Origin of the sequence: Pseudomonas sp. 008 (assembly GCF_016861935.1) — a bacterium.
Taxonomy (GTDB): Bacteria; Pseudomonadota; Gammaproteobacteria; order Pseudomonadales; family Pseudomonadaceae; genus Aquipseudomonas.
Genome location: NZ_BOMA01000010.1, coordinates 1 through 115,343, shown reverse-complemented (window position 1 = coordinate 115,343; position 115,343 = coordinate 1). Strand labels below are relative to the sequence as shown.

Genomic DNA, 115,343 nt, shown 5'->3' with positions numbered 1-115,343 from the left:
TCGAAGTCTCCGGCCGCACCTTCCCGGTGGAAACCTGGTATCGCCCGCTGACCCTGGAGCAGGACGAGGAGGGCAACCGTGTCGAGGATGACCTGACCGTGGATCAGGCGATCCTCGCCACCCTCGACGAAATCGCCGCGTTCGAACGCAGTGAGCGCAAGAGCCCCGGCGACGTGCTGGTGTTCCTGCCCGGCGAGCGCGAGATTCGTGACGCGGCGGACATGCTGCGCAAGGCCCAGCTCAAACACACCGAGATTCTGCCGTTGTATGCGCGGTTGTCGCCGGCCGAACAGCAGCGGATTTTCCAGTCGCATCCGGGGCGTCGAGTGGTTCTGGCGACCAACGTTGCGGAAACCTCTCTGACGGTGCCGGGCATTCGTTACGTGATCGACAGCGGCACCGCGCGCATCAGCCGCTACAGCTACCGCGCCAAGGTCCAGCGCCTGCCCATCGAAGCGATTTCCCAGGCCAGTGCCAATCAGCGTAAAGGTCGCTGCGGGCGGGTCGAGCCGGGTATTTGCGTGCGTTTGTACAGCGAAGAAGATTTCATCGATCGGCCGGAATTCACCGACCCGGAGATCCTGCGGACCAACCTCGCGGCGGTGATTTTGCAGATGCTCCATCTGCGTCTCGGCGAGATCACTGATTTCCCGTTTATCGAACCGCCGGATGGCAAGGCCATCAGCGACGGTTTCAACCTGCTGCAAGAACTCTCGGCAGTCGACCGCAACAGCCAACTGACGCCGCTCGGCCGGCAACTGGCGCGGTTGCCGGTGGACCCGCGCATGGGCCGGATGCTGCTGGAAGCGGCGAAACTCGGCAGCTTGCAGGAAGTGCTGATCGTCGCCAGCGCCATGTCGATCCAGGACCCGCGCGAGCGTCCGCCGGAGCGTCAGCAAGCCGCCGATCAGGCCCACGCCCAGTGGAAAGACGTGGACTCGGACTTCGCCGGGCTGGTCAATCTGTGGCGAGGTTTTGAAGAACAACGCCAAGCCCTGACGGCCAGTCCGCTGCGCAACTGGTGCCGCAAGAATTTCCTCAATTACCTACGCCTGCGTGAGTGGCGCGATTCCCATCGCCAGTTGAGCCTGATCTGCCGCGACATGCAGCTGAGCCTCAACAAAGAGCCGGCGGATTACCCGAAGCTGCACAAAGCCGTGCTCTCGGGTTTGCTCAGCCAGATCGGCCAGAAAACCGAAGACGGCGATTACCTCGGCGCCCGTCAGCGACGCTTCTGGATTCACCCGTCGTCGGGCCTGGGCAAGAAACGCCCGCAATGGCTGATGACCGCCGAACTGGTGGAAACCACCAAGCTTTACGCGCGGATGGTCGCCAAGATCGACGCCGACTGGATCGAGCCGCTGGCCGGGCACCTGATCAAGAAAAATCACTTCGAACCCCATTGGGAGAAGAGGCGTGGGCAGGTCGTGGCCTTCGAGCAAATCACCTTGTTCGGGCTGATCGTAGTCGGACGCCGGCCGGTGCATTACGGCCCGGTCGACCCGGTGGTGTCTCGCGAGTTGTTTATCCGCGAAGCCTTGGTGCGTGGTGAGATTCAATCCAAAGCCAAGTGCCTGACGGCCAACAAGCAACTGCTGGAACAGCTCGACGAACTGGAAGCCAAGGCGCGTCGCCGGGACATTCTGGCCGACGAAGAAACCCTGTTCGCCTTCTACGATGCGCGCCTGCCGGCGGAGATCCACCAGACCGCGACCTTCGACAGTTGGTACCGGATCAACAGCCAGAAAGACCCGCAGCTGCTGATCATGCGCGAAGAGGACGTGCTGGCCCGCGAAGCCAGTGAAGTCACCGCTGCGCATTACCCCGACACCCTGCACATCGGCGACTTGGAACTGGCGCTGAGTTATCACTTCGAACCCAACCATCCGCGTGACGGCGTGACCTTGCGCGTGCCCGCACCGCTGTTGCCGATGCTGCCGCCGGAACGTCTGGAATGGCTGGTGCCGGGCGTGATCGAGGCCAAGTGCATTGCGCTGGTGCGCAACCTGCCCAAGGCCCTGCGCAAGAATTTCGTGCCGGTGCCGGATTTCGTCAAAGCCGCGATGCAGCGCATGACTTTTGGCGAGGGCTCATTGCCTCTGGCGCTGGGCCGCGAGTTATTGCGCATGACCGGCGCACGGGTCAGCGATGAGGCCTGGGCCGAAGCGTCGCAGCAGGTCGAAAGCCATTTGCGGATGAACCTGGAAATCGTCGACGGCCAGGGCAAGTTCCTTGGCGAAGGGCGTGATCTGGCGGAGTTGACCGCGCGCTTTGCCGAGGCTAGCCAGGCCGCCTTGGCCGTGCCGCAAACCGCGAAAAGTCAGCAACCGGTGGAGGCGAAGGTCTTTGCCGCCGTCGCCGAGAAAACCCAACAGAAGATCGCCGGGCTGTCGATGACGGTGTATCCGGCGCTGGTGGAAGAGGCCGGCACGGTGAAGGAGGGGCGCTTCTCGACCCCGGCCGAAGCCGAGTTCCAGCATCGCCGGGCCTTGCAGCGCTTGCTGATGCAACAACTGGCGGAGCCGGCGAAGTTCTTGCGCGGCAAGTTGCCGGGGCTGACCGAGTTGGGCCTGATGTACCGCGAGCTGGGGCGCATCGATAGCCTGGTGGAAGACATTCTGCTGGCCAGTCTCGACAGTTGCATCCTCGACGGCGAAGACCCGTTGCCACGCGATGGCGCCGCACTGGCGTCCCTGGCCGAACGTAAACGCGGTGCCTGGACCGAGCACGCCGAGCGTCTGGCCAGGCTGACCCTGGAGATTCTCAAGCACTGGCACGGCCTGCAAAAACGCTTCAAGGGCAAGATCGACCTGGCGCAAGCCGTGGCCTTGAACGACATCAAGCAGCAGCTCAGCCATCTGGTGTACCCGGGGTTCGTGCGGGAAACGCCGATGCCGTGGCTCAAGGAACTGCCGCGTTACCTGAAAGCAGTCGAGCAGCGTTTCGAGAAACTCGGTGCCCAGGTGCAGAAGGACCGGGTCTGGAGCGGAGAATTGTCTGGCCTCTGGACCCAATACCAGACCCGAGCCAACAAACACGCCCAGGAAGGCAAGCGCGATCCGCAGCTGGAGCTTTATCGCTGGTGGCTGGAGGAATACCGGGTTTCGCTGTTCGCACAGCAATTGGGAACCAAGGTGCCGATCTCCGACAAGCGCTTGAGCAAGCAATGGAGCCAGGTCGAGGCGTAGCAAAAAGGGGCCAAAAGCCAGCGTTTATGGCAAACTTCGCGCCTATAAACGCCGGCCCCGCGGTTTTGAGCCTTCCGGGCCTGGGCGGATCGGAATAAAGCGATGCCAGGTTTGCATCTGGAACCTGGAATAGACCCTTTGTGTGTTGGTACGTCGGTGCCAGCGCTTTCTGCCTGAACAGATTAGAGAAACGACCATGCATAACGTCGTCATCAGCGGCACCGGGCTGTACACCCCGACCAACAGCATCTCCAACGAAGAGCTGGTGCAGTCTTTCAACGCTTACGTCGCGCAGTTCAACGCCGACAACGCCGAGGCCATTGAGCGCGGCGAAATCCAGGCATTGACCGAATCCAGCGCAGCGTTTATCGAAAAAGCCTCCGGTATCAAAAGCCGCTTTGTCATGGACAAAGAGGGCATCCTCGACCCGCAACGCATGACGCCACGCTTGCCCGAGCGCTCGAATGACGAGTGGTCGGTGCTGTGCCAGATGGCTATCGGTGCGGCCGAGCAAGCCTTGCAGCGCGCCGGCAAAACCGCCGCTGACATCGACGGTGTGATCGTCGCCTGCTCCAACCTGCAACGCGCCTACCCGGCCATCGCCATCGAAGTTCAGGAAGCGCTGGGTATCCAGGGTTTCGGTTTCGACATGAACGTGGCGTGTTCCTCGGCGACCTTCGGCATCCAGGCCGCGGCCAACAGCGTGCAGCTGGGCCAGGCCCGGGCGATCCTGATGGTCAACCCGGAAGTCTGCACCGGTCACCTGAATTTCCGTGACCGCGACAGCCACTTCATCTTCGGCGACGCCGCCACTGCGGTGATCATCGAGCGCGCCGATCTGGCGACCTCCAAGTACCAGTTCGACGTGGTCAGCACCAAACTGCTGACCAAATTCTCCAACAACATCCGCAACAACTTCGGCTTCCTCAACCGCGCCGCGGAAGAGGGCATCGGTGCCCCCGACAAGCTGTTCGTCCAGGAAGGTCGCAAGGTGTTCCGCGATGTCTGCCCTATGGTTGCCGAGCTGATCGCCACGCACCTGGAAGAAAACCAGCTCAACGTCAGTGACGTGAAGCGTTTCTGGCTGCACCAGGCCAACCTCAGCATGAACCACCTGATCGTCAAGAAGCTGCTGGGCCGCGAAGCCACTGAAGCAGAAGCCCCGGTGATTCTCGACACCTACGCCAACACCAGCTCCGCCGGTTCGGTGATTTCGTTCCACAAGAATCAGGACGATCTGGTCAGCGGTTCGCTGGCCGTACTCAGCTCGTTCGGCGCTGGTTACTCGATTGGCAGCGTGATTCTGCGCAAACGTTGATCGAAGGGGTTGTTGTTCTTTCCTCTGGCTTGTGATGACTTTTCCTACATTCGAAATAGTCGGAAGGCTGTAATTTTCGGAAATTCCAGCAGGACGATGCCTACAGGCGAAGTCCTGCTGTTTTCATTTTCGAGGTCAGAACAAGGGGGTTGTTAATGGCGGCTGACGACGCGCAACTGCTTGAGCGCTTGCTGGCAGGTGAACAAAAGGCCTTCAAAGAGTTGGTCAGCACCTATCAGAACGCCATGCGTGCGGTGGCCTACGCTATTGTGGGCAACCGGCATGCCGACGAAATCGTTCAGGATGCCTGGCTATCGGTTGTGCGTAACCTGAGCGGATTCGAGGGACGTTCGAGCCTCAAGACCTGGCTGCTGACCATCACCGCCAACTCGGCCAAGAGCCGCTACAAGCAAAACCGCCGGGAAGTGTTGCTCGATGACCTGCCGTCGCCTCACGGTACGATCGATGACGATCGTTTCTCATCGAGCGATGGTCATTGGCTGGTGGCGCCGTTTGCCTGGCATCAGGACACGCCAGAGGCGCTGTTGACTGAAAACGAACTGCGCGAATGCCTGGAGCACACGCTGCTCAGCCTGTCGGAACTGCAAAGCAGTGTTTTACTGTTGCGCGAGCGACAGGGGCTGGAGTTGGAGGAGATCTGTAATCTTCTGGAAATCTCGCTCTCCAATGTTCGTGTGCTGCTGCATCGGGCACGGTTGAAGGTCTTTGCGACCGTAGAACATTTTGAGGAAACCGGCGAATGCTGACCTGTAAGGAACAAGTGGCGCGCTCCAGTGATTATCTCGATGGCCAGTTGAGTTTTCGCGAGCGTCTGATGATGCGGCATCACTTGATGTTTTGCCCCAATTGTCGGCGTTTCATTCGGCAGATGCGGTTGATGCAGGCGACCTTGCGGGTGATGCCGCAGAAGCCGGTCGAGGATGTGGAGGCGCTGGCCGAGCGGCTGGCGGCGCAGCGGCGCAAAGATCGTTCCTGAAGGAAAGCACAGGCCGGCGCGGGTGAAACGAACGGATGATGGGGATCGTTGCCCCGCGCCAGACTGTTGAACCTCTTCAAACGACACGACCGTATGTAAACCGCATCGTTTGAAGTGTGTTGCTTCGCAGCTTAGAACTTCGCTTCCGCGTCCAGTTGCAGCGTGTTGGTGTCGGCATCACGCTGGGTACGGCTGGAGAAGTCGGCTTTGGTCAGGAAGTAAGTGGCACCGAGGGCGAAGTTCTTGTCGATGTCGTAACCGACTTTGAACTTGTGACCGCGAGAACCGGTGGTGCCGTTGGCGAAGTCCGAGTCGGTGAAGGCGCCGACCACGGCGTTACGCTGCACGTCGCGGTAGTTGTAGTCGAGGTTGAAGCCGAAGACTTTCGACTTGGCACCCACCAGCCAGGCAGTGTCCTGATCGGTCACCGCATCATTGTTCTTCACATATTGACCGTAGAACGACAGCGGCATCGGCAAGCCGCCGATATCGACCTGGCTGAAACCTTCGTACAGGCGGAACTCGTTGTTGGCCGAGTTGCCGTTGACGGCCAGGGCGCACGGCGTGGAGGTGCCGGTGCAACGGCTGTCTTCGTCGTTCTGGTAGGCATAGACGCTGCCGCCGACGGTCAGTTTCAGGTTGTCGGTGATGGCGAAACGGCTGCCCAACTGGCCGGCGGTCAGACGCAGGTCGTGACGAAATTGCACGCCTTCGCCGTCGACGTTGTCCTTGAGGTTGTAGTTGCCCAGGCTACCGAACAGTTCGGCACTGCTGCCCAGCGGGTATTTGTAGGTCACTGCCAGACCTTCCGGGTTGATGTCGCTGTCCCAGATCACATCACCCATGCTGACCCACGGTTGCAGCATCTTGCCGCCGATCACATGCAGGTTTTTGATGGCGTCCGGGTGGTAGTCGATGTAGCCCAGATCCAGCCAGATCTGCTTCTTGTCGAAGTAGTTGTCCATGTCCTGGTTGGTCGAGCGAGCATCGTCACCGCCGCCGGTGGCAATGCGGATGCCGGTGTCCACTTGCGGGTTGATTTCGCTGTAGGCACCCAGACGGGCGCGGATGCGTTGACGATCCTTGTCACGGCCACCGTTGTTGGGTTCGCCGTCGATCTTGACCGTTTCCTGGCGTACGCGAACGTCGCCCTTGAACTGGGTCTTGGCGGCCCAGGCCAGCTTCTGGTCGAAGGCACTCAGCTCGTTGGCTTTCTTCGCGGCGACCGCTATTTGTTCGTTGGTCTCTTGCTGCGCCTGCTGCGCGATTTGCTGAGCCTTCTGATCCTTGGCAAGTTCGGTTTGCAGTTCAACGTACTGCGCCTGGGAAATAGAACCGTTAGCCTTGAGCATGTCGAGCAGTTTGGCGTCGACTGCGGCACTGGCCGGAACACTCATGGCCAGCAACAGGCCACCGCACAAGGCCGCCGCAGTTTTCGTGGAAGCAAGACGCATAGCAATCTCCGAAGATGAGAGGGATGGCTGAACCATCCTGGACACAACCGACAGTTGAAGGTCGGAAAACAGTGGCCGGGTAGAACCCGGCGCTCTAAAAACAGGCGCCAGTATCGCGATGGTTTATGACAGGTCAGTGGCGAAGTGATGGCAGGTCGATGACGATACAAACATTTCCGAAATGCCCGATTCAGAGCCTTGTATTGGATTGACGCGTGTGGATCGCTCTGCGATCGGCGATACTCGCGGAGCTGTCACGCCAAGATGTGGAGAGGAAAATGCCGCTGCAACGTCTGCATACACTGTCGCAAATCGCAGCCCGTACCTGGGATGCCCTGGTGCCGGAGAATCAGCCGTTTCTGCGCCACGCGTTCCTCGGTTCACTGGAAGACAGCGGCAGCCTGGGCCCGCATTCCGGCTGGCAGCCCGAGCATCTGCTGCATGTCGAAGGCGAGCGCCTGATCGCCGCGCTGCCCAGTTACCGCAAATGGCATTCCTACGGCGAATACGTGTTCGACCATGCCTGGGCCGATGCCTGTGAGCGTGCGGGTATCGACTACTACCCCAAACTGTTGACGGCGGTGCCGTTCAGTCCGGTCAGCGGGCCGCGATTACTGGCGGCGACGATCGAGGACGGTTTCGAACTCTTGCAGAGCCTGCCGGGTTATCTGGAGATAGAAAAACTTTCCAGCGCCCACATCAATTTCACCGATCCGTTCACCGACGCTGCATTGGCCGAACAGCCAGGCTGGTTGCAGCGCATTGGCTGTCAGTACCACTGGCAGAATCGTGGTTACCGGGATTTTCAGGACTTTCTCGACGCCCTCAGTTCGCGTAAGCGCAAGCAAATGCGCAAGGAGCGTGAGCAAGTGGCGGGGCAGGGCATCGACTTCGAATGGCTGGAAGGCCGGCAGCTGACCCAGGCGCAGTGGGACTTCGTGTACGCCTGCTACGCCAATACCTACGCGGTGCGTCGGCAGACGCCTTACCTGACGCGGGAATTTTTCAGTCTGTTGGCCGAGCGCATGCCAGAGTCGATTCGCGTGGTGCTGGCCAAACAAGGTTCACGGCCGGTGGCCATGGCCTTCAGCCTGGTCGGCGGCGACAGCTTTTATGGCCGTTACTGGGGGTGCCTGGCGGAGTTCGATCGCCTGCACTTCGAGACCTGTTTCTATCAGGGTATGGATTACGCCATTGCCAACGGCTTTCAGCGTTTCGACGCCGGCGCTCAGGGCGAACACAAACTGATTCGTGGCTTTGAACCGGTGATCACCCATTCCTGGCATTACCTGCGCCATCCGGGCTTGAAGTCGGCGGTGAAAGACTTCCTCGAGCGCGAACGCGCCGGGGTGCTGGGGTATGCAGAAGAGGCGAAGACCGCCTTGCCTTATCGACAAGGTTGATCTTCGCCGTTGATTGCAGGCTCAGTCGCGCAGATTAACTGTCTTCTTTGCCCAACCAGCGATACATCACACCACCGATGACCGCCCCCAAAATCGGCGCCAGCCAGAACAGCCACAGTTGTTGAATCGCCCAACCCCCGACAATCAGCGCCGGCCCCGTACTGCGGGCCGGGTTGACCGAGGTGTTGGTGACCGGAATCGAGATCAGATGGATCAGGGTCAGCGCCAGGCCGATGGCGATGGGCGCCAGCCCGGCCGGGGCGCGTTTATCGGTGGCGCCGAGAATGATCAGGATGAACATGGCGGTCATCACCAGTTCACTGACAAACCCCGCCGCCATCGAGTAGCCGCCTGGCGAGTGTTCGCCGTAGCCATTGGACGCCAGGCCGCTGGCCAGTTCGAAGCCGGGTTTGCCACTGGCGATGAAGTACAGCAGGGCCGCTGCGATGATCCCGCCAATCACCTGGGCGATGATGTAGGCGGGCAGTTCTTTGGCAGGGAAGCGTCCGCCGACGACCAGTCCGACCGAAACCGCAGGGTTGAGATGACAACCCGAGATGTGGCCGATGGCGAAGGCCATCGTCAGTACCGTCAAACCGAATGCCAGGGACACCCCCAGTAAACCGATCCCCACGTTTGGAAATGCTGCCGCCAGAACCGCACTGCCGCAACCCCCCAATACCAGCCAGAACGTACCTACCAATTCTGTAGCCGAACGTTTGAACAAAGACATAGCGAGTTCCCTGTCGAGATAACACTGTCGTTGTGCATCCGGTAGATGGACTACAGAACCATCTCCAGTACTCTGGCTGAGTACAGCAGGGTTTTTACGGAATTCCAGTGACCATAAAACCGCCAGAGCCCGTGGTTTGCGGGTTCTGGCGGTTTCTGGTGTTCTTGTACATGGCTGATGGCGCCAAGACCGCGGCTCAATCGATCCCGACAAACCCGCCGGTCTGGTGTTGCCACAACCGTGCATACAAACCGCCATGGGCCAGCAGTTCGGCGTGGCTGCCGGTTTCGGCGATCTTGCCGTTTTCCAGCACCACCAAGCGGTCCATCCGGGCGATGGTCGAGAGACGGTGGGCGATGGCAATCACGGTTTTGCCCTGCATCAGGGTTTCGAGGCTTTCCTGGATCGCCGCTTCGACTTCCGAGTCCAGCGCCGAGGTGGCTTCGTCCATGATCAGAATCGGCGCGTCCTTGAGCAGCACCCGGGCGATGGCAATCCGCTGACGCTGGCCACCGGAGAGTTTCACCCCGCGCTCACCGACATGGGCATCGAAACCGGTGCGGCCTTCGGAGTCCGACAGCTGCGGAATGAACTCGTCGGCACGGGCCTTGTGCACCGCTTCCCAGAGTTCGGCGTCGGTGGCGTCGGGTTTGCCATACAGCAAATTGTCGCGGATCGAGCGGTGCAGAAGTGAGGTGTCCTGGGTGATCATGCCGATGCGTTCGCGCAGGCTTTCTTGCCCGACTTCGGCGATGTTCTGGCCGTCGATGAGGATCCGCCCGCCCTGCACGTCATACAGGCGCAGCAGCAGGTTGACCAACGTCGATTTGCCGGCGCCGGAGGGGCCGATCAGGCCGATTTTTTCGCCGGGCTTAATGGTCAGGTTGAGGTCGCCGATGATCCCGCTCTTCTTGCCGTAGTGGAAATCGACGTGTTCGAAACGCACTTCGCCACGGGCCACCGCCAAGGGTTTTGCCTGTTCGCGGTCGGTGACGCTGACCGGTTGGGCGATGGTCTGCAAACCGTCCTGGACCATGCCGATGTTTTCGAAAATGCCGTTGACCACCCACATGATCCAGCCGGACATGTTGACGATGCGGATCACCAGCCCGGTGGCCAAGGCAATCGCGCCCACGCTGATCAGCGACTGCGTCCACAGCCACAGGGCCAGCCCGGTGGTGCCGACGATCAAGAGGCCGTTCATGCTGGTGATGACCACGTCCATGCTGGTGACCACACGGCCGGCCAGTTGGGCTTTTTCGGTCTGTTCCGCGATGGCTTCGCGGGCGTACTGCTGTTCGAAGTTGGTGTGGGCGAACAGCTTGAGGGTGGTGATGTTGGTGTAGCCGTCGACGATCCGCCCCATGAGTTTGGAGCGCGCATCGGAGGACACCACCGAACGCTCTTTCACCCGCGGCACGAAGTAGTAGAGCGCGCCGATGTAGGCGGCGATCCAGATCAGCAGCGGGATCATCAGTCGCCAGTCGGCTTCGGCGAACAGCACCAGCGAGCTGATCGCGTAGATCAGCACGTGCCACAGCGCATCCACCGCTTGCACGGCAGAATCGCGCAGGGAGTTGCCGGTTTGCATGATGCGTTGGGCGATGCGCCCGGCGAAGTCGTTCTGGAAGAAATTCAGGCTCTGTTTGAGCACGTAACTGTGGTTCTGCCAGCGGATCAGGCTGGTCATGCCGGGACTCAAGGTCTGGTGCACCAGCATGTCATGCAGGGCGAGGAACAAGGGGCGCAGAATCAGCGCCACCGCTGCCATCCAGGCCAATTCCACGCCGTGGACCTTGAAGAAGTCGACGTTGGATGTGTTCTGGGTCAGGTCGATGATGCGACTCAGGTAGCTGAACAGCGCCACTTCGATCAGCGCGCCGAACAGGCCGACGACCAACAAAACGGCGAAGATTGGCCAGACCTGCTTGAGGTAGTAGGTGTAGAAGGAGAGAACCCGGCTCGGTGGAGCCGCCGTCGGGGCGTCGCGGAAAATGTCGATCAGTTTTTCGAAACGGCGATAAAGCATCAGTTCTCCGCCCGCGTACGGGCTCTCCTTTAAACGATATGAGCGGCGCCGGATATCGACCGGCCACCGCTCAAGACTGCCGGTGTACTCAGTCGATGCGCTTGGCCGACTTGATCAGCACCGGGTCGACAGGCACGTTCTGCATGCCTTGTTTGGTGGTGGTCTGAGAGTTGACGATGATGTCCACCACGTCCATGCCCTTGACCACTTTGGCGAAGACGGCGTAACCGGCGTCGCGACCCGGATCGAGGAAGGCGTTGTCGGCCACGTTGATGAAGAACTGGCTGGTGGCCGAATCCGGGTTCGAAGTACGCGCCATCGACAGTGTGCCACGCACGTTATGCAGGCCGTTGCTGGCTTCGTTTTTGATCGGTGCCTTGGTTTCCTTCTGTTGCATCTGTGCAGTGAAACCACCGCCCTGAGCCATGAAACCCGGGATCACACGGTGGAAGATCGTGTTGTTGTAGAAGCCACTGTCGACGTACTCAAGGAAGTTCTTGGTACTGATCGGCGCCTTGACCGGGTCCAGTTCGATTTCGATCTGGCCGTTGGTGGTCTCCAGCAGCACGTGCGGTGCCTTGGCCGGCGTGGCGGCCATCAGGTTGGCGGCAAACAGAACGGAGCCGGCGACGAGGGCGATTTTTTTCAGCATGGGTCAGTGATCCTGAGTGGTGGTGTCGACTGCGGTGAGAAACTCGAGCAGCGTTTGGTTGAAGCGTTCGGGTTGATCCAGCGGGGTGGCGTGGCGCGAATCGGCGATCACCACCAGCCGCGCATCGGGCAGCAGTTTTACATAGGTTTCTTTCAGCGCGACCGGGGTGTAGTCACGGTCGGCGCTGACGACGAGGGTTGGACAGGAAACCCTGGAAAGTCGTTCCTGAACCCCCCAGCCAACGATGGCATCGAAGCTGGCGAGATAAGCATGTTTGTCGTTTCTTGCCCAGCGCGCCGCTATTTTTTGTCGTAACGAAGCTTGTTCCGGCTTGGGAAACAGTTTTGCGCCCAGGGCCTTGCCGATGGTGCCCATGCTCAGCACGCGCATCAGGCTCCAGCGTTTGAACCACTGCCAATAGTCGTTGCGGCTGCGCCGTTTGACCTCGGGCGCGCTGTTGACGATGCACAGGCTCTTGAGCAGTTGCGGCTGGTCCACTGCCAGTTGAAAGGCGATCATACCGCCCATCGACAGTCCCACAAGATGGACAGGGCCCAGGTTCAGATGTTCGATCAGCGCGATCAGGTCGGCGCTGAACCCGGCGATGCTGTAGCGCTCGCGGGGTTTGTCGGAGCGCCCGTGGCCGCGCACGTCCGGCACGATCACCCGATGGTGGGCGGCGAGCGCCGGGATCTGCATTTCCCAGTCCAGGGTGCTGGAGCCCAATCCGTGAACCAGCAGCAACGGGGTGCCGTGGCCATATTCCTCATAATGCAGGTTGCAACCTTCATGTTCGAAATAGGCCATGGGTACACTCCGTGTCAGGCTTGTTCGGGCGCGGCGAAGGGCGCATCCAGCGGCGCGGTATCAAAGGTGCGCAGCAGTTCGATGAGAATCTGCGTGGCCGGGCCCAAGGGTTTGTCCTTGTTCGAATACAGATAGAAACTCGGGTTGCGGCTTCCGCCCTGATCCAACGGTAGCACTTTGAGCGTGCCTTCTTTGAGTTCGCGCTCGATCATGTGCCGGGGTAGCCAGGCGAAGCCCAGACCGCTGCTGACGAAGGTCGCGGCAGTGGCCAGGCTGCCGACGGTCCAGCGCTGTTCGGCACCGAGCCAGCCGACATCTCGCGGTTGCTGACGGCCGGAGTCGCGGATCACCACTTGCATCTGAGTCTCCAGGTCCTGGAAGTTCAGTTCGCGGTTCAGGCGATGCAGCGGGTGTTCTGGGTGGGCGACCGCGACGAATTCGACGTCGCTCAATTCCGCGCCAAGGTAACCGGGAATACTGAGGCCGGTGATGGCCAGGTCGGCCACGCCTTCAAGCAGGACCTCTTCGACACCCGACAACACTTCTTCGCGCAGCCGCACCCGGCAGCCACGACTTTGCGGCATGAACGCGGTCAAGGCGCGGACGAGGCGGGCGCTCGGGTACGCGGCGTCGACCACCAGCCGTACTTCCGCTTCCCAGCCTTGTTCCATGTGGTGGGCCAGGTCTTCAAGTTGGCTGGCCTGTTTCACCAGTTGCCGGGAGCGGCGCAGCAGCACGCCGCCGGCCTCGGTGAGCACCGCTTTGCGGCCATCGATGCGCAACAGCGGTACGCCGAGTTGGTCCTGCATGCGCGCTACGGTGTAGCTGACCGACGATTGCGAACGGTGCAGCACTTCGGCGGCCTGGGCGAAACCGCCGTGATCGACCACGGCCTGCAACGTTCGCCATTGATCAAGGGTCACGCGGGGCGCTTTCATGTTGAGCTCCTCTTGTCCTAAGCTGGCAGCTCTTATTGGAGACTGCCGAATGAAAAAAATCTGTTGTGTGATGGCGGGGTGTGCGGTGTTGGCGATGTTGCCTCTGACTGCGTTTGCCTATCCGATCGATGTCAATAAACAGCTCAACGGTTTGAAGGTCGACTACAACGCCTACGACACGGACGCCGACATCGGCTCCATTCAGGTCAACAACTACGGCGACACCGACGTCACTTGCAAAGTGGTTTTCAATAACGGTCCGGAAGCGCCACGCACCCGCAAGATCGACGTACCTGCCGGCAAACACAAAAACGCCACGGCCAAGTTCACCCGCACCATCATCAAGCTGCGTATCGACCTGACTTGCACCCCGAAATGACCTCAAGCGGAGCATGTCGCCTGGGCATGCTTCGCTTATAAACGAATTTATCGATGCTTTATAGCAGTTATTTGCGCTTTTTCATCGATATGACTCTGTTTAACCTTCACTCCATCGACCTACAGCATTCTCAGATGGAGGCTACATCCCATGTCCCGCGTTCTGATCATCGAAAGCAGCGCCCGTCAGCAAGACTCGGTTTCCCGCCAGCTGACCCAGACCTTCATCAGCCAGTGGAAAGCCGCACACCCGGCCGACCAGATCACCGTCCGTGACCTGGCCGTCAACCCGGTGCCGCACCTGGACATCAACCTGCTGGGCGGCTGGATGAAACCTGTTGAACAACGCAACGAGATCGAACAGGCCTCGCTGGAGCGCTCCAACCAATTGACCGACGAACTGCTGGCCGCCGACGTGCTGGTGATGGCAGCGCCCATGTACAACTTCGCGATTCCGAGCACCCTGAAAGCCTGGCTCGACCATGTGCTGCGTGCCGGCGTGACTTTCAAATACACCGAGACCGGTCCGCAAGGTTTGCTCAGCGGCAAGCGCGCCTACGTGCTGACCGCTCGCGGCGGGATCTACGCCGGCAGCACTGCGGATCATCAGGAACCTTACCTGCGTCAAGTCATGGGCTTCATCGGCATCCACGATGTCACGTTCATTCACGCCGAAGGCATGAACCTGGGCGGCGACTTCCAGGAGAAAGGCTTGAACCAGGCCAACGCCAAACTGGCCCAGGTCGCCTGAGTCGTTAATCGCCAGATAATCGCTGGATGGTCTAGTGACCTGGCGCAACCCTTCAAGCCTGTACGCGCATCGAACCTCCCTTTGCACTTATTGCTCCTGAGTGCTCTAGCCCGATTGAACGCTTTAGCGAGATCGGGCTTTTTTTTGCCTGGGATTTAGTGGGCGCTGATGATCCTGTGGGAACGGGCCTGTTGTTGGCCGACCGTTCGCGATAATGGGCAAAAACCGCTATCGTCGCCGCCATTCGAAACGAGGCGAGCATGGGCTATCTACTTTTTGTCACGCTGATCCAGGCGTTTTCCTTCAGTTTGATCGGCGAGTATCTGGCCGGTCATGTCGACAGTTACTTTGCGGTGCTTGTGCGAGTGCTGCTGGCGGGGCTGGTGTTCATTCCGCTGACACGCTGGCGTTCGGTCGAGCCGGCGTTCATGCGCGGGATGTTGCTGATCGGCGCGCTGCAGTTCGGTGTGACCTATGTCTGTTTGTATTTGAGCTTCCGCGTGCTGACGGTGCCGGAAGTGTTGCTGTTCACCATCCTCACGCCGCTGCACGTGACCCTGATCGAAGACGCACTGAACCGGCGCTTCAATCCGTGGGCCTTGATCGCGGCATTGGTGGCCGTGGCGGGTGCGGCAGTGATTCGCTACGACCGGATCAATCCGGACTTCTTCATGGGCTTTTTGTTGCTGCAACTGGCCAACTTCACCTACGCCGCCGGGCAGGTGCTCTATAAACATCTGGTGGCCCGCCATCCGAGCGATCTGCCGCATTACCGGCGATTCGGCTACTTCTATCTGGGCGCATTGGCGGTGGCGTTGCCGGCATTTCTGCTGTTCGGCAAACAGAACTTCCTGCCCGAAGCGCCGCTGCAATGGGGCGTGCTGCTGTTCCTCGGTCTGGTCTCGACCGCGCTGGGCTTGTACTGGTGGAACAAGGGCGCGTGCCTGGTGAATGGCGGGACGCTGGCGGTGATGAATAATCTGCATGTGCCGGTGGGCTTGCTGATCAATTTGCTGATCTGGAATCAGCATGAAGAGTTGGGGCGGTTGTTGTTGGGTGGATCGGTCATTCTGGCGGCGGTGTGGATCAGCCGGTTGGGTGTACGCCAACCCGTCATTGCACACTAAACCGGGTTAATTCGGCGCCAACTGCGCCACCAGAAACTCAATAAATGCCCGGGTCTTTTGCGGTACGCGACGCGAGGAAGGGTAAACCGCGTTGATGGTAATCGCTGGTGCCTGCCACTCGCACAGCACCGGCACCAGCCGGCCTGCCGCCAGCGCGTCTTCCACAATGAAATCAGGCAGCAGGGCGATGCCCATCCCGGCTTCGGCGGCCTGAGCGAGCAAGTCGCCGTTGTTGGCGTGCAACGGGCCGGAAACGTTGACCCGTTGCGTCTCCTTGCCATTGCACAACTGCAGGCTCACGCCGCTTTGCAGATACCCGTAATTCAGGCATTGATGCGCGCGCAAGTCTTGCGGGGTCCGCGGTATGCCTGCACGCGCCAGATAGGCGGGGGAGGCCACCATGATCCGCGGTGCCGGTGCCAGTTGCCGGGCGATCATGGTCGAGTCTGGCATGCTGGCGATGCGAATCGTCACATCGAAGCCGCCACGCACTGGATCGACCTGTTGATCGCTGAGCACCAGTTGAAGCTCGATGTTCGGATGCTGCTCATGGAACAGCGGAATCAACTGTCCAAGGCGATGCAGGCCGAACGACATCGGCGCATTCACCCGCAACACCCCACGTAGCTCGCCGATGCCGTCTCGAGCGCGCTGCTCGGCCTCGTCCAGCGCGGACAACACCTCCCGCGCCGCCTCGAAATACTCGGCGCCAGCCTCGGTCAAGTGCAGGCTGCGCGTGGTGCGCTGCAGCAATTGCACGCCGATTGCTTCCTCCAACGCCTGAATCTGTTTACTCACCTTTGATCGCGGCACGTCCATCGCGCGAGCGGCAGCTGCGAAGCCGTTCTCGCCAACCGTCACGACAAAGGCGCGCATGCATTCGATCCGATCCACGATTGTCCCTTTTTTAGAATCAATTATTCTCGATTTTAGGTAATTGTCCCTTTTTTATCTAGCCCGTAAAGTTACTTCCAAGCCAGCAAGCAAACAGCTTGAGGCAAGTGACTCACCCAATACTCATTAAACAAATCGACATCAAAAGGAACGCGCCATGTCTAACCGTGAATTGCTCAACCCAACCAACTCCGCCCTGATCCTGATCGACCACCAGCCGCAAATGGCGTTCGGCGTGCAGTCGATCGACCGTCAGACCCTGAAGAACAACACCGTGGGTCTGGCGAAGGCCGCGAAGATTTTCAACGTGCCGACGATCTACACCTCAGTTGAAACCGAAAGCTTCAGCGGCTTCATCTGGCCGGAGTTGCTGGCTGTTCACCCAGAGCAGAAGCCGATCGAGCGCACCTCGATGAACTCCTGGGAAGACAAGGCGCTGGTTGACGCGGTGAAAGCCACCGGCCGCAAGAAGCTGATCATTGCCGCGCTCTGGACTGAAGTCTGCCTGACCTTCCCGGCGCTGGAAGCCCTGGCTGAAGGCTACGAGGTGTACATCGTGACCGACGCGTCTGGCGGCACCACCAAAGAAGCTCACGACATGTCGGTGCAGCGGATGATTCAGGCAGGCGCGGTGCCGGTCACCTGGCAACAAGTACTGCTGGAATACCAGCGTGACTGGGCACACAAAGACACTTACGAGGCGGTGATGGAACTGGTGCTGGAGCACAGCGGCGCGTATGGCATGGGCGTGGATTACGCCTACACCATGGTGCACAAGGCGCCGCAGCGTCAGGTCAAATAACACCGTTACCCTTGTAGGAGCATGGCTTGCCCGCGAAGGCGGAGTATCAGTCGATAACTATGTTGACTGACACTGCGCCTTCGCGGGCAAGCCTCGCTCAGGGGCGGTGTTTACATGATGTGTTTTTCCGGCTCCGGAATGTGGCTCGCGCCTAACATGGCCGGAAGCAATCCGGCCCTTAAATCCCCGCCACTCGGCTGCTGATAAAGACTCAATCCGAACTCCGGCAGTACCGCCAGCAGATAATCGAAAATATCCCCCTGAATCCGCTCGTAATCCGCCCACGCCGTGGTGCGGGTGAAACAATAGATTTCCAGCGGAATCCCCTGCGCCGTCGTCTGCATCTGCCGCACCATGCAGGTCATGTTCTGCTGAACCTCCGGGTGACTTTTCAGATACGCCAGCGCGTAGGCGCGGAAGGTGCCGATGTTGGTCATCCGCCGACGGTTTGCCGCCATCGCCGCGACGTTGCCCTGGGCTTCGTTCCAGGCCTTGAGCTCGGCTGTCTTGCGGCTCATGTAGTCAGTCAGCAGATGCACCTGGGACAGCTTCAGCTCTTCGTCGTCACGAATGAATCGCACGCCGCTGGCGTCGATGAACAGGCTGCGCTTGATCCGCCGTCCGCCGGACTGCTGCATGCCGCGCCAGTTCTTGAACGACTCGGACATCAGGCGCCAGGTCGGGATCGACACAATCGTCTTGTCGAAGTACTGTACGCGTGAGCTAAAACTCCAAATGGACATAACAAGTCTATTCAAATCAGTAGCTTAAAATTTTCTGTCCATTGTCCATTTTTTCCCAGAACGATGGACAGCCCGCCACCCCGCAATGCCCGCAGCCCTATGAGTCTCCCTCCTGCCAGAGCCTCACACGACCTCCAAAGCAGCCACACCTGTCTATCGGGTTCCCTATCACGGCGTAATAACGATAGTATTGTGCCATTACACAAGGACACTCAGTTGCCCAGCCACCCTGGCCTAGAGGGAGGAGGGCGGTAGGAGCTCGGCATGGATCAGCCACGCCACAGGAACGCAGACAGACAACCACCCTATCCCGAGGCTACTACTTGGGAGTCTTCGTCGTGCCTGCGATTTGCCGCGCGTCCGCATAAATGCCGGAAAGCCCAACAACGAAGAATCCATACGAACAACATTTTAACAACCAAGGTACTCATGCATGAGTGAGCAGGAACAGGGACAGGAAAACGGGCAGGAACAGAAGCAGGAATACGTTTTCCATCCCGCTGATCTAGTCCAATACGCCATGGACAAACCCATTGGCGCAGCCCGCGCGGCGCTGGCAATTGGACTGGAAGGCGCTGATGTTGACCCCGACATAATCATTGCTGAACTGGTGGGGAATATGGAGTTTAATCAGCGTTTCTTGAAGAAGCTCACGAGCGCCTTGCGGAAGAACCCAGGCAAAATTGTTGATGATATGCCGAGGCATATTCGGGCTCTTCAGGTGGAGCGCGTCCTCGGATTATGATTGTTTCCCATGATGGTTCAGCAAGCAAAGCACCTTGTCGCAGAGGTGTAGCCAATGGCATTTGGTGAAAACACCATCAAGCTCCCTCCACCACCTGAGTTTGAGCTCACGGCACTCGATGTGGAAAAAGGTGAGCCAGTCCATCCTCTAGATCGTCTGCAGATTATGTCGCCAGATGCTTGGGAGGTATTTACGCTGGAGTTTGTTTCTTACCTGGGAAATGATTACGAGTCGGTAACTCGCTGCGCTGGTGCGGGAGACAAAGGCCGTGACGTTATCGCCAAGTTCTCATCAGGTTGGGATAATTATCAGTGTAAACACTACAAGGATAAGCTGAGCATTGCTGACGTAGTTGCGGAGTTGGGTAAGCTGGTTTACTACACATGGAGGGGCGATTACACCCTGCCGCGTGAGTATCGCTTCGTATCGCCGAAAGGCTGTAGTTCTCATTGCATTGACATGCTGGCCAAGAAGGCTCGCATCAAGGCTGAGATCATCAAGCGCTGGGATAAGGTGTGTAAAGATAAGATCACGAAAACGGAGTCTATTCCTCTTCAGGGTGCTCTGTTGGATTATCTCAATGGTCTCGACTTCTCTTTCGTCGATGAAATGTCCTCCCAAGAGTTGATCGATAAGCATGCACGGACACCTTATCACACGACCCGGTTTGGGAGTTACCACCTGAAGCGACCACCAGCTCGAAAGCCAGAACCTGGCCTTGCTGATAATGAGAAGGTTTATGTCGATGCTCTCTTGAGTGCGTTCTCTGATGCCGATGGGGCGGAGTATTCATTTAGTAGTGTGATGGAAACTGAATACAAGGATGACATGGAGAGAGCTCGAATCAACTTCTACAGTGCCGAGTCGTTAGAGATATTTTCTCGTGATGCATTTCCTACGGATTGCTATGAGAAGCTCAAGAGTGAGTGTCATGAAGGTGTGCATAGTGTTGTGCGTAAAAAATTCGACGATGGATATCAACGGTTTCTCGAAGTGAGCACGCAGTCCGTTAATATTCCATATGACTCGCATCCCCTCCGTCACTTCTTGCAGACTGCAGATCGAAAAGGACTGTGCCACCAATTGGTGAATGACCTTAAGTTCGAATGGATCAAGAAATAAATGATGAACTCAAAGGACTTGTACAACAGCCCTGTGGAAATTGGGGCGCGCATCATTCTGATGCTTGCAGGGCTGGCTAGGGAGGTTGATCTGGATGAGCTTATCTTCCTTGATTATGCGGCTATTTATAGTAGTGATTTTCAAGGGGAAGCGAGCTTGCACCCAGTTCTGTTGAACCGACTTGCCGAGCTGGTTCGAAGACGGGAGATATTCCCTGGCGCGATCAAACTTTTTACCGCGAAAGGGTTGATGACTTCCCAGGTTGATGAGCATGGCGTTCGATATTCCATCACCACGGCTGGAAGTGAATTTGCCGCCAACTTAACTACTGAGTATCACTCAGGTTTCAGGCGGCATGTGTCATGGGTTGAAGATAATATTGATTATCTCACGATTCAACGTCGCACCATTTATAAAATTGAAAGGGCGATCTGATGTTCATTGAAAGTATTATCGTGAGTGGCCCTGACCTGAGTGATGCGGCTGTTTTTTTTGAAAAGGGCGCGAACGTTGTTCAGGGTGGCTCCAATACCGGTAAGTCATACATTGTACAGTGCTTGAAATTTGCCCTTGGTTCAAATACCCCACCGAAGTCCATCAAGGAGTCGGTGGGCTACACCACGCTCAAGGTGAAGTTTGTGCATGATGATGGGCGCTCCTTTACCATCGAGAGGCACCTTTCAGAAAGCTCCAAGCCTACGCTTTATGATGAAGATGGGAAGGTTTTGATCTTGGGGGTTAAGCACAATCCTAAGAGAATGAACTCGATTTCCAACCAGTTTTTGCACAGGTTGGGGTTGAATGGAAAACTTTTGTTGAAAGGAACAGAGTCGCTAAATAATGCCTCATTCTCTCTTCGTTATTTTGAGAATGTCTTGTTGATGGATGAGACGCGAATCGTGGCTGAGTACTCTCCTTTAGGTACGGGCCAGAAGGATGAGCGGTTTCTGGAAAAATCCATTCTGAAGCTTCTGTTAACGGGTAATGACGATACCGGGGTTAAACAGGCTAAAAAGGAGTTGGAATCAAAGGGGGCATTGAGACATAAGGCTACTGCTGTAGAAGGAATTATCAAGCAGTTTTATCCAGGAAATGATGCCGCTGAAAGCCTTGAACTTCAGAAGCTCAGCTCGTTTGTCGACCAGGTCGCGCTTCGGCTGAAGCTGGCTGAGCAGGAACTGGAAGGCGCGTTCCATTCGAGTGAAGACCTGTTCACCCAGAAGGCCAACCATATCACCGCACTGGAGTTGGTCGAAGGCAAAATTGCTGAAGACAAGGCTCTGCTTAGCCGATTTGACATGCTTGGCCAGAAATACGATTCAGATCGCCAGCGCCTTCAGGGCATTGAGCAGGCGGCAGTTCTACTTGATGGTGCGGACGCGGTGCTTTGTCCAACCTGTGGGAATCATTTCGACTCCGAGTCGTGTACGACGGACGTAGATGACATCAAGAAAGGTGTCTCCTTCGAGTTGGATCGAATTTCGAAGAATATCCACGAGCTCGCGGAAGCCCAGGGATCTCTGACGGCAGCGATTGAGCGGAACACCTTAAGCGCTGAGAGCACCAAGACGTCCATCGCGGCAGTGGAGAAGGTTATCACCTCGGAGCTCCAGGGGTTGGTTCAGGCAGTGAGTGACCTGAAGGAGCTCGCTGCGTGCCTTAAGCACGATCACTCGGTGCTGGATAGACTCGTGAAGGATAAGGCCAAGCTGAGGGAGGAGTTAAACCGACTGGGTGTTCTGCTGCTTGAGGAGCAAAACACTTATACCCCTGAAAGCTTTGAGGACTCTGCCAAGCCTCTGGTGAAAGAGATTGAGGATATCTTGCAGCGCTGGAGTTTCCCGAATCACTCCCCAGTGGAATTCGATTTCGGTGCGCGTGACATCACGATTGGTGGAAGTAAGAGAGGCAATTTCGGCAAAGGGTATCGGGCGATTGCTTCCTCTGCATTTGCTCTGGGGCTGATGAATCTGCTGAAGCTTTCTGGGCGCCACCCCGGGTTTGTAGTGCTTGATTCGCCACTGACCACATACAAGGAAGGGGATCCAGAGCCTGAAGAAGATGATGAGGAAGTAGCAGCGGACGTGATTTATGCGTTCTATCAGGATATCGCTGATAACTTCAAAGACTCTCAAGTCATTATATTTGAGAACAAGGAGCCTGATATGGCGCTCATCCCTCATATGAATTATCAGCATTTCACGAAAAGCAAAAAGATTGGGAGATATGGTTTCTTCCCACTAAAAGGCTGATTCGATCGTGTGAGTTGTCGGTCACCCGCCCATGGCGTGGTGATCGGCTTTCTCATCCTTTGGCCTGCGCAGCGTAGTCTTAGGTCGGTTCGAACGGTATCGGTTGATGCCCATGTGCGCCAGGTCGCACATAATGGCTTTACGTCATTCATAAACGTCAAACAGGACACCCATCGGGCCAGTAAGATCAAGCTGTAAACTCAAAAAATGCACCGTAAACCTCCATGCTTTACAGGTCATTTTTTTGGTTTACACCCTCCTATCATGACTTGTGCCTGTGCCTGACTAGCAGTCCAGACAAGCGTCTGATTGCGCCCGCGCTAGTGTGTGTGGCAAGTCCAGAGTCATGGGGCCGTGTACAACGAGTAGCGCTCAAACAGCGAGCGATATAACCCAATCAGCACCTCGTCGGCATTAGGCTCCAGAAGCTCGGAAGCCCCAAACCGGTAAACCTCGTACCCCACCAGCCTCAGAGCCCTGTCAGCGGCCATCATCTCGGCTTAGAGGCGGGGGGCTTGAGTGTACGAGCTTCGTCACTCGAAGCCTTTGGGATCCCTCAAGAACTCTTCGGCGATGTGCAGTGCGCTGATGTGCTGCGCATGGACGATGGGATTGCCGCATGAGCAATCTGTGGTCTGCGCATCCCGTGTCCACACTCCGCTTGCCTGCCTGCGATATGTCCAGCCTGTGATGAAGCCGGCACCGGTCAGTCGGAGTCCTGGGTGGTTGACGCTGAGTTCACAAACCTCAAATAGGTCGGGCCCGCGAGGTATGACGCCGACGCCCTTCTGGTAGAGCGTCAGGTGATCGAGGGTTGGATGCTTGATCAGCGTGGCAGATTCGAATGCAACCGTGCCATTCTCGTTGATTAGCTTCTCGATCTCAGGGAAGCGAAGAGACTTGCTCGGGTCGGCTGAGCCATAGAGTACTATGTCCGGGATTTCGACGAAGATTCCACTGTGAGGGTTACCATCAATCGAATCCTGGGTATCCAGAATCCTTGCACCACGATAGAACGCCGTTTGCGCACCTGCGATTTTCACAAAGCTCGGATGGTATTCCGGAAGCTCCAGTGTTCGCTTGAATGCAGGCAGATTTTTGAGGCTTGCTTCAGACTTGATCTCCTCCCAAGGCAAGCCCAGCAATGATCTCAAGATCGGATCTTCTGCGGGAGAGGGAAAGAGCGTGTTCGTGTCGGTTAAGCCACGGGCAGCGGCATATGCCTGCAGAACGTCGCTCGGGACAGTGATTTGTGCGAAAAAGCAATTCTGTGGAATCGGATTGTGCAGAGGGCCGAGAAGCCAAGCTGACTGAGCCACGGTGCGCGGCCTGTAGCCCTCAACGGTCAACGTTGCCAAGTTGACTAGGCCTACATGATTAGCGGCCTGCTTATTGAGCACATACAGATGGCCAGTGCCGATCACAGGTGCATAGCGGGCCATGCGCTTTCTGACCAGCACCGCCCGCTCGTCACAGTCCTCGCACAGCTCCAGAGTGGTCGCTTCAGCGTATTTGTGGCTGGCAAACCACGCAGCTACTGCTGGGCTGGAGGTGCAATCCACGTAAAACGAACGCCACCCGTAGTGTTGAAGGAGGGCCTGCTGATAGCCAAAGTCTGCTCGATGTTTGGCGATGTATGCGTCCAACACGCTTTGGGAGTAGCGGCACCATTTGAGCATTTCGCTCGGTATGCAAGCCTTTCTATCGAAGGACGTGCCGATGGTGGGGGCTCCCACCTCACCGTAATGAGAGGTCTGGCCACGAAACAAAACATCCTCACCGAAGCTCATAATAAGCTCGTTTAACTCGTCGACACTTTTCGCTGCATATTGCTTCAAGGTGCCTCCCTCCCTCGCTACCGCGTATGGCGTTCGTGATTACCTGTGCCTATAGATTCGCTGCAACAAGCAGCGCAAGCTGAGAGGCCAGCATTCTTGCACAGCCATGGTGTCGCTGATGAGCTTCTGCAAGCCGTGCAGATTGAGACCGGTAATATCAGGTTATGCATTGGGATGCTTTCTCAGTCGCCGGTTTGATACCGTGCTAGCGGTTCGACCCCAGGTAGCTGTCCAGAAGGAATCAGTCATGTTGATGTTTAGGAAGTACAGCCCGAGGTTCGCCAGTGAGGGGGAAATTGCTGCGCAGCGCTATGCCAAAAAGCTGGTGTGGCCCGGTCGTGTGGTTTCCTTATTATTCGCGTTTCCGCTAACGCAGTGGCTTGCAGCGATTCTCGGAATCGTTATGGGGCTGATCGTCTACGCGGTAGGGGGAGATTTTCGGAAACATGAGAAAGCGCTCGCCGAGCCGACCCCTTTCTGGCGTCGGCTCTGGCTGATGAAGGGGGGGGCAACGTTCTTGGGTTGTACCGTCGTTGCTGCCGGCGTGGCGCTCGCTCAGACAGATTGGTTGGGCAAGGCGCATGCGTTTCATGAGGTCGCCCAATCAGCTATGACATTCGTGACCCTTACCGAAGCGTTGTTTAAGTAAGCGACCTGCGAGAGGTCGGTCACTCCGACCTCTCATGCCCGTTTCAGGGAAGCGCTTCTCGCACTTTCTTTCACCTGACAATCGTATTCAGATCGGCACAATGATCCGACTGCGAGCTACACAAACATTGTCTTTCACTGCATAGCATTCCACGTAATGATCGCCTTGGAAGGTGGAGTGCTCGGTGATTTGGCTGTGGCCGCTGTCGATACGGATCTCGCCGCGAATCATGTTTCGCTCGATGGCCTGCGGGCCAACATTCTTAACCTTCCAGTAGATCTTATAGGGTGGCGGCACATCGATCTCGGCGACCCAGAATGTCAGCTCACGCTGCTTCGGAATCCGGTAGGTCATGACGCGAGACATGAGATTGCGAAGTTGGTCACCCTCGTTCTTAACCGAGCAATCGATGCGTAGGGTGTACTGGATGTCGAGGCTGAATTTTTGACCGATGAACTGCTCGACGTTCTTGACGCGGTTTTCCGCGATGGCCTGCTTCTTTTCCTGCTCGACGTATTCGGGGAAATGCTCGCCAAACACCGTGCTCCACCGCTCATGGGCAACCTCGGCATCGTCCAGGGCTTCCTGTAAGCGCCTCAGCGACTTTTTGGCTTTGGGGTGGAAGTTTCCTGATTTGGTGACGATGGAGCCGCTACCGGGTGCACGCCACTGTTCCTTGTTCTCATCGATATCTACTAGGTACGCGAAGAAATCCCGAGTCATTTCGCTGTAAGCGGCATAGGACTTGGTGTCGTAGTCCGTGGTGCTCTTTAGGAACTGGTAGCACAGGGTATCGATGAGCATCCCCTTTAGCGGCACGCCATGATCGTTCTTCCAAGCTCGCACCATTTTGCAAAGACGCTTGAGGTTATGATTTTTGTCCTGGTTTAGCGTGTTGATCTCATCGATTTCAGCGACCGGATTGCAAGTTTCCCAGCTGCCTCCGCCATTGGCATCCGGATAGGTGTAACTGCCATCCTCATGCTCGAATGCCGGGAGCACCTCCACCACGTAGTCCGAGAAATTTATCCACACTACCTGCTGCTGGGCCCTCACCTCATGGTTCGGGAAGCGCTCTTTCAGAGCAAGCCGGATCTCACCCAGCAACGACGACTGTTTGTTGTTCTCGTAGCGCTGGAAGCGATCGTATACCGACCACGGCAGCACGAACGCCATGTCCAGATCACTTACGCCGTGGACGGCGGTATGGCGACCGTACGAGCCGACCTGGCGGCAGTGGAGGATGTCTGAGGCGCTGTCGTAGTATTTTTCGTTCAGTTTCTCGGTGATCTGCCGGTAACTTTTGGAGATCTCGTCGGCGTTCTTGACGGCCAGGTTTCTTCGAAATTGCTCAAAAAGCTCTTTACTCATGGGAGCATGCGTCCTTTAGGGAGAGCAGAAGATCTGGATGCGCGGCAAGCCATGAGCCGCCGGCAAAAGCGATCAAAATCACCACAATTAGCGCGTAAACGGAAAACGGGATCTTGTCCCTGAAAAACGAAAACTCACGGTGCTCTGCGATCCAGTCGACCTGTTGATCCCAGAAGAATTTCTTGTGAGCAAGCCAGCCCGAGAACAGGATGTGCTTCCTCTGACAGGCTGAGCGGAAATCAGTGGTGATTTGATCCAGTTCGGCTTGATCGGCGGAGGTAAACTGATGATTGGATTTGCACCGGGCAGACATGCTCTTCAGCTGATCCAGCAGTTGTGTCAGCTTGTTCCCAGCCTGGAAATACTGCTCTTTCGTATCGCCGTAATACGTGATGTAGAGACTGCAAATGCCGATAACCGTGATAAGCGCCGAGACGTGTTTTGCCGCTAGGACATCGATATAGAGCGCTAGCACGCCAATGACCAAGGAGATCAGGCCGATCCAGCCTGGGGCTTTCTCCACGATGTCGTAGGTGGAGAAGTGAAGTTTGGCCGAGTAGCCGACGTCATAGGCCTTCTCGGCGATCAGCTTCAGTGCAACCTGCTCATCCATGTAGCTTACCTGCAGTGAATCTCATCAGTAGCCCGCTACCGCTGAGAGGGGTATGGAGACGGCCCTGACGCTAGATGTTGCGCGGGGCGTCGTAATTAGGCGCTCCAACGTAAAGAGATTCGTCCAGGTGCCGGGGTGGATTTTAGTCATGTTATGCCATGTAATGGCCACTATATTTATTGCCGTCATGCTCTAAGCCATCGAGTCCCTGAAGCGCAACCACGAAGCACAGGCCGCGAGCAGACCTCTGGCGGAGGTTGAAAAGCTGAAATTGATCGCTGAGCAGAATTTTGAGCACATAAATCAGTACCAGCTTGCCGTATTGGGTGTGCCGGTATGCTGGGTTCGAGGCATGCGCTAGGGTTGGTGCTGATGTCGTTCTGGACGATGCTAGCACTTACTGACGCAGCGTTGAGCCAGGCCTAGTTGCCTGCACCTATGCTCAGTTACGACTCAGGATGAGACGTATCGTGTTGAAGATTCTGCCTATGAAGGCTTATCCCTTTTGCCAGTACCGTTGAACAGTCGATGTGGGCAAACCTAGTTCACGCGCAGCTTCGGCTTGTGTCAGGCCCCGCTTTTTCAGTTCAACCACGTCACTGACCTTCTGAGCATCCGCTCGAGTTCCTCGAGAGCGCTTTTTCAATGCGCCGTCCTGAATCTGATCCTCCATGATTTTAAGACCACCCGATTCGATGAAGCCTTGAAGCTCTTTTTGCGCATTTTTTATCAAATGTTCAGGAGCCTCTTTGTCACGGATAGCCAAGCACAACGCCAATAGAGTCAGAAGGTTGATGTCGAGCGTCTCGGCAATCTTTACGAGTGTCGGTAGCGTCGCCTGGATTTTCCCTTGTTCGAGCAAGCTGAGGTTGCTCTGGCTGATGGTTCCCGCCAGGGCCTCATAACCCAACCCTTTCATTTGCCGGATGGCGCGCAGCGTGACGGCTAGCTCTTCCTTCACGTTCAGTTTCTCAAAATGAAGGATAGAGCCATACTCGGAATGGCCCACCAAATATCGCTAATTGTTAATGGTGGGATATTTGCTTATGATGGCCGTTCAATAGGATGCGCAGCGCCATGGAATCACATGCCTTTCGGCAGCATCCTTATCCGGTTGCCAGAAGCATGAGCAGGGTCAATCGAAGGCTGCCTTCGCTGAGCTTATTCAGAGCTTTGCAGGGTTTGAAATAGGGTTTATCCGCAGTGTTTGTAACCAATAGCAGCAGTTTGCAGGGGCAATTTAGAACTCCGGACAGCACTCGAATGCTCTGGAAGTCGGTCGATATCAGTCGGTGCGAGTACTCGTTTCTGATTGAGGGAATGGGATTGGAGAATGGTGGCTTTAGCCCGGTTGCGCACCTCGTTTCAGATGTGGAGACCGTTGAGATGATGCGTGCAGCTGAGCAGGGTGAGTTCCTGATCGTGACGAACATCCATCTAATACTTCCACCCACAAAGCGCGAGCAGGGGTCATACGCAATGGAGCTTCTCTCTGAAATTCGCATCCAAGCGGGCACCGAGGAAAACCCGGTCTACGAGTTCATCACCGGAACGGGCCATATCTACACCAGTGCACGTACATGATGGTTCAAACACTGGAGGCGTCATGTCAGTAACACTTGATGAGATCGCTCATTTTTTTTACGGAAGTGGGGAAGTCGTTCTTGGTTGGCATGGCGAGCAAGAAGAATTAATAGGGCTCGCCGAAAAGACTTTTCCTGGGAAGCCTTTCTGCCTAGTGAAGCAATGGATCATTGCTGATCTCCAGCTCACTCAGGCGGAGCAGGATCGTCTCGCGTCAATGGGGCTGCTACCAAAAGCTGTCTATTCCCATGAGGTCGTCCTGGACAGCCGTCGACGTTTTTCTCCCGGCTACTGGGTGCGCACCAATTTCGGAATTTCGCATGACCACCCATGCTTGTTTGAAACCAAAAGCACGGTCTACCTGTTGCTTGGTGATGGGTTAAGGAAGCCTGCAGCACTTAGTACTGTTTTCTCGTTTCGACCGTAACCGACTCAACATTTCACGACGCTGCCATTCAGGCAGTGCGATTCACTACGCCTTTAAAAATTGCAGGAGCACGTTTTGATTCGATTTGATTGCCGGCAGGTCACTGGAGTGATCGAGAAGCCACGAGTGATTGCTACTGAGCAGGGGACTGTGACCGCGCGCATCGTTATCGATGGGCAGGTGTTGCCGAGTGTTTTGCTGCCAGGAAAGATTTTTGAAGAGATAGAGGCGGGGGAGCGAGTGACCCTGTACGGCATCTTCACGAAGAAAAAAGACAAGACTGAAAACAAAGCCATCATCTACGCAGTAAAGGGCTCGAGCGGCAAGCTTGTCGCGGCGAAACAGTACCAGATCAAAGTACCGATTCTAATGCTAGTTGCAGCGGTACCCTTGATGATTGCGGTGGCCGTCGCTGGTTGCTTCATTTCACCTTATCCGATCCACCTCGTAACGGGTAGCGTCAACCCGAGTTATCTCGTTCCGGCGACGTTTAAGGCTGCAGCTTGGGAAGGAGTCGCCGCGGGTCTGTTCATGGTGGGATGTGCGATCAACTTTATTCGAAAAAGTAGCCAACCGGAAAGCTGGACGGTGATCGATGCTGCGACGCTTTCTCAGCGCTTCAGTAAGGCGTTTAAGTAAGCGCTTCATAGCAAGGCTTCCCCTGTGGTGGAGGCTTTCTAAGCGAAGGAGAGGTGGCACGTGCAGACCGATGATTTTGAGCGAGAATGACGTCGCAAGGCAGTGGCTGAGGTTCTTGCTTGTCAGGTAGTCGATGGTGTGAGGCCTTCCTCTTCGCACCTTGCTGAGATGCAGCGATATGCGGATGGCCTGGTAAGTCTTGACGAGCTACTGACGGACTTGATTGCGTGCCTACGGCAGTGCTCTCCACGGTAAGCAGTTAACTTCCAAGAACGCCGGCTTTGAGAGATCTTTACCGTGCTTGATTCGAACTGTTCGACAAGCAGCCGGCTGACGCCGAATGATCGAGTTCTATTTCTCGATTTTGATGGGGGGCTGCACCCAGATGACGTTTACCGTACCCGGAGTGGTTTGGAGTTGCGTGCACCCGGGCAACTCATGATGCATGCCGGAATCCTGGTAGAGATACTGGAGGACTTTCCTCAAGTCAAAATCAGCTTATCGACCAGCTGGGTGCGCATCCTCGGTTACCGCCGTGCACGCGCTGCCTTACCGCCAGAATTGCAGGCTCTTACCGTGAGCAGTACATGGCACTCAAGGATGCCCAGGGCTCCGTTTGAGGGCTACGACATGCACAGCCGCTATCAGCAGATCCGTGCTGCGGTAACTAGGGCCGGCCTGACGAGTTGGGTCGCCCTAGATGATGATCCCTTTGAACACTGGCCGGATCACGATCGACGGCTGATCCGGACTGATCCTGATCTAGGTCTTAGTTCAGTGCTGACCCAGGAGGAGCTACGGTTCAAACTGAGAGCCTTGATGAGGATGTAAAAACACTTCCCGAGACGCTTTGCATTGCTGAAAAACATGAGTTTGTTGCTTCAGTAACCGTATTCGCTCAGTAATTTGCGCAGGAATTCACGCCGCCTTTGAGCGATGCACAGAATTAGGTAATCACGCTCGTAGTCTTTGGTCGAGAGGTGCCCGGCATCTACAAGGCCATGGATGTAGCCTTCCGCTTTGCCTCTCGCTACGAGCAGTGCCTCTATTGTGGTGCTTTGAAAAATATCTTCAGCTAGCAGTCGCCACCGTTTCTTCTGGTGTTGCCCGACTGGGTCATTCGAAAATTTCGGTGCGTTGATCAGGGTGTCGAAATCAGCATGTGCGTCGGGTGTGTTCAAAGCGGACTCTCAGAGCAGTGATGTCTGTGCCGAGGCTATCATGCGCATATTTAATGGCTTGCTGTTGGCTGGCGTCAGTAGGCGCTGGCGCGAAGGAACGATTTCAATGATGGCGCAGGCTTTCGATAGAGTTTTTGAAACCTGGAGTTCGATATGGGGCACTCCAGTTTAGAGGACATCTACCCGGATGACGTACAAAAGTATGGCCATATGCGGGTGGGAATGACTGATATATACGTCAAAGACAATCACGCCGTCTATGGCGTGGTTACGCGTGGCGAATACCGCGAGCTGACCAGTAGGTTGCTGCGTGATGAAACGGTGCAAATGATCATCAGCGCCAAACTCGCCGCATTGCCAGAGGACTACGATCCGTGGATCTGGAGGATCGAACGCAATCGTGCTTTACACGCGAGGTATGGGGACAAATTCGATCCCTGGGGAGACGGCTGACAATTGCACCTCATCCTACCTCCACCGACGCGGTGCTAACCCGTCTCAATGTCCCATCGATTCTGTTGAGCAATTTCTTCCGAGTAAAGTTAGCTTCTACGAATTCGTAACTGCACGGCACTAAACAAGTACATACCAGTCAACATGGCCAATACGAAAATTATGATTTTCCATTGTCCAGCGAGCAAAATAGCGACCGCAGGCCCTGGGCAGATACCTGCAACTCCCCAACCAATACCGAATATCAGGCTACCGCCCACCAAGCGCGAGTCCAACTTGGTTTTCACGGGCAACTGCATGCGAGCACCCAACAAGGATTTCTTGTTCATGCGTGCCCAATTTAGGGGGATAACCGCTACTGCGATGGCTCCAAGCATCACTAGGCCTAGTGAAGGATCCCAAGCTCCGGTTACATCAAGAAAGGCTAAAACTTTGGCAGGATTCGCCATGCCTGCCAGCAGTAACCCTAATCCGAAGATCAAACCTGAAAAAAATGCGGTCAACTTGGTCATCTTCAAGCTCCCAACACATGACGAATGACGTATACCGTTGCAAAGCCGGCTGTCATGAAGCAAACCGTTGCAACGCTGGAGCGTGGAGACAATCGGGAGATCCCACAGACACCATGACCACTTGTACAGCCCGAACCATAGCGTGTTCCCACGCCAACGAGCAGACCCGCAATAATCAGGGCAAACCACTGTGCCTTGATCTCAATTTCCGGCAGTACGGTAAATGCTCCCCACAACAATGGAGCAATCAACAGGCCAAAAATAAATAGCGCCTTCTCGCTCCAACCGTCGCTGCCGAATTGAATTACGTCCCCAAGCAAGCCGCTGATACCCGCGATGCGGCCATTGGCCAGAACGAATAGGCTGACAGCTAGCCCTATCAAGGCTCCCCCGCTTAGAGAAGTCCATGGTGTGAAGTTGATCCAGTCAATAATCATTTTTATCTCCTAAATCGAGTGGTGGGGTTTGCAATTGATTTTTTTGAAAAGATCATCTCTTTCGTCAAGGGGTGGGCAAATCTTATTTTTATTTATGTATTTTGTACAGTATGGCGTCTAGCATTGCATTGATTGATGTTTCTAAAGTGCACCTACAGCGCAGTCAGTAAGCATTGGTTTCGAGAGCTGTGCCATAATTACTGCTATTGCTCTAGCATCAATTTGTGCCAAATGATTTGCGGAGGCTTTTCCTGAGGTTTAATTTTATGTGGCTCTGTTTTTTCTTTAGTTTTACTTGTTTTTGGTGAGTTTTGAGCTGAACACCTTATTAATGCTTCTGACTCTTCAATAGAATTGTTCTCTAAAGAGTCTGGTGCCTCACTTTGGGTGCGGATTTTTTCATTTTTTAATTTTTCATGCGTTGGTGAATGTCCAGCGCTCGGTAGTTTGTCAATACTCATTGGTCATCAACGTAGGTTTTGGGTTTTGGTTAAATACTTCCATGCGGCGAAGTAGATTTGGCTCGGTTTTTCTATTACTAGCTCTTCTAATGTGCTGCTTCAGACGGTGTGGTTAGTGGGGGGGCATGGATTGATTTGTTTTTCAATTTTATGGATTAATTTGCCGGTCAGCATGGCTGACCGGCATTGCCAGGTTGAACTGGATTTGAGTGTTACTTTATAAGACTTGCTGACTGACCAGAGTAACTGGCTATGTGCCGACCCATGGTTGAAGCACTACCTTGCCAGTGGTTAGTCGGTTTTCGAGTAAGCGGTGCGCTTCCATTGCCTCTGATAGTGGTAAGACGTGGCCAACCTGTATTTCCACTTTTTCCTCAGTAATGTAGTTCATGAGTTCGCCAATTGTACTCATCAACAAACCGGCGTCCGCAAGATAAGCACTGATGTAGAAGCCGATAATGCTGTGGTTCGTGGCTGTGAGCCGCCAAGGGTCTACGTTAGCCGCATCACCGCTCGACTGTCCTAGGTAAATTAACCGTCCAAAGGGAGCCATTGCATCTAGAGCTTGATTTAAGTTATTGCCCCCCGCTGTTTCAATGACAATATCTACACCGCGCCCATCTGTCAGACGACGAACCTCATCAGCCCAATTCGGAGCTGTGTAATCAACTGAGGCGTCCGCTCCAAGTGACTCTGCCTTTGCTCTTTTTTCTGGCGTGCTGGCAGCGGCGATAATTTTCCCTGCCCCGTACAGCTTGGCGAGTTGAATAGCGAATGAACCGACTCCCCCCGCAGCGCCCTCGATCAAGACAGTTTCTCCGGGCAAAATTTTCGCGGCACGTTTCAATACGATTGCTGCAGTCAATCCGTGCGCGAGCAGTGCGGCAGCAGCTACCGGATCAAATCCATTAGGTAGTGGAATGACTGTAAGGGCAGGGACGGCTACATACTGTGCATAGCCTCCGGCGCCTGGTACTGCCAAAACCGATGTTCCCACATCAATACCAGACACTCCTTCACCAAGAGCAACTACGGTGCCTGCGACTTCTGCGCCGAGAATAAAAGGTGTAGGAGACGGCTCAGGATATTCATCTCCTCGACGTCGCATCACGTCTGCGAAATTCATTCCTACAGCCTCGATTTTGATCAAGACTTCTCCTGCGCTAGGGGTAGGGGCGACCACGTCCTCATAAACCAGCACCTCAGGGCCTCCGGTCTTGTAGAAACGTACTGCTTTCATCTTTTTAGTGCCTTTGATTGAATGGTACTTCATGGTATCTAGTGTATACTTAGAGTCAATTAGGTACTTTAAGTAGCCCTAGTATCTTGGAGTAAACCAATGCCTCATGATTTAAGCCCTGCTGTGTACAGTAAACATCCGAGCCGCCTCGTACTTGAGCAGATTTCGGACAAGTGGTCTGTTCTAATTATCGGTGCGCTTTGCGGCGGCCCACTGCGGTTCAATGCACTAAAGCGCGAAGTCGATGGTGTTACGCAAAAGGCCCTTACGCAAACTCTCAGGAGACTTGAGCGCCTTGGGTTAGTAGAGCGCCGTGTGATACCTGTCTCGCCAGTTGCGGTTGAATACAGCGTCACGGAGTTAGGAGAGTCATTAAAAGCACCGTTTCAAGTACTCTTTGCATGGTCGATCGCTCACGCACCTGAAATCGAGGCGGCGATCAGTCGGTTTGAGATGAGTCAACAAGATGCATTAGAGATCGCTATTGAAACTCAACTCTAACAGTGAGAATCACTCTATTTATGTTGCTTACTATCCCGTCAGCGCCGTTTCTCGTTATGTAAAAGTTCTTTACTCGCTAATACAATTTTCCAGGAAGCTGCTCAATTTTTCTACTACGGTGCTGGGGGCCGAGTCCGGGAAAAAGTGACCGCCTGGGATTGCCACTGACTCCATTTTGAAACAGCGCTCAGCCCACTCAGCTGTTATGTCGTATAACTTGGCCATGGCTCCATCTGCTCCATATAGAATCAAGGTTGGCGCGCTGATTTTTCTTTCTTGATCGACGAGATCGTGCTTCAGGTCTACCGTTAAAGTGGCGCGATAATCATTGCAGAAGGCTGCGATAGTTTCAGGCTTGCGCCAACTGGTGCGATATGCGGAGAGCTGTTCAGGATCGAAGTCATCCTCGCTAGCTGCTCCCCAACCGAACAGGCAGGTCTGAAAAAAATAATCAGGATCCTTATGAATCATTTGCTCCGGGAACGGGGCAGGCTGTGCCAGGAAAAACCAGTGCCAGTAGCTCTGTGCAACCTCTTTGCGCAAATCGGTGAGTAGAACGGCGGTTGGAACAATGTCCATGAGAGTAAGACTTACGACCGCGTTAGGGTAATCAAGTGCAAGCCGATAAGCCGTGCGCGCTCCCCGATCATGACCTACAAGATGAAATTGCTCGTGGCCGAGCGCGCGCATCAGCGCAATTTGATCTTTCGCCATCGACCGAAAGCTATAGTTGGTCAAGTCATTCGTTGCATCTGGCTTGTCCGATTCTCCGTACCCCCGCAGATCTGCGCAAACCACCTGATACCCAAGTTTGACCAAGGCCGGTGCTATCTGCGCCCAGATTGCCATCGTTTGAGGGAAACCGTGTAGCAACAAGAGAGGGTGACCATGTCCGGCCACTGCGCACGCGATTTTCAAGCCGCCAATATCGATTCGATGATGCTGGAAGTTCTTGAGCACGAAACAGTCCTTTCAATCAAAGCGCCGGGATTAATCAGGAGGTCATTGCGTTGTGCTTTTAAATTCAGGAACGAGCGCGTAGGCGACGTGTGCGATAAGTGCCCCACCCACTGCCCAATGCGGATTTGAGGAACGCGGCCAGTCCTCCCTCGCTCGGAACTGGGTTACCACCTTTCCCGATACGCTTGAGTTGGCGTGTGTACCACAGCACCTCCATGATCCCCATACGATCCACTGCTTTAATGCCGGTGGTAATCGGTCGAACACGTTGCGCGCTGTCGCGTCCCTGCAGGAGGTGGGTTGCAGCGTCCGGATCGATAGCCAGCAAGCGCGCCAGGCCGACCAGATCTAATGCGCCAGAGCTCAATGCTTCGTTCATACCCGTAGCGCTGCGGAATCCACCGGTGACCATTAATGGCACTTGTACGCTTGATCGAACTTTCTCGGCGAACTCCAAAAAGTAAGCCTCACGGGCTACGGTAGATGCCTTTTTGGGCTTGTGCATTGCTCCACTCATGGCGGGGGCTTCGTACGTGCCACCAGATATCTCGATCAGGTCAATTCCTGCCTCGACAAGCGCACGAATAGAATCGAGAGATTCCTCTTCCGTAAAACCACCCTGCTGAAAGTCTGCAGAGTTGAGCTTGATGCCTACAGGAAACTCAGGCCCAACCTGACGTCTGATTTCCGAATAAACCTCCATGACGAAGCGGCGGCGTTTTTCCGGTGTTCCCCCCCAGGCGTCCTCACGCCGATTATGGTGCGGAGAGAGGAATTGGTTTACCAAGTAACCATGTGCTCCGTGAATCTCCACTCCACTGAAGCCCGCTTTCTTGCATACGGCTGCGCTGCGCCCGAATCGTCTGATGATGTCTTCGATTTCTGCTTCAGTAGCTTCGCGAGGCGTTTCAAAAAAAGCGGCCATATCCTCTCGGAAGGGGACGGCGGAGGGAGCCAGGTTGCTTTCATTTAAGCCTTTGGTCGATTGTTTGCCGGGATGATTGAGCTGAGCCCAGATCGCCGCACCATGATCAGTTGCTGCTTTCGCCCACTTCTGCAATGTCGGTAGGTCTCGCTCATCCTCGATCACGACATTTCCAGGTTCCCCTAAAGCTCTTCGATCAATCATCACGTTTCCAGTGATGATTAACCCCAAACCAGAGGATGCCCAACGTTTATATAACTCCGCCAAAGCAAGAGTAGGACGGTTATCGTAAGTACCCAATGTCTCGCTCATTGATGCTTTGGCTAAACGATTTTTTAGCACGGTACCATTGGGTAAGCTCAGTGGCTGGTTCAACAAAACGGTGTCAGTTTGCATTGGGTTCACCCGCGAGGCTGGAATGAGGGGGCATCGAGAGAGGGACGCGAAAGTTTCTCAGGATGGTACTGGAGTGCTTGGAACAGTCGTTCGAACATGCTCGCTTGTCCTGACTTTATGTATGCGCGCCCTTGTTGGAGTGCCTCCTGCGGTGAGATCTGCTGCAAGGCCAGCGCCATAAAGGTGTCTAGATCGCATTGAACGGTGACATCTGCCTGTGAAGCTTGGCCGGAATATGTTTTTGCTTCACCGTTGTTCAGTTGGATATGGAAAACTTCGTCGCTTACGTAAAATTCGCATACTGCTCTGAGATCGTCGTGGGTGTCAGAGGAACCGATTCCCGTCAGGCTTAGCGCGATAAGCTCAGCGCGAGCTGAGCCTGGGTCAATACGTTCGTCGACAGGTAAGCTCAGGCCCCAAATTCCTAAAGCTAACAAAGGCGCTCGCAACTGTTCTCCAAAGGGGGTCAACTCATACGTGGCGTTCGGATTAGGGTTCGATTGTGCTATCCCATTCTCAACTAACACTTTGAGGCGAGCAGACATCCGGTTCGTTCCCATAGCAGGGAGGACGGCAAGTAGCTCCTTAAATCGCTTAGGGCCAAGCAATAGCTCACGAACGACCAAGAGTGTCCAACGCTCACCCAATATGTCGAGGCTTCGCGCGATAGGGCAAAGCTGCCCATAGGTCTTGTTCAACATAGTTTTGACGTTTCCAGGAATTAAGTTAAAACGCAGTGCGATCGTAAGGTGAGACCGTCTTTGCGGGCTGCAGAAATGCCGTCAACCCTTGAAACCACATGACCTCTAGGAAGTCTCCAGTGATGATCAAGTCTTGGCTTCCTATCCCTCTAATAAACGCTGCTTGGCTGTCCTTAGCTGAAAGGATCTGAAACCCTTTGCTTGCGTCCGTAAAGGTCATTGTGAAGCCTGGATTTTCGGCCAGGCCGGAAAAGGAGTGGATAGAGCCATTTTTGATAACGAAGTAGCGACCGACGCCTGCCATGGTACGGATCTGGAAAACTAACTCTTTGCCAACGATATAACGGCGGCACTCAGCGTTATTTCTGACCTGTCGTTTGAGTAATTGGGTAAACATCCACAATAGAAATTTGAACTTCAGCATGGTAATTCGCCTTGGTAGATCGGTGAGATCGGTATCATTCGCCTAGAAAATGTAGTGCGTGAAACAGGAAGCGTTCTGGGCACTGGAATTGAGCCCCATGTCCAGCGTCCGGGTAGATGAATAACTGCGCGTTGGGCATGTTTCGAGCCATGTAGAACGAGTTGATGGTGGGGATCATCACGTCATGCACGCCGTTCAGTATGAAGGTCGGTTGCTGAATTTGGCGTAAGTATGCGAACGGATCTTCTTCTGAGACTCTGGCAAGGTAATGCATGTTTGCCTCGATCTGAGCCGAAGCTACCTCCATCGAGGTACTTGGATCCTGATCTTGACGCTCATGGCGGCGCTCCCAGAACTCACGCGCAGCTCGCTTCGCCTCTACGGAGCGTCCGAAAAATAGATATTCAAAATCCTCATAGAGCGGAATGGGGCGCGGCGCTGACGTCAGCACTTTCGGCTCCATATCTGGATCGCCGCCGCGTGGGCCCGTCCCTAAAAGAAGCAGCTTACGAATGATTTTTGGATGTCGCCAAGTTAGATCTAAAGCCTGAAAGCCACCCAATGAGAAGCCCAAGACATCGATCTTTTCCAAGCGAAGGGCTCGTACAAAGGCTGCCGCATCGTCAGCCATATCCTCTATTCGACGTCTTGGCGTTCCGGACGAGGAAGCCAGTCCACGGCCATTGAAGAGAATGACCTCTCGACTGTTGGCTAATCCATTCGTGAGCAGTGGATCCCAGTGATCCATACCGCCTCGAAAGTGCTGGATCATCACCAGAGGAGGTTGATCGCTAGCGCTGTTTCCCCACCTGCGATAAGCGAAGCTATCTCCGTCCACCTCGACGAAGCGGGTAGGGGCTGTCTGATGCGTATCGGTCATGTTTTGCCTCCGTCGTTTTCATTTCGTCGCCGACCACCAAAAAACAGATCAGCTTGCGCCATGGATTTCACTATACAAAAAATATAGCAAAAGTGAAATACGAAACGTATAGTGAAATTGAAATCGAGGCAGACCCTTCACAGGGATGCTTTCCCAGAAAACAAATACAAAATTTGGGGTGATGGATGAAACCGGCTTTCGACTTTGACTTTATCGTCATAGGCTCAGGCTTCGGCGGCAGCGTCTCCGCGCACAGGCTGACCGAAAAAGGCTACCGAGTTGGCGTGGTTGAAATGGGACGGCGCTGGACGGCGGATGACTTCCCAAAAAGCAATTGGGATGCGCGTCGGTGGATTTGGATGCCGGCCCTCAAGATGTTTGGCTTTTACAGCATGCGCATGTTTCGACATGTGGTGGTCGCAAGTGGCAACGCAGTTGGCGGTGGGTCAATCACCTACGCTAATGCGCTACTTAGACCATCTGACAAAGTGTGGGATGAGGGGTCGTGGGTAGGTTTGACTGATTGGAAAAGCATCATGCCCCAGCACTATGCTGAAGCTGAAAGGATGCTAGGCGTAACAGAAGGAAAAATTCTGGGTGAAGCAGATATGCGGCTGCGGAGAATGGCAGAGCTGCAAGGTGTAGCTCATACGTTCCACCCACCCAAGGTCGGGACTTTTTTTGCTCCTGAAGGAGATGTTCCCGGAAAAACTTACTCTGACCCCTATTTTGGTGGCGAGGGGCCAGAGCGAGGCAGTTGCGTTGGGTGTGGCGGTTGCATGATGGGTTGCCGACACAACGCCAAGAATACCCTCGACAAGAACTACCTGTACTTTGCCGAGAAGCACGGGGCGAAGGTTTTTTCGGAAACCAAGGTCGTCGATGTGCGGCCACTCAATGGAGTGACAGATGGAAGCGAAGGTTACGAAGTCCACACGGAATGCTCGACATCGTGGCTAGGTAAAAATAAACGAGTTTTCCGCGCTCGCGGTGTGGTATTTGCCGCCTCATCCTTAGGCACGATGGAGCTACTGTTCCGATTGAGGGAAAAGGGCTCACTTCCACTTATTAGCCAGGATCTCGGTAACCGAATACGCACTAACGCGGAATCACTAATCGGTGTGCGCTTCCCTTCTTCAGATAAAAGTATGTCACCAGGCTTGGCTGGTGGTGCAAGCATCTATTTGGATGAGCGTACTCACATCGGTGTCGTGCGCTATCCAGAGGGGTCAGATGCAATGGGGTTGATGATGACGCTCATGTGTGGAGGGCGTCCTGGCTGGAGCCGCATTGGTGCTTGGCTACTCACTCTCATTACTAATCCCTTGCGAGCAATACGTGTCCACAATCCTAGAGGTTTCGCACGCCAGAACATATTGCTGTTGGTAATGCAGACAGTCGATGCACACATCAACATGCGTCTTAAGCGGCGCTGGTTTTGGCCTTTTGGTACCCGCTTGGTAACTGAAGGCAATCCAATCCCAACATTTATTCCTGAAGCAAATGCTTTTGCAGAAAAAGGCGCTAAAGCACTGGGTGGTATTGCGACAACTTTTTTGAGCGAGATTCTGTTCAATGTCCCGACCACCGCTCATTGTATGGGGGGGTGTGCTATGGCTGAGGTAGCCGAGTTTGGCGTTATGGATTATAAAAATAGAGTCTTTGGGTATCAGAATATGTTCATTTGTGATGGTTCTATGCTGAGTGCAAATTTAGGCGTCAATCCTAGCTTGACGATCACAGCTCTAACTGAGCACGCGATGTCATATATACCATCTAAGGCCGAATCTACATTTGAACCTGTAAGGATCCTAATGAGCTCCGCTTAAGTAGATGAGTTTGTCTTGGTTTGCAACTTAATAGATAAATAATCTCGCACGTCGTGCCGTGCCGGGTCTGCCAATTTTTTAGGTGTGACGGCTGTGTTGCGCGCCTGCTGATAGGTGAGGAACAAAAGATTATATATCTAGCGACAGGGCGGCATGACTGCTAGGTGGTGACGTACGCGCCGTATTAAAAAAACAAAAAAGAGGCAAAATCTATGATTATTTATAGTTCTATAGAAGTGTCATTTTTTAGCGTCGCAGTGACTTGGTTGAAGGCGCATCTCCAGCCAGGCAATGTTCTTTCCTTTTGCTCGGGTGGTTTGAGAAAGGGACTTGCGTCACTGGCGATACTCGGCTACTCCACCATCTCGATGGCAAATGGACTTGCCTTGAATGAGCAGAGCGCCAGTAATGCAGGGACTGCTTACGCTGGACGTTCTTCATCCGCACTTGATTCCAGCACCGTTTATGGAAATCCTGCCGGCTTGAGTAAGTTAAAAAATTCTCAAGTGAGCAACGGATTTGCTTTGGTGGATGTAGCAGTTGATATAACTAATGCTAGTAGCAGCGCGTCTGGAACGAATAAAGGGGACTCTGTGCCCTTGACTGCTATTCCTTTTGGCTATTTCTCAGTTCCTGTTGATGAACGATTTACTTTCGGTCTGGGGCTATACGGAACCTATGGCCTTGTGAATAACTATGAGAGTTCTTTTCAAGGAAGATATCATGGTTCTTATAGTAAAGTTCAGGTGAAGACTTTAAATCCTGCAATTGCATTTAGAGTGAATGATCGGCTGTCGTTAGGAGGTGGTCTTACAGTTAATCGTATTGAAAATCAATTAGAATCATTTGTCGATACCGGCGCTCTAAATAACGGTAAAGATACAAAGATCAAAGTGAAAGGCAATGATACGGCGATTGGTTACAATCTGGGGTTGTTGATTGATTTGACTGAAAGCACTACTTGGGGGATAACGTATCACTCTAAAATTGACTTTCACGTAAAGGGAAAAACCCGAATCAGCGAATCTCCTGCTGCTTTCGGTTTGGACGGGAATTATAATAATAAACTTGACGAAACGATGCCTGAGTCGATAGATACATCATTTACCCACCACTTTGATGATCGTTGGACTGGATATATAGGTGCGACCTGGACTCGATGGAGTAGGATTCAAAGAGTCGAAGCATTAAACCGCGGGTTGCCAGTACTTGGACAGCAGTTGGGATTTGATAACACCGGAGATGATTTCAAACTGCATAACACATTAGCCGGGGCAGTCGGGTTGTCCTATCAGCTGTCGTCAAAGTGGTTGCTTCGCACAGGGTATGCTTATGACCCGTCTCCGGCGAGAAACTCTCATCGAAATGTTCGACTCCCAGTAGGCAATAGAAATGCGATAGCTATCGGCGCTGCTTTTTCGCCTAGCCGTGATTGGACAGTCGATATTGCGTATGGTTACTTGCGCGAGTCTTCAACAACGGTTAATCAAGCGAATACAAATGGTGCGCAGCCTAGTTATAAAGCTGAGTATAACAATAGTGCGCATATTGTTGCTGCACAGCTAACTTATAAATTCTAAACTGTTCGCTAGTGTCCCCTATCTTCTTCATGCACTTGAAGAACTGCATAAGGGACTTTACGAGTTTTTTCAGTGCGCGTGGATTTGTAGGTGGGGAACGAGAGGCTTTTCTTGATAAGAAAAGCCTCTCGTTCCTTATCGGTTTACTTGATTTTTACGACGACTTTACCTTTTGCTCGACCTTGTGCCAAGTATTCAAGTGCTTGCTTGGCATGCTCGAAAGGAAAAACTTTATCAATTACCGGTTTGATGTTTTCGGTTTTGAGGAGCTTACCAATTTCATTAAGTTGAGCTCCATCCGGTCGAACAAATAAAAACGAGTAAGTCACATTGTTTTTCTTCGCTAGGTGAATGATCTTTCGACTCATCATGCCGAAAACGAATGTGAGGAAAAAGTTCATGCGGCGAGCTTTTGCGAAAGCTTTGTCTAATGGCCCGATGAGGGAAACAATCTTGCCGCCGGACTTGAGGATTCCTACTGACTTTTCAATCGCATCACCTCTGGTTGTGCCAAGTACCAGATCGTATGAACTTAACACCTGTTCAAACTCCTGCTTTTTATAATCGACCACTTCGTCCGCGCCCAACTTGCGAACCATATCGACATTTCCTGTGCTGGTAGTCGTAGCTACTTTAGCGCCAAGATGCTTTGCAAGCTGAATCGCGAAAGTACCAATTCCACCAGATCCTGCAGGGATAAATATCTTCTGGCCGTTCTTCAAGCTTGCGCGCTCTTTCAACGCCTGCCATGAAGTCAGCCCAACCATTGGAATGGAGGCTGCTTGTACGAAATCCAGATTATCAGGTTTCGGTGCGGCAACCCTCTCCGGAACTGCAGCAAACTCTGCAATTGATCCCTTGCCGAGATCGAAGAGACTGGCAAAAATGGCATCGCCAACTTTGAATCGGGTTACAGCACTTCCTACTTCAATAACTATTCCTGCCAGATCACTACCTATGACAGCGGGAAGCTCAAATTTCAAAACCGGTTTGAACATTCCCGTAGGGATCATGTTGTCAATCGGGTTCAATCCTGCTGCATGAATTTCAACTAGCAGTTCATCAGGCTTTATTGTTGGACGAGACACTTGCGTAAAGCCGACTTCGGGCGACTTGCTATAGCGTTTGAATGTGAGTGCTTTCATGGTGATCTAATCCAAAAGTGCTTTAACTGTGAATGGTTTGTATGGGGTTTGGCGGTGGCGATTAGTTAACCGATTGCTACTCCAGGAATTTCAAAACTTTCTGTAGAAATTCAGTGTGGTATTGGAAAACTCCACCGTGACCTGCGTCTGGATAAATAATAAACTCCGCCTGAGGTATGCGCTGGGCCATGTCAAAACTCAGTGAAGTTGGTACCATGATGTCATTGTCACCATTTGCTATCAGTACCGGCATCTGCAATCGAATTAGATTCTGTTCTGCTTGTCTGCCCCAAGATTTAATAGCTTTAAGCTGATTTAAAAACGCGCGGGGCGTTGGCCCCTTGTCGCGATCAGCAGTGCGTTCCTTCAACCTCTTTAGGAAAGCTCTTGCGGCCTCACGCCCTTTATCTGTTGAGGTGAAAAACAGATAGGTTTTGGGATCGCGCAGCGTTAATAGGCCCTTTATCATCAATGGCCAGGTTAAAGACCAAATGCTGTCAATACCTTTTCCTCCGGCAGGGCCAGTACCAGCCAAGATAAGCCTGCGCACTAGACTCGGTGCTTTGAGCGCTAAATCTTGTGCAACAAAACCACCTAGGGAGAATCCAAGTAGGTCTACTTTTTCGAAGCCCATTGCGCGGATTAGTGCGATTGTGTCTTCAGCCATCACAGCCACCGTTACCGGTGCCGTACCGCCAGAAAGACCGATTCCTTGATAGTCGATTGCGATCACCCGATGGTTACGTGCGAGTCCATCAACAATACGTGGATCAAAATTATCCAGCACGGCCCCCCAGTGGTTTAGCAGGAAAACTGGAGTACCGCTGTCTATACCCAACTCTCGGTAAGCGAAAGCGATCCCTCCGACCTTTTTTGCTTTATTAGGCGCGTTTTGAAACGACTGCGTCGGGTATGGCTGGGGGCTTGGATTACTCATCGTCTATACCGTGGGTTCAGGTAGGCAGAGGGGGGATGACGCAGCATTTAACTTGCGAGTATTAACGGTGCGTGGGGCTATGGGCATTTACTCCATCACTGCTAATACGTGTTAGCCGCGTCGCCCCTCTGACGAAGTCTCAAGGGGCATTTGCGCAATAACTATGTAAGCAATGGTCAGCCTTTTGTTTGGTAGCGCTCGGCGGCATGGGCTTGTCGGATATCGGACATTAGGCCCTGCCGTGCCTGATCCAGGGCATTCCATCGGCTTTCCGCGTGCAGAGGCGGGATGGTCACCAGCTCTCGGCGATCAAAACCGACCAATGCAGCATCGACCAACTCTTCGACATCCATCACTTCGGAGATTGTGTTGAGGTCTATTCCTGCGCGCTCCCAGATTTCTGTGCGTGTTGCTGCCGGCAATACTGCCTGGACATATACGCCCTTAGAGGACAATTCCAGATTGAGACCTTGAGACAGAAACAGCACAAATGCTTTCGTTGCGCCATAAATAGACATGCCGAACTCGGGCGCAAAACCGACTACTGAACCGAGGTTGACGATTGCGCCTCCACCGGTCTGTGCAAAACGGGGAGCCGCTGCTGCGGCCAAGCGGGTAAGAGCAATAACGTTAAGCGAGATGAGTCTCTCGATGCCTTCGGCACTCTGCTGAGCAAACCCACCCGACTGAGCCATGCCTGCATTGTTGATCAAGACGCCGATGCGCTCGTCCTCGCGCAGGCGAGTTTCGATTGCGCTCAGATCGGTGGCGTTAGTCAAGTCGGCCTGATGCACTTCAACGGTGACGCCGTTTTCTGCACGCAATTGATCAGCTAAGGCTTCAAGTCGAGCTTTATCGCGTGCGACAAGTACGAGGTCATGGCCGCGACGAGCAAATCGTTTGGCATACGTGGCGCCGATACCTGTTGAGGCTCCGGTGATGAGAACAGTTGGAAGCGTATTCATCTGCATTTCCTGATCAAAGTTTTGGCGAGAGAAAGTTGAGGCAGAGTTTCAGCCGGAGAAGGTCGGATAGTCGGTGTAGCCTTCTGCGCCGCCGCCGTAGAGCGTTGCCGGATTAATCGGAGCCAGAGGTGCGCCAGTCTTCAATCGCTCAACCAGGTCAGGGTTACTAATAAACGGACGACCGAAGGCGAAGAGGTCTGCTTTGTCATCGTTCAGATGGGCTGTAGCCAGCTCAAGGTCGTATGCATTGTTGGCCAGGTAGGTTTGTTTGAAGCGATGGCGTAAAGAGTCGTAGTCAAATAGTTCGATATGGCGTGGGCCGCCCGTCGCACCTTCGACAACATGCAGGAAAGCAATACCCAAAGCACTCAGTTGCTCAGCGATATAGTTGTACTGAGATTGCGGGTCGCTGCTGGAGACGCCGTTGGCTGGTGATACTGGGGAGATCCGCACACCGGTGCGTTCTGCACCGATTTCATTCGTCACAGCAGTGACAACTTCAATTAAAAGGCGCGCGCGGTTTTCTATTGATCCACCGTACGCATCTGTGCGCTGGTTGGCGCTGTCTTTGATGAACTGATCGAGCAAGTAGCCGTTCGCTCCGTGGATCTCGACACCATCGAAGCCAGCGGCAATAGCGTTCGCTGCCGCCTGACGAAAGTCGTTTACGATGCCTGGCAACTCATTCAATTCTAGAGCGCGTGGCTCGGAGACGTCTGCGAAGCCATTGTTGACGAAGGTTTTGGTCTGCGCCCGGATCGCGGATGGTGCGACTGGTGCTGCTCCGCCTGGTTGCAGGTCGACGTGCGAGACGCGCCCTACATGCCAGAGCTGCACGAAGATGCGACCCCCTTCTGCATGCACTGCGTCCGTTACCTTGCGCCATCCGTCGATCTGTTCCGGTGTATATAGCCCTGGAGTGTCTTGGTAACCCTGAGCTTGTGCGGAGATTTGGGTTGCCTCCGTAATGATCAGGCCTGCTGAGGCTCTTTGTGCGTAGTAGGTCGCAGTTAGCTCGGTGGGAACCAAGCCTTTGCCTGCACGGTTGCGGGTCAGCGGTGCCATCACGACGCGATTCGCCAGCGTAAGGTTACCCAGGACATAGGAATCAAAAAGCGTTTTCTCGGACATTTTTTCAGCTTCTAGTGTGGGTGATGGCTACAATGATTATGGTCAAGCTCTAAAATGTCAATGCTTTGATGTCGATCAACATCAATGTATGATTATTGTCATGTCAGGACTACGTTTGGATTACCGATGAAAGTCACTAAAAAGCAGGCGCAGGCGAATCGGGCGCACATCGTTGAGACGGCCTCGACTCTCTTTCGAGAGCGTGGGTATGACGGCATAGGCATTGTTGAGCTGATGGCTGCTGCCGGGTTTACCCAAGGCGGTTTTTATAAGCATTTCAACTCGAAAGCCGATTTGATGGCGGAGTCTTCAGCTTGCGGTATAGCGCAATCAGCAGCGCTCACTGTCGGTGCGTCAGTGACGGAGTTTGTAAAAGTTTATCTATCACGCGAACACCGCGACGACAGGGCTACCGGATGTACGTTGGCAGCGCTGTGCGGCGATGCTGCTCGCAAGGAGGAGGAAATTAGAGCCACTTTTGCTGCGGGTATCGAGACTCAGCTAAATGTCCTGCGGGAGAGCGGGGGCGATCTGGGCTGCTCCGACTCAACTGATACACGTGCCAAGCTTCTTGCCGTGATGGCTCATTCCTTAGGCGCGGTCATCATGTCGCGTGCGTGCCCTGATGACTCGGCGTTAGCTGATGAAATCCTCGAGGCTTGTCGTGACGCAATCCTAAAGTCTGTGGAGCCGGCCTAGGCAATAGATGCTGTTAGAACTTGGAGAGATGTACGGACGTATTGGGGCGTAATCTGGTTTGACTGGGATGGTGTCGGGTTACTTCTGAGGTGGCGCTGTTTGAGTGATGACTATTGACTCATGCATTTTTGCATTCGCAGGATTATTCCCGCCGGGCTTAGTCATAAGCGGCGAACAGAGCGTGCCGGATGATGTCTGCACTGAAAGGCACGACTGGTCATCTTTTATCAAGATTGGACGGCGGCTACGCCGCCGTCGAGTTCCACTTTTTAAACAGCGGGCAGTTGAGCATGTGCTTCCATAACTCTCGCCGAATACACCAGTGCGGCGCCAGCATTGAGCGCAATTGCTACGCCTAGTGCTTCAGCAATTTCACCTCGTTTTGCACCATGCTCCACAGCCTTTTTGGTGTGGATACTGATGCAGCCATCACACCGCGTAGTGACGGCTACAGCCAATGCAATCAACTCATGTATTTTGGCATCCAGATGGCCACTCTTGGCAGCAGCACCATCCATCGTTGTCAAACCGCGAACCACGTCGGGGCTTTGTTTGGTGTATTCGCCAACGCGTTCGAGCAGGGCCTCACGATAAGCATTCCAGTCTTGCATCATTGTGGTGTCCCCAGAGTTCAGGTGATACCCACCGTGCAAGCCTGCTTTCAATAGGCTTGCACGAGCTCAGGTTAGTTGCGACCGGCCATGACGCCGCCATCTACGTCCCAGATAGCGCCGGTGACCCAGTCGGCTTTATCGGAGAGCAGGAAGACAACTACTTCGGCCACGTCTTCAGGAGTACCTACTCGCCCGATTGGGTGGAAACTGTTGAAGCCTTGAAGTGCGGCGTGAACCTCTGCTTTAGGAATGAACCCTTCGTAGATTGGTGTTTGCACTACCGCAGGCGATACCGCGTTGACGCGGATATGCTTGGAGGCAAGCTCCATAGCCAGATGCTGTGTCAGTGAATGTAAGCCCGCTTTTGCCATCGAATAAGCGGAAGATGGGGTCGCAGCAATTGCTTGTTTGCCCCACATGGATCCGATGTTAACGATGGCACCGGGATTTCCCTTGGCAACCAGGTTGGCAGTAACTTTCTGCGTGATGAAGAAAGACGCCTTGTTCAGCTGCATGTACTGATCGTAGTCAGCGTCAAGATGCTCAAGAAAAGGCTTCGGAAAAAATACGCCTGCCGCGTTAACCAGGAAATCAATATCCGCGTGGTGTTGATCAATTTCCTTCAGCAGCGCCGCTAGGTCTACCGGATTAGTCAGATCTGCGGTGAGCGCGTTGACTGTCCCAATTCCTGCCAATTCTTGGCGAGCGTGCTCGGTTTTCTCTGTTCGGCTACCGACGATAACGACGGTACCGCCTTGTTTTAATACGAGTCGTGCGGTTTCCAGACCCATGCCGCTGGTGCCGCCGACGACTAACAATTTCTTACCTGTGAATTGATTGCTCATTTGAACACTCCATAGATTGAGTGAGGCTATGTAGGAAACCGACAACCAGTTTTCAGCCTTTAAAACATGACTCCTAACCGTCCAACCCACGATCTGCTGTTGAGGTACGAGTGGATTATTGGAGTCTATTGATAGCTGAACAAATGAGATAAAGTGTTGGTACGATAAAGAAAAGGTTTACCGCTATGGCAGGGCCCATTCATCTCAATGCTCTGAGGGCCTTTGAAGCCAGTGCCCGGCACCAAAGCTTTACTGCGGCTGCTGAAGAGTTAAACGTCACCCCAGCAGCCGTGGGGCAGCTAGTCCGCACTCTTGAGCAGTGGTTAGGCACACCCCTGTTTCATCGAGGTTCCAGTGGAAAGGCACGGTTGGTCGCTACGGAGGCTGCTGAGCGCGCGCTTCCCGATATTCGGGCTGGTTTCGAGCGCCTTACGCTGGGGATAGAGCGGATGAGGGAGAACTCACCCAGCGGGGTATTGACGGTCACCGTAAGTCCCGCTTTTGCCGCCAAATGGTTGTTGCCTCGAATCGAACGTTTCCACGCGGCTTGGCCAAGCACCGACCTCCGGCTTGATACTCAACTCAAAGCTGTAGACTTTCTGACCCAGAGAATCGACATCGGGGTGCGATATGGTTCCGGTCATTGGCCTGGTTTGGTCGCAGAAAAGCTTATGGACGAGGAAATCTATCCGGTTTGCTCACCTCTGCTGAGGGACGCTCGTTTACAAACTCCTGCCGAGCTTGGCGATGAAACTCTGATTCATGACCTTTCTATGGATGGCCATGCGGGCTTTGCTACATGGGATACTTGGTTGCAAGCAGCTGGAGTGAGGAATGTTTCGACAAAGCGTGGAATGAAAATCAACAATTCTGCGGCAGTGCTTCAAGCGGCAATTGATCGACAAGGGATTGCACTTGCGCGCAGCGTTATGGTTAAGGATGATCTGGCCGCTGGTAGGGTGGTTCGTTTATTTCCAGATGTCCAGTTTACTTCTCCATTAGCTTACTACGTAGTTTATCGTCCAGAGAGTGTGAACCTACCGAGATTAAAAGCCTTTCGAGATTGGCTTTTTGAGGAGGTGTCCAGCTAATGAGCGGAGGTGTTGAACTCCGATAAAAAAACAGCAGGACAACGAAGTATCCTTGTTAATAGCAGTGCCCAGGTCGGTCAGTCCCTCAGACAGGATCATATGGATACCCCAACGATCCTTCACTACCTCTTGGTGCAATCACCGTCAAAAGTGAACAGACAGGCTATGTGCAACATGTTGATGTGAGCGCAGTCGGAGCCATCGCGCAGGACGATCAACTACAAACTTATCTAGAGGTGCTTCCGGGGACATTTGTGCACGAGGGAATGACACTTCTACACATTGTGAACTTGGGCAACTCGATGGCCGTTGAGTGATACTGCAAGAGGGAAGATTCTGGAGAGCCGATTGATCGGCGTCCGTCGAACCTTTGAAAATGATCCACGTCTCGGGCTTTGTGTGCTCTCGGAAATCGCTTCTCGCGTCTTATCGCCTGCGGTGAATGCCCCCGGGACAGCCATCGATGTGATTGGCCGGGGAGTGAGGACTTTAACCTGCTGGAGCAAGCTTCACTACACTGGCTCGCAGACAGGCCAAGGGTGTGAGCAGGTTTTTCTCCGAGGATTGACGGCTGATGATCTGTTCTTTGATTTTTTTGCTCCGATCAGTAGGGACGGGGCAGCTTTGCTGGAAGTAAAACATTCGTCTGTTAAAAGCTCTCATCAGTCTCGCTGAAATATAAACCCAGCTACCTTTAAAGATGCATGCGACAGGCACGTGGCTCTTCTGATCACTCGTGCAGAGACCACGTTAGCGCTGCAGCATGAGAAGGATCAATTGACCTCACTGGCTAGAACGATCACGCGGTAGACTTATTGAGTTGGATTCTTTGGCTTGGTGGCAGCTTCTGCATTCTCGAGAAAGCCTCGCGCCAATTGCTGATACAACTCAGGGCCCATTCTTGAACTGACAGCCTTGGCGATCAGAGCTACCGCCATGAGACTGATCACCATACTGTGGCTATCAATCATCTCCATCACAATGATTGCGGAGGTGATTGGTGACTGAGTAACGGCAGCCAGAAAACCAACCATACAGAGTGCAATAGTGGGCTGCATCGCTAGGTGGAATAGCTCTGCGGTATTGGAGCCGACTGCGGCCCCTACAGCGAGCGAAGGGGCGAAAATACCTCCTGGAATACCAGAGAAGTAGGTCACTACGGTCGCAAGGAAGCGCGTAATAGGGGCGTGCCATGGCAGGACTACATCAGATGCGATGACCTGAGAGGTAATGCCGTACCCACTACCGAACGACATTCCACCACTCAACCAACCCAATATTGCGACGACTAATCCACAGATGCCGGCAAACCATACTGGGTGTAGGCGCCGCCATTGCCAGATGATGAACTGCGGATGCCTCTGTGGCCATAACAACATCCGGCTGAACAAACCACCCAATAGCCCACATCCAATCCCTATTACTAATGCTGGGACGACTATATCGAGGTTGATGTCCTGAATGCCGAAATGACCGAAATAGTTGTAGTTTCCCTGCAAGGCAATGGCAACCATCCCAGAGAGGATGATTGTGCTAAGAAGAACGCCGCTGGTACGGGTCTCCAGCTTGCGTCCCAGTTCTTCTACAGCGAATGCGATCCCTGCCAGTGGCGTATTGAATGCAGCCGCAATGCCCGCTGCACCTCCCGCCAAAATAAGATCCTCGCTACGTACGATTCGCGCATTCGGCAAGAAGCGGTGGAAGAAGTGCATGATAGATGCCGCAACTTGAACAGACGGGCCTTCGCGCCCTGCTGAAAAGCCGCCCGTCAGAGCCAGAGTTCCAAGGCTGATCTTGGCGAAAGCAATGCGTAACGAAACCAATTTGTTTATTGGCTTACCTTGACGAGCAAGACGTGTCGCTGCGATTACTTGCGGAATCCCGCTGCCTTGTGCGCCTACGAAAAAGCGCGTTGTCAGCCAGACTACGAGCATGCCGATCAGTGGGGTGTAAATAAAAGGCAGCCATGCTCGCTCAGCGGTCTGTTGCGCAAACTGCGCCAAGGCTATATCCGCCAGTCTTGCAAAAGCCACCACCAGCAGGCCTGCAACGGTTGCCGCAATCCATAACGTGACCCTAGTGCGCCAGCGCATGGAGGCGAAGCCTCGGCGTAACAGCATTATCGGTTTGATCACCCGAAGGGCTTCCTTGACGTCGCCATATTGATCGCAAGACTAACCAAATAAGCAGCTCGTTCCAAACAGCTTTGGCCGGGCCGCACGACAGGATTTTTTACACCACGAGGTATTCACCTATCCATTGATAGGCCTAATACCTCCAAAATACCGGCGTGATGAGTACCAGCACCGTGAGTATCTCCAAGCGTCCCAGCAGCATGCCGATGGTAAGCAACCATTTTGCTGCGTCAGGTTATGATGAGAAGTTGCCAGCGGGCCCGATGATTGTGCCCAAGCCTGGCCCCACGTTGCACACCGCAGTCGCAGCTCCGCACCGTCCACGTTCGACTGCTGAATGGATGTGAGCTGCTTGCAGAAATCAGTAAGGGTAGGGTTTATCTGAGGCTGTACGAAACGCTGGAACTCATCGACGATTTCAAGCGTTTCAAGGTCGATCACCACCAGGCCAATCTCAATCGTTTCCATCTGATCAGGAACGACCACAAGCGACCTTGGAGATTCGTGCAATCCAACCTCGTCACAAGTTGCCTCAAGGTCGACGCAATAGAGGTAACGGTATGGCGCGAGGAGGTTATGGATTGCTTGGAGGTGAAGGAACTTTGCTTCGATGCTCATGGCATGGGAGACCTTGCTTGGAGCTTGTTGAGATTAACCGCCCCATCTATGTCGATTGAATCCCTCACTGCCCACGACGAATCGCCTAGACCACGGGTCACGACATAACCACAAGCATTACGGACGTGATTATCGATCTCGTACCTGCGCCACTCGATCATCGCTTGGGCATCAACCTGGAGTGGCTTGCGCTTAATGATCCAAGCTACCGCATTGAGAAATTGCCCGTGCGAAAATACTAGGATGTCTTGCGCCGGGTGCGTGGCGAGGTGGTCTAGGAACGATCGTGCGCGGCCAACAAACTCCACAAACGACTCAGCACCTTCTCCATCAATGTAGGACGGATCTGCGTTCGCCCAATACTGCTCGACCCATGCCTTCCGTTGCCCTACGGTGGTATTCACACACCTAGCCGGATCAAGATAGGTGAACTCCTCGATGGGCCATGTTTCGAATGGTGCATCAGGGAATACGGAGATGGTCGCATCCGCAGTCGCTCGAGCCCGAGAGAAAGGGGAGGCTACGATTAACTCAGGTGCACGGTCGGCTGATTGCGCCACTCGTTTAGCTTGTTCGATGCCCTTTTCGGTGAGCGGGATACTTGCGTGATCAAGGGTAGCAGCACCGGCATTGGCCGCGCTTTCTCCATGACGCACTAGCCTGACATTCTTCATTGACTTACCTGTCGTTTCGCCGACGCATGACACCAGCAGCTTTGCTAGGGGCATGGCTGGATGAGGTAGGGGTGATGGGGGGCAGTAGAATTCTGAAAGCTCGACCCAGTGAACTTCATTATCGCTCGCATCCAGAGCGAGCTGCTAATTAAGCAGGGAGGGGAGCTGGTCGGCGTACGACATCATGGTGTCCTTCGTGTAAGAGAGGCGCGTCGCAATCGCTGGGCCGTACGTGGGCGCGTCGTCCCTTCGGGCCTTGTGCCCGCCTATGACTGGTGACCAAATGGCCTTCTAGGCTCCGATTTTGATACGCCCAAAATTATTGAGAATTATGGCAGGGCGATAATTATGGCTAGTCAATAATTTAAATAATTCACAGCCGTTTGCTCGAGCGTGTGCCCTCCCAGCGCCATTATTCGAGGGATTGCATGCGGAGCCAGGCGCTTACCTTTTCCTGTTTGTTCAGAATGGCATCCCAGTATTACTGCCGCTATCCCTCAACAAACCAACCACACTCATCCAACGGCTCAGTGACGTCAGTGATGCCAAGGTCGCCAGTGGCTTCAGGATAATGGATACCTGCCATCGACACCTTGGCCACGCCGGATTTAGGAGAGGCACCTTTGTTAGACGCTGAAGAGCACCGCGGGCTATGACGAGGCTCTCTCGCGCCTCTAGATTGGGCGTAGCGTATTGGCAGAATAATCTCAAGCAGTCTGGTGCCTCTGGTTATGTGAACTAAGCTTTCACGTTCTTCAACAGCTCAGGAAACGCCCGTGATCCTAACGAAAGCCGCAGTAGGGCCGTACCGCTCGATCAACACATCGCAAAGCGTCGTCATCGACCCTGATGTGACCGTCCTCGTTGGCATGAACGAGGCAGGAAAAACAGTTTTCTTGAAGGCACTACACAAATCCAATGATGCATTGGATGAGGAAGCGTTCAATCCCACTGATGACTACCCACGTAGGCACCTCACGGCCTATCTGCGTAAGCACGAGGATGAACCTGAAAAAGTTGTAGAGTTGACTTTCAAGCCGAGCAAATCTGAGCTTGCAGCCATTAATACGGCTCTCCACACTTCACTTGGTGAAGACTTCACCTTCACCGTTAGCCATGACTATGCCAATAACCGCTCAATAGGCTTGAGCGTTGATGAGACTTCGGTAATGGCGGGCTTGGCCAAAACCGCTGGGCTTTCATCCGATGCGATCAAAGCGATTTCCAGTTCAGCGTCTATCCGTGCCGCCCACACCAGCCTCAGTCAGATCAATCTGACAGAGGTAGATACTCAATTCGCTGAAGGATTAAAGAAGCGAATCGATGGCTCCCCTTGGAAAAGCTCCCCGGTCATTGCTTACGATGTATGGCGACAGTTGTCACCACTGGTACCCAAATTTTTGTACTTCAGCGACTACGACCTGCTCCCAGGGAAGATCAACCTGGCTGATTTAAAAAACCGAATTGCAACAGTTAAAGCCGATCCGACGAAAAAAGCATTGATTGAACCGAAGCATCTGTCGATCCTTGCTTTACTGAGGATTGCAGGAGTCGAGCTGGACGACTTTGACGGGAAGACGACCTACGAGGAGATGCGGGCCAAGGTCGAGGGAGTCTCTATCAACCTTACCGATAAGGTGCTTGAGTTTTGGAAGCAAAACGAAGACTTGGAGGTTGAGGTAGATATCAGGCCCGATAGCACTGACGTTACCCCCTTCGACAACGGGCCGAACCTTTACCTCAGGATAAAAAATCGGCGCCACCGTGGCGTTACAACGCCGTTCGACCAGCGTAGCAGAGGCTTCATCTGGTTCTTCAGTTTTCTGGTCTGGTTTGACAGTGTGCAGGCTCAACTGACCTCATCGGGCGTCAAGGCTTCGGGTGATCTTATTCTGCTACTGGACGAACCCGGTTTAGCGCTACACGCCCTAGCTCAAGAGGACTTCCTAAATTACATCGACAACCTCTCAGCAAGCCACCAGGTGATTTACACGACCCATTCGCCCTTCATGGTGAGATCGTCCCGGCTTAACCAGGTTCGAATCGTTGAAGATAAGCAAGACGTAGGAACCACAGTGTCCGAGAACTTGTCAGGTTCTGACCCTCGCACTATTTTCCCCCTCCAAGCAGCGCTTGGTTGGAACGTCGCACAAAATCTATTCATCAGCAAAAGCAACCTACTGGTCGAGGGCGTTTCTGAGCTCGCCTACCTGCAGGCAATGTCTGCGATGCTCGATGCATCAGGTGAATCAGGGCTTGATCAGCACACCACGATTGTGCCGGTTGGTGGCCTCAACAACGTCGCGACTTTCACCTCGCTGCTGGGAGCGAACGGGTTGTCTGTAGCACTGCTATTGGATTACAGCGGGCGGCAGGATCAAAAGCTTGAAAGCCTTATCCATCAGAAGCTGGTGCAGAAAAAGGCCGTATTCAATGCTTCGCAATTTCGTGATCTGAATGCTTTGGGTCAGGATACGATCCCCAGCGACATAGAAGATCTCTTCACGATCAAGACCTATCTTACCTGCTTCAACAAAGCCTTCGCGAAGCAGCTGGAGGGTGTGATCATCGAAGAGAAAGAGCTGCCTGCAGGCGACCGGATTGTGCAGCGCATAGAACAGCTCCTGAAGGATCGAAAAATCGAACTCAGACCTAGCGGGGGCTTCAACCACTACATCGTTGCGGCGATGTTCACTAGTACTCCCGCCACAAAAGTGGATGCGGCGACGAAGTCTCGCTTCGCCGCATTGTTCAAGGCAATCAATAACTATCTCGACTAGAAGAGCTTTACGGCTGGTGGACGGTGCTTGTCGGCCAGCTTTGTTCTATTCTCGAGACTGGTCGTTTAATCACTATTGTTGGCGCTTCTGTCGGTACGAGGATGGTCAGGCAGACTCTGTAGACCGGGGGTATTGATCTGCGGTCGAACGAAACGCTGGAATTCATCGACAACCTCAAGCGTTTTCAAGTCGATCACAACCAGGCCAATTTCAATCGTTTCCATCTGACCGGGAACGACTGCTAGGGGCCTTGGTGATTCCTCATCCACCTCATCGCAGTCAGCACCCTGAAGATACTCCGGCATGGAAGGGGCATGGCAAACAAAAAAGCCGCCCCATGGGCGGCTTCGTTGGAGCAGGATGCTCAGTAGCTGTTCAAATGCTTTGCATTCGACTCTAGAATTTCTCCAGCCAAAATTTTCCGAGCGCGCTTCGAAAGCTCTTTGCTGATTTCCTCGGCAGTTTTCGGTCGTTTCTTCGACGAAGTCACCGCGTAGGTCTTGCGAACCAGAGTGACGCGAAGTTCATTTGTCATGATCAACCTCCGGTAGGTGAGTTGGGAATGTCTGTGGTTTTTAGCAAAGCTAACATTTTGCCAAGGTGGTAGCAAACCGGAACCATGAATTGGGCGAACTGATCGGCCCGGTCAGCGTTGAGAAGCATGTTCTCAGCATTGCGGCTCACGTTCAGTACTCCAATCAGCTCATCGTCATGGAAAACCGGCATGCTTAGGATGGATTTTGCATGCCTAAGGTTCCGATAATAGTCGTTAATTTTCTGCTCGTACCGACCGTTGAACTCTCGGACGTCCTCCCGCTGATTGCTCACCCAGTTTGAGACTGTATGCAAAGTATTGGAAATGTACTCGGGCTGCCCAGATGCTGCCACACGGGGCGCGCCGGGGAGGTTCGGATGGTGGTATTCCGGATTGAAGGCTCCATCCAGGGTGTAAGGCAGGCAAGCTTGGTCAAACCCGCCTTTGACAGGCTTTTCACCTGATGAGGTTGTGGCAAGCTCGTCCTCTAGGAACAAGATGCCAGAGCAGCGCTCAAGGGCGACTACGTAGCTCTGGTTGTGAAGAAAAAAGTGGTCGTGCATTTCCCAGACTTCGCGACTGAGTCGCAGTGCCCCTGAGGGGTGGGCGTTAGCAGGATTCGCCTGAACCTGGGCTCCCGGCTCTCCATCGTCCGCTGGGCGTGTATCCTTTGTGTCCTCTTCAAAAGGCTCGGCATCAGCAACCTTCTGAACATTCACTTCTTCGAGCTGCTGTGGTGGAAGCACAACACTGTTGAGCTGTACCTCGTCGCTTGGAAAAACACTCATAATATTGGCTTGGTAGGCCACGCGCTGATTGGTAGCGGAAACCCCATCCCAAAGCCGGGTAAGCGCGAGAACACTTTCGAGCATTGAACGCATGTGCTCAGCGACAGTTTCGCGGGTGATTGTGGGATCAGTTTTACTTGCTCTGCGCAGCAGTCCGATGTTGGCCTGGGTTTCGACATATTCCTGGATGAATTGGCGCGGGGGGAGGTAGGTCAACCTGCCCTCCATTTCTTCGTTCTGCCGACGAAGATTTTTCTGCATTTCTTCGTTCTGGCGTTCCTTCTCTTCGGTAACCGCACCTAACGCACGCTCACGCCGGTACACCATTGCAAGAGCGATGATCGACAGGACAACCGCCCAGATAGTGTTTTTGAAGCTTCCCTCGAATTTGAACTCTGCAAGCTTACCCAGCTCTGCCAGAATCGGGCCACTGCAGACGGAAATGAAGGCAGCGCTGAATACGCTCGATAACGCGAGAAGAAATGACCCCCACTCGGTAGCGAAAAAGCCGGGTTTTTTCTTCTTATGCGTTGGGTTTACGCCTTCACCATGAGGAGGGGAGGGTTCCCGAGTGGCGTCACTGCACATGGTCGAATTCCTTACGGCATCCTGCTCGGGGCCGCTCAAGAAAGTTGGGTGGTGAAATTATGTAGTAGATTGGTACCGGCAGGCCCATCAGCGTCGCGGTTGTGCGTTTGCGGTGTTGATGCGTGTGGAGGTTCGCATCCTCGATGCCGACTTCTACAGCCGAGCGTTGATCCAATCCCAAACGCTTTTGCTCAACCAGCCTTGATGACTTCCAGCAAAAACCTGAGTGACAAAAAGCCGGTCATTGGCATCGACTTTGGTTCGTAAGTCGGTGCAGACTTGCGCTGCGGTACCGTTGTAGCTGACCCAGCGCACTGACTCTAATCCAGGGTCTTGGACGTTTTGATAGCGATCGAGATATTGAATAAAGCTATCTCGCGCGTGCTGGTAGTTAGCCCGCTCCTTGTTCAGGTTCCATGTCACCATATATACCGGCATCTATCACTCCTTGCTGAGCTGAGGGGGGGGGCACGATCACCAGTAGCCTGTTAATTTCACGAGTCTAACACTCAGCCTGCGATGGCGCGTAAGGGAGAGTCAATAGCCTGCCACAAGCGCCCGGTTTCGCCCGATCTAATGCCTAGGCCAGTTGGCAGCACTTTTGACCTGATCAAAACACAGCACGCTCGGCATGTGGTGATCTGCCATGAACAAGGTCTTTCCTCCAACGGCCATTCCCGCCGGATCAACTGATCATTGACATTGAAGATACAGACGTCACCGAAAACTCACGGGTGAGGCATTGTAGGTTCGGGATTTACGGCGCAGCAGGTCGCTTGATGGGCGTCTGGATGATCGCACCGTCCTTGATTTCGATGTTCATTTCTTCCCCGATTTTCACTGATCTCAGCCATGTGCTCTGGGAAAGGTCGTGCTGGCGAGTCTCGCTTAGATGGCCCCGATATGCGCCATCCCGCTCAGAACTGATAGGCATGGCGCTTATTGGTTATGTAGCTGGTCAATCACTGCCAAGCAGCGCTGGAATGGCTCAGCAAGACGTTTGGGCAAAGTGCGGTGCCAAGTACCACGTCGGTACTCATTCCAGACGTCTTCTTCAGGACGATGATTAATGATACCGAGCCGGTTTTTGTAACCCACCAAGGCATTTCCTTTGCCAGCCAGTAATGTGGCAATGGCAATGTGCATAAGGTGACTCGGCACGTCCTGCGGTGTTCTGGGGCGATCCAAGGTGATGGTCAGGCAGCGGTGCTCGTTGAACTCACGCCAATCCGGCCCCGCGATGTCGCCGAGGTTGGTAACTTGCTTGGCTGCTGACTCGCTTTTGCCGTTGACGATTCCCAGTAGAACTGTAGGAGTCTGAAGTCCGAGTGCCGAACTGACCTTGGATAGGGTCGCTTTTACCCGCTCCAGATGCTCATCGGCTGCAAATACAATGAACTGGTGCCGGAAATCATCCCTCTCGATTAGCGTAGATGGCAACTGAACATAAAGTGGATAGAGCAGGTCATTGAGGTAGATGAACGTCTTGCGTCGGCCCTCATCATAACTAGACTTTGTTGCCGTCAGCGTTTGCCTGGCCCACTGCGGTGTCAACTGATCCAGACTCATGTCAGTGATGTCGATGGATATGAGTGGAAAGCCCATTGAGCGACCAGCCAGAGCCTTTCGCCCATCGAACGCGTGGCCAAGCTCAATTTCGATACCCGCCAGCACCATCGGATGCCGAAGAATGGGCTTGCCGAGCACCGCCACATCAAGGCGGTAAGTGTTGCCAAACGGTGTCTTGATGCTCTGTTCTTGAGCAACGCCATTAGCACCGAGCAGGAGATTGCCGGCCAGATGATACTGGCTGATCGTTTCATCCCTGTAGTACCAGGGCATGGCCAGCCCTGCGTCGAGTCGGCGCTGAAGCTCATCGGCTATCAGGTGCTTGGCTCGCCTGTGCTCCTCGCTTTCGCCAATATGACGTTGCCGAGCTTGTTCCTGGCTGTCGAAATAGTCCGCGGTTCGAGCACCGCGTTTGCCGGTGTACTTTCTGAAATAGCTGCGCGTTTTCAGCTTTCCATCATCATCGAAACAAGGGCTCACCCAACTTACGAGGTGGTGGGGTTTGTCCACAGTGACCAAGGGCCACATCTTTCGATAATGCTCCCGGCTTTTAATTTCATAAGCCGTAATCGGAGTTTGGAAGAGACCTTTCCGTGAAAAAACCACCAGCGCGTCATCCATAGCAATGCAATCCGAAGGTGTAAAGCCAAGGAGAATAGCGCTTCGCTATTAGGCCTGAAACGTTTGAATTTGGAGAATGTGAAAGTGGTGGGCTAGGGCCGCAACGATACGTCCGCTTCGTCCGCGTCCATCAGAACCTAGCAGACCTTGAGGGTGGTAAGAGGAGTGGTTGTGTTCAAATCATTCTGCGCTCGAGTCATCGCTTGCCCATAGCTAAGCTGTGGTTCCACGTAACTGGGGAATCGCTCATTCGGGCCATTTGGCCCGGCTCACTGAATAAGCCGAGCATTTCGGTGATGATGCGCGCGACATTCCTCGCATCGTCGATACCTCGATGATAAGTGCCCTGCCAAACTAGGCCTAACGACTCAACCGTTAGCTTCAGACTTTTCGGCTGATCATCGTATAGGCCTTCATGCCACGTTCCTAACGTTGAAGTGCTGCATACCGGGGAGCAGGGAAGGGCACGCAGCGGATCCAGCATCACGCTCAAGCTGCGTCGCATCGTACCTGGGGCGTAAGCTCCATAAGTGCTGCTTCAAGGGCGAGTTGGTTTTGATACATCCTTTCCAACAAATCTGATAACGAGTATTCGCTTGTCATTTTCCCTCTCCTCACTGTAATCATCTGAGCATATTCGTTCTGGAACGGCCTAGGGGATCAAGCGCATCTGGCGTAGTTTGTCGAACACATCGAAAATGCTTGATCGCTCGCTTGGTGGGCGGTGAAGCCCATTGCACGGCTTTTTGACATATCATTGACGACTTCGATTGGTCGACCGAGATTTGCATCGGTATGCCAGCAGTTACGTCGTCATGTGAGGTCAGGCAGGATGTACCCCGTGGGATCTTTGAACTACGGCGGGGCCAAAATCAGAGCGCTCGGCTTGATCCTGACCCTGACCCTTGCTCAATGAGCCATGCTAGCTGGTTCTCGATCCAAACTCGGCTATCCATTTTTGCAGAGCTAATACGTCGGCCTCGAAAACATCCAACTCGAGAGTGCTGCTGGGCAACTCGTCGGACTGGGCATGCTCAAACACTGAGTAGCGTGTCATTAGGTCATCAATGAATACGCAGTCTTCATTTGTCACCTTGGCGATCTTGTGCAGCTTGCCCTGGGTGTTGATTGCGCGTCTGAAGCGTCCTACGACATCTGCCAGCAAGATGAACTCAATCGTCTTCTCAACGATGATCCTGAAGTCACTGCAAGCGCTCTTGCCGAGCGCCTCGTAAGCGTCGACCTCAGCCTTTTCCTGGTGCTTCTTGAGACGTGTAATAGCGTTATCGATCAATCCGCGAACTGCGCTCTCCGGCTTCAGGTCTCGAGCGCTTGCAGTCGCGACGATGCCTGCAGTTTTCGCCATTCTTTGGAGTGACGTTAGCGTGGGCTTGATTGATGGCATTCCTGGGGTCTGCTCCCATTTTTTGGTGACGGCTTCTACCTGAGCTACCAGAGAAAGCCGGTGAGTGAATATGATGACCTGCCTCGTCTGGGACAGGGAAACGAGGCGCTCGACAACCTTTTCTTCGAAGTCCTGATCAAGCGAAGAAATCGGGTCATCGAAAATGAACGGGGCAAGTTGGTTTGAACCTGTAGTGTCCGCCAGGAAGGCAGCCAGCGCAGCGATCCTGGTTTCTCCTTCGCTCAAGATGTAGTCCAGGCCATGGGTGCCATTCGCACCCACCAGGTTCAAGCCGAAGGTGATCTTGCCCTTGCCCCCAGATTTACTCTGCGGAGCTATTGGAAGGCGATGGCCGCCGAGACGCTTTAACTCATCCAGGAATCGAGATTGATAGCCGGCATCAAGCTCGGTCTTCGCTAGCTCGTTTTTCTTCGTAGTCAGGGTATTGGTGGCGGCTGAGCGTGAAGCCTTCTCAATAGCTGCAATGGCAATCAACCTGGCCCTTTCAGCGCTGATTGAAGCTTTGTTTTGAGCGAGCCATTGCTTGGCTTGGAGCTGCAGGACTCGATTCTGCATTACCTGGCGATGTTCATCCTTCAAGAGAGCCGAAAGACTCACCCCTTCTTCGACCAGATTTGCGGATTTAGTCTTGGCCGCATCGTTTATGCTCGACCAGTCGAAAGCTTGCAAGGTGCCTACAGGGCTACCAAGAGCAATTTGATCAAGCCGTGTTTTCAATAGGCTAAGCCAAGTGACCCCATCAGCTTCTTCAAAGCCTAGAGTGGACATGTGAACAATCCAGTCAGCTTGTCCAGGGAGGATTGGCAGCTGCTTTTTGCGATCAGCAAAACTTTTTTCAGCCGTCTTAGCGGTTGTTTCTAGGCCGTCGGTCACGAACTTCTCAAACCCTGTCAGCCTGGCTTTAGCGTCCTCGCTGAGGCTCTGGTGGCAAAGCACGCAACGTGAGTCAGCTGAGACGTTAGGGAATGCCGTTTCGACGTAGGCTGTATCGTTGGAGTAGGCACGGGCTTGCTCCCACATTTTTTGCCAGGTCGCTGAGCCGACGCCCTCAAGCTCTGCTTGCCCGAAGATGGCTATCGCCGCCTCTTCGCAGGTGCTCCTTGCCTTGACGGCGGAATTTTTCAGGTTTTCTAGCTCGCCCGCCGTCGTGTCGTTCAGGCCCAGCTGAAGTGCCGAGATCGCTGTATCAATACTTTTTAGCGCGGTTTTTTCTTTGTTGATGGCCAAAAGGCGGCCAGCAATGTCTTTCTCTGCAAGCAAGGCTTCGCTCTCTATGCGCTCTCGATCAAACTGGTCGGTATACAGACACTCCTTATCAATGCTGGCGGCAGTAGTTGTACTTTTCAGGCCCTGAAGCCATTTCGCTTCCGCTGTGTGATTCAAGGTCTCTGGAATGGCGGGTAACGCTTTGCTCAGTAATGCTTTTTCACCGGCAAGCTCTGCGCTTACTGCGTCTGCTGTGGTAATCAGCGCCGAGACAAATTTCATACGACTGGGCTCGTAGCATGCCTCAGTCCTGCCCATATACTGCTGGGCAGCCTTGCTGTCGAACACCTGCGCGTGTCGTAGAGCTTTGTGGGGCCCGCTGGGGATATCCCAGTGAACATCAGCAGGTTTACCGTCAATTGACAGTTTGAAATGCGCACGGCACGACGTAGGTGTCGAGTCGAACACATTGCTGTGTATATCGTCCTTGGATCGTGATCCGCAGATCTGTTTTAGCAGCCGTGCAAAGCCACTTTTGCCAGTTCCGTTCTGCCCATAGATCACCGACAGATTGGTGTTGCCGAATGGCAAATTAGCGCCGGCCTTAATCGCGTTTAGCCCATGCACATCAAGGATCTCTTCAATCCGAAGCAGAGGTCTATTGGCTGCCTGCGATAACGTACCAGGAGTTACCGTCAAAAATCCCGCATCAGCCTCACCCTTGGCTTCGAGCTTGCAAAGCTTGGCTAGGCTTCTGATTTCGTCCTGGGTCAGCTGTCGCTTGGAGTCGATTAGCATTCGGGCTGCCGTCTGCAGCCACTTAGGACGAGTATTCAGCCATGTCTCAAAATCATCAGCAACTACCGGCCCTGCCTCAACCTTCGTCATGGTGCGCTTCTCTCAAGAGGGAATAACTGAGCGTAGGCACTGAATGGCTTTTTAGTGTTATTTGGCCATAAAAATGATTGCCAAATGTGGCTGGTAGGCTGCTGGGTGGATGTGGTTCGTAAATAATCTCCCAGAAACTAAAGCTGTCGTTACTCTCAAGAGGGCCTCGCTTTGCGAATGTCTGAAACAAAAATCGAATTGAGGAATTTCTCTAATGTTCAGGGATTGACCCGCTTGGCGTAGATACGATCCGATCATCGAGGACTCAGAACTGATCTGGGTGTTGTTATATAACAGTTACTTATCATGTCTCTCGTAATAGTCTAGGGTGGCGATTATGGCGCGTAGTAAGTTAGACGCGTCTATTATAATTTTCCAGGCCTTGCGCATTGTTGTCATCGTTTTTAATTCTCATTCTGTGTAAGTGGTGAGACTGCAGGTTGTTTGATTTTTAGTTTCGTCCCCATAAAATTTCTGCTAGCTCTTCTCTTACTTCGGATACCTCAATAGATGCTATTGAGTTGGGTGCAATGTCCATAATGGTGTCAAAATAGCAAAATGCAGTTGCGCTAAGATCGCTATCATGCAATTCGATGTGGTACTCATAGTCCGCCGAAAAGCGCGATCGCATAGTGGGTATTTTTAAATCGCGAATTTTCTTATAGTTTTTCAGCGTGAGATGTGCGCCAAACATGCAGCTGTCAAATATCTTGTTTTTGTGTGCTCGAGTTACGTCTATCTGCCCTCGTGTACTTGGGATGGTCGAGAAGTTAGTAAAGAGCACGTGCATTGAATCTGGCTTCTCACCGTTTATCCGGCTAATTTGATTGTAATAGCTTTGAGTGCTGCCGGGGGAATATTGACAGGTAGCATCTACTAGCAAAACTATCTCGTCTGATTGAGCAACCGTTTGGTAGAGGTCTCTATTAAGGTCTAGAAGGATCAAGTCGTAGTTGTTTTTTATATCGTCGAAAGTAAGTTTAGAGGCTTTTTTTCGAGCAATTATCTCTTTGTCATCAAAAATTGAGATAAACATGGTAGGGTTTTTGCTTCGCTCATAGGCGTCTTCTAGGGTAGCTATCTCCCCTGCATACATGACAATGTCGTGTTCGTCGTAAAAATCGATTTTAGATGCAAGACGATTTGAATTTTTTACAGATATTCTGTCTTCTTCGGAGTATGAGCGGAATACATCGTCATTCGCGACGACTGCTACTTTTAATCCGTTCTGTGCAAAGGATGCTGCTATTGCAACAGTTATTGGTGACTTTCCAATCCCCCCTTTATAAGCGGTGATGCTGATTACCTTTGCATGAGGCCATGTAATCTTGAACTTCCGCAGAAACTGCGAAAATATGAAATCTGGGATTCGTACCTTAGACTCCTCGCTTTCATATCCACGCCAAGATTTAATGCATCTCCCTACTGCTATGGCGGCTTTTTCTGCGGAGATGCCTTTCGATTTCCTCAGCGCCTTTAATTGTTCAGGTCGGATCTTCTGTACCATCGTGTTTGCCCTCGTTTGATGTGCAAAATATACGGCAATCAACTTCGAGCCGAATAGAGGAAACGGCTTCCTCTTGACGATGCTTTGGAATTGTGGGTGAAAAAACTATTCGTCATGAACACCATGTCGAAAGCTAGACTAAGCTGCGGCGCAGCTCCACCAGCCCCGAGTAAATTCACAACATGCCAATCACCGCTTTTTCATCGTCCCGTGGTTTTTAGTTTGACGTGGAGCAGCTCCTGGCTCGCATGTCAGAGGAGTGAGCGCAGTCTGGCTTGGGCAAGGGCGTGGCCATTCCTGAAGTGTGGAAGTCCCACATTGCGACTGACCTCGAATGCGCGTCGTGCTTTCGCTACGGTGCCGAGGTTGTTCGGGCCGGCAGGTCATAACAGACGGACAGGTCGTTCGCCCCCGGCATATTTGCTGCTGCATAAAGGTCTGTCAGAAAATTTTCAACAGGGCCAGTACCTGCCGAGTCACGGGAAAAAGGATCACCAGGGATATGGATCTAGTTGATACGCTGCGAAACAAAATTCAAGTGCTGGGCAACGAGGAGTGCGTCCCAGGTCTCAAAGCGGTTTTGCTACATATCGAAACGGCTTTCCAGCATTTATCAAGAGGTCAAGAGCAGGGCGAGGATACTGCGTTTACCGACTCGATTTATCGTACCAATCAAGCCTTTGAAGGCAGTGTCAAAGAAGCTTACAGGGTTCTCGCTGGAAAAGATCCTGACCGAAAAAAGCCCTTCGAAATTGAGCGCTACCTCGAAAAAACAAGTCTATTCAGGCCGCGGGTATTATCGCAACTGACGACCTATCGAACGGAGTGGAGAAACCCTTCGGCTCACGACTACAAATTGAATTTTGATGAGAGCGAGGCCTTTCTTGCGATCGTATCCGTCTCTGCTTTTTCATGTCTTCTACTCGATCAAATCACTGAGCGAGTCGCGTTCAATGCCGCTCAGGCTGAAGCCGAACGGGAGCTACAAGCCGCCATCGAGGCCATTCAGGCTGCGAAACATGCAGGGCTATTGGACTGGGTAGCCGAGCTGTTTGCGCGTTTCCTGTCCCACTCGGCCGAAGATTCTAAATCTGGCCCAGCGCTTCGCGAGGCGCAGTTGATCGGTGGCGTTTCAGGCTATATGAGCACCGTATCACCTGAACTCGTAGTCCGATCCCAAGAGCGTATGGGCCATACGCGAGCAGACCTAATTGTGGAGTTCGGTGAAGACAGGGTGGTGGTCGAATTTAAAGCAAGGTATCACCCAGAGCTTTTACGATCGGCGCTGATGCAGCTGCATGCGATCATGCGCTCGCATAAGGGAGGGCTGACAAAGGGTCTAATTGTCATGGGCTCTCACGGCACGATGAAGCAGATACATCTCGCACCAGTCATCGCAGGAGCTGAGTTCATTGCGCTGGTGCCCATTGACGCTAGAGTACCCGAGGAAATGCAAGCATCTTCAGGGCAAGGTAGCCTTTTGTAGCCTGAATCGGCCAAGCACCTGATTCTTTCCCGATCTATTATCGAAGTGTCCCCTTCGGCCATCTAAGGGGCCATCACCCACGATAGGCTAGACCCCCCGCTTGCCAAACTACAGGTTTAGACGACACCACCCTCTAGTTTCTGGTGTGAGTCGCCCATGTAGGTTATATGAGGAAACCTGCCATTTGCCGAAAACGAGTCACTCTAGCGTTCAATGTCGCTATCGCTTCTTCGGGCCGATAGGCCCGGCTCACCTTATCAGCCGAGCATCTCCTTAATGATGGATGCAACGTTCCTGGCATCGTCGATCCCTCGGTGATAGGTATCCTGCCAAACCAAGCCCAACGACTCTGCTGTTTGCTTAAGACTTTTCGGCTGATCGTCGTATTGGCCTTTATGCCACTTCCTAACGTTGAAGTGCTGCAGACCGGCGAGCAGGGAAGGGCAAGCAGCGAATCCAGCATCGCGCTCCAGCTGCCTTGCATCGTAGTCACCCCACGATGCCCACGCTGCGTTTGGATATCGCGAAATAAAAGCTCCTAGCTCCTGGCCAACCTCCACATATGTTCGTGCACTGTCCACGTCCGTTTGTTGAATGGAAGTGAGCTTCATGCAGAAGCTGGTGAGGGTGGGATGGATTTGAGGCCGGACGAATCGTTGGAACTCATCGACGATCTCTAGCGTTTCCAGGTCGACCACCACCAGGCCAATTTCGATCGTTTCCATCTGATCAGGGACGACTGAGAGCGGTCTCGGTGCTTCCGATTCGCCCACCTCATCACAGGTCGCCTCAAGGTCTACGCAATAGAGGTAACGGTATGGCGCGAGGAGGTTATGGATTGCATGGAGGTGAAGGAATTTTGCTTCGATACTCATGGCATGGGAGACCTTGCTTGGAGCTTGTTTAGATTAGGCGATGAGACTTTGATAATCGTCGCTGCGTAGAAGGCTATGCACCTACACAATGGCTGACCTTCCTGCTGGGGTATTAAGCGTCTTGCTTCTTAAAATGCGAGGAGAGGTAATACTCAGTCGTCAGTTTCGGGGGGTGTCCAAGCTTGCGAGCAATGCTCTGCATTGCAGCCTTTGAACGCTCCAGCCTCAAGGCTCTCTCGATGATGTGTAAATAGATATGTGGAGGGGCAATGTTTGCTTCAATGAGCCACGCCTGAAAGAGTTTCTTTACAAGAGCAGGGCTTATCGGCTGTTTATGGTCTCTAGCTGAGGGAAATAGAAAATCGTCTCCAGAGACGCCGCTCGCTTCAACATAATGGTTGATCAAGGCGTAGGACTCGGCAGATAGGACTTGTGTCCTTGTTTTCCATAAATTTTTAGCTAATCGCACGGTTATGCATGCATTTTGAGACAAATCACTTGCCTTCATCAGTCTGATCTCATTTGCACGGAACCCTTCAACAAGCATCAATGCATGTAGGCACGCATCTCGGAGGTTGCCCCTGCGTTTTACGGCTTGACCAATGACCTCAAGCGCGCTTTGGTGTAAAGGCTCCCGCTCAGGAGGAAAATTCTCGAGACTCGAAGTTTTCCTCCCAGCATTCGAGCACATAAGACACTTTACAGAGGAACCCTGGACAAGCTTCATCTTTGGGATTGCTGAGGCGCATAGACCAATGTTCCCTGCATCGAATCGGAGCTCTTTCTCATCGTCAACCATATCTGAGGAGCGACCGAGGAGAGGCGTCGCATACTGCGCAATCCCCAATTCATTTGACTTAAGGATTTCTTTGACCGTCGGCCAAAATGTGTAATCGGAGCGGCCCGAATAAACTTCGTCCTCACACGCGAAATCTACGTTCAGTCGCTGATTGAGATCCAGGCCGGTGACCGGAGTCCACAAGTTCTCGATTGCAGGTAAGGTGATACTGACCACCTCTTTGCTCAAAAAGATATACAGCGAGTTTTTGTGAACTGCGACCACCTTTACGCCGGACATTGCACCCTGGATGTGTGCCTGCTCCAGTGTCTCTATGACGAAGCTGTTCTCTAGTGGCTGGTTGTACAGGATTGCGAAGCGTTGCTTGGATGCCTGGGGCATCAGTTCGAGATTGGGGGATTTCCACTGTAGGCAGCTGAAGACGGCGTAATGGAGACCATCGATTGCTACGGGAGGGCTTTCGAGGTGAAGCAGCTGTGAAAAGATCATGTCGGCTTCTCTCCTAAGGGGTGAAGATTACTGAAGTCGACAGTAGGGCTCCGGTCAAGATGAAGCGACCAGCGGTAATTTTTCTTTTTTAATCAGTATATTAAGTCTATACCCTTTAATTTTTGATTAAGGGGCCGAAGGCCGCGTCGCCGATTACTGAGGAGGAAGTACAAGGGGGAGAGTGAACGGAGGTCTCGGCGTCGCCCGCAATATTGGCTTGTAGGGTGAAATCAGGGCTATTTACCACGGTGGAAAGCGACCGCTTGGTTGCATTGATAACTCTCTTTGGCGCGCTCCTATCCCTCTTCGCAAACGATCAGGTTGGTACAGCGATAGATGACTTCACCAGGCGAAGGCTCGTATACAAGCGTCCAATCGACACGCTGAAGACGAGGGGGGGGCGGAAGCCGTCTTCGATTTTACTGGCAAGTTGAGAACGGGGTTTCTTGCGTGAGATTTCTGTAGCCTGTTTAATCGGTCACTGTAGTTTGGAACCCTTTTAACCATCCTGAAACTCATAAGCAGCAACGTTAGACCTGAACGCATTCACCAGTGCACTACGAGATGTTGGATGTCGACTCTCCATAGTCTAAAAAACGGCGCCAGTCCCTTGCAAACAGCTTTGCCGCTATCGGATAGACTCGGTGCTCGCTTTTTCATTTTCATGCTAGGGCGTCATTTCCGAGGGTTCGGGAAAGGTACGACGTTTTCGTGTTGGCTGAAGGGCTCTTCGTAACGACGAAGAGAGCGCTGTGCGTCATCCAGCGCTTTGATCAACATGAGCTCTCGCGCCAATGATTCTTTGTAGCGCCTCTCGTAGTCACCGGCCTCGGCTTTCGCTTTCTTGGTTTTCTGTCGTGCATCTTTAACCTTCTCCGCGCCCGGAGCTTGGCGCTCGGCCATCCGTTTGGCCATTTCTTTAACATCCTGCATAAGTGGGATGAAAATGTCTCTGTCCTTTCTTATGCTGCTAGGAGATTTAGACGCTTCCAGCGCTACGTTTTTCAGAGTCATCTTCGAACCTGGAGGTAAAACTGTTGTGGAATTATTTAATATACGAAGTGCCGCATCGTAGTAGGGCTTTAAAGTTGAATTTTTTCCGTGCTCTACTGACATATCGATCCTCTCCGTCATGAAAGCAAAATTATATTAACCGCGCGCGATGACGCGATCTCGAAAATTTTTGAAGTCTTCCAGGTTTTGAAGCTCTGCACGGTATTCTATGGTTCCAGGCTTGAGTTCCGCCAAATCAAATTCCATGATCTCAATGGTTTCAGCCATCTTGGCCTCCTGCCCAACAAATTGTTTGCATGCGATGCAGGTGTCCATTTTCGCATGAGCCCGCTTATCGCATGGTGTAGGAGAGGTGCACCCTCCCGCAGGGGTCTCTTGGTATGCCGTCAAACCAAGCTTCACTTGCTGATTTGTATCTGCCTCTGTGCCGGCTAGCCAAGGGAACTCCTTTTGCATTTCCATTGCTCGACGCCCAGCGAAACCGTACATTTGCTCTGCTGATTTGAGCACGTCACGAATGAACACTGCAGCATCAGCCTCTTCCTTAGCTCGCTTGAGCTCCCTTGTGAGCTGAGGATTGATGTCACTAAACAGGTAGTTTTTGGCCGAGCAACCTTTCATGTAGTAAGTCGACATAGCCTTGGTGATATGCCGTAGCAGGCGCTTGAGTGAGGGGAGGGTGATCAACCCGCTTTGCCCGGCAAACACAGCAATTGAGCGGCGAAACTGGTGCGAGGTTATCCGCCAAGGCTGACCGATCTTAAATTTCTTGTCATCACGCCAGTTTCGATACGGATCAATGGTTTCCAATTCGCGGATGTCGGCATCTGTAATGATGACGGGCGGAAGCCTGTCATCGAGATTTGTACGCGCAACCCCCTCTTTCTTCGAGCTACCTGAAAAAGGCAAGTTAGAGGCCGCCAAGAGTAGCCAGCTCACCTCCATGTCGTCTTCTGCGTGAGAGGCTACGAGCTTTTGAATAGACTGAAGAACCTGTACAGGCTCGCAGATGTCGCCAGTGGTAATCCATTTCGCAGCTGTTTTCTCACTTTCGAGTTTAGTTGAGAAGCCGCAAACGTAGAGCGCTTCATTGTTCCAACCCTGAATAGGCTCCAAGCAGTTTGCCTGAAGATTCAAGACTTCACTGTCCCGCATGAGAGTGAATAGATGGATCAGGCACTTTGCGCAGTATTGCACAAGAGATAAAAAGTTGGTCGCACACTTCGTGATATTCCAGCCATATTTGTCCGCAATTGCTTCTAGTTTGTATGATTCAATAGCCTTCCAGAAGGTAATTGGTTCTTTGCTATAGGCGGATCTGGTTTCTAAAGAAAGTTGTGAAAATTCATCTTGGTACTTGTAACGGGTAAGGTTGCCCCTTCCAAAGAATCGGTCTTGGATTGTTTTTTCAATGAAATCATGTATGTTTTGTTGGTTCTTAAGATAGTCATCAATGCAGTCTTTGTACTGTTTGTATTTTGCCCAGAGAATTCTACTAGGAATTACAGCATGCTGGTTGCCTTCGTTGCGAGACTCACGGGTGACTTTTTCAAGAAATGGGAGGATGGTACCGTCAATCGCGAAGCCCCGGTCGACACTATCAATGCTGACAAGTGTTCGCATCATCGCGAGTAGCTGTTTGTTATAAGAAGCTGGAATGCCCTTCAACATTTTTTCAAATAAATCTTTTGAGTAGAATACCTCTTGAATTTGAATGTTAAGTTTATTGCTAAATGTGTTTGCGTGATAAAGCGCTACCATCGTAGATTGCATAGTGGGTAAGCGTATGGCCTTTCCAGTCTTAGATTTCGTTGAGAACATCTTGATCGTGAAGATCCGTTTACAGGTGACAACGTTTTCTGGGCTGAATCTCCCCTCTTGCCGAAATGGCGAAAAGTCAAAGTATGGATTGTCCTGGATATTGAATGCGAATGCAGGGAGGAACCATTGATCATCATCAAAGAGAGAAATGACTGATCCGTCTAACGAACGGGACATTACTAGGCCAGGGACGATTCGAGATAGTTTCATCCCATAATAAGCATCGGTCTGCAAATGTGCCTTTTTGAGTGGAAAGGCAGTGCTGCTGAAGGAGACTTTACGTTTAGCTATCATTTCATCACCTTCAGTTGAACCATTCGATGGTAAAAGCGCTTCCAATAGTCAGAAAGCTTGAATTCAGTACTAATCTCGGCGCTAATTTTATCAACTGATCCTGACAGATCGGGACGGTGCTCCCGAAGTTCTAAAATGATGCGATCAATTTGCGCGATAGCTGCGCCGTGAACCTTGTCAAAATGACTTTTATCTGCGCAGGAGTTCAGATATTCCAAGGTGACGAAACGCATGCTTAGAAGCTTACGAATAGAAGGTTCAGTGGCATGGGTTCTAAATTGGCTACAGAAAATGCAACCTTCAAAATTTTTGCAGTTGGGTTCGTAGTCAGGAGGCGGAGTGATTACTTCCGAACGCCCGGCTATGTCTGCACAATCACCTGCGGGTGTCTCTTCGCCTGAGTAATCATTTAGTAGTTCAACCAAGCGTTTCATCATTGCCGTGATCTCAGCTATGGCAGTACCTTCATTCGCTTGAGCGTAACTATTAAGAATCGTCTGTTCATTCGTTTGCAGTAGCGCCGAAACGATTTGGACAGAATGGCCTTGGGAGAGTAGATAATTACTTTTGTATTTCCTGAGTTTTCGGTAGGTCAGACCTTTGAAGTCCGGAATCAAATAACGTTTGATTCTTTCATTATGTCTTGAGATTGCACTAAGTCCTACTTGGCCGCCTATGCTATCTCCAGCGGCGCTCATGCCCATGAACAGGAATCGGTGTCTTGATTCCTCGTCGATAAATCTACGTAGGCGGATAAATTTATCAAAATGTTTAGTAAAAGTTTTTTTGATAGAAAATTTCACCTCCCTTCCATCGGCACGTATCTTGATGCCTATGAAACCTTTTTCGGAGGATTCGAATGTTTCGTAGCTGCAATTATATAGGAGGTCTCTCAGCGGCTGTTCGTTCATGCCACTATTCGCTACGAATAAAGAAATAAAGGCATCGTGCGCAATTCTTGCAAGCTTCATGCGTTTCGCATGCCGTTGGTCAAGATTAGCTTTATATAATGCGGTGTGCGCGACTTCGAGTTCGTAGTTTACTTGGTAATCATTGCGGATGCTTAATTTAACGGCTTCTTCGAACGTGCGAATTTGCCCATTCTCATAATCCCAGACAATGTTGGAACGAGCTTTCGTTGTTTCGGAATATACCCGTTTGCTGATAACAGGGTATTCTGCAGGGAGCAGCCAGAGGTATTCAGTCATGAATGGAATTTTTGCAGGAAACTTTTCAAACCCGAGAACAAAGTCCGTCAGGCCATCAAAGAGATACTGACAAGGAGTAAGGTAAGCTTCAATCTCCTGCTGAAGAGGTGGTTCGGTTGGATTATACGTTTCTCCCTTGTTCGAAATTATAGGCAGGTCATCTCGAAAGTTAATTGCTGTCTCTGGAAAAAAAATAGGCCCGCTGTGTAGCGCCATGGACTGGCGACGGCTAGCGGTAAGACGGGATTTCTCTTTGCCGATCTGTCGATTCAAATTCTGTGTGTAAGCTTGGAGAGCCTCATGATATTTTTCAGGAGATACTAATAGTTCTTCAAAATCACTGGAGTCAGCCCAGTCGAAAAGTGCAGTGAGTTCCGTGGCGAAATGGTAGATAGTGGCAGCTGATATGCTGGTGTAGAATAGAGTAATCTTTTGCACAACCCATGCGCGTATGGCTTTCGTCCGCTCTTTGCGTAAGGAGTAAAGATCTACTTTCTTGACCACCGCGCGGGTGATCTTGATTCGATTTTGGTAGCAGAGAGCACCGATATCGAACCTGCGTTCTTCGGTACACCTTAAAATAAGGCCTTCGATTGGGATTTGTTCGATTTCTCGCTGGCACTCATCAAGTTGGTAATCCTCGAGATAGACTTCGTAAATGTCACGATCGAATATCCTCATGTCGTCTCATTTCCCTAGTAATGACGCCCTCAAGGTGAGATTCAAACTCCGATTGGGCGTTGGCAATCAGAGGATGATCAGATCTAAACCTCAGGTAGCGCATGGATACGTCAACGCTACTGTGGTTTAGTCTGCTTTTAACTAAATCCAGTAGGCTGAGTTGGGAGATGTCACTATTATTTGACTTGTTCATGTGATCCTCAATTAAATTCATGCCAAATGTTGCGCGTAGGTCGTGGAACCGATACTTGAAAGCCTGATTTTTTTTAGTTAGCTCCTCTAGGATTTTTTTTACAAACTGTCGAATGGCTGATCCACGTTCATTGGAGTATCCGAACAGTTCGCAATCTTCTTCGGCGACGTAGTACGATTTTCCCGACCTCGTCAGAAAGACTAACTCATCAAAAATATCTTGAATTGGTGATTTCATGGCTCTGTCCTTGTGTCGTTGAGAGTTGAGATATATCGTAAGTTGGTAGTGCAACCAGGCAGGCATGAGTACGTCTTGTTCCTTGTTACCTTTCGCCCCCACATTTGTTTGGCCTCCAATGGAAATCGCGTACAGTGCATTTCTATGTTCATCATGTGGAGAGCCTACATCTTGTCGAATGCAATGTACGCGCAAATTAAGGATAGACTGAATTCTCATTCCTGTGGTTAACGCAATGATATGGATCAGCAGCATCTCAGTATTGCTAAGTCTTACTAATGCAGCAATCAGTGCGCGCTGGTTTTCCCGGCTGATGGGGTACAGCTTCCCTCCATCTTCAATATAATCGCCCGTCGAGACCGCAGATGCCTGACTAAAGGTTAAATCTGTACAAATGATTTCTCGGGATTGCCTAAAGCCATGTTGGTCGATGTAGGAGATATACTTTGTTGTGCTAACCCACATGGCCTGCTGAGGTCTGAATCGTCCCGTATTTACCATCCATCTATAGAATCCAATCATGCTGGTAATTTTTCGATTGGCCGTTGCTCTTCCTAGCTTCTCACCATTCTCCGTTGTACCGCCCCGTATCTTTCGCAGGAGGGCTTTTTTCATCTGGGCCTTGTAGTAGTAAGTCGGACGGCTGAATGACTCTCCCTCAAAATTTAGGTAGTCCCTCTCACCTTCCTGCATTTTGTTCATGAAGTTGCATAAGTCGCCTGCGATGTTCTCGACCGTGGGTGTTTTCTTCCCTTGTTCTGCAGAAAGCCAGTACAAGTAGAGGCTTCCATCGCGCCAGATACTGCCGTCAGGCTGAAGGATCACATATAGCGTATTGATGCTTGCCGTTTGGTGGGGAAGGCGTTCGACAGGGTAGGATTCGATGCCGAGGCCGTCCTCCGCGATTCCCCCCACCCAATCCATGGCTAGATCAGAGGTACAGGGCTGCCAGAGCTTGACGTTATGCAGCACCACCTTGGTATAGGAACCGGTGGATTCTTGTGTCGTTTCTGAGGGAGGTTGTGAGGTCATGGACATCATCCCAATAGAGATGTCTGTCAATTCAAGATCAGCTCACGGGTTGTGTCAAATAGAGGGAGCTCACGCGTGATTCTGCACCTTGACCGTGTGCAAAGTGATGTCCACCACGTCACCGTCGGCACCGACTTGCGGCATCTCGATCCAGTCGCCGACCCGCAGCATGTCGTTGCTGGTCAGTTGCACGCTGGCGACGAATGACAACAGGGTGTCTTTGTAGACCAACAGAATCACCGCCGACATGGCGCCCAGACCCGACAGCAGCAACAGCGGCGAACGGTCGATCAACGTGGCGACGATGATGATCGCGCCAAACACGAACAACACCATTTTCGCCAGTTGCACATAGCCTTTGATCGAGCGGGTGCGGGCGTGTTCGGTGCGGGCATAGATGTCCAGCAGGGCATTGAGCAACGCGCTGATGGACAGCACCAGGAACAGGATGGTGAACGCCAGCGCCACGTTGCCGAGGAAGTTCAGGCTGGTCTTGCCCAACTCCGGCACCAGGTGCAGGCCGAACTGGATCACCAGCGATGGCGTCATTTGCGCCAGGCGATGAAACACTTTGTTGTGGCGAAAATCGTTGACCCAGTGCAACGCCGGCTGGCGGCCGAGCATTTTGGTCGCATGAAGAATGAGGTAACGCGCCACTCGTCCGAGCACCAGCGCCACCACCAGCAGCAACATCAGCGCGAGTGTGGAATGCAGGAGCGGGTGCTGATCAAGGGCACCCCAGAGGTCTTGGGCGTTGAGCCAGAGCTGTTTGATATCCATGGGTGAAAACGCTTCTTCTGTAGGGCGCGACGGGGCGATTAGAGCATTTAAGAGGTTGCGGATGACGTTTTGAGACAAATCAGGCAACAAAAAAGCCACTGTTTGCAGCCGTTTGTATAAAGAAACTCGGCCTTCGCGCTCGAAACCGTTACCCTATGCAGCTGTTTTTTTGTATTTCTTCGAGGTAGCACCCGTGTTTTCCCAATTCGCCCTGCACGAACGTCTGCTCAAAGCCGTGGCCGAGCTTAAATTTGTCGAGCCAACGCCTGTGCAAGCAGCGGCTATTCCGCTGGCGCTCCAAGGGCGTGACCTGCGGGTGACAGCGCAAACCGGCAGCGGCAAAACCGCCGCCTTCGTTTTGCCGATCCTCAACCGCTTGATCGGCCCGGCCAAAGTCCGCGTCAGCATCAAGACCCTGATCCTGCTGCCGACCCGCGAGCTGGCCCAGCAGACCATCAAGGAAGTCGAGCGCTTCGCTCAGTTCACTTTCATCAAGTCCGGTTTGATTACCGGCGGTGAAGACTTCAAGGTCCAGGCCGCCATGCTGCGCAAGGTGCCGGACATCCTGATCGGTACACCGGGCCGGATGATCGAGCAACTGAACGCCGGCAACCTCGACCTCAAGGAAGTCGAAGTGCTGGTGCTCGACGAAGCCGACCGCATGCTCGACATGGGTTTTGCCGAAGATGTGCAGCGTCTGGTGGATGAGTGCACCAACCGCCAGCAGACCATGCTGTTCTCCGCCACCACCGGCGGTTCGGGCCTGCGCGAGATGATCGCCAAGGTCCTGAACAACCCTGAGCACTTGCAGCTCAACGCGGTCAGCCAGTTGAACGAAACCACCCGTCAGCAGATCATCACCGCTGACCACAACCAGCACAAAGAACAGATCGTCAACTGGCTGCTGGCCAACGAGACCTACCAGAAGGCCATCGTGTTCACCAACACCCGGGCCATGGCCGACCGTATCTACGGCCGCCTGGTGGCGCAGGAATACAAAGCGTTCGTGCTGCACGGCGAGAAGGACCAGAAAGACCGCAAACTGGCCATCGACCGCCTGAAGCAGGGCGGGGTGAAAATCCTCGTCGCCACCGACGTCGCTGCCCGTGGCCTGGACGTGGACGGCCTGGACCTGGTGATCAACTTCGACATGCCGCGCAGCGGCGACGAGTACGTGCACCGCATCGGTCGCACCGGCCGCGCCGGCAACGATGGCCTGGCCATCTCGCTGATCTGCCACGGCGACTGGAACCTGATGTCGAGCATCGAACGCTACCTCAAGCAGAGCTTCGAGCGCCGCACCATCAAGGAAGTCAAAGGCACCTACGGCGGACCGAAAAAGGTCAAGGCCTCGGGCAAAGCCGTTGGCGTGAAGAAGAAAAAGGTCGACGCCAAGGGCGACAAGAAGAAAACCGGCGCCAAGGCTCCGACCAAGCGCAAGATCGCCAACCGCCCGAAGACCGACGCCCTGTCGCTGGTCAGCAAGGACGGCATGGCGCCTTTGAAACGCCGCAAGCCGCAAGCGCCGGCGGCTGAATAAAGCGTCGTAGCGATCCAATAAAAACCCGGACAGTGTCCGGGTTTTTTTTCGTCAAAAGATCTTGCCGTCTAACCCCCGGCTTTGTTCTTCGCCGATTCCAACTCCTTCAAACGCTGATCGATCAACTGGCACTTGTCCGGCAAATCCTTGCTGGCCGTCTCCAGGTCCATCTTCTGCAACTCGTCATTGATCTCCTTGGCCTTGGCCGGGTTCTGCTCAGTGATCTTGGCGACTTCCTTGGCCAGTTGTTCGCGCTTGGCAGTGGCTTCCTCGGGAGGGCAGGCCCAAACGGGGAGGGCGCAGGTGAGGATGGCGGCGAGGGTGATTTTTAGCAGGGTTTTCATAGGTTGAGTCTCAGATTCCGGTTAAGGCGGGTTATCCGGTTGAGGGGCGAAGGGTGTGAAAAGTTCAGCTTCCGAGGGCCACAGGGTATGTTTGCAAGGCCGAGCAGCAGTTCCCTTCATCGAGAAACCAGACGTGAAAAAACAGCTTGAGTTCGAAAAGGTAGGAGATATTAATAGCGACTTCCTTATCTATGCGTTTACCTCAAGGGAGAAAATGATCCGTTCATGGAAATTGGCATCTCGCGAGCGCAGGCCATCGAATTCATTTTTTATCCTGGACAGAAAAAAACTACTGAGTTTCTCTCAGTGGACGGAAGTAGCTGAACGTGCCCGCGTGTTTCTGAAGGTCGAGATTGCCAATCAGGCTTTTGAGTGAGAGTGCCCACGGATGAGCGAAAGGGTTAGAAAGTGGCTTAAATAAATCCGTCCCGAATGGCCATCTGGTGTCTATCGGGCCACTGTTCAGGTGCCGGACCCAAAAAACCCAGGTCAGTGGCTGACCAAAACGACTAACAATTCGATAAATACGATGTTCCCTGCCTCTTGGACTAAAGCACAATTGATAGATGAAATTGATGGCGCTTGGAATAGTCCTAGGAAAGTAGTAAATGGGAGCCGCTGGACTTCCTGGACGCCTTCCGGTGTTAAAGTAACCGGGTACACGTCCCCAAGAGCAACCGTTTACCCACTCTACAAACCTTAAAGCAGGAGAGAGAAATGGAACTGAAATTTTGCCATATTTACGCGGGGTATGACGCTGTTTTAGGGCATTTGTTTTGCCGGGGTGCGACGGTTTCTTCGGGAGAAAATGCCCCGCGCTATGAGCTCTATATATGCTCTGTGCTAGACGCTATTGCCCAGATTCCACAAGATTGCGATCGATTACTTGGTTATATTGCATCTATCGAAAACGGTTCGGAACAGTCTGTCGAAACTGGCGGGAACGATGTTGCACTGACAATGGACGCTTCAGGTGTGCAAGTCGACATCCGCGTCAACGACGATTGGAATGGACAGCCCGAGGGCAAATTTACCCTAGAGGAGTGGCGAATTGTTCTAGAGCAGTGGAGGTATTTTCTGGGATTGCCCGAGTCGGAAGAGTCAGTAGTTACATTTAAACTGCCATAAGAAAAACGAGCAACGCAAACAGGGGACGGAACCTGAGGGGGCCCCAAATTTTAAGGATGCCCATGGAACTTAAGTTTTATCACGTCGCCGGGGGAACCTACCTCAATGCACGACAAGTTTTCATGCTATGGCCGAGGTGTTTTCTGAGCAGGACGATGCGCAGCGCTATACCCTGTACGTCTACAGCGTCCTAGGTGCAATCGCGCAGATTCCGCAGAATTGTGACCGATTGCTGGAGGCCATCGCATTAGTCGAAGAGGGCGTTCTTGCATCAACGAGCATGCTCTTGTTGGTCGTGTGCAGTTCGAAGAACTTGCGCCGCGCATGGGCCATGCAACCGATCTCGGTCACGCCGAGTTCGAAACTGGCTTTGTAGCCACCAAAATCATCACACACCAGCTTGCCCTTCCAGTCTTGCAGGAAGTTGCGAGCGTGCTCGCCGGCGCGGTTAGGGCTGAAATCGTAAACGTCGCCAAATCCGAGAATTGGCTAGTGGCGTATGCCCAAACATAAGAGCGGAGGGTTTTCTTTGAGCCCGGCACGAGCATCTGCACGGGTGTTTCATCAGAGGATAAACGGGGACAGACCGTTTCTCTGTGTCGCACTTTAACGATCTGAAATAGTGTGGAATAGATAGGGAGATTGTTTTTCGTAGGATTGACTAAGCTTTCGGCATCATTAATTGTGAATGGACTCACCATATGCCACGCAGAGCACGTGTCTTGATACCAGGTATCCCCTTGCATCTGATTCAACGAGGAAATAATAGATCAGTTTGTTTTTTCTCAGAGGATGATTACCTTTTTTATTTAGAACTGCTTGCTGAGCAGGCCTACAAATATGCGTGTGGAGTTCACGCGTGGTGTCTTATGACTAATCATGTCCATTTGTTGATTAGCCCTCATGAATACGGCAGTGCAAGTTTGCTTATGAAGGGGATAGGGCAGCGATATGTGCAATACATAAATCGTACATATGGACGTAGTGGGACTTTATGGGAGGGACGCTTCCGTTCGTGCCTTGTTCAAAGTGATAGTTATGTATTGGCCTGTTATCGCTACATTGAGATGAATCCTGTCAGAGCCAAAATGGTGACGCATCCTGCGGAATATCGTTGGTCGAGTTATCGTGCTAACGCCCATTCAGAATTTTCGCATCTCATTACTCCGCATGCTCAGTACCTATCGCTTGGGGACACAGATGTATCGACTGCTGAAGTCTATCGCGAGCTTTTTAGAAGCGAGTTGGAGACAGGATTGGTTGAGCAGATTCGGGCTGCCACCAATGGCGACTGTGTACTTGGTGGTTCGCGATTTGCAGCCGAAATTGAAGCTATGATTGGGCGACGAGCTCGGCGGTGATGCCCGGGCAGACCGAAAAAGCATTCGATTTTTTAGATGGAAAACGTGGTCTGTCCCCGTTTCTCCTGTTAGATGGAAAACGTGGTCTGTCCCCGTTTCTCCTGCGTCCGGAACGCATTCCTGTGACGAGCGTGCCTTCTGCGTAAAGACGCTCAGCTATTTGAATTCCCTATGTAAAACGGGCGACCCATAGGTCGCCCGTTTTACATTTACTCCGCAGCCTGCGCCCGCAATCGCCTGCCAATCACATCCATCAAATCACAACCATCCCGCAACGGTATGGCCAGCAGTTTTGAAAAGTCGGACAGCACCACCGTATCGCAACCAATCTCGGCGCGAAAGGCGATGTTTTCCAGCACCTGGGTGACGGTGCGAATGCGGTAGTCGGCCATGGCGTGCAGGACGTCGAGTGGGGCTTGGGTGTCGATGAGCAGGGAGGCCGGGATCAGGTCGATTCCGGTGAGGGGCATGTATCGATTCATTTGAAGATCTCTGTTTGATGGGCTAATGCCGTCACTCAGTCGTCGCCAAACGAGAGGGTGGCAGCTGTACGCAGGTTGGCGAACCGGTACAGAGAAACCGGCAGATCCGAAGATCTCCCGCGCACAGCCGCCATAAATAGCGGCTTTGCGGGTGCGTTGGCGCCTGCAATTAAGCTGATAGCCTTCGCATTCTCTATAATCAGGTCGCCAAACCTGAATCGCCATTTGGGCGACGGGCGGACTATAAGCTTCATCGTTCCAGCGGTGCAAGACGACTGTTTCCGAGGTTGTTGTAGGGCGTTTGCCTGGCGGCAGTTGGGCAACCGGACGCGGCCTACAGAACACTACGCAACTTTGTGGGAGCGAGCCTGCTCGCGATAGCGGTGTATCAATCAACATCAATGTTGAATGTTAGTCAGTCATCGCGAGCAGGCTCCCACAGTGGATTGGTGGTGTTCATACTCGGCCCATGCGGGTCTACCCCCCATGGCAGCAACTGGCCGGCGCCTTGTCCTCATACCGATCGTGATGTCTCACCCAATCCATGATTTCCTCTTCATTACGCCCCTTAGGCGTGAGGTCCAGATAGTTGTAGGCGCCGACCAGCAAATCCAGGCCACGGGCATACGTTGAATAGGTATGGAAAATCTCCCCCGCTTCATTGCGATAAAACACGCTGAGCCCTGGGAGTTCTTCCTCAACACCGTCAGTTTTTTCGTAGTTGTAAGTAGCTTTTCCAGCGGCGACGTCTTCGGCCCGGGCGCAGACACCGAAGTCGTAGTTGAAGTCGCAGCCTTCAGATGAGACCCAGTCGAATTTCCAGCCCATGCGCTGTTTGAACGGTTGGAATTCGGCGAACGGTGCGTGGGAAACCGCGACTATGGCGACATCGTGGTGGGCCAGGTGTTGGTTGGCGCCGTCGATGTGGTCGGACAGGAACGAGCAGCCGGGGCAGCCTTCGTCCCAGCCGGCGGCGAACATGAAGTGGTAGACGATCAACTGGCTGCGGCCGCCGAACAGGTCGGTCAGGCTCAGTTCGCCGTTGGAGCCCTGAAAGCGGTAGGGTTTGTCGATTTTTACCCAGGGCAGGGCGCGGCGTTCGGCGCTGAGTTTGTCTCGTTCTTTGGTGAAGGCTTTTTCGTGGGCCAGGTGTTGTTTGCGGGCGGCGAGCCATTCTTCCCGGGACACGACCGGATGAGTCTGAATGTTCATGGTGATTTCTCCTGCTTGCTGTGGCGAAAGTCGATCCGCGCAGAGGGGTAAACCGTCTTACACAGCCTAGTCGTTTGGCCTGCGCTCAAATCGACAGGCCGCCGGTCGGTTGGGGGAAAGAACTCGGCTGAACGGCTGCACTCCCTGTCGGTCACAACCTATGAAGGCCATTTCACTCGTGGGCACTGGAGGTTGATCAGGATGACGACTTATAACTGGGATTTGATCGAGCATTTACTGCACGAAGTGCAGAACAGTGCTGGCCGCAGTTTCACTCCACGGCGTTATGCCGAGCAGTATGCGGCGGCGAAAGCCTCCGCGGGCGAGCCGTTCGAGAATCTGGATCGCCTGAAAACGGTGGCCGGTGAGTATGAAAAAATACTGCTGTTGCGGGGGTATATCGAGCCTCGGCCGGAGGATCAGGGTGGCAATGGCGAGAATTACATTTTGACACCCCGGGGCTCGAGTTTGTTGAGCCTGATCGACAGCAGCATCCCGGGAAATGAGCATCCGCGCCAGGTGCTGGATGAGCAGGACGATGCGCTGGATGAATTGACGTTTGATGAGGTGGCGTCGAAGGCGCAGATTGCGTGAAGCTTGCAGCTTTAGAACTTATCCTCGTTGCGCCGCTTTCAGGCATTTCAAATCAGTGAAGTCCTTGCGCATGTCTTCAATCTTTTGCAGCAACCGTTGACGCTGAAACGGCGTGCTCTCGGCCATCAAGTCCACCAGCAACGCCCGAGCCTGGGCTTCGGTGTGGGCGTAGGCTTCACGGTAAGCGGGGGTCCATAAACTCTCGCGATCAACCAGAAGCGTCTCGATTTGCTGTGGGAATTGCGGACTCTGACGTTGCGCGACCGCCGCGCTGAATAGCTGTTGCCAATGGACGCGGTTGGCAATCCATTCTTTGTTCTGATCCCCCAGGGCGCTCGACCAGGCCATCACCCGTTGCAGTTGGGTTGGGCTGAGTGGTCCGAGCCAGGCATTCAGGCGTTTTTCCATGCGTTTGCTTCGCTCTTTGATCTGTTGCTCGAGAGGTGGCTTGAGGTATTCCTCCTGGCGTTTGCGCAGGTCCTTGGCGAAAGCGTCGTTCATTTCCGCGACTTGCTTGTCATCCAGCCCTTGCAGCAGTTCGATGGCCGATGGGGTGATTTCCCGGGCGGTTTCGGCGATGGCTTGTTTGGCTTCCTGGGTACGGGCTTGCAGCTCGGCGTCGGTGATCTGGTTGGTCTCGATCATGGTCTGTAAACGATTCAGCCAGTCGAGGTAGCCGGGTAGTTGCGTGGTGCAGTGCCAGCGCAGGTGTTCCTTGAGCCGCTCGTTCAACCAGTCTTTTTGCTGGCGGTTCATGTCCAGATAGTCGCTGAGCGTCCAGGGAATGATCACGTCGAGGTTGCGGTAAGCCAGGCCCACGCGGGTGCAGGCGGCGATGGTGAGGCTGAGCGTGAGGATGACGGTGATCTGTTTCAACCAATGCGACATGGCAAGCCCTTGCGAAGACCTGGTTTTTTTATTGGGTTCTTTTATGTGAACGCAGGACGAGCCTGGCAGTTCAGCCGATTAATAGAAGGCGCGTACAGCCTTGAGAGTGACCAGACCGTCGCACTCGCTATTGTGGCCGGAATAGGCGGAGCAATCGCTGCCGCTCAGGCTTGAGTCACTGTAGATCAAGTCCAGGTCGATACCCATGAACGGCCGGGACAATTTCACCGACCAATCGGTAAAACTGCCTACATATCCACCGTCAACGGACACCGGCGTATTGAGCTGGTGAGTGGTGTATTTCAGGCTGACCCCGATGCCGAACGGCTGATTGCCACTGAGGTCGGCGAACAGGGTGCTGTTCTGTTTGTCCGGGTCGTTGCTGAAGGCTGCGCCGAAGCGGCTGCCCAGCAGGGTCAGGCCGCCGAAAAGCTCCTGGCTGTCGAGGGTATCCACTTTGGGATAGCTGTAATGGATCATGCCCACTTCGTAGCCGAGGGAGTGATCGAAGGGCTGTTTAAAGCCCATGTAGGAATCGACTTCAAGGTTGCTCGAAGGACTAAGCCCCATGCTGGGGGACCATTGGCCCACGTAGAAGCCGCTGTCGTGGCTCAGGTCGAGGCCACCGTGGAACGAGCCGGTCGTCGAGGGTTTGACCAGCCCTTGGGCCATGCTGCGGCTGGGGGTGGTGGCGAGTTTGAGATCGAAATCGCCCAATTCGCGCTGGAAGACTTGCGCATGGGCGACGGAACACCACAACAGGCTGGCGAGCAGGAGAAAAGGGGGCTTGAGCATGCGTCACTCCATGAGCTGCGAGGAGCAGGTGGTGAAAACCTGCTGAAACGCTTGATCCAGACACGTGCAAGCATACCGGCGAATGTTCGGCATCGAGGGCCGTTCGTCGATTGTTGAAATATTGATTTGTTTTATGGGGTGTTGCTGGAGGGTTCCAGTCCAAGCGCTTCGAAGCTCAAAGCGCTTAGGGACCAGTTAACGCGGGGTATTACTTTTTGCCGAGCGTGATTTGCTTGGACGGGCCGAACGTCTGGCCGCTGACGCCTTTGGCAATTTGCTGGATCTCGCCACCGGACTTGAGGAACGCAGCGATCTGATTGTTGATCGATTCGCTGGTTTCAACGGCTGGAGCTGGCTTTGCTTTGCTGTTGGATGCTTTTACACGCATGGCGGCCATTAACCTGTAGAAATTAACTTGGCCAGGCATCGTACAGGAAATACTTGACAATTGCTTGGTAAATATCCTCCCGAAATACACACGGCAGGTGCGCGAATAATCGCAAGTTATTATTTGGAATAGTCCCCTAAGCTGCTGTTTTAACTAAAAACCTCAGTGGAAAAATAGTGCTTTTCGGATGGGCTGGCCACGGTCCAGACCGCCCGAACGGCCTGACGAGCGGCCAAACACGCCCGCCAAACCCAGGGAAATTAGGGCCTTGCGCGGATTTTCTCGCGCCACCGGGCCGGCCCGCCGAACGCCGCCCGCAAAACCGGGTAGAATGCCGCCCACGCAATGAGGGTATTGGACATGGCTTTAGTCGGGCGTTACAACAGTTTGCAAGTGGTTAAACACACTAACTTCGGTTTATATCTGGACGGTGGCGCGGATGGCGAAATCCTTCTGCCTAATCGTTATATCCCCAAAGATATTCCCAGCGAAGATGAAGATTGGCTCAACGTTTTTATTTATCTGGACAGCGATGACAAACTTATCGCCACCACCGAAAAGCCGAAAGTTCAGGTCGGTGAATTCGCCAGTTTGAAAGTCGTTGAAGTCAACAGCATCGGCGTGTTCCTGGATTGGGGGTTGCCGAAGGATCTGCTGCTGCCGTATTCCGAAGAAAAGCGCCAGATGACTGCCGGCGAGTATGTCGTGGTGCACGTCTACCTCGACAAACACACCCGGCGCATCACCGCGACGGCACGTCTGGACCGTTATCTGGACAAGACCCCGGCCAACTACACCCCGGGCCAGGAAGTTGATTTGCTGGTAGCCGAAGCGACCGATATGGGCTTCAAGGCAATCATCAACAACAAGCACTGGGGCTTGATCCACAAGAACGAAATCTTCAAGTTCATGCGCGCCGGTAAAGAAGAGAAGGGCTTTATCAAAGAAGTCCGTGCCGACGGCAAGATTAGCTTGAGCCTGCAGCCGGTGGGCGAAGCCGCCGCCACCAGTCTGAACTCGAAGATTCTCGCCAAGTTGCGCGACAACAATGGCACCCTGCCAGTCAGCGACAAGAGCGACCCGACGCTGATCAGCAGTATGTTCGGCGTCAGCAAGGGCAACTTCAAAAAGGCCATCGGTGCGTTGTACAAGAACGGCCAGATCGTCATTCACGCTGATCGTATCGAACTCAGCTGACCTGCACCGGCCCCGGTAGGCGCTACCGCAGGTTGTGATCAAAAAAGGATCCAGCCTACGGTAGCCTTCTGCGCAGCAGTCACCCATCTCTTTGTATACATAACGTCCTGCACCGTTTGCAGGCGCGGACGCCCTGTTCATGGGCGTTATCACCCTCTCTACGACTTGAAGGCTGCGCTCTGAACAGGGCTGAAAGCCAGGTTTGTCACACCTTTGGATCGTATGGCACGCATTCTGCGTAGCAACTCGTATACAAACCATGCCGGCTCCCGTACGCAGTGTGCTCGCCACACCCATCTCGGGGGCCGCGCCTGTACTTTCGAGGAGCCCCGCGATGACCGAACAATTGCCCAATGGCTACAGCCCGCGCCTGTATAACCAGGACCTGGGGCCGCTGCCGCAGACATGGAATTGGTACAACATCTTTGCCTTCTGGATGAGCGACGTGCACAGCGTCGGCGGCTATGTGTTCGCCGCCAGCCTGTTTGCGCTGGGGTTGGCGAGTTGGCAGGTGTTGATTGCCTTGCTCGGCGGGATTTGCATCGTGCAGTTGATCGCCAACCTGGTGGCCAAGCCGAGTCAGCAAGCGGCGGTGCCTTACCCGGTGATCTGCCGGCTGGCGTTTGGGGTGTTCGGGGCGAATATTCCTGCGGTCATCCGCGGTTTGATTGCGGTGGCTTGGTACGGGATTCAGACGTACCTGGCGTCCAGTGCACTCATCATCGTCGTGCTACGGTTTTTTCCTTCGATGGCGACCTACGCCGAACCGCACTTTGCCGGTTTGTCCTACCTCGGCTGGTTCGGTTTCCTCAGCCTGTGGTTCGTCCAGGCGCTGGTGTTCTGGACCGGCATGGAGTCGATCCGTCGCTTCATCGACTGGGCCGGCCCTGTGGTGTACGGCGTGATGTTCCTGCTCGCCGGCTGGATCGTCTGGCAAGCCGGCTGGAGCAACATCAGTTTCACCCTGGCGGAAAAGTCCTTGTCTGGCTGGGAAGCCTTTGGCCAGGTAATCGTGGCAACGGCATTGGTGGTGTCGTATTTTTCCGGTCCGACCCTGAATTTCGGCGATTTCAGCCGCTACTGCCGCAGCATGAATGACGTGCGTCGCGGCAATTTCTGGGGGCTGCCGGTAAACTTTCTGGCGTTCTCGCTGGTGACCGTGGTGATCGTTTCCGGCACCTTACCGGTGTTCGGTGAAATGCTTCACGACCCGATCGCCACCGTGGCGCGCATCGACAACAGCGTGGCGGTGCTGCTCGGCGCCTTTGCCTTCGTCACCGCGACCATCGGCATCAACATCGTCGCCAACTTTGTGTCCCCGGCGTTCGACTTCGCCAACGTCGCCCCGAGCAAAATCAGTTGGCGTGCGGGTGGCATGATTGCCGCCGTGGCATCGATCTTCATCACCCCGTGGAACCTGTTCAACAACCCAGAGGTGATTCACTACACCCTCGACGTGCTGGCGGCGTTCATCGGCCCGCTGTTCGGGATTCTGCTGGTGGATTACTACCTGATCAAAAAGCAGCAGATCGACGTCGATGCGCTGTTCAATGACGGCCCGAGCGGGCGTTATTACTACAGCGGCGGGATCAACTGGACGGCGGTCAAGGCGTTGATTCCTGCCACCCTGATGGGCGTTGCGATCACTTTCATCCCGGTGTTGCAGCCGATGGCCAACTTCGCCTGGTTCACCGGCTGCTTCCTCGGCGGCGTCCTGTACTTCGCGCTGGCCAGGCGTGAGCAGGCACAGCAATCGGCGGCGCTGGTCATCGCTGGATGACGTACGTGGCGATTTAAAGGTCTTTTGCAGACACCTTTTTCTGTCCATCTGGTTAATAATCGACAGCATAATTTTTCGCCCCGGCACCCTCTGTTCAGCAGGAAGGCCGGGGCTTTGCTTTTACTGTCGAGTCACTGCCATGGATTGTGTTGTCGAGGTGTTCCGGTGAGCGCCACCCGGCGTAGCGCCGATGGTTTTGCCCTGCAAGTGATGGTCGGGCTGTGCCTGATCTGGGGTGTGCAGCAGGTGATGATCAAATGGGCCGCGCCCGACATCGCACCGGTCATGCAGGCGGCGGGGCGCTCAGGTATTTCCGCGTTGCTTGTAGGATTGTTGATCTGCTGGAAGGGCGGTTGGGATCAGGTCGGGACTACCTGGCGCGGCGGCTTGCTGGCCGGCGCGTTGTTTGGCCTGGAGTTCTTCTTCATTGCCGAAGGTCTGCAACTGACCACGGCGGCGCACATGTCGGTGTTTCTCTACACCGCGCCGATCTTTACCGCGTTGGGCGTGCATTGGCTGCTGCCGAGTGAGCGTTTAAGACCGGTGCAGTGGCTGGGGATTTTTCTGGCGTTCATTGGCATTGCCATTGCGTTTGCCGGTGGGGTGTCCTGGGACAACCTTGACCACCGCATGTTGATGGGTGATGCCCTGGGTGTGCTGGCCGGCGCGTCGTGGGGCGCGACCACTGTAGTGGTGCGCGCCTCGCGTCTGTCGGAAGCGCCGGTGACCCTGACGCTGTTTTATCAACTGATCGTCGGCTTCGTCGGCCTGCTGCTGATCGCGATCCTCAGTGGTCAGGTCACCCATGTCAGCCTGACCACGGTGGCGGTGGCCAGCGTGCTGTTTCAGGGATTGGTGGTGTCGTTCTTCAGTTATCTGACGTGGTTCTGGCTACTGCGCCGTTACCTGGCGGCGAACCTCGCGGTGTTTTCGTTCATGACGCCGCTGTTCGGCGTCACGTTCGGCGTGGTGCTGCTGGGTGAAGAGCTGAGCCTGAACTTTGTGATCGGCGCGGTACTGGTTTTGCTCGGGATCACTTTTGTGAGCGCAGAGCAGTGGGTGCGCCGTCGTTTGCGCAAAGCACTTGGGCAACCCTGATCGGGCGCAGCAGCAAGCCTGCGGCAATGATAAAACCGCTGCCGGCGATCACCAACGCGGGTTGCAAGCCACCGCTGAAATGGCTGCTCAGTGCCGCCAGCAACGGCCCACTGAGCTGACCCACGGCGAAGCACGCGGTCAGCAGCCCGGCGTTGCGCTGGGTGGCGTGGGGCGCCAGTTCCCGGGAGCGCTGCATCACCAGTTGCATGCAGGCCAGGAATGGCCCGCCACACAGGATCACCCCCAGCGCCAGGCCGGCACCGCTGCCCAACAGGCAAGCAAACACCCCGGCGGCCTGTAGCCATAGCGTCGCCATCAGCCAATGACGAGTTGCGTTCGGGTTGTGCCGACGCAGGCTCACCAACACGACCCCGGTCGCCGCCGCCAGACCAAAGCACGGCCAGAACAGATCGGCTTGCCATTGCCCATGGAACTGCGCGCTGGCCATTTGTGAGAGGAAAGTGGCCGGGATGATGTAGCCCAAACCGTACAACCCATAGATCACCGGCAAACGTCCGACGCCTTGGTTGATCGACGTGGCGGCAAGCGGTGTCGCTGTAGAAGGGGCCGCCGGTTGCGGCAGGAACGGCAGAATCCCCAGTAGCATCACCAGCCCGACAGCGGCATACACCAACCATAAGGTCGCAGACGTCTGCCCCAGCAGGTTCGAGCCCAAGGCCAACAACCCTGTCAGAAAAATCCCCAACCCCGGACCGGCAAACACCAAGGCGCCGAGTCGCGGACGACCGGCCGCCGCTGCCAGCGGTTGGCTCAACGCGGTAATCATCACCAGCACCCAGGCACTGGCCACGCCCGTGCCGAAACGCAGCGCCAGATGCGCCCAGAACCCGTTGGCCCAGAACGAGGCCAGGGTCAGCAATACACACAACCACAAACCGCCGAGCAGGCGCCTGCGAACCTGATCGGGGCGACGGGCGAACATCGCATCCACCGCGCCGACGAAGTAGCCGAGGTAGTTGGCGGCGGCAATCAGACCGGCGGCAGTCAGGTCGATCTGACCCTCACTGAGCAAGTGCGGCAGTTGTGGGGTGAGGGCGAAACGCCCGATGCCCATGGCCATCATCAGGGCGACAAAGCTGGCGGTTAAGCGAATCAGCGGGGACATGGTCTGAGTTCCGTTTCGAGGATCAATGACCGTCAGGCTAGGACTGATTGACTTTCTTTAAAAATGAATAATAGTGAGAAACTTGTTCTGATTTGGAGAATGGCGTGGAATTCAGCCAATTGCGGATCTTCCAGGCAGTGGCGGAGGAGGGTTCCATTACCCGAGCCGCCGAACGCCTGCATCGCGTGCCCTCCAACCTGTCGACCCGGCTTAAACAGCTCGAAGAGCAACTGGGTGTTGAATTGTTCGTACGCGAGCGTCAGCGTTTGCAGTTATCACCTGCGGGAAAAGTCCTGCTGGACTACACCACCAAGCTGTTCGCCTTGCATGACGAAGCTCACGCGGCGGTGCAGGGCGGGCAACCGGCCGGGGATTTCGTACTGGGCACCATGTACAGCACCGCCGCAATTCACTTGCCAGAGCTGTTGGCGCGTTATCACCGCCGCTACCCGGCGGTGAACCTGCAAGTGCAGTCGGGCCCCAGCGGTGAACTGCTCGAAGGGCTGCTCACCGGGCGCCTCGATGCGGCGCTGGTGGACGGCCCGCTCGAACTGGCCGGGCTCGACGGCGTGCCGTTGTGCGACGAACGGTTGGTGTTGATCAGCGAGGCCGATCATCCGCCGGTGCGCAGTGCGCTGGATGTCGAAGGGCGTTCGGTGTTCACGTTTCGCCAGGGTTGCTCCTACCGGATGCGTCTGGAGGCTTGGTTCGCCCATGACCATGCGGCGATGGGCCGGGCCATGGAGATCGAGTCTTATCCGGGAATGCTGGCCTGCGTGATTGCCGGCTCCGGCGTGGCGCTGATGTCGGAGTCGATGCTTGCCAGTCTGCCGGGGCGTGAAAGCGTGGCGGTGCACCCGTTGGCCGAGCCGTTCGCCAGCGCGACCACTTGGTTGATGTGGCGCAAAGGCATGGTCGGGGCCAACCTGAATGCATGGATCGAGCAGCAACAGGCGGTGTATCCGTCGGCAACGGTCCAGGCCCAGGCAAATGTTTGAACGAATGTCCAAGGATTTGGATCAATTCAGTAACAGATCATTGCGATCTTGAGCGAGCATTGCGTAGGACTTCGGACTATTATCAGTGCGAAGGGGCTACAGAACTTCGGCCGCTCGGCACGACCCTGAAGGGGGGCATCATGAAAGAGAAAATCCAAAACTGGCTGCATGACCTGGGTGTCGCACTCGGTTTGATTGAACCGCCTCTGCAACCGGTGCCAATTCGCACTGACGATGAACAGCGTCGCCGCCAGCAGCGCCGTCGGTAAGTCTGGCAATTCACCTGTGGCGAGGGAGCTTGCTCCCGCTGGGGTGCGCAGCGGCCCCATTCATCGCCACTCAGGTGGGTCAGGTTGAGCGCGAGTGCAGCTTGCGATTGCTGCGCAATCGAGCGGGAGCAAGCTCCCTCGCCACAGAGGTTCGTTCGGCCCATCGGATGTATTTAGCAATCCGTTTCAATACCGCCCAATCTCAATCAAAAACCGGGTCAAGTCATTCGCCGTCCTGACCGTCTTGAGTATCCGGTCTTCTTCGGCGGTAAACGCCGTCAACCCCAACTGATCCTCCAGACGGAAGATCAGCTCTTCAATATCCTCTTTGTCCAATCCCAACTGCATCAGGTTGGTGTTGTCGTCGAAGTCATCCTGGTTTTCCAGCAGGCGGCGGATGCGACGATGCACGGCGGCACGAACGGCGGCTCTTGTCATGAGGTCCTTCTTCGAGAACGTTATGAGGTCCCTGACGCTGAGTACAGCAGGCTTCAGGCGTGTCGGCGCTGCCACTCGTCAATCATCGAGCGCAGATACCCCCCGGAAAAACTCCCGAAATGCCCGCCGTGCACCGTGCGGATCGGAATCGCGCGCAAGCGTTGCAGGCTGCGGGCGTAGTCGTCGAGGTTGGAGTGGTAGGCGTTTTCGATCAGCGGCCCGTCGTAGATGATGTCGCCACTGAACAGGGTTTCAGTCGCCGCTTCATACAGGCTGATGCCACCCGGTGAGTGACCCGGCGTGTGCAGCACTTGCAGGACCCGATTACCGAGATCGAGCACGTCGCCGTCTTCGATAAAACCGGTGGCCGGCGCAGCTTTGACCCGGTATTCGGCGTAGCACAATGGGCCGTCGGGGTGAGCCTCGAACATGTCGTCACCGACGAAAGCCTTGCTCAGGGTGTTGTCGCCATCGGGCTCGGCGAGGATCTGCGCTTCGGCCGGATGCACCAGCCGTTCGGGGAACTCGTGATGGCCGGCGATGTGGTCGAAATGGCAATGGCTGGCCACCGCTACCAGCGGTCGTTCGGTGAGCCACGGCAATTGCTCGCGCAGGCTGACCAGCCCGGAACCGCTGTCCAGCAGCAAGTCCTTGTCGCGGCCCTGAATGTGCCAGAGGTTGCAGCGGTAAAAAGGCCGAATGTACGGCTCGTGAATCAGGCGGATACCGTCGCTGAGTTGTTTGACCTCGAACCACTGATCGCGGCTGACGATCTTCATGGGCAAATTCCTTCAGGCGAAAAAAAACGGGTGTGGCAACCGACGCCACACCCGCCGAAGAAAGCATCAGGTCGTTATAGAAATCTTAGGCAGCGCTCGCCACTACGGCCGGGCGACGGGACAGAAGGCTGACCACCACGAAACTCACCAGGCCCACGCCGAGGCTGTAGTAGATCGGAGTGTTGGCGTCCATACCGTCCTTGATCATGAACAACAGCGCAGTGGCAAAGCCCAGGCCCATGCTGGCGATAGCGCCGGCGGTGGTTGCACGTTTCCAGAAGATCGCGCCGATCAGCGGGATCAGCATGCCGCCCACCAACAGGTTGTAAGCCAGGGTCAGCGCGCTGATCACGTCATGTACGACCAGAGCGATGCCGAGTACGACGATGCCGGTCAACAGGGTGAACAGGCGGTTCATGCCCAGGCTCGACTGTTTGCCTCCACGCAGTTTCGGCAGCAGGTCTTCGGTCAGTGTGGTGGCAGCGGCGAGCAGGCCGGCGCTGGCGGTGGACATCATGGCCGCCAGAGCCGCGGCGATCACCAGACCACGGATACCGTCCGGCAGGGACAGTTTGACGATGGCGGCGAAAGCGTTGTTGACGTTGTCCAGGTCCGGGATCAGCACGTGAGCGGCCATGCCGATCAGGGCGCAGGCCAGGCCGTAAAGGATGCAGTAGAAGCCTGCGAAGGTACCGGCGACCTGAGCCACTTTGGCGCTCTTGACGGTGAACACACGCTGCCAGATGTCTTGGCCGATCAGGATCCCGAAGAAGTAGATCATGAAGTAGGTGATGATGGTGTCCCAGCCAATCGTGGTGAAGCTGAAGGCAGTGGCCGGCAGTTTCAACACCAATTCATCCCAGCCGCCGACGCGGTACAGGCAGATCGGCAGCAGGATGAACATCAGGCCCACGGTCTTGATCACGAACTGGACGATGTCGGTCAAGGTCAGGGACCACATGCCGCCGATCGCAGAGTAGATCACAACCACGCCACCGCCGAGCAATACCGAGACCCAGAACGGCAGGCCGAACAGCACTTGCAGCACGGTGCCGATTGCCAGGATCGAAACTACGCCGATCATCAGCGCATACGCCAGCATGATCACCGCGCTCGCGGAGCGGGCCATCGGGTTGTAGCGTTTTTCCAGCACTTGGGTAACGGTGTAGATTTTCAGTTTCAGCAGCGGTTTGGCGAGGAACAGGTTCAGCGCCACGATCCCGCAGCCGAGTGCCGCGCACAGCCAGAAACCGGAGATGCCATGGACGTAGCCCAGGCGCACGGTGCCGACGGTGGACGCGCCGCCCAGAACGGTGGCGGCCATGGTGCCCATGTACATGCTCGGGCCGAGGTTGCGACCGGCGACCAAAAAGTCTTCGTTGGTCTTGGCCTTGCGCATGCCGTAATAGCCGAGCATCAGCATCGCGGCGGCGTAGATGAGTACGACGAATAAATCCAAAGCCATGATGGCGTGTCTCCGATTGTCTTTTTTATGGTGAGGCTGAATAGCAGTGATGCGATGGAACACTTAATTGTGGCGAGGGGGCTTGCCCCCGTTGGGTCGCGAAGCGGCCCCAAAACCTGATAGCGCGGTTCTTCAGTCAGAACCGGTTGTTTGTATTGCGACTGCTGCGCAGTCGAACGGGGCGATGCGGCGTTCCGACAAGCCCCCTCGCCACAAAAGCTCCTCGACACAATTTCTGCGAGTTGAATCAGGCGGCTTGTCGCATCGCCGGTTTACCGAGCGAATCCGTGCCCTTGCTGCGTGCATCGTTGGGGCCGAACACCGCAGCCGATTCCGGGAACAGGCTCAGCAGCGTCAGGTACACCAGCGAAGCCAGGCCGAGGGTTACCGGCAGGCTGATGTCGATCCCGCCGGCCAGATCTCCGAGCGGCCCGACAAACTGCCCCGGCAGGTTCACGAAGCACAAACCGACCGCGGCACTCGGGATCCAGGCGCCCAGACCACGCCAGTTCCAGCCGTGGGTGAACCAGTAGCGGCCACCTTTTTCGCCACGGGTGAACACTTGCAGGTCATCCGGGCAGTAAAAGCCGCGACGCACCAGCAGGCCGATGATCATGATCACCATCCATGGGGTGGTGCAGGTGATGATCAGCACGGCGAAGGTCGACACGCTCTGCACCAGGTTCGCTGCAAAGCGCCCGATGAAGATGAAGGCAATCGACATCACGCCGATCAGCAGCGTCGCTTTAACCCGCGACAGGACCCGTGGAAACACACTGGACATGTCCAGCCCGGTGCCATACAGCGACGTGGTGCCGGTGGACATGCCGCCAATCACCGCAATCAGGCACACCGGCAGGAAGAACCAGCTCGGCGATACCGCCAGCAGGCCGCCGACGTAGTTGTTGGCCGCGATGTAGTCCGGTGCCTTGATCGCTACGATGGTGGCGGTGGCCAGGCCGAACAGGAACGGGATGAAGGTCGCGATCTGCGAGATCACCACGGCAGCCATGATCCGGCGCTTGGAGGTGTCACGCGGGATGTAGCGCGACCAGTCACCGAGGAACGCCCCAAAGGAAATCGGGTTACTCATTGCCACCAGCGCAGCACCGATGAAAGCCGCCCAGAAACTCGGTTGCCCCATGCTGACGCTGCCGGCGTAGTTCACATCAAAAGGACCGGCGAAGGCGAAGACGCCCAGCAGGAACAACAGGCTGGCGCTCCACACGGCGATCTTGTTGACCCACAGCAGGAAGCGGAAGCCGTAGATGCACACTGTCAGCACCAGGATCGCGAACAGACCGTAGGCCAGGCCCAGGGTCAGGTCGGTTTCCGGCAGGCCGATCAGGCGTTTCGCACCACCGATCAACGCATCACCCGAACTCCATACCGAGAGCGAGAAGAAGGCGATAGCAGTCAGAAGTGACAGGAACGAACCGACGATCCGCCCGTGCACGCCGAAGTGCGCACCGGACGACACGGCGTTGTTGGTGCCATTGAGTGGACCGAACAGGCCCATCGGCGCGAGGATCAGCGAGCCCAGCAACACGCCCAGCACAATCGCCCAGACGCCCGCCTGAAAAGACAGGCCGAACAGTACCGGGAAACTGCCGAGCACGGCGGTGGCGAAGGTGTTGGAACCGCCGAAGATCATCCGGAACAAGTCCGTCGGGCCTGCGGTGCGTTCGTTGTCCGGGATCTGCTCGACCCCGTAGGTTTCAATGTGCGTAAGGCTTTGGTCTTTGTTGTTGTTATTCATGATCTGCTCCGATCATAAAGGCGCGCTCATCGTGCGTGAGCGTCACCTGTTTGGCTAAGGGGTTGGCAGCCCTTCCGGCATTGCGGACAAATGTTCATGGCAGGCCAGCCAAAGGCCTTGTTGTTCTTGGCCAGACGCCTGTTTCTTGAAAACAATCGTCTCGCGTTCCTGGCTGAAGTGTTGCTCCCCTTGCATGCGCAGCTCGGTGGCCACGTCATGGATGAAAATCGCCACGTCACCCTGCAGGCTGACGAAGGCGTTGCTCGAGGTGCACGACAGCACCTCGAAGCCGTCCTCGGCACGCCAGCTGTCCCACAACGCCTGGTAGGCATCGCGCGACAGCAGGGGCTGCTCGAGGGTGTAGAACACGAAGCTGGCGTCGATGCTGAATGCGCCGAAGTAGGCTTCGCGATCGTTTCGGGCAAAGGCCGACACCAGTTCGGCGGCGGCATTGAGTACCTGATCACGTTCGTTCATGACCGATCCTCAGCGATGGACCACGCCTGGCAGTACGCAGAGCATTTCGTACAAAAGGTTGGCGCCCAGCAGCGAGGTGTTGCCGGTGGTGTCGTACGCTGGCGAGACTTCTACCAAATCGCAGCCAACCAGGTCGAGGCCTTGGCAACCGCGCACGATTTCAATCGCCTGAATGGTCGTCAGACCGCCGATTTCCGGGGTGCCGGTGCCAGGTGCCCAGGCCGGATCGATGCCGTCGATATCGAAACTCAGGTACACCGGACCGTCGCCGACTTTCTCGCGAACTTCAGCCATCAGCGGCGCCAGGGATTTGTGCCAGCATTCTTCGGCCTGAACCACGCGGAAGCCCTGATTGCGGCTCCAGTTGAAGTCATCAGCGGTGTAGCCCTGAGCCCGCAGGCCAATTTGCACTACGCGGTCGCAATCCAGAAGACCTTCTTCTACCGCGCGACGGAAGGTGGTGCCGTGGGCGATTTTCTCGCCGAACATGTGATCGTTCACATCGGCGTGAGCGTCGATGTGCACCAGGCCGACCTTGCCGTGCTTTTTATGGATGGCACGCAGGATCGGCAAGGTGATGGTGTGGTCGCCGCCTAGCGTCAGGGGGATCACATCGTGTTCGAGGATATTGTCGTAGGCCTCTTCGATGATCCGCACGGCGTCCAGCAGGTTGAAGGTGTTGATCGCCACGTCACCGATGTCGGCAACCGACAGCGAGTCGAACGGCGCAGCGCCGGTAGCCATGTTGTACGGACGGATCATCACCGATTCAGCGCGGATTTCACGCGGCCCGAAGCGGGTGCCGGGGCGCAGGGACGTGCCGATGTCCAGCGGGATGCCGATAAAGGCAGCGTCCAGGCCGGCAGCGGATGGCAAATGGGGGAGTCGCAGCATGGTGGCGATGCCGCCGAAGCGCGGCATTTCATTGCCGCCCAGTGGTTGGTGAAGAATCTTGTCCACGGGTAAGGCCTCATCGTCGTTGTTTTATTTATGCAGGTAAGCCGCTCGGGGAGAGACGGGCACCGCTGTGGGCCGATTCTGCGAAATGCAGTGGCCGGGAAGAATCGCTACGGGCAAATACTTAGTTCAGATTTTTCTAAACTAATGGCGGGCGGGAAGATAGACTCCCCACCATGCACCGAACCCTTGTGACGAGGGAGATCACTGTGGCGAGGGGGCTTGCCCCCGTTCGGCTGCGCAGCAGTCGTAAACCTGCCAACTCGGTCTGTCTGATTGCACCGGGGTGAATGGTTTTGGGGCTGCTGCGCAACCCAACGGGGGCAAGCCCCCTCGCCACAAAAGCCCCCTCGCCACAAAAGCAACATGCACTACCTTGCAATGGAGCCCCCCATGGCCAACGCTTTACCCGACCTGAAACTATTGCGCATCTTCGTCAGCGTGGTCCGCCATCAGGGGTTCGCCAACGCCCAGCACGAGCTCAATCTCTCGACGTCGGCCATCAGCACCTATATGAGCCAGCTCGAAGCGGCCCTCGGCCTGGTGCTGTGCCATCGTGGTCGCGGCGGTTTCAGCCTGACCAGCAAGGGCGAGCTGTTCCATCAGGAAACCCTGCGTCTGTTGGCCGAACTCGAAGGTTTCGAACAATACGCCGCCGCCCTCAAAGGCGAATTGCGCGGCACGTTGAACCTGGGGGTGATCGACTCCACCGTCAGCGACAAGGCCTTGCCATTCGCCGAAGCTATCGGCGCCTACAGCCAGGAACACCCGGCGGTGCATTTGCATCTCTCGGTCATGAGCCCCTACGAACTGCAACTCGGCGTGCAGGACAACCGCCTCGACCTGGCCATCGGTGCCTTTTCCACGCGTATGAGCGGTCTGGTCTACATGCCGCTCTACCGCGAACAGCACTGGCTGTATTGCAGCAGCCGTCATCCGCTGTTCAACGAGCGGCGCATCCCCGAGCAGGTCATCACCCAGCAGCGTATGGTCGGTCGCGGCTATTGGAGCCAGGCCGAACTGGCGCGTCATGGTTTCAAGCACAGCGCGGCGACCGTGGAAAGTATGGAGGCCCAATTGATTCTGGTGCTGTCCGGCGCCTACATCGGTTACCTGCCGGAGCACTACGCCCAGGCCTGGGCCGACAAGGGGGATTTGCGTGTGCTGTTGCCGGCGACGTTCGGTTATCAGGCGCCATTCTCGATGATCGTGCGCCGTGGCCGTAGCCGCGAGCCGCTGATCCAGACCTTCCGTGATTTGCTCAAAGCACAGCTCAATCAGGCTTAAGAAAATGTCCAGAATCCAGTGCCCGCGCTGCCTGCGTCCGCAAACTCACTGCCTGTGCCCGCTGATCCCAAGCCTGGATAGCCGCACGCGGGTGTTGCTGTTGCAGCATCCGAGTGAAGTGAACCATGCATTGAACACCGCACGATTGGCAGCGTTGGGACTCAAGAATGCCGAGTTGATCGTGGGCGAGGTGTTCGAGGATTTGCCGGCGTTGTTGAATCAGCCGGGTTATCAGGCGCGGCTGTTGTTTCCCGGTGAAGATGCTCAGCCGATGCAGGCGTACACCGCGAGTGATAAGCCGCTGCTGCTGGTGGTTCCGGACGGCACGTGGCGCAAGGCGCGCAAGATGCTGCACCTCAATCCATTGCTGGCGGCGTTGCCCAGAGTGACCTTGGCCGAGGGCGGGGTGTCGCGTTATCGCTTGCGCAAGGCACCTGGGCCTGGGGCGTTGTCGACGGTAGAGGCGATTGTGCAGGCGTTGCAGACCCTCGAAGCACCGAGCAGTTTCGAACCGTTGTTAAAGCCGTTCGAGGCGTTGATCGAGGGGCAGATTGCGGCGATGGGGGAGGAGACCTATCAGAAGAATCACGGGCAATGATTCCCTGTGGCGAGGGGGCTTGTCGGAACGCCGCATCGCCCCGTTCGGCTGCGAAGCAGTCGTAAAACCGACTAACGTGGTTTACCTGTTACAACCGGGTTGAATGGTTTTTGGGGCCGCTTCGCGACCCAACGGGGCGATGCGGCGTTCCGACAAGCCCCCTCGCCACAGGATTGAGTCAGACCTACCTTTCGCGCATCGCCTCGGTCCGTGCCTTCAACACCGGTTTAAGCAGGTAATCCAGCACGCTTTTCTCACCGGTAATAATGTCCACCGTCGCCACCATCCCCGGAATGATCAGCAGCGGTTTCACATCCCCGCCCAAGTGATTTTTGTCGGTCCTGACCTGAATCAGATAGAAACTGTTGCCCTTGTCATCGGTGATGGTGTCCGCCCCGATCAACTCAAGCCTGGCACTCAACCCACCATAAATCGTGTAGTCATAAGCGCTGAACTTGACCATGGCTTTTTGGCCCGGGTGCAGGAACGCCACGTCTTGAGGGCGGACCTTGGCTTCGATCAGCAGGTTGTCCTCCACGGGCACGATTTCCACCATGTCGCTGCCCGGCTGGACCACGCCGCCGATGGTATTAACCTTCAGCACTTTGATGATGCCGTGAACCGGTGACACCACGGTGGTGCGCGTTACACGGTCGTCGATGGCAATGCTCGTGGCGGTGATTTTCGACAGGTCGGTGCGTTTTTCATTCAGCTCCTTCGCCGCGTCCGAGCGGAAGGATTGTTCGGACTCGTCGATCTTGCTTTTGATCTCGTTGATCGCCGATTCCGCCCGGGGAATTGCCAGGGTCGTGGCGTTCAACGAGCCGCGGATTTCCACCGCGCTGCGTTTGAGCCGCAGGATTTCCACCGGCGACACCGCCCCGGTGCCCACCAGCGGCGCCGACATGTTCATCTCTTGTTGCAGCAGCGCCAGGCTGGAACTGAACTGCCCCTGTTTGGAACGGAACTCCGCCAGCTCCTGGGTTTTTTGCCGAAGTTGTTCGGTCAAGGTGCGCTGTTCGCTGGCCAGTCGGCGCTGGCGTTGTTCGTACAGCGAGCGTTCGTCCTCGGCCACTTGCGGCGCCTTGGCGATGACTTCCGGGGACAGCTTGAACGGCCGGCCTTCCGCTTCGGCAGACAATCGTTCGACCTGCGCGATCAAGGCATAGCGGTCCGCTTCGCTTTCGCCCTTATTCGACAGGAATCGCGTGTCATCCAGGCGCAGCAAGGTGTCGCCCTTGTTCACCATTTGCCCTTCGCGCACGAAAATCTCGGTGACGATGCCGCCTTCCAGGTTCTGGATCACCTGAATCTTGCTCGACGGAATCGCCTTGCCTTCGCCCATGGTGACTTCCTGCAACACGGCGAATTTGGCCCAGACCAGCGCGCTGATCAGCAGCGCCGCCGCCAGCCACACGGTGATCCGCGACCAGCGCGGTGAATCCTGCAACGAGGCGCCGGCGGTTTCCGGCATGAACTCGACTTCGGCGCTTTTGCCGAAACTGTTGAAGTAGCCACGGGAACCTTGATCCACGGACATGGGCAACTCCTAAACCGTCGCAGAGCCGACACGGCCCTTGCGCAATGCATCGATCACCGCTTCTTTCGGGCCGTCGGCGACGATCCGCCCGTTGTCCAGTACCACCAACCGATCCACCAGGCTGAGCATCGAGGTACGGTGGGTGACCAGCAGCACGGTTTTGCCCTGGACCCAGCCGTGGAGTTTCTGCCGTAGAAGGTCTTCGCTGCTGTTGTCCATGGCGCTGGTGGGTTCGTCGAGCAGCATGATTGGCGGATCGAGCAACAAGGCCCGCGCCAGCAACACCGCTTGCCGTTGCCCACCCGACAGCAATTGACCGCGCTCGCCCACTGGCCGATCAAACCCTTGCGGATGCTGACGCGCCAGTTCAGTCACGCCGGTCAACTCAGCGACTTCAAGCATCCGGGCATCGCTGATGTAGCGTGCACCGAGGGTCAGGTTGTCGCGCAGGCTGCCGGCCAGCAGGGGCAGGTCGTGAGCGACGTAGCCGATCTGTTGACGCAGGTCGGCGACGTCCAGTTGCCGCAGGTCCAGGCCATCGAGCAGCAACTGGCCTTCTTCCGGTGCGTAGAAACCCATCACCAACCGCGCCAGCGTGCTTTTGCCCGAACCGCTGCGACCGATGATGCCGATCCGTTCGCCCGGCTTCATGCTGAAGCTGACGTTGGCCAGGGCCGGCGCGCTCTGGCCGTTGTAGTGGAACGTTACGCCGCTGACGTCCAGGGCGCCTTGCAGTTGCGTGCGCTCCAGCGGCCGCTGCCTGGCGTCGCGCTCTTGCGGCAACGACATCAGCGAATCGGTGCTTTTCATGGTCAGTTGCGCTTGCTGGTAACGGGTGATCAACCCGGCGATCTGCCCCAGCGGCGCGAGCACGCGGCTGCCGAGCATGTAGCTTGCCACCAGCGCACCGACGCTGAGGTTGCCGGCGATGATGCTGTAGACCCCGGCGACGATGGTCGCCATGCCAGAGAACTGCTGAATGAACAGCGTGCCGTTGGTGGCCAGCGCGGAGAGGTTGCGCGCATGGCTGTCGAGGCGGGTGAGGGCGCCGTGGGTGCTTTCCCATTTGTGCTGGCGCTCGCTTTCAGCGCTGCAGGCCTTGAGGGTTTCCAGGCCGCCGAGGGTTTCGATCAGCAGGGCCTGGCGTTCGGCACCGAGGCTCAGACTCTTCTGCACGGTGTCGCGCAGGCGCGCCTGAATCACCATGGCGAAGAGGATCGTGATGGGGAAGGCCAGCAGTGGAATCACCACCAGCCAGCCGCCGAGCAGGCCGATCACCACCAGCATCAGCACGGCGAAGGGCATGTCGATCAGGCTGGTCAGCGTGACGGCGGTGAGAAACTCCCGCAGGCCCTGAAAGTCATGAATGCTCTGGGCGAAACCACCGATGGTTGCGGGGCGCGCTTTCATCGCCATGCCGGTGATGCGTTCGAACAGGGTCGCCGAAAGAATCACGTCGGTTTTCTTCCCGGCAGTGTCCAGCAAGTGTGCACGAACCACCCGCAGCACCAGTTCAAAACCGGTGCCGATCAGCAAGCCGATCGACAGCACCCACAAGGTTGAAGTGGCCTGGTTCGGCACCACTCGGTCGTAGGTCTGCATCACGAACAGCGGCACCATCAGGCCCAGCAGGTTGATCAGGAAACTCGCCAGAATCGCATCGCTGTACAGCCATTTCGACAGCTTCAGCGTGTCGCGAAACCACGCCTCGACCCGCGGCACCAGCGGCGCGCGCAAGTCTTCGAGTTCATGCCGTGGCCGCGCGAACAAGGCCTGGCCGCTGTAGTTGGTGGCCAGCTCGTCCGTGCTGACCCATTGTTCTCCGCCGTCGGCTTCGCTGGGCAGAATCAGCGCCTGACCATCGTCGCCCCAACGGCGCAAGACCGCGCAGCGGCCATGGTTGAGGATCAGCATCACCGGCAGGTTGAGCGCGGAAATATCCTTCAGTTCACGGCGCAGCACCCGCGCCTGCAAACTGGCCCGGGCCGCTGCGCGGGGCAGCAGGTCCAGGCTCAAGCGTTGGTGTGCCATTGGCAGCCCGGCACTCAGGCTGGCGCGACTGACCGTCGCGCCGTGGAGTTTGCAGAGAATCAACAGGCCGTCCAGAAGCGGATCATCGAAGCTCAGACGCGGATCGACACCCGTGTTGCCGGTTTCCATGCTGGTCACATTGATCGCTCCTACACGGCGTTACTTCATTTGAGTTCAGGCAAGCGCGCTTCGTTTTTCACTTCGGTGGCGGCGATCGCATCGGCGGGCAGCACCACCCGTTGCTTGCTCAACAACTGGCCCATGTTCGCCAGCACGCGGTACATCGAGAACTCCTCGGTGTAGCGCACTTCGGTGTAGCGGCGGTTGGCGTTGTAGAGCTCGTTTTCACTGTCGAGCAAGTCGAGCAGAGTCCGTTGGCCGAGACCGAACTGATCCTGATACGCCGCCCGTACACGGGTGGTGGTTTCGGCGTATTCACGGGCGGTCGGGGTTTGTTTCTTGGCGTTTTGCATGGCGTTCCAGGCCAGGTGGATGTTCTCGTTGAGCTGGCGCAATGCGTTGTTGCGGATGTCCATCGCCTGGTTGATCTGATGCGCATCGGAGGCCAGCCGGGCCTTGTCGCTGCCGCCACGGAACAGGTTGTAGTTCATCACCACGCCCACTCGCCATTCGTTGTCGTGGCCTTGATCGCCCTGCACATTGTTATTGGCGCCCACCGCTGCTTCGGCGTCGAAGCGTGGGTAGAACGGCGACTTGGCGACTTCGTACTGGCTCTCGGCCGATTGCACGTCAGCCTGGGCGGATTTCAGGTACGGGTTGTTTTCCACCATGCTCTGCTGGGCTTCGGGCAGGGTGGCGGGCAGTTCGCCGCGGGTCGACGGCGGCGCTTCGAGTTCATCGGGCATGCGCCCCACGACGCTGTAGAAATTCGCTTCGGCATCGGCCAGATCGACTTCGGCGGTGTCGAGATTGTTTTGCGCCAGTGCCCGGCGAGCGGTGGACTGGTCGGCGTCGGCGTTGCTGCCGATCCCACGCTGGGTACGCAGGCCGATCTGATCGTTGACCCGCATGTGCGCTTGCAGATTGTTCTTGGCCAGGGTCACCAGTTCGCGGCGCTTGAGCACTTCGAGGTACACCTCGATGGTACGCAGGGCCAGGTCCTGGGCGGTGCCTTGAGCGTAATAGGCCCGCGAGTTGGACACGCCTTTGGTGCGCGCGACCTCGTTGGCGGTGTTGAAACCATCAAACAGCATTTGCCGCAGGCGCAGTTCCGACTGGGTGTAGGTGAGGATTTCGGTGTTGTGATTGCCCCGCGACCGGGTGGTGGTGTTATCGCTGTAGCCGCGCCCGTAGGCGGCGTTCAAATCCACCGATGGATAAAAGCCCCCTTTAGCGACTTTAATCTGCTCGTCGGCCGAGAGCCGGGCATCGACCCGAGACGCCAGTTCCGGGTGGGTCGCAATGGTGCTCTGGATCGCCTCGGTCAATGACATCGCCTGAGCCTGAGAAGCGCAGGCCATGGCCAGCAGAATCGCACTGCAAAGGGGGGTTAAAACGCGCATGGGTGCATCTCCCTGATTCCTGATGGTGCTTAGCGGTCGCCATTTTTTTGACGATATTTTTAGATGAAACCGTTTCATGCCTGTAACAACAGAGCTAAGAACATCCTGAAGCGTAGCTAAGAAAAATTTTTCATAAGGGCTATGCCAAAAAAAACTTATGCGGCCTGAAAAATCCAGCACATTGTTCAATGCGAAAGCCTTTGTTTTATTGGTTTTCTGGAGCATCAACAGGGTTTTGGAAAGTTCCATTCACTTTTCGACACAGGGCGAAGAAGTGCTGGAGGGGAGGAGAGCGAGACGGTTTAGAGGCGACATTTTTTTGTCGCTCGAGTGATTCAAAACCGTTACGCATGCGTTTGCAGGCCGGTCGTTTTGGAAATGGGTCCCGATGCCATTGATTGCAGAGGGTTTTATCCGGATCCCAAGACACCCCCCTCGCAAGCGACACGCCTGGCGAGAGTGTCGGGAGGCAGCGGTTTACTTCAGGTAAACGCTTTCCGGCACACGGGTCTCGGGCAACCTGCTTGAACCATGAGCACGTTTCTTCGCGAAAACAGGATGCCGACAGCAGTTGGCAGCGGAGGAATGCACATGGCAACGCTCATCGGTATCGTCAGTAAGGTCATCGGTCAGGTATATGCAGTGGCGGGTGATGGCACTCGACGGGCACTGATCGAGGGCGATCGGCTGTTTGCCGGCGAGCAACTGGTCACCGGGGCCGAAGGCGCGGTGGCGGTGCATTTGCATAACGGCCAGGAGCTGACGCTGGGGCGTGACAGCAGCCTGCAAATGACCGCCCAGTTACTGGCGCACCAGGTGCCGCATGTGGAGACCACTGATGCGGTGACGCCGAGCCAGGCGCAACTGACCGATGTCGAGCAACTGCAAAAAGCCATTGCCGCCGGTGCCGACCCGACCCAGACCGCTGAGGCCACCGCCGCCGGACCGGGCGCCACCGGTGCGCCCGGTGCACTGGGCGGCGGTCACAGTTTTGTGTTGTTGGAGGAAGTGGGCGGGCGGGTCGATCCCACGATTGGTTTCCCCACCGCGGGCTTCAACGGTATTCCCGAATTTCCCCTGGAACGCCGGGACGCTGCACCGGACAACGGCGATAAAGGCATCGTTACGCCGTTTGCCGCGAACGTGCCGAATCACCCGGTCATCCTCACCGGCCTGTCGGTGGCGGGCGGTGAACTGACCCTCAATGAAGCCAACCTGGCGGACGGGTCGGCCAGCAACCCGGGGGCACTGACTCAGCACAGCACGTTCACGGTGTCTGCGCCCGACGGGCTGAGCAGCCTGAGCATCGGCGGGATCAGCGTGATCAGTGGCGGGGTGCCCATCGGTTTTCCTCAGTCGATCACCACTCAACTGGGCAACACCCTGACGATCACCGGCTACAACCCGGCCACCGGCGTGGTCAGTTACAGCTACACCCTGGTCGGCAACGAAACCCATTCCGCCGGTGACGGCACCAACAATCTCAGTGAACAATTCACTGTGGTTGCGAACGACAGCAACGGCGATACCGCGACTGGTTCGCTGGACGTCAATATCACCGACGATGTGCCCAAGGCCATCGACGACAGCAATGCCCATACCGCGTCGGAAACCCTGCTGACCCTGACCGACAGCGTGCTGCCCAATGACGTCCAGGGCGCCGACCGCATTGCCACCGGCCCCGACAGCGGGCCGATCATCGGCGGTACTTTCACCGGGACGTTCGGCACCTTGGTACTCAATGCCAACGGCACCTACACCTACACCCTGAACACCAACGATACCGATTTCAAAGCCTTGCACGGCGGTGGCAACGGCACCGAAAATTTCGTCTACACCCTTACCGATGCCGATGGCGATACCAGCACCGCGACGCTGGTGCTGAACATCCATAACAACGACGACCTGGTGACGCTCAATGGCCTGAATGCCGAAGGCGGCGAGCTGACCGTCAATGAGAAAAACCTCAGCGACGGCAGCAACCCTGATGCATCGGCGCTGACCCAGAGCGGCACCTTCACCATTACTGCGCTGGATGGCGTGCAAACCCTCAGCGTCGGCGGAATCAATGTGGTGGTTGGCGGTGTATCGGCGGGTTTCCCGCAATCAATCGTCACGCCGCTGGGCAGTACGCTAACCATTACTGGCTACGACAGCGCGACCGGCGTGGTCAGCTACAGCTACACCCTGGTGGATAACGAAACCCATCCGAATGCCAACGGCGCCAACAGTCTCTCCGAACAGTTTGCGGTCACCGTGGTGGACGACAACGGCACCACCGCCAATGGCAGCCTCGATGTGAACATCATCGATGACCTGCCTCAGGCCGTGGACGACAGCAACGCCAATACGGCATCGGAAACCCTGCTGACCCTGACCGGCAGCGTGCTGCCCAACGACGTCCAGGGCGCCGACCGCATTGCCACCGGCCCCGACAGCGGGCCGATCATCGGCGGTACTCTCACCGGGACGTTCGGCACCTTGGTGTTGAACGCCAACGGCACGTACACCTACACCCTTAACACCAGCGACGCCGATTTCAAAGCCCTGCACGGTGGTGGCAACGGCACCGAAAATTTCGTCTACACCCTTACCGATTCCGATGGCGATACCAGCACCGCGACGCTGGTGTTGAACATCCATAACAACGACGACCTGGTGACACTCGATGGCCTGAACGTCAACGGCGGCGAACTGACCGTCTACGAAAAAAACCTCAGCGACGGCAGCAGCCCCAACACACCGGCGCTGACCCAGAGCGGCACCTTCACCGTCACCGCGCTCGACGGTTTGCAAACCCTGACGGTGGGCGGCATCGCGGTGGTCACCGGTGGCGTGGCCGCAGGCTTCCCGCAGTCGATCGTCACTCCGCTTGGCAGCACGCTGACCGTCACCGGTTACGACAGTGCGACTGGCGTGGTCAGCTACAGCTACACCCTGGTGGATAACGAAACCCACCCGAACGCCAACGGCACCAACAGCATCACCGAGAACCTCAACGTTGTCGCCATTGACGTCGACGGCAGCACGGCGTTGGGCCAGATCAACGTCAACATCGTCGATGACTTGCCCACCGCCAATCCTGATCACGCCTCAGTGGCCGAAGGCGCGACGGTCTCGGGGAACGTGCTGGGCAACGATATCGGCGGCGCCGACGGGCCGGCACTCGGTGGCGCGGTGGTTGGCGTGCGCGCCGGCAGCGACACCTCGACTTCAGCCATCGGTGGCTTGAACAGTCAAATCAACGGCACCTATGGCTACCTGACCCTGGATGCCAACGGCGATGCGGTCTATCACAGCAATCCAAATGCCGTGAACGGCCCTGGTGCTACCGACGTGTTCACTTACACCGTGCGCGATGCCGACGGCGATGAAAGCACCACCACCATTACCATCGACGTGGCCAACTGCACCCTCGTAGCTGCCACTGACACCGACGTGACGGTTAATGAAAAAGCGCTGGACCTGACCAAGGACGGGCAGGACCTGGCGGCGGGCACGGTCATCGGCAGCGAACCTGGCAACACCGGCGAAACCGCTTCCGGCACGCTGGTGGGTTCAGTCACCGGCACCAGCGACACCATCACGTACAGCCTGGTCGGCAGCGCCAACGGAACCTACGGGCAAATCCTGCTCAATCCGGACGGCAGCTACACCTACACCCTGACCTCGCCTCCCGCGACTACACCTCACGCCAACGACGGGCCGAACACCCTGAGCGAAAGCTTCACCTATCAGGCCACCGATTCTCTGGGCAACAGCGTCACCGGCACCATCGTGATCAACATCGTCGATGACGTGCCAACCGCTCATGCCGATGTCGTCTCAGTGGCGGAAGGCGGCACGGTCAGCGGCAATGTGTTGGGCAATGATGTGCTCGGTGCTGACGGCCCGGCCTTGGGTGGCGCGGTGGTCGGCGTGCGCGCCGGCGGCGATACCTCGACTTCGGCTATCGGTGGCTTGAACACGCACATCAACGGCACCTACGGCTACCTGACCCTGGATGCCAACGGCAACGCCGTGTACCACAGCAATCCGAACTCGGTCGGTGAACCGGGCGCCACGGACGTGTTCACCTACACCGTGCGCGATGGCGACGGCGATGAAAGCACCACGACCATCACCATCGACATCTCCAACTGTTCCCTCGTGGTGGCCCCCGATAACGACGTGACCGTTTACGAAAAGGCGTTGGATCTGACCAAGGACGGCCAGGACCTGGCGGCGGGCACTGTCATCGGCAGCGAGCCTGACAACACCGGTGAAACCGCCTCCGGCACATTAGTCGGTTCAATCACTGGCGCCACGGGTGCAATCACTTACGCCCTGGTCGGCAGCGCCACCGGCACCTATGGGCAAATCCTGCTCAACCCGGACGGTTCCTACACCTACACCCTGACCTCGGCACCCACGACCACGCCGCACGCCAACGACGGACCGAACACCCTGAGCGAGAGCTTCACCTACCAGGCCACCGACTCTGTGGGCAACAGCGTCACCAGCACCATCGTGATCAACATTGTCGATGACGTGCCGACGGCCCATTGCGATTCGGTTTCGGTGGTGGAGGGCGGCACGGTCAGCGGCAATGTGCTGGACAACGATGTGCTCGGCGCTGATGGCCCGGCCTTGGGTGGGGCAGTGGTCGGCGTGCGTGCCGGCAGCGACACCTCGACTTCGGCCATCGGCGGCTTGAACACGCAAATCAACGGCGCTTACGGCTACCTGACCCTGGATGCCAGCGGCAATGCGGTGTACCACAGCAACCCGAATTCGGTCGGCGAAGCGGGCGCCACGGACACCTTCACCTACACCGTGCGCGATGCCGACGGCGATGAAAGCACCGCCACGATCACTGTTGACGTCTCCAACAACTGCCTCGTAGCCGCCACCGATACCGATGTGACCGTCTACGAAAAAGCGTTGGATCTGACCAAGGACGGCCAGGACCTGGCGGCGGGCAGCGTCACCGGCAGCGAGCCCGGCAACACCGGTGAAACCGGCTCCGGTACGCTGGCAGGCTCGGTCACTGGCGGCACTGGCGCGATCACTTACACCCTGGTCGGCAGCGCCACCGGCACCTACGGGCAGATCCTGCTCAATCCCGACGGTTCCTACACCTATACGCTGACTTCGGCGCCGAAAACGTTGCCGAACGCCAACGATGGCGCGAACACCTTGAACGAAAGCTTCACCTACCAAGCCACCGATGCCATCGGCAATAGCACCACCGGCACCCTTGTGGTCAACATCGTCGATGACGTGCCTCACGCCGTCGCCTCGGACCGTTCTGTGCCAGCGGTGCAGATCGACTCCAACCTGATGCTGGTGATCGATGTATCCGGCAGCATGGACGACCCCTCCGGCGTATCGGGCCTGTCGCGGCTCGACCTGGCCAAGCAGGCGATCAGCGAGCTGCTCGACAAGTACGACAACCTGGGCGACGTGAAGGTGCAGATCGTTACCTTCAGCAGCAGCGCCACCGACCAGACGTCGATCTGGGTCGATGTGGCGACGGCCAAGTCGATCATCGCTACGCTGACGGCAGGTGGCGGCACCAACTACGACGCGGCCGTGGCAACCATGGAGAGCGCGTTCGACACTGCGGGCAAACTCACCGGGGCGCAGAACGTCGGCTACTTCTTCTCCGATGGCAAACCCAACGAAGGCGACATCGGCACTGCGGACGAGACTGCGCTCAAAGCCTTCCTCGACGCCAATGGCATCAAGAACTACGCCATCGGCCTGGGCAGCGGCGTCAATAACGCCAGCCTCGATCCGGTGGCCTATGACGGCAGCACGCACAACGACACCAACGCTGTGGTGGTGACTGACCTCAACCAACTCAACTCGGTACTTTCAGGCACCGTGCAAGGTGCGCCGGTCACCGGTTCGTTGCTGGGCGAGGGCGGTACATTCGGCGCCGATGGCGGTTTCATCAAAACCCTCACGGTCGACGGCACCACCTATACCTACGACCCGAAAGCCAACAGCAATCAGGGTTCGCTGAACTTCAGCGGCGGCGCCAACCACGGCACCTTCAACACCGTCGACAACACCCTGAGCATCGCCACCAACAACAGCGGCACGCTGCTGGTGAACCTCGACACCGGCGAGTACACCTACACCTCGCAGAAAACCACGGCCGTGCAGATCACCGAAAACATCGGCTTCACCGCCAGCGACAACGACGGCGACCTCACCAGCTCGACCCTGACAGTCAACGTGATTCCGAATTCGCCACCGGTGGCGGTCGATGATCACATCATCACCAACGTGCTGTCGGGCAGTATCGGGGTGCCGGCCGAGCTGCTATTGGCCAACGACACCGACCCCAACGGTGATGCGCTCACGGCATCGCCGACTACCTTCAACACGGGTTGGACGGCCAAGGGGGCGGACTTCACCGGCACCAACTCGAGCTTCAGTTTCACCGGCAATAACGTCCAGGCCGTGACCATCGCCCGCAGCGCATTCGTAGCCAACGCTGCCGCCATGACCGCCATGCTGGTGGTCAGCGGGGCATTGGGGGCGGTCAGCGCCAACAATACCAACGATGAGGACCGCATCACCGTCAACCTCAAACAGGGTGAAACCCTCAACCTGGACCACAACCTGGCGGCCGGCCACGTCACCATGGAATACTCGGTCAACGGCGGTGCTTACACGGCCCTCGCCGATGGCCAGACCATCACCGCCTCGGCGGATGGCACGTACCAGATCCACATCACCAACATCGACGACGGGGGACCTGGCAACAGCGGGAAGGGGGCGGAAAACTATCAACTGACCATGACGGTCAACTACGCCGGAGCCCAGGACTCCACGCCAGACTTCCACGGCACCTATACCGCCAGCGACAACCACGGTGGCAACGACAGCGCGGCAGTCGACATCACCTATCAGGCCGGCCATACACTGACCGGCACCTCGGGCGATGACCTGTTGATCGCAGGCACCGGCAACAACATTATCAATGCGGGTGACGGCAACGACGTGCTCACCGCAGGCTCAGGCAATAACGAGATGCACGGCGGCGCCGGTAACGATCTGCTGTTCAGCGGACCGGGCAACGATTTGCTCGACGGCGGCAGCGGCAACGACACCGCGAGCTACGCCCATGCCACCGCCGGCGTCACTGTCGACCTCAGCCTGCTCACCGCGCAAAACACCGTTGGCGCAGGCACCGACACCCTGACCGGCATCGAAAACCTCACAGGCTCGAACTTCAACGACAGCCTCACGGGCGACAACAACGGCAACATCATCAACGGCGGTCTGGGTAACGATGTGCTCAACGGCGGGGGCGGCGACGACTTCCTGATCGGCGGCCTGGGCGACAACACCCTCACCGGCGGCAGCGGCGCCGACACCTTCCAGTGGCTTAAAGGCAACAGCGGCCACGATGTCATCACCGACTTCACGCCGGGAACCGACAAACTCGACCTGTCGCAACTGTTGCAAGGGGAAAACGGCACCGCGGCATCGCTGGATGACTACCTGCACTTCAAAGTCACCGGCAGCGGCTCGACCCTGGTCACCAGCATCGACATCAGCGCCATGGCCGGCGCCACGCCGAGCCAGACCATCGACCTGGCCGGTGTGAACCTGGCCAGCCACTACGGCGTCACCCCCGGAGCGAATGGTGTGATTGCCGGCGGTCACGATACCGCGACCATTATCAACGGCATGTTGAACGACCATTCGTTGAAGGTGGATACCGTGTGATCTGAAACGACAAAACCCGCCATTCCCGGTGAAAGGGGATGGCGGGTTTTTTGTTGGTTGAGGATTTATCTACCGGCCCTGTGCCCGGATACACCTCATGTGGCGAGGGGGCTTGCCCCCGTTCGACTGCGCAGCAGTCGTAAAACCTGTACATGCAGTTTGCCAGACAGACAGTGATTGCAGGTTTTGGGGGCCGCTTCGCAGCCCAACGGGGGCAAGCCCCCTCGCCACAAGTTTTGTTTCGTTATAGGGCCGGGTCAGCCTTCAGCTCCAGACTGTCCAGCGCCCGACTCACCGCCAGCTCGCCGAACATGATGAGCTGCGCGACGCCCAGTATCGTATTGCGCTGCGGCCCCTCCAGAAACCCGGCACAGTCACTGGCGATCACCTTGGCCGAGGCAAAGGACTCGCAGGCATTGGCCAGTAGCTCTTCGATGTCGATGTCCGGGGCGACGGTGTAAATCGTGCTCGGTTTGCGTGGGGGCTTGGGGTCGGACGGTTTGAGGTAGTAATCGAGGGCGCGCTCGGCGGCTTCGTTGAGTTTTTTGGAGTCCGGGGTTTCGTAGGGGGAAACGTCGTCGGTTTCGGGTGGGTTGGGTGTGATTTTGAACATGGTGAAACTCCTACAGGAAATGGAGCCACCAAGACCTGTCGCTAAACAAGTAAGGGTGGCGGCTGCACGCAGGTTAGCGAACCGGGTGTAGGCGCCCGGCAGACCCGAAGGTCTCCCGCGCACAGCCGCCATGACATCAATCGCAGGCATGAACAATCTGCAAGAGAATTAGGAGCGCTGTTGCGCCTACATAGGTTCGGGTCGCTAAACCCGATCGCTGAATTGTCAGCGACCGGTAAACGATAGAGCCCGGCCCTTAGGCGCACAAGCCGGCGGATTCTGGCGCAGTCGTAGGCAACGGCGCAAGGATGTGTAGCCTGAGAGAGTGTCTGGAGATGTCATTTAAACATCGCTGTTTATTTTTTAACCAGATTTTAAGAAAGGTTTTACAAATAAACACGTCCCCTGTCTCACTGGCCGTTCTCATTCGTTTCGCTGTTAGTTGCTCAGAGTTACGTCATCAATAAAAAATCCTCCGTCGCTTTCTGTGCTTTTTATTACAAAGGATGAAACAGGCCGCCCCTGAGGTGCGGTGTAGATGTGGAATTTTATTCCGCCTCCGGTTTGAAGCCTTTCCTCGATTATTGGGTTATTTGATTGATCATGGAATGTGACTGTGTTTCCAGTCGAGTTGACGCCGTAATGGGCAAACTTTATGGTTGTTGCCGCCCCTGACCAGCTAAATTTTCCTACAGAGCGTTGAGTGAAAGTTAAAGTTCGTTGACCAAATTCTGGATGGATGTCTTGTGCTATCCGAGTATAGAAACCGTTGACTCCCCCCTCGCTCGACAGCGTAAACATGAGCCCACTTGGAAAAGTTATGGGTTTATTTACGAGTATTTGTTGAGGCTGCGTGCTCTCAAAGTTTTCGTAAATCGAAATAAATTGAACAACGCGGAACGTGCGTGGCGGCTCAGATTCCTGGCCACTGCCGTACAACGCCTTGGCGGTAAAACTGTGTGCCGCCACGTTCAACCCCCACACCTCCCGTTTCCAGATACCGGTTAGCAGGTCGGCTGTGGCCTCACCCATATCGGTGGCGCCGTTTAGAACCTGAACTTTCAGGCCTTTGCTGGCACTCCCTGTCAGTGTCACGTTTTTTTCAGCGGTGTCCTCGCCTTCGAGAATCTCAACACCCTTGGAATCTTTCGCCGAGGTGATGACGGGCTGCTCATCCACCAGTACCTTGACGGTGTACGTGCGCAACGGAAAAGTTGTTTTAGTTGCTGCATTGACCACCTTGTCGAAGTTCACCGCAAAGGTAATCGTGACGTCGCTGCCATCCTTGAGGCTTTGCAGCCAAGTGACTACCGCGGCTGTCAGCGGTATCACCAAATCCGATGGATCATATCGATGGACATTGCCATTCCAGATGATCTTGGGGGCCGATTGACCATTGGCCAGGATCCCGTCAAAACGCAACCAGACAGGTATGTCCTTCATTTGCAACGGCCACTGCGGCATGCTCAGTCGGTCGGTCGCCAGCAACTTTGCGACGTCCAGATCTCGCGCGGTATGACCGATAATGACCGGCATCGACAGCCGCGAGTCCTCATCCGCAATCTTCTGCACCGTCAACTCAAACACCAGGGACGGGTATCGCTTGGCGCGAATCAGCTCATAGCTGAACTTCACCACTGCCTTGCCCATGTTCGCGTTGATAAAATCAATGCCCAGACGGAAATCCACGCGACCGTTGTTTAACGGCAAAGGATCAAACGTCGGCGTCCCATTGATGAACAGTTGCACGGTGTCATTCGGTTTGGGCACCGCCACTTCGACCCGGCAGTAGGCCCCTAGCCGATTCTCGGGATCCAGCGCGTCCATTACGCCGTTAACGGTTTTGTGCACGTGGGGAGCTGGCAGGGTTGACACCGCTTCCCCAATCACAAACTCCAACGGATTTGAATAACTGGTCCCGTCGGTCTCGGCCCGCCAGATCTGGTAGCTGGCCCTCAAGGTTTCCCCGCGATGCGCTTCGAAGTATTGCTGAACAAAGGCGGCGTTGAGGGAGAAGTCCACCGCCTTGCCGGCGCTCAGTGAATTGAGGATCTTGAAATCCTCGAAGAGCAGGTTGCCTTCGGCATCGCGCAGTTGCCAGGTGACTTTGTCCTTGGCTTTGGTCGGATTGTTGACCGGGTTGGGGCAGGTGACCTTGCTGACGCCGCCAGGCAAATCCTTGGGTTCCAGCGTGCCGTCCTTCTCGCCGAGGACGCCGGGTTCGACCAGCTCGAACTTCGGCTCGCCGACGTTCAATGGCGCGGCATGCAGGGATTCACGGCTGACGATCTCGTCGCCGTCTTCCGAGAGCAGGATGTACCACAGCTTTAGCGTGCCGCCTTCGAGGGTCTTGAGGTGTTTACCCTCGACGGTGATGACGAAGCCGTTGCGATCCTCGGCTTCCTCATGACTCGGAAAGAACCACCTCAGTTCCGGCTCATAGGTGCCGCCATCCGGTCGTTTGCCGAACCATTTGAGCTCGATCGCCATGCCTTCCAGGATAAGAGGATCAAACAGAATGCGAATGCGCACGCTCTGCAGGTCAGGGGCGAGCGCGCCGTCCTGTGCATCCTCGGCAATGGGCGCCGCCAGGCGTTGGAGTTCGCCGATGAAGTGGATGAAGCGGCCTTTGGAGTTCTGGATGATCTTGCCGTCGCGTTCCAGTTCGTAGGAAAACCTTGCCTGGGTTTTTGCCAGGGCACGGGCAGCGGGGTTGGACAGGAGCACTTCGACCAACGTGGGCGGGGTTTTATCGATGGACTGGCGCACCTTGAGGTCGATGGCGTCACCGTCCAGGGTGATGCCCGTGAGGTTCATGATGATGACGTCGTCCTTTTTGAACTCGACCGACGCTGCCCAGACCTGCAGAAGCAGCGGTTCATCTCTACCCAGCTTCTTGAGGTCGAGGATGTCGCCGTCGGCCTGCTTGAGGATGGGCGCCTCCAGCCGCGAGTTACCGGTGTCGACGACGATGCGCGTTTCCTTGCACCAGTCTTCGGACTGGTTGTAGACCCGGTCGCGGACCATGAAGGTGACGGCCAGGCCTTCGAGGCCGGAGTCGCCGGCTTTGAGGATGGTGGCTTCGTCGATGTGGACCTTGATCGGGTTGTTCAGCGGGTCATCGATCTGCGCCTGGGTGACGGGATCGGACAGCACCAACTGGCCGCCCCAGCTCACCGTGATCACATCGCCCACGGCGATGTTTTCGTAGGGGCGGTCGGTGCCGCTGCCGGGTTTGGCCTGGATAAGGATGTCCACGCCATCTTTGGCGCTGTCCTTGTCCACGCCATCCTGGACGATCTCCTTCGGGTCGCATCCCATGTTCAACCCGGAATGCCCATAA

Annotated in this window: 102 protein-coding genes and 8 pseudogenes (1 of these 110 running past the window's edge); 44 read left to right on the top strand and 66 right to left on the bottom strand. The window is 55.2% G+C overall.

Annotated features, from left to right (window positions below; all coding sequences use genetic code 11):
- From hrpA to JUI81_RS20535, 4 genes are all read left to right on the top strand, one after another.
- Positions 1-3,188, top strand: the 3' portion of a protein-coding gene (hrpA, locus tag JUI81_RS20550; RefSeq protein WP_204124936.1) for an ATP-dependent RNA helicase HrpA. Its footprint begins 724 nt before the window's first position; 3,188 of the gene's 3,912 nt are visible here — the last part of the coding sequence; the start codon falls outside the window, past its left edge; its stop codon occupies positions 3,186-3,188.
- 196 nt (positions 3,189-3,384) lie between these two features.
- Positions 3,385-4,506, top strand: a complete 1,122-nt coding sequence (locus JUI81_RS20545) for a beta-ketoacyl-ACP synthase III (protein WP_096479681.1) — start codon at positions 3,385-3,387, stop codon at positions 4,504-4,506.
- Positions 4,507-4,661: 155 nt separating this feature from the next.
- The gene (locus JUI81_RS20540; RefSeq protein WP_096479682.1) at positions 4,662-5,273 is read left to right on the top strand and encodes an RNA polymerase sigma factor; all 612 of its coding nucleotides are present in this window, start codon (positions 4,662-4,664) and stop codon (positions 5,271-5,273) included.
- A complete protein-coding gene (locus tag JUI81_RS20535; RefSeq protein WP_007934080.1) occupies positions 5,267-5,503 on the top strand; it encodes an anti-sigma factor in 237 nt (78 codons plus the stop codon). The genes JUI81_RS20540 and JUI81_RS20535 overlap by 7 nt, the downstream gene beginning before the upstream one ends.
- Positions 5,504-5,634: 131 nt before the next feature.
- On the opposite strand, the gene JUI81_RS20530 is transcribed toward JUI81_RS20535, so the two are convergent.
- Positions 5,635-6,957 (bottom strand): putative porin, encoded by a 1,323-nt coding sequence (locus tag JUI81_RS20530; protein ID WP_019580790.1) that lies wholly within the window; start codon positions 6,955-6,957, stop codon positions 5,635-5,637.
- Between the two features lie 278 nt (positions 6,958-7,235).
- Here JUI81_RS20530 and JUI81_RS20525 point away from each other — a divergent pair, with 278 nt between their 5' ends.
- Entirely contained in the window at positions 7,236-8,360 is a 1,125-nt protein-coding gene (locus JUI81_RS20525; protein ID WP_019580789.1) for a GNAT family N-acetyltransferase, read from the top strand.
- 34 nt (positions 8,361-8,394) lie between these two features.
- Here the strand turns inward: JUI81_RS20525 and aqpZ are convergent, their stop codons facing one another.
- The 5 genes from aqpZ to JUI81_RS20500 form a co-directional block, all read right to left on the bottom strand.
- Positions 8,395-9,093 (bottom strand): aquaporin Z, encoded by a 699-nt coding sequence (gene aqpZ / locus JUI81_RS20520; RefSeq protein WP_018926734.1) that lies wholly within the window; start codon positions 9,091-9,093, stop codon positions 8,395-8,397.
- Between the two features lie 196 nt (positions 9,094-9,289).
- The gene (locus tag JUI81_RS20515) at positions 9,290-11,122 is read right to left on the bottom strand and encodes an ABC transporter ATP-binding protein (protein ID WP_204124935.1); all 1,833 of its coding nucleotides are present in this window, start codon (positions 11,120-11,122) and stop codon (positions 9,290-9,292) included.
- 88 nt (positions 11,123-11,210) lie between these two features.
- Positions 11,211-11,774, bottom strand: coding sequence for a peptidylprolyl isomerase A (locus tag JUI81_RS20510; protein ID WP_007934039.1), 564 nt, complete (start codon positions 11,772-11,774; stop codon positions 11,211-11,213).
- A 3-nt stretch (positions 11,775-11,777) separates the two neighbouring features.
- Complete coding sequence (locus JUI81_RS20505; protein WP_019581180.1) at positions 11,778-12,581, bottom strand: alpha/beta fold hydrolase; 804 nt, start codon at positions 12,579-12,581, stop codon at positions 11,778-11,780.
- A 14-nt stretch (positions 12,582-12,595) separates the two neighbouring features.
- Positions 12,596-13,519: a LysR family transcriptional regulator gene (locus JUI81_RS20500; protein ID WP_007934048.1), complete on the bottom strand. Its 924-nt coding sequence runs from the start codon at positions 13,517-13,519 to the stop codon at positions 12,596-12,598.
- A 49-nt stretch (positions 13,520-13,568) separates the two neighbouring features.
- Between JUI81_RS20500 and JUI81_RS20495 the strand changes: the two genes are divergently transcribed.
- The 3 genes from JUI81_RS20495 to JUI81_RS20485 all read left to right on the top strand — a co-directional run bounded on the left by JUI81_RS20495 (position 13,569) and on the right by JUI81_RS20485 (position 15,775).
- A complete protein-coding gene (locus JUI81_RS20495) occupies positions 13,569-13,898 on the top strand; it encodes a hypothetical protein (RefSeq protein WP_007934049.1) in 330 nt (109 codons plus the stop codon).
- Positions 13,899-14,048: 150 nt separating this feature from the next.
- A complete protein-coding gene (locus JUI81_RS20490) occupies positions 14,049-14,648 on the top strand; it encodes an FMN-dependent NADH-azoreductase (RefSeq protein ID WP_019580787.1) in 600 nt (199 codons plus the stop codon).
- 260 nt (positions 14,649-14,908) lie between these two features.
- Positions 14,909-15,775 (top strand): carboxylate/amino acid/amine transporter, encoded by an 867-nt coding sequence (locus JUI81_RS20485; RefSeq protein ID WP_019580786.1) that lies wholly within the window; start codon positions 14,909-14,911, stop codon positions 15,773-15,775.
- 6 nt (positions 15,776-15,781) lie between these two features.
- Here JUI81_RS20485 and JUI81_RS20480 read toward each other — a convergent pair whose 3' ends face one another.
- A complete protein-coding gene (locus JUI81_RS20480) occupies positions 15,782-16,669 on the bottom strand; it encodes a LysR family transcriptional regulator (RefSeq protein ID WP_028939361.1) in 888 nt (295 codons plus the stop codon).
- A gap of 157 nt (positions 16,670-16,826) precedes the next feature.
- Here JUI81_RS20480 and JUI81_RS20475 point away from each other — a divergent pair, with 157 nt between their 5' ends.
- Complete coding sequence (locus tag JUI81_RS20475) at positions 16,827-17,471, top strand: hydrolase (protein ID WP_007934054.1); 645 nt, start codon at positions 16,827-16,829, stop codon at positions 17,469-17,471.
- A gap of 110 nt (positions 17,472-17,581) precedes the next feature.
- Here the strand turns inward: JUI81_RS20475 and JUI81_RS20470 are convergent.
- Positions 17,582-18,187: pseudogene (locus JUI81_RS20470) on the bottom strand (mechanosensitive ion channel family protein); the annotation flags it as partial.
- A gap of 460 nt (positions 18,188-18,647) precedes the next feature.
- Here JUI81_RS20470 and JUI81_RS20465 point away from each other — a divergent pair.
- Genes JUI81_RS20465 through JUI81_RS20450 form a run of 4 tightly spaced genes read left to right on the top strand, consistent with a single transcriptional unit; the run spans position 18,648 to position 22,333 of the window.
- Positions 18,648-18,959: a hypothetical protein gene (locus JUI81_RS20465; protein ID WP_016980530.1), complete on the top strand. Its 312-nt coding sequence runs from the start codon at positions 18,648-18,650 to the stop codon at positions 18,957-18,959.
- A 54-nt stretch (positions 18,960-19,013) separates the two neighbouring features.
- A complete protein-coding gene (locus JUI81_RS20460; RefSeq protein WP_204124934.1) occupies positions 19,014-20,081 on the top strand; it encodes an ABC-three component system protein in 1,068 nt (355 codons plus the stop codon).
- Entirely contained in the window at positions 20,082-20,516 is a 435-nt protein-coding gene (locus JUI81_RS20455) for an ABC-three component system middle component 2 (RefSeq protein WP_204124933.1), read from the top strand. It abuts the gene before it with no gap.
- Positions 20,516-22,333 carry an AAA family ATPase gene (locus JUI81_RS20450; RefSeq protein WP_204124932.1) on the top strand — a complete coding sequence of 606 codons (1,818 nt, stop codon included), beginning with the start codon at positions 20,516-20,518 and terminating at the stop codon, positions 22,331-22,333. Before JUI81_RS20455 ends, JUI81_RS20450 begins: the two co-directional genes overlap by 1 nt.
- Positions 22,334-22,866: 533 nt before the next feature.
- On the opposite strand, the gene JUI81_RS20445 is transcribed toward JUI81_RS20450, so the two are convergent.
- Positions 22,867-24,171 (bottom strand): FRG domain-containing protein, encoded by a 1,305-nt coding sequence (locus JUI81_RS20445; protein WP_204124931.1) that lies wholly within the window; start codon positions 24,169-24,171, stop codon positions 22,867-22,869.
- A 247-nt stretch (positions 24,172-24,418) separates the two neighbouring features.
- Here JUI81_RS20445 and JUI81_RS20440 point away from each other — a divergent pair, with 247 nt between their 5' ends.
- Positions 24,419-24,820 (top strand): hypothetical protein, encoded by a 402-nt coding sequence (locus tag JUI81_RS20440; protein WP_204124930.1) that lies wholly within the window; start codon positions 24,419-24,421, stop codon positions 24,818-24,820.
- 87 nt (positions 24,821-24,907) lie between these two features.
- Here the strand turns inward: JUI81_RS20440 and JUI81_RS20435 are convergent, their stop codons facing one another.
- The 3 genes from JUI81_RS20435 to JUI81_RS20425 form a co-directional block, all read right to left on the bottom strand.
- Positions 24,908-26,191 (bottom strand): nucleotidyltransferase, encoded by a 1,284-nt coding sequence (locus tag JUI81_RS20435; protein ID WP_204124929.1) that lies wholly within the window; start codon positions 26,189-26,191, stop codon positions 24,908-24,910.
- A complete protein-coding gene (locus JUI81_RS20430; RefSeq protein WP_204124928.1) occupies positions 26,184-26,804 on the bottom strand; it encodes an SLATT domain-containing protein in 621 nt (206 codons plus the stop codon). Before JUI81_RS20430 ends, JUI81_RS20435 begins: the two co-directional genes overlap by 8 nt.
- A gap of 496 nt (positions 26,805-27,300) precedes the next feature.
- Complete coding sequence (locus tag JUI81_RS20425) at positions 27,301-27,813, bottom strand: helix-turn-helix transcriptional regulator (RefSeq protein ID WP_239077718.1); 513 nt, start codon at positions 27,811-27,813, stop codon at positions 27,301-27,303.
- Positions 27,814-28,067: 254 nt separating this feature from the next.
- Here JUI81_RS20425 and JUI81_RS20420 point away from each other — a divergent pair, with 254 nt between their 5' ends.
- From JUI81_RS20420 to JUI81_RS20400, 5 genes are all read left to right on the top strand, one after another.
- Positions 28,068-28,388: a hypothetical protein gene (locus JUI81_RS20420; RefSeq protein WP_204124926.1), complete on the top strand. Its 321-nt coding sequence runs from the start codon at positions 28,068-28,070 to the stop codon at positions 28,386-28,388.
- Between the two features lie 22 nt (positions 28,389-28,410).
- Entirely contained in the window at positions 28,411-28,815 is a 405-nt protein-coding gene (locus tag JUI81_RS20415) for a hypothetical protein (RefSeq protein ID WP_204124925.1), read from the top strand.
- Between the two features lie 75 nt (positions 28,816-28,890).
- Positions 28,891-29,454 carry a hypothetical protein gene (locus JUI81_RS20410; RefSeq protein WP_204124924.1) on the top strand — a complete coding sequence of 188 codons (564 nt, stop codon included), beginning with the start codon at positions 28,891-28,893 and terminating at the stop codon, positions 29,452-29,454.
- Positions 29,455-29,556: 102 nt separating this feature from the next.
- A complete protein-coding gene (locus JUI81_RS32260) occupies positions 29,557-29,709 on the top strand; it encodes a hypothetical protein (RefSeq protein ID WP_204124923.1) in 153 nt (50 codons plus the stop codon).
- Positions 29,710-29,751: 42 nt separating this feature from the next.
- Positions 29,752-30,285 (top strand): HAD domain-containing protein, encoded by a 534-nt coding sequence (locus JUI81_RS20400; RefSeq protein WP_239077717.1) that lies wholly within the window; start codon positions 29,752-29,754, stop codon positions 30,283-30,285.
- Positions 30,286-30,335: 50 nt separating this feature from the next.
- Here JUI81_RS20400 and JUI81_RS20395 read toward each other — a convergent pair whose 3' ends face one another.
- A complete protein-coding gene (locus JUI81_RS20395; protein ID WP_204124922.1) occupies positions 30,336-30,635 on the bottom strand; it encodes a hypothetical protein in 300 nt (99 codons plus the stop codon).
- A 153-nt stretch (positions 30,636-30,788) separates the two neighbouring features.
- Here JUI81_RS20395 and JUI81_RS20390 point away from each other — a divergent pair, with 153 nt between their 5' ends.
- Complete coding sequence (locus JUI81_RS20390) at positions 30,789-31,088, top strand: hypothetical protein (protein WP_204124921.1); 300 nt, start codon at positions 30,789-30,791, stop codon at positions 31,086-31,088.
- A gap of 89 nt (positions 31,089-31,177) precedes the next feature.
- Here JUI81_RS20390 and JUI81_RS20385 read toward each other — a convergent pair whose 3' ends face one another.
- The 4 genes from JUI81_RS20385 to JUI81_RS20370 all read right to left on the bottom strand — a co-directional run bounded on the left by JUI81_RS20385 (position 31,178) and on the right by JUI81_RS20370 (position 33,738).
- Positions 31,178-31,600: a DUF6691 family protein gene (locus JUI81_RS20385; RefSeq protein ID WP_204124920.1), complete on the bottom strand. Its 423-nt coding sequence runs from the start codon at positions 31,598-31,600 to the stop codon at positions 31,178-31,180.
- A gap of 2 nt (positions 31,601-31,602) precedes the next feature.
- A complete protein-coding gene (locus JUI81_RS20380; RefSeq protein WP_204124919.1) occupies positions 31,603-32,037 on the bottom strand; it encodes a YeeE/YedE family protein in 435 nt (144 codons plus the stop codon).
- Between the two features lie 203 nt (positions 32,038-32,240).
- On the bottom strand, positions 32,241-32,498 hold the full coding sequence (locus JUI81_RS20375; RefSeq protein ID WP_204124918.1) for a hypothetical protein: 258 nt from the start codon (positions 32,496-32,498) through the stop codon (positions 32,241-32,243).
- A gap of 250 nt (positions 32,499-32,748) precedes the next feature.
- Positions 32,749-33,738: an NADPH:quinone oxidoreductase family protein gene (locus JUI81_RS20370; RefSeq protein ID WP_204124917.1), complete on the bottom strand. Its 990-nt coding sequence runs from the start codon at positions 33,736-33,738 to the stop codon at positions 32,749-32,751.
- Positions 33,739-33,837: 99 nt separating this feature from the next.
- Between JUI81_RS20370 and JUI81_RS20365 the strand changes: the two genes are divergently transcribed.
- A complete protein-coding gene (locus tag JUI81_RS20365) occupies positions 33,838-34,239 on the top strand; it encodes a helix-turn-helix domain-containing protein (RefSeq protein ID WP_204124916.1) in 402 nt (133 codons plus the stop codon).
- Between the two features lie 69 nt (positions 34,240-34,308).
- On the opposite strand, the gene JUI81_RS20360 is transcribed toward JUI81_RS20365, so the two are convergent.
- From JUI81_RS20360 to JUI81_RS20340, 5 genes are all read right to left on the bottom strand, one after another.
- The gene (locus JUI81_RS20360; RefSeq protein WP_204124915.1) at positions 34,309-35,199 is read right to left on the bottom strand and encodes an alpha/beta fold hydrolase; all 891 of its coding nucleotides are present in this window, start codon (positions 35,197-35,199) and stop codon (positions 34,309-34,311) included.
- Positions 35,200-35,263: 64 nt separating this feature from the next.
- Positions 35,264-36,520, bottom strand: a complete 1,257-nt coding sequence (locus JUI81_RS20355) for an NADH:flavin oxidoreductase/NADH oxidase family protein (RefSeq protein WP_239077716.1) — start codon at positions 36,518-36,520, stop codon at positions 35,264-35,266.
- Positions 36,521-36,525: 5 nt separating this feature from the next.
- On the bottom strand, positions 36,526-37,221 hold the full coding sequence (locus JUI81_RS20350) for a winged helix-turn-helix transcriptional regulator (RefSeq protein ID WP_204124913.1): 696 nt from the start codon (positions 37,219-37,221) through the stop codon (positions 36,526-36,528).
- Positions 37,222-37,246: 25 nt separating this feature from the next.
- The gene (locus JUI81_RS20345) at positions 37,247-37,645 is read right to left on the bottom strand and encodes a helicase (protein ID WP_204124912.1); all 399 of its coding nucleotides are present in this window, start codon (positions 37,643-37,645) and stop codon (positions 37,247-37,249) included.
- 34 nt (positions 37,646-37,679) lie between these two features.
- On the bottom strand, positions 37,680-38,525 hold the full coding sequence (locus JUI81_RS20340) for an alpha/beta fold hydrolase (RefSeq protein WP_204124911.1): 846 nt from the start codon (positions 38,523-38,525) through the stop codon (positions 37,680-37,682).
- A 185-nt stretch (positions 38,526-38,710) separates the two neighbouring features.
- Between JUI81_RS20340 and JUI81_RS20335 the strand changes: the two genes are divergently transcribed.
- Positions 38,711-40,354: a GMC oxidoreductase gene (locus JUI81_RS20335; protein ID WP_204124910.1), complete on the top strand. Its 1,644-nt coding sequence runs from the start codon at positions 38,711-38,713 to the stop codon at positions 40,352-40,354.
- Between the two features lie 212 nt (positions 40,355-40,566).
- Positions 40,567-41,934 carry an OmpP1/FadL family transporter gene (locus JUI81_RS20330; RefSeq protein ID WP_204124909.1) on the top strand — a complete coding sequence of 456 codons (1,368 nt, stop codon included), beginning with the start codon at positions 40,567-40,569 and terminating at the stop codon, positions 41,932-41,934.
- 143 nt (positions 41,935-42,077) lie between these two features.
- Here JUI81_RS20330 and JUI81_RS20325 read toward each other — a convergent pair whose 3' ends face one another.
- The 4 genes from JUI81_RS20325 to JUI81_RS20310 form a co-directional block, all read right to left on the bottom strand.
- Positions 42,078-43,079 carry an NADP-dependent oxidoreductase gene (locus JUI81_RS20325; protein ID WP_204124908.1) on the bottom strand — a complete coding sequence of 334 codons (1,002 nt, stop codon included), beginning with the start codon at positions 43,077-43,079 and terminating at the stop codon, positions 42,078-42,080.
- 76 nt (positions 43,080-43,155) lie between these two features.
- On the bottom strand, positions 43,156-44,016 hold the full coding sequence (locus JUI81_RS20320; RefSeq protein ID WP_204124907.1) for an alpha/beta fold hydrolase: 861 nt from the start codon (positions 44,014-44,016) through the stop codon (positions 43,156-43,158).
- 176 nt (positions 44,017-44,192) lie between these two features.
- Positions 44,193-44,981, bottom strand: coding sequence for an SDR family oxidoreductase (locus JUI81_RS20315; RefSeq protein ID WP_204124906.1), 789 nt, complete (start codon positions 44,979-44,981; stop codon positions 44,193-44,195).
- Positions 44,982-45,029: 48 nt separating this feature from the next.
- Positions 45,030-46,112: an alkene reductase gene (locus JUI81_RS20310; RefSeq protein ID WP_204124905.1), complete on the bottom strand. Its 1,083-nt coding sequence runs from the start codon at positions 46,110-46,112 to the stop codon at positions 45,030-45,032.
- Positions 46,113-46,238: 126 nt separating this feature from the next.
- Between JUI81_RS20310 and JUI81_RS20305 the strand changes: the two genes are divergently transcribed.
- Positions 46,239-46,811 (top strand): TetR/AcrR family transcriptional regulator, encoded by a 573-nt coding sequence (locus tag JUI81_RS20305; protein ID WP_204124904.1) that lies wholly within the window; start codon positions 46,239-46,241, stop codon positions 46,809-46,811.
- A gap of 269 nt (positions 46,812-47,080) precedes the next feature.
- Here the strand turns inward: JUI81_RS20305 and JUI81_RS20300 are convergent, their stop codons facing one another.
- Together JUI81_RS20300 and JUI81_RS20295 are read right to left on the bottom strand one after the other, a co-directional pair.
- Positions 47,081-47,422: a carboxymuconolactone decarboxylase family protein gene (locus tag JUI81_RS20300; protein WP_204124982.1), complete on the bottom strand. Its 342-nt coding sequence runs from the start codon at positions 47,420-47,422 to the stop codon at positions 47,081-47,083.
- A 74-nt stretch (positions 47,423-47,496) separates the two neighbouring features.
- On the bottom strand, positions 47,497-48,270 hold the full coding sequence (locus tag JUI81_RS20295) for an SDR family NAD(P)-dependent oxidoreductase (RefSeq protein ID WP_204124903.1): 774 nt from the start codon (positions 48,268-48,270) through the stop codon (positions 47,497-47,499).
- A gap of 185 nt (positions 48,271-48,455) precedes the next feature.
- On the opposite strand from JUI81_RS20295, the gene gcvA reads away from it, so the two are divergent.
- The 3 genes and pseudogenes from gcvA to JUI81_RS32250 all read left to right on the top strand — a co-directional run bounded on the left by gcvA (position 48,456) and on the right by JUI81_RS32250 (position 50,036).
- Entirely contained in the window at positions 48,456-49,361 is a 906-nt protein-coding gene (gcvA, locus tag JUI81_RS20290) for a transcriptional regulator GcvA (protein WP_204124902.1), read from the top strand.
- A 128-nt stretch (positions 49,362-49,489) separates the two neighbouring features.
- Positions 49,490-49,678 (top strand): annotated as a pseudogene (locus tag JUI81_RS32255) (DUF2254 family protein); the annotation flags it as partial.
- Entirely contained in the window at positions 49,671-50,036 is a 366-nt protein-coding gene (locus JUI81_RS32250) for a DUF2254 family protein (protein WP_374707270.1), read from the top strand. The pseudogene JUI81_RS32255 and the gene JUI81_RS32250, both read left to right, overlap by 8 nt.
- 137 nt (positions 50,037-50,173) lie before the next feature.
- Here the strand turns inward: JUI81_RS32250 and JUI81_RS20275 are convergent, their stop codons facing one another.
- The 4 genes and pseudogenes from JUI81_RS20275 to JUI81_RS20265 form a co-directional block, all read right to left on the bottom strand.
- The gene (locus JUI81_RS20275) at positions 50,174-51,496 is read right to left on the bottom strand and encodes a chloride channel protein (RefSeq protein ID WP_204124900.1); all 1,323 of its coding nucleotides are present in this window, start codon (positions 51,494-51,496) and stop codon (positions 50,174-50,176) included.
- A 133-nt stretch (positions 51,497-51,629) separates the two neighbouring features.
- Positions 51,630-51,809 (bottom strand): annotated as a pseudogene (locus JUI81_RS31850) (potassium transporter TrkH); the annotation flags it as partial.
- A 59-nt stretch (positions 51,810-51,868) separates the two neighbouring features.
- Positions 51,869-52,114: pseudogene (locus JUI81_RS31845) on the bottom strand (exonuclease); the annotation flags it as partial.
- Complete coding sequence (locus tag JUI81_RS20265) at positions 52,111-52,788, bottom strand: histidine phosphatase family protein (RefSeq protein ID WP_204124898.1); 678 nt, start codon at positions 52,786-52,788, stop codon at positions 52,111-52,113. The pseudogene JUI81_RS31845 and the gene JUI81_RS20265, both read right to left, overlap by 4 nt.
- Positions 52,789-53,564: 776 nt before the next feature.
- Between JUI81_RS20265 and JUI81_RS20260 the strand changes: the two genes are divergently transcribed.
- A complete protein-coding gene (locus tag JUI81_RS20260) occupies positions 53,565-55,568 on the top strand; it encodes an AAA family ATPase (RefSeq protein WP_204124897.1) in 2,004 nt (667 codons plus the stop codon).
- Between the two features lie 65 nt (positions 55,569-55,633).
- Here the strand turns inward: JUI81_RS20260 and JUI81_RS31840 are convergent, their stop codons facing one another.
- The 8 genes and pseudogenes from JUI81_RS31840 to JUI81_RS20225 form a co-directional block, all read right to left on the bottom strand.
- A complete protein-coding gene (locus tag JUI81_RS31840) occupies positions 55,634-55,873 on the bottom strand; it encodes a hypothetical protein (protein WP_239077715.1) in 240 nt (79 codons plus the stop codon).
- 59 nt (positions 55,874-55,932) lie between these two features.
- Positions 55,933-56,103 carry a hypothetical protein gene (locus JUI81_RS20250; RefSeq protein WP_204124896.1) on the bottom strand — a complete coding sequence of 57 codons (171 nt, stop codon included), beginning with the start codon at positions 56,101-56,103 and terminating at the stop codon, positions 55,933-55,935.
- 2 nt (positions 56,104-56,105) lie between these two features.
- Entirely contained in the window at positions 56,106-57,479 is a 1,374-nt protein-coding gene (locus JUI81_RS20245; RefSeq protein WP_204124895.1) for a hypothetical protein, read from the bottom strand.
- Between the two features lie 153 nt (positions 57,480-57,632).
- Entirely contained in the window at positions 57,633-57,917 is a 285-nt protein-coding gene (locus JUI81_RS20240) for a hypothetical protein (RefSeq protein ID WP_204124894.1), read from the bottom strand.
- Positions 57,918-58,418: 501 nt separating this feature from the next.
- Complete coding sequence (locus JUI81_RS20235; RefSeq protein ID WP_204124893.1) at positions 58,419-59,669, bottom strand: hypothetical protein; 1,251 nt, start codon at positions 59,667-59,669, stop codon at positions 58,419-58,421.
- Positions 59,670-60,321: 652 nt separating this feature from the next.
- Positions 60,322-60,470: pseudogene (locus JUI81_RS31835) on the bottom strand (NAD-dependent dehydratase); the annotation flags it as partial.
- A 121-nt stretch (positions 60,471-60,591) separates the two neighbouring features.
- Positions 60,592-63,189, bottom strand: a complete 2,598-nt coding sequence (locus JUI81_RS20230; RefSeq protein ID WP_204124892.1) for a hypothetical protein — start codon at positions 63,187-63,189, stop codon at positions 60,592-60,594.
- Between the two features lie 451 nt (positions 63,190-63,640).
- On the bottom strand, positions 63,641-64,696 hold the full coding sequence (locus tag JUI81_RS20225) for an AAA family ATPase (RefSeq protein ID WP_204124891.1): 1,056 nt from the start codon (positions 64,694-64,696) through the stop codon (positions 63,641-63,643).
- A gap of 502 nt (positions 64,697-65,198) precedes the next feature.
- On the opposite strand from JUI81_RS20225, the gene JUI81_RS20220 reads away from it, so the two are divergent.
- Positions 65,199-66,182: a hypothetical protein gene (locus tag JUI81_RS20220; protein ID WP_204124890.1), complete on the top strand. Its 984-nt coding sequence runs from the start codon at positions 65,199-65,201 to the stop codon at positions 66,180-66,182.
- A gap of 257 nt (positions 66,183-66,439) precedes the next feature.
- Here JUI81_RS20220 and JUI81_RS20215 read toward each other — a convergent pair whose 3' ends face one another.
- From JUI81_RS20215 to JUI81_RS20185, 7 genes and pseudogenes are all read right to left on the bottom strand, one after another.
- On the bottom strand, positions 66,440-67,057 hold the full coding sequence (locus tag JUI81_RS20215) for a 3'-5' exonuclease (protein WP_204124889.1): 618 nt from the start codon (positions 67,055-67,057) through the stop codon (positions 66,440-66,442).
- 112 nt (positions 67,058-67,169) lie between these two features.
- Positions 67,170-68,345: a tyrosine-type recombinase/integrase gene (locus tag JUI81_RS20210; RefSeq protein ID WP_204124888.1), complete on the bottom strand. Its 1,176-nt coding sequence runs from the start codon at positions 68,343-68,345 to the stop codon at positions 67,170-67,172.
- A gap of 675 nt (positions 68,346-69,020) precedes the next feature.
- Positions 69,021-69,461 carry a hypothetical protein gene (locus tag JUI81_RS20205; protein ID WP_204124887.1) on the bottom strand — a complete coding sequence of 147 codons (441 nt, stop codon included), beginning with the start codon at positions 69,459-69,461 and terminating at the stop codon, positions 69,021-69,023.
- Between the two features lie 33 nt (positions 69,462-69,494).
- A complete protein-coding gene (locus JUI81_RS20200) occupies positions 69,495-71,474 on the bottom strand; it encodes an integrase (protein ID WP_204124886.1) in 1,980 nt (659 codons plus the stop codon).
- Positions 71,471-73,363, bottom strand: a complete 1,893-nt coding sequence (locus tag JUI81_RS20195) for a hypothetical protein (protein ID WP_204124885.1) — start codon at positions 73,361-73,363, stop codon at positions 71,471-71,473. Before JUI81_RS20195 ends, JUI81_RS20200 begins: the two co-directional genes overlap by 4 nt.
- Complete coding sequence (locus JUI81_RS20190; RefSeq protein WP_204124884.1) at positions 73,344-74,825, bottom strand: site-specific integrase; 1,482 nt, start codon at positions 74,823-74,825, stop codon at positions 73,344-73,346. Before JUI81_RS20190 ends, JUI81_RS20195 begins: the two co-directional genes overlap by 20 nt.
- Positions 74,826-74,903: 78 nt before the next feature.
- Positions 74,904-75,605: pseudogene (locus JUI81_RS20185) on the bottom strand (mechanosensitive ion channel family protein); the annotation flags it as partial.
- A 193-nt stretch (positions 75,606-75,798) separates the two neighbouring features.
- Here JUI81_RS20185 and JUI81_RS20180 point away from each other — a divergent pair.
- Positions 75,799-77,145, top strand: a complete 1,347-nt coding sequence (locus JUI81_RS20180; protein ID WP_204124883.1) for a DEAD/DEAH box helicase — start codon at positions 75,799-75,801, stop codon at positions 77,143-77,145.
- Between the two features lie 68 nt (positions 77,146-77,213).
- On the opposite strand, the gene JUI81_RS20175 is transcribed toward JUI81_RS20180, so the two are convergent.
- The gene (locus JUI81_RS20175) at positions 77,214-77,489 is read right to left on the bottom strand and encodes a hypothetical protein (RefSeq protein ID WP_019580782.1); all 276 of its coding nucleotides are present in this window, start codon (positions 77,487-77,489) and stop codon (positions 77,214-77,216) included.
- Between the two features lie 55 nt (positions 77,490-77,544).
- Between JUI81_RS20175 and JUI81_RS20170 the strand changes: the two genes are divergently transcribed.
- The 4 genes from JUI81_RS20170 to JUI81_RS20155 all read left to right on the top strand — a co-directional run bounded on the left by JUI81_RS20170 (position 77,545) and on the right by JUI81_RS20155 (position 78,993).
- Positions 77,545-77,865, top strand: a complete 321-nt coding sequence (locus JUI81_RS20170) for a hypothetical protein (protein WP_156043980.1) — start codon at positions 77,545-77,547, stop codon at positions 77,863-77,865.
- Between the two features lie 45 nt (positions 77,866-77,910).
- Positions 77,911-78,192 carry an EndoU domain-containing protein gene (locus JUI81_RS32245; protein ID WP_081625756.1) on the top strand — a complete coding sequence of 94 codons (282 nt, stop codon included), beginning with the start codon at positions 77,911-77,913 and terminating at the stop codon, positions 78,190-78,192.
- 14 nt (positions 78,193-78,206) lie between these two features.
- Positions 78,207-78,617 carry a hypothetical protein gene (locus tag JUI81_RS20160; protein WP_019580780.1) on the top strand — a complete coding sequence of 137 codons (411 nt, stop codon included), beginning with the start codon at positions 78,207-78,209 and terminating at the stop codon, positions 78,615-78,617.
- Between the two features lie 127 nt (positions 78,618-78,744).
- Positions 78,745-78,993, top strand: a complete 249-nt coding sequence (locus JUI81_RS20155) for a hypothetical protein (RefSeq protein ID WP_204124986.1) — start codon at positions 78,745-78,747, stop codon at positions 78,991-78,993.
- Here JUI81_RS20155 and JUI81_RS20150 read toward each other — a convergent pair.
- Positions 78,888-79,192 (bottom strand): annotated as a pseudogene (locus JUI81_RS20150) (transposase); the annotation flags it as partial. The gene JUI81_RS20155 and the pseudogene JUI81_RS20150 overlap by 106 nt on opposite strands.
- A 165-nt stretch (positions 79,193-79,357) precedes the next feature.
- Here JUI81_RS20150 and JUI81_RS20145 point away from each other — a divergent pair.
- Positions 79,358-79,978 carry a transposase gene (locus JUI81_RS20145; protein ID WP_239077714.1) on the top strand — a complete coding sequence of 207 codons (621 nt, stop codon included), beginning with the start codon at positions 79,358-79,360 and terminating at the stop codon, positions 79,976-79,978.
- 209 nt (positions 79,979-80,187) lie between these two features.
- On the opposite strand, the gene JUI81_RS20140 is transcribed toward JUI81_RS20145, so the two are convergent.
- Positions 80,188-80,460, bottom strand: a complete 273-nt coding sequence (locus tag JUI81_RS20140) for a hypothetical protein (RefSeq protein WP_028939944.1) — start codon at positions 80,458-80,460, stop codon at positions 80,188-80,190.
- A 477-nt stretch (positions 80,461-80,937) separates the two neighbouring features.
- The gene (locus JUI81_RS20135) at positions 80,938-81,672 is read right to left on the bottom strand and encodes a thioredoxin family protein (protein ID WP_204124881.1); all 735 of its coding nucleotides are present in this window, start codon (positions 81,670-81,672) and stop codon (positions 80,938-80,940) included.
- 201 nt (positions 81,673-81,873) lie between these two features.
- Here JUI81_RS20135 and JUI81_RS20130 point away from each other — a divergent pair, with 201 nt between their 5' ends.
- Entirely contained in the window at positions 81,874-82,266 is a 393-nt protein-coding gene (locus tag JUI81_RS20130; RefSeq protein ID WP_204124880.1) for a transcriptional regulator, read from the top strand.
- A gap of 18 nt (positions 82,267-82,284) precedes the next feature.
- Here JUI81_RS20130 and JUI81_RS20125 read toward each other — a convergent pair whose 3' ends face one another.
- The 3 genes from JUI81_RS20125 to JUI81_RS20115 all read right to left on the bottom strand — a co-directional run bounded on the left by JUI81_RS20125 (position 82,285) and on the right by JUI81_RS20115 (position 84,346).
- Positions 82,285-83,154, bottom strand: a complete 870-nt coding sequence (locus JUI81_RS20125; protein WP_204124879.1) for a DUF6279 family lipoprotein — start codon at positions 83,152-83,154, stop codon at positions 82,285-82,287.
- A 78-nt stretch (positions 83,155-83,232) separates the two neighbouring features.
- Positions 83,233-83,949 (bottom strand): TorF family putative porin, encoded by a 717-nt coding sequence (locus JUI81_RS20120; protein ID WP_028939948.1) that lies wholly within the window; start codon positions 83,947-83,949, stop codon positions 83,233-83,235.
- A gap of 208 nt (positions 83,950-84,157) precedes the next feature.
- A complete protein-coding gene (locus JUI81_RS20115) occupies positions 84,158-84,346 on the bottom strand; it encodes a hypothetical protein (protein ID WP_017337097.1) in 189 nt (62 codons plus the stop codon).
- Between the two features lie 351 nt (positions 84,347-84,697).
- On the opposite strand from JUI81_RS20115, the gene JUI81_RS20110 reads away from it, so the two are divergent.
- From JUI81_RS20110 to JUI81_RS20100, 3 genes are all read left to right on the top strand, one after another.
- Positions 84,698-85,534: a S1 RNA-binding domain-containing protein gene (locus JUI81_RS20110; protein WP_007942143.1), complete on the top strand. Its 837-nt coding sequence runs from the start codon at positions 84,698-84,700 to the stop codon at positions 85,532-85,534.
- Positions 85,535-85,868: 334 nt separating this feature from the next.
- Positions 85,869-87,314 (top strand): NCS1 family nucleobase:cation symporter-1, encoded by a 1,446-nt coding sequence (locus JUI81_RS20105; RefSeq protein WP_028939949.1) that lies wholly within the window; start codon positions 85,869-85,871, stop codon positions 87,312-87,314.
- A gap of 165 nt (positions 87,315-87,479) precedes the next feature.
- Positions 87,480-88,412 carry a DMT family transporter gene (locus tag JUI81_RS20100; RefSeq protein ID WP_028939950.1) on the top strand — a complete coding sequence of 311 codons (933 nt, stop codon included), beginning with the start codon at positions 87,480-87,482 and terminating at the stop codon, positions 88,410-88,412.
- Here JUI81_RS20100 and JUI81_RS20095 read toward each other — a convergent pair.
- Positions 88,348-89,538 (bottom strand): MFS transporter, encoded by a 1,191-nt coding sequence (locus JUI81_RS20095; RefSeq protein WP_204124878.1) that lies wholly within the window; start codon positions 89,536-89,538, stop codon positions 88,348-88,350. The genes JUI81_RS20100 and JUI81_RS20095 overlap by 65 nt on opposite strands.
- A gap of 104 nt (positions 89,539-89,642) precedes the next feature.
- Between JUI81_RS20095 and JUI81_RS20090 the strand changes: the two genes are divergently transcribed.
- Positions 89,643-90,536, top strand: coding sequence for a LysR family transcriptional regulator (locus tag JUI81_RS20090; protein ID WP_204124877.1), 894 nt, complete (start codon positions 89,643-89,645; stop codon positions 90,534-90,536).
- A gap of 140 nt (positions 90,537-90,676) precedes the next feature.
- Complete coding sequence (locus JUI81_RS32005; RefSeq protein ID WP_007914492.1) at positions 90,677-90,805, top strand: PA1414 family protein; 129 nt, start codon at positions 90,677-90,679, stop codon at positions 90,803-90,805.
- A 186-nt stretch (positions 90,806-90,991) separates the two neighbouring features.
- Here the strand turns inward: JUI81_RS32005 and JUI81_RS20085 are convergent, their stop codons facing one another.
- The 6 genes from JUI81_RS20085 to speB all read right to left on the bottom strand — a co-directional run bounded on the left by JUI81_RS20085 (position 90,992) and on the right by speB (position 96,683).
- Positions 90,992-91,243: a phosphopantetheine-containing protein gene (locus JUI81_RS20085; RefSeq protein ID WP_026331829.1), complete on the bottom strand. Its 252-nt coding sequence runs from the start codon at positions 91,241-91,243 to the stop codon at positions 90,992-90,994.
- Positions 91,244-91,296: 53 nt separating this feature from the next.
- A complete protein-coding gene (locus JUI81_RS20080) occupies positions 91,297-92,022 on the bottom strand; it encodes an MBL fold metallo-hydrolase (RefSeq protein ID WP_028939952.1) in 726 nt (241 codons plus the stop codon).
- A gap of 85 nt (positions 92,023-92,107) precedes the next feature.
- A complete protein-coding gene (locus tag JUI81_RS20075) occupies positions 92,108-93,487 on the bottom strand; it encodes a sodium:solute symporter (protein ID WP_007942152.1) in 1,380 nt (459 codons plus the stop codon).
- A 247-nt stretch (positions 93,488-93,734) separates the two neighbouring features.
- Positions 93,735-95,246, bottom strand: a complete 1,512-nt coding sequence (locus JUI81_RS20070) for a cytosine permease (RefSeq protein ID WP_019580766.1) — start codon at positions 95,244-95,246, stop codon at positions 93,735-93,737.
- A gap of 54 nt (positions 95,247-95,300) precedes the next feature.
- Positions 95,301-95,723 (bottom strand): nuclear transport factor 2 family protein, encoded by a 423-nt coding sequence (locus JUI81_RS20065; RefSeq protein ID WP_019580765.1) that lies wholly within the window; start codon positions 95,721-95,723, stop codon positions 95,301-95,303.
- 9 nt (positions 95,724-95,732) lie between these two features.
- The gene (gene speB, locus JUI81_RS20060) at positions 95,733-96,683 is read right to left on the bottom strand and encodes an agmatinase (RefSeq protein WP_007942156.1); all 951 of its coding nucleotides are present in this window, start codon (positions 96,681-96,683) and stop codon (positions 95,733-95,735) included.
- 390 nt (positions 96,684-97,073) lie between these two features.
- Between speB and JUI81_RS20055 the strand changes: the two genes are divergently transcribed.
- Together JUI81_RS20055 and JUI81_RS20050 are read left to right on the top strand one after the other, a co-directional pair.
- Positions 97,074-97,967: a LysR family transcriptional regulator gene (locus tag JUI81_RS20055; RefSeq protein WP_007938472.1), complete on the top strand. Its 894-nt coding sequence runs from the start codon at positions 97,074-97,076 to the stop codon at positions 97,965-97,967.
- 4 nt (positions 97,968-97,971) lie between these two features.
- Positions 97,972-98,565: a tRNA-uridine aminocarboxypropyltransferase gene (locus JUI81_RS20050; RefSeq protein ID WP_096479692.1), complete on the top strand. Its 594-nt coding sequence runs from the start codon at positions 97,972-97,974 to the stop codon at positions 98,563-98,565.
- A 184-nt stretch (positions 98,566-98,749) separates the two neighbouring features.
- Here JUI81_RS20050 and JUI81_RS20045 read toward each other — a convergent pair whose 3' ends face one another.
- From JUI81_RS20045 to JUI81_RS20035, 3 genes are read right to left on the bottom strand one after another with little or no spacing between them, the layout of a single operon-like run.
- Positions 98,750-100,105, bottom strand: a complete 1,356-nt coding sequence (locus JUI81_RS20045; RefSeq protein ID WP_019580763.1) for an HlyD family type I secretion periplasmic adaptor subunit — start codon at positions 100,103-100,105, stop codon at positions 98,750-98,752.
- Between the two features lie 9 nt (positions 100,106-100,114).
- A complete protein-coding gene (locus JUI81_RS20040) occupies positions 100,115-102,274 on the bottom strand; it encodes a type I secretion system permease/ATPase (protein ID WP_204124876.1) in 2,160 nt (719 codons plus the stop codon).
- A 26-nt stretch (positions 102,275-102,300) separates the two neighbouring features.
- Positions 102,301-103,659, bottom strand: a complete 1,359-nt coding sequence (locus JUI81_RS20035; protein WP_019648053.1) for a TolC family outer membrane protein — start codon at positions 103,657-103,659, stop codon at positions 102,301-102,303.
- 591 nt (positions 103,660-104,250) lie between these two features.
- On the opposite strand from JUI81_RS20035, the gene JUI81_RS20030 reads away from it, so the two are divergent.
- Positions 104,251-111,387 carry a retention module-containing protein gene (locus JUI81_RS20030; RefSeq protein WP_204124875.1) on the top strand — a complete coding sequence of 2,379 codons (7,137 nt, stop codon included), beginning with the start codon at positions 104,251-104,253 and terminating at the stop codon, positions 111,385-111,387.
- 244 nt (positions 111,388-111,631) lie between these two features.
- Here the strand turns inward: JUI81_RS20030 and JUI81_RS20025 are convergent, their stop codons facing one another.
- Both JUI81_RS20025 and JUI81_RS20020 read right to left on the bottom strand, forming a co-directional pair.
- Positions 111,632-112,000, bottom strand: a complete 369-nt coding sequence (locus JUI81_RS20025; protein ID WP_204124874.1) for a DUF6124 family protein — start codon at positions 111,998-112,000, stop codon at positions 111,632-111,634.
- A 438-nt stretch (positions 112,001-112,438) separates the two neighbouring features.
- Positions 112,439-115,343, bottom strand: a pseudogene (locus JUI81_RS20020) (hypothetical protein); the annotation flags it as partial.

Excerpts from the sequence above, each read along its gene's own strand:
- JUI81_RS20545 (WP_096479681.1), top strand. The coding sequence starts at position 3,385 with ATGCATAACGTCGTCATCAGCGGCACCGGGCTGTACACCCCGACCAAC.
- aqpZ (WP_018926734.1), bottom strand. The coding sequence starts at position 9,093 with ATGTCTTTGTTCAAACGTTCGGCTACAGAATTGGTAGGTACGTTCTGG.
- JUI81_RS20045 (WP_019580763.1), bottom strand. The coding sequence starts at position 100,105 with ATGTCCGTGGATCAAGGTTCCCGTGGCTACTTCAACAGTTTCGGCAAA.
- JUI81_RS20190 (WP_204124884.1), bottom strand. The coding sequence starts at position 74,825 with ATGACCTCACAACCTCCCTCAGAAACGACACAAGAATCCACCGGTTCC.
- JUI81_RS20430 (WP_204124928.1), bottom strand. The coding sequence starts at position 26,804 with ATGGATGAGCAGGTTGCACTGAAGCTGATCGCCGAGAAGGCCTATGAC.
- JUI81_RS20295 (WP_204124903.1), bottom strand. The coding sequence starts at position 48,270 with ATGAGCAATCAATTCACAGGTAAGAAATTGTTAGTCGTCGGCGGCACC.
- JUI81_RS20335 (WP_204124910.1), top strand. The coding sequence starts at position 38,711 with ATGAAACCGGCTTTCGACTTTGACTTTATCGTCATAGGCTCAGGCTTC.
- JUI81_RS31840 (WP_239077715.1), bottom strand. The coding sequence starts at position 55,873 with ATGCCGGAGTATCTTCAGGGTGCTGACTGCGATGAGGTGGATGAGGAA.
- JUI81_RS20340 (WP_204124911.1), bottom strand. The coding sequence starts at position 38,525 with ATGACCGATACGCATCAGACAGCCCCTACCCGCTTCGTCGAGGTGGAC.
- JUI81_RS20120 (WP_028939948.1), bottom strand. The coding sequence starts at position 83,949 with ATGCTCAAGCCCCCTTTTCTCCTGCTCGCCAGCCTGTTGTGGTGTTCC.
- JUI81_RS20465 (WP_016980530.1), top strand. The coding sequence starts at position 18,648 with ATGAGTGAGCAGGAACAGGGACAGGAAAACGGGCAGGAACAGAAGCAG.
- JUI81_RS20115 (WP_017337097.1), bottom strand. The coding sequence starts at position 84,346 with ATGGCCGCCATGCGTGTAAAAGCATCCAACAGCAAAGCAAAGCCAGCT.
- JUI81_RS20105 (WP_028939949.1), top strand. The coding sequence starts at position 85,869 with ATGACCGAACAATTGCCCAATGGCTACAGCCCGCGCCTGTATAACCAG.
- JUI81_RS20215 (WP_204124889.1), bottom strand. The coding sequence starts at position 67,057 with ATGAGTATCGAAGCAAAATTCCTTCACCTCCATGCAATCCATAACCTC.
- JUI81_RS20225 (WP_204124891.1), bottom strand. The coding sequence starts at position 64,696 with ATGGTACAGAAGATCCGACCTGAACAATTAAAGGCGCTGAGGAAATCG.
- JUI81_RS20355 (WP_239077716.1), bottom strand. The coding sequence starts at position 36,520 with ATGCAAACTGACACCGTTTTGTTGAACCAGCCACTGAGCTTACCCAAT.
- JUI81_RS20200 (WP_204124886.1), bottom strand. The coding sequence starts at position 71,474 with ATGATAGCTAAACGTAAAGTCTCCTTCAGCAGCACTGCCTTTCCACTC.
- JUI81_RS20435 (WP_204124929.1), bottom strand. The coding sequence starts at position 26,191 with ATGAGTAAAGAGCTTTTTGAGCAATTTCGAAGAAACCTGGCCGTCAAG.
- JUI81_RS20300 (WP_204124982.1), bottom strand. The coding sequence starts at position 47,422 with ATGCAAGACTGGAATGCTTATCGTGAGGCCCTGCTCGAACGCGTTGGC.
- JUI81_RS20455 (WP_204124933.1), top strand. The coding sequence starts at position 20,082 with ATGATGAACTCAAAGGACTTGTACAACAGCCCTGTGGAAATTGGGGCG.
- JUI81_RS20345 (WP_204124912.1), bottom strand. The coding sequence starts at position 37,645 with ATGCTGAAGTTCAAATTTCTATTGTGGATGTTTACCCAATTACTCAAA.
- JUI81_RS20370 (WP_204124917.1), bottom strand. The coding sequence starts at position 33,738 with ATGAAAGCAGTACGTTTCTACAAGACCGGAGGCCCTGAGGTGCTGGTT.
- JUI81_RS20320 (WP_204124907.1), bottom strand. The coding sequence starts at position 44,016 with ATGAGTAATCCAAGCCCCCAGCCATACCCGACGCAGTCGTTTCAAAAC.
- JUI81_RS20330 (WP_204124909.1), top strand. The coding sequence starts at position 40,567 with ATGATTATTTATAGTTCTATAGAAGTGTCATTTTTTAGCGTCGCAGTG.
- JUI81_RS20065 (WP_019580765.1), bottom strand. The coding sequence starts at position 95,723 with ATGAACGAACGTGATCAGGTACTCAATGCCGCCGCCGAACTGGTGTCG.
- JUI81_RS20375 (WP_204124918.1), bottom strand. The coding sequence starts at position 32,498 with ATGAGTATTGACAAACTACCGAGCGCTGGACATTCACCAACGCATGAA.
- JUI81_RS20460 (WP_204124934.1), top strand. The coding sequence starts at position 19,014 with ATGGCATTTGGTGAAAACACCATCAAGCTCCCTCCACCACCTGAGTTT.
- JUI81_RS20515 (WP_204124935.1), bottom strand. The coding sequence starts at position 11,122 with ATGCTTTATCGCCGTTTCGAAAAACTGATCGACATTTTCCGCGACGCC.
- JUI81_RS20325 (WP_204124908.1), bottom strand. The coding sequence starts at position 43,079 with ATGAAAGCACTCACATTCAAACGCTATAGCAAGTCGCCCGAAGTCGGC.
- JUI81_RS20230 (WP_204124892.1), bottom strand. The coding sequence starts at position 63,189 with ATGACGAAGGTTGAGGCAGGGCCGGTAGTTGCTGATGATTTTGAGACA.
- JUI81_RS20310 (WP_204124905.1), bottom strand. The coding sequence starts at position 46,112 with ATGTCCGAGAAAACGCTTTTTGATTCCTATGTCCTGGGTAACCTTACG.
- JUI81_RS20245 (WP_204124895.1), bottom strand. The coding sequence starts at position 57,479 with ATGTGCAGTGACGCCACTCGGGAACCCTCCCCTCCTCATGGTGAAGGC.
- JUI81_RS20050 (WP_096479692.1), top strand. The coding sequence starts at position 97,972 with ATGTCCAGAATCCAGTGCCCGCGCTGCCTGCGTCCGCAAACTCACTGC.
- JUI81_RS20365 (WP_204124916.1), top strand. The coding sequence starts at position 33,838 with ATGCCTCATGATTTAAGCCCTGCTGTGTACAGTAAACATCCGAGCCGC.
- JUI81_RS20035 (WP_019648053.1), bottom strand. The coding sequence starts at position 103,659 with ATGCGCGTTTTAACCCCCCTTTGCAGTGCGATTCTGCTGGCCATGGCC.
- JUI81_RS20195 (WP_204124885.1), bottom strand. The coding sequence starts at position 73,363 with ATGAGGATATTCGATCGTGACATTTACGAAGTCTATCTCGAGGATTAC.
- JUI81_RS20505 (WP_019581180.1), bottom strand. The coding sequence starts at position 12,581 with ATGGCCTATTTCGAACATGAAGGTTGCAACCTGCATTATGAGGAATAT.
- JUI81_RS20350 (WP_204124913.1), bottom strand. The coding sequence starts at position 37,221 with ATGTTGAACAAGACCTATGGGCAGCTTTGCCCTATCGCGCGAAGCCTC.
- JUI81_RS20055 (WP_007938472.1), top strand. The coding sequence starts at position 97,074 with ATGGCCAACGCTTTACCCGACCTGAAACTATTGCGCATCTTCGTCAGC.
- JUI81_RS20540 (WP_096479682.1), top strand. The coding sequence starts at position 4,662 with ATGGCGGCTGACGACGCGCAACTGCTTGAGCGCTTGCTGGCAGGTGAA.
- JUI81_RS20075 (WP_007942152.1), bottom strand. The coding sequence starts at position 93,487 with ATGGCTTTGGATTTATTCGTCGTACTCATCTACGCCGCCGCGATGCTG.
- JUI81_RS20485 (WP_019580786.1), top strand. The coding sequence starts at position 14,909 with ATGGGCTATCTACTTTTTGTCACGCTGATCCAGGCGTTTTCCTTCAGT.
- JUI81_RS20220 (WP_204124890.1), top strand. The coding sequence starts at position 65,199 with ATGGATCTAGTTGATACGCTGCGAAACAAAATTCAAGTGCTGGGCAAC.
- JUI81_RS20440 (WP_204124930.1), top strand. The coding sequence starts at position 24,419 with ATGTTGATGTTTAGGAAGTACAGCCCGAGGTTCGCCAGTGAGGGGGAA.
- JUI81_RS20110 (WP_007942143.1), top strand. The coding sequence starts at position 84,698 with ATGGCTTTAGTCGGGCGTTACAACAGTTTGCAAGTGGTTAAACACACT.
- JUI81_RS20265 (WP_204124898.1), bottom strand. The coding sequence starts at position 52,788 with ATGAAGAATGTCAGGCTAGTGCGTCATGGAGAAAGCGCGGCCAATGCC.
- JUI81_RS20160 (WP_019580780.1), top strand. The coding sequence starts at position 78,207 with ATGGAACTGAAATTTTGCCATATTTACGCGGGGTATGACGCTGTTTTA.
- JUI81_RS20510 (WP_007934039.1), bottom strand. The coding sequence starts at position 11,774 with ATGCTGAAAAAAATCGCCCTCGTCGCCGGCTCCGTTCTGTTTGCCGCC.
- JUI81_RS20495 (WP_007934049.1), top strand. The coding sequence starts at position 13,569 with ATGAAAAAAATCTGTTGTGTGATGGCGGGGTGTGCGGTGTTGGCGATG.
- JUI81_RS20210 (WP_204124888.1), bottom strand. The coding sequence starts at position 68,345 with ATGATCTTTTCACAGCTGCTTCACCTCGAAAGCCCTCCCGTAGCAATC.
- JUI81_RS20175 (WP_019580782.1), bottom strand. The coding sequence starts at position 77,489 with ATGAAAACCCTGCTAAAAATCACCCTCGCCGCCATCCTCACCTGCGCC.
- JUI81_RS20205 (WP_204124887.1), bottom strand. The coding sequence starts at position 69,461 with ATGTCAGTAGAGCACGGAAAAAATTCAACTTTAAAGCCCTACTACGAT.
- JUI81_RS20475 (WP_007934054.1), top strand. The coding sequence starts at position 16,827 with ATGTCTAACCGTGAATTGCTCAACCCAACCAACTCCGCCCTGATCCTG.
- JUI81_RS20490 (WP_019580787.1), top strand. The coding sequence starts at position 14,049 with ATGTCCCGCGTTCTGATCATCGAAAGCAGCGCCCGTCAGCAAGACTCG.
- JUI81_RS20390 (WP_204124921.1), top strand. The coding sequence starts at position 30,789 with ATGGGGCACTCCAGTTTAGAGGACATCTACCCGGATGACGTACAAAAG.
- JUI81_RS20085 (WP_026331829.1), bottom strand. The coding sequence starts at position 91,243 with ATGACAAGAGCCGCCGTTCGTGCCGCCGTGCATCGTCGCATCCGCCGC.
- JUI81_RS20080 (WP_028939952.1), bottom strand. The coding sequence starts at position 92,022 with ATGAAGATCGTCAGCCGCGATCAGTGGTTCGAGGTCAAACAACTCAGC.
- JUI81_RS20025 (WP_204124874.1), bottom strand. The coding sequence starts at position 112,000 with ATGTTCAAAATCACACCCAACCCACCCGAAACCGACGACGTTTCCCCC.
- JUI81_RS20070 (WP_019580766.1), bottom strand. The coding sequence starts at position 95,246 with ATGAATAACAACAACAAAGACCAAAGCCTTACGCACATTGAAACCTAC.
- JUI81_RS20140 (WP_028939944.1), bottom strand. The coding sequence starts at position 80,460 with ATGAATCGATACATGCCCCTCACCGGAATCGACCTGATCCCGGCCTCC.
- JUI81_RS20380 (WP_204124919.1), bottom strand. The coding sequence starts at position 32,037 with ATGATTATTGACTGGATCAACTTCACACCATGGACTTCTCTAAGCGGG.
- JUI81_RS20500 (WP_007934048.1), bottom strand. The coding sequence starts at position 13,519 with ATGAAAGCGCCCCGCGTGACCCTTGATCAATGGCGAACGTTGCAGGCC.
- gcvA (WP_204124902.1), top strand. The coding sequence starts at position 48,456 with ATGGCAGGGCCCATTCATCTCAATGCTCTGAGGGCCTTTGAAGCCAGT.
- JUI81_RS20530 (WP_019580790.1), bottom strand. The coding sequence starts at position 6,957 with ATGCGTCTTGCTTCCACGAAAACTGCGGCGGCCTTGTGCGGTGGCCTG.
- JUI81_RS20095 (WP_204124878.1), bottom strand. The coding sequence starts at position 89,538 with ATGTCCCCGCTGATTCGCTTAACCGCCAGCTTTGTCGCCCTGATGATG.
- JUI81_RS20250 (WP_204124896.1), bottom strand. The coding sequence starts at position 56,103 with ATGACAAATGAACTTCGCGTCACTCTGGTTCGCAAGACCTACGCGGTG.
- JUI81_RS20315 (WP_204124906.1), bottom strand. The coding sequence starts at position 44,981 with ATGAATACGCTTCCAACTGTTCTCATCACCGGAGCCTCAACAGGTATC.
- JUI81_RS20235 (WP_204124893.1), bottom strand. The coding sequence starts at position 59,669 with ATGGATGACGCGCTGGTGGTTTTTTCACGGAAAGGTCTCTTCCAAACT.
- JUI81_RS20525 (WP_019580789.1), top strand. The coding sequence starts at position 7,236 with ATGCCGCTGCAACGTCTGCATACACTGTCGCAAATCGCAGCCCGTACC.
- JUI81_RS20030 (WP_204124875.1), top strand. The coding sequence starts at position 104,251 with ATGGCAACGCTCATCGGTATCGTCAGTAAGGTCATCGGTCAGGTATAT.
- JUI81_RS20535 (WP_007934080.1), top strand. The coding sequence starts at position 5,267 with ATGCTGACCTGTAAGGAACAAGTGGCGCGCTCCAGTGATTATCTCGAT.
- JUI81_RS20125 (WP_204124879.1), bottom strand. The coding sequence starts at position 83,154 with ATGTCGCATTGGTTGAAACAGATCACCGTCATCCTCACGCTCAGCCTC.
- JUI81_RS20450 (WP_204124932.1), top strand. The coding sequence starts at position 20,516 with ATGTTCATTGAAAGTATTATCGTGAGTGGCCCTGACCTGAGTGATGCG.
- JUI81_RS20135 (WP_204124881.1), bottom strand. The coding sequence starts at position 81,672 with ATGAACATTCAGACTCATCCGGTCGTGTCCCGGGAAGAATGGCTCGCC.
- JUI81_RS20420 (WP_204124926.1), top strand. The coding sequence starts at position 28,068 with ATGCTCTGGAAGTCGGTCGATATCAGTCGGTGCGAGTACTCGTTTCTG.
- JUI81_RS20415 (WP_204124925.1), top strand. The coding sequence starts at position 28,411 with ATGTCAGTAACACTTGATGAGATCGCTCATTTTTTTTACGGAAGTGGG.
- JUI81_RS20385 (WP_204124920.1), bottom strand. The coding sequence starts at position 31,600 with ATGACCAAGTTGACCGCATTTTTTTCAGGTTTGATCTTCGGATTAGGG.
- JUI81_RS20240 (WP_204124894.1), bottom strand. The coding sequence starts at position 57,917 with ATGCCGGTATATATGGTGACATGGAACCTGAACAAGGAGCGGGCTAAC.
- JUI81_RS20130 (WP_204124880.1), top strand. The coding sequence starts at position 81,874 with ATGACGACTTATAACTGGGATTTGATCGAGCATTTACTGCACGAAGTG.
- JUI81_RS32005 (WP_007914492.1), top strand. The coding sequence starts at position 90,677 with ATGAAAGAGAAAATCCAAAACTGGCTGCATGACCTGGGTGTCGCACTC.
- JUI81_RS20305 (WP_204124904.1), top strand. The coding sequence starts at position 46,239 with ATGAAAGTCACTAAAAAGCAGGCGCAGGCGAATCGGGCGCACATCGTT.
- JUI81_RS20155 (WP_204124986.1), top strand. The coding sequence starts at position 78,745 with ATGGCCGAGGTGTTTTCTGAGCAGGACGATGCGCAGCGCTATACCCTG.